This window comes from Siccibacter colletis, assembly GCF_025914095.1.
GTDB classification, from domain to species: Bacteria; Pseudomonadota; Gammaproteobacteria; order Enterobacterales; family Enterobacteriaceae; genus Siccibacter; species Siccibacter colletis.
This window is the reverse complement of sequence record NZ_CP074352.1, coordinates 3,262,669-3,378,011: the sequence shown is the minus strand read 5'-3', so window position 1 is coordinate 3,378,011 and position 115,343 is coordinate 3,262,669. Positions and strand designations below refer to the sequence as shown.

General features: G+C 55.2%; 96 protein-coding genes and 3 tRNA genes (2 of these 99 only partly in view). 65 read left to right on the top strand and 34 right to left on the bottom strand.

Going from position 1 to position 115,343, the window contains the following annotated elements; genetic code table 11:
- The 5 genes from ubiI to KFZ77_RS16170 all read left to right on the top strand — a co-directional run.
- Positions 1-372: the 3' end of an FAD-dependent 2-octaprenylphenol hydroxylase gene (gene ubiI, locus KFZ77_RS16190; protein WP_264384783.1), read on the top strand. It extends 831 nt beyond the left edge of the window; only the last 372 of its 1,203 coding nucleotides appear in the window; the start codon falls outside the window, past its left edge; the stop codon is at positions 370-372.
- 423 nt (positions 373-795) lie between these two features.
- On the top strand, positions 796-1,893 hold the full coding sequence (gcvT, locus tag KFZ77_RS16185) for a glycine cleavage system aminomethyltransferase GcvT (protein WP_264384782.1): 1,098 nt from the start codon (positions 796-798) through the stop codon (positions 1,891-1,893).
- Positions 1,894-1,915: 22 nt separating this feature from the next.
- Positions 1,916-2,302 (top strand): glycine cleavage system protein GcvH, encoded by a 387-nt coding sequence (gcvH, locus tag KFZ77_RS16180; RefSeq protein ID WP_031519705.1) that lies wholly within the window; start codon positions 1,916-1,918, stop codon positions 2,300-2,302.
- Between the two features lie 118 nt (positions 2,303-2,420).
- Entirely contained in the window at positions 2,421-5,294 is a 2,874-nt protein-coding gene (gene gcvP / locus KFZ77_RS16175) for an aminomethyl-transferring glycine dehydrogenase (RefSeq protein WP_264384781.1), read from the top strand.
- A 58-nt stretch (positions 5,295-5,352) separates the two neighbouring features.
- Positions 5,353-6,096, top strand: coding sequence for an SDR family oxidoreductase (locus KFZ77_RS16170; protein WP_031519709.1), 744 nt, complete (start codon positions 5,353-5,355; stop codon positions 6,094-6,096).
- 37 nt (positions 6,097-6,133) lie between these two features.
- On the opposite strand, the gene KFZ77_RS16165 is transcribed toward KFZ77_RS16170, so the two are convergent.
- Both KFZ77_RS16165 and KFZ77_RS16160 read right to left on the bottom strand, forming a co-directional pair.
- The gene (locus tag KFZ77_RS16165) at positions 6,134-7,567 is read right to left on the bottom strand and encodes a 6-phospho-beta-glucosidase (protein ID WP_264384780.1); all 1,434 of its coding nucleotides are present in this window, start codon (positions 7,565-7,567) and stop codon (positions 6,134-6,136) included.
- A gap of 163 nt (positions 7,568-7,730) precedes the next feature.
- A complete protein-coding gene (locus KFZ77_RS16160) occupies positions 7,731-8,459 on the bottom strand; it encodes a MurR/RpiR family transcriptional regulator (RefSeq protein ID WP_031519714.1) in 729 nt (242 codons plus the stop codon).
- A gap of 311 nt (positions 8,460-8,770) precedes the next feature.
- Between KFZ77_RS16160 and trhA the strand changes: the two genes are divergently transcribed.
- Positions 8,771-9,430 carry a PAQR family membrane homeostasis protein TrhA gene (gene trhA / locus KFZ77_RS16155; protein ID WP_264384779.1) on the top strand — a complete coding sequence of 220 codons (660 nt, stop codon included), beginning with the start codon at positions 8,771-8,773 and terminating at the stop codon, positions 9,428-9,430.
- A gap of 39 nt (positions 9,431-9,469) precedes the next feature.
- On the opposite strand, the gene ygfZ is transcribed toward trhA, so the two are convergent.
- Positions 9,470-10,453, bottom strand: coding sequence for a tRNA-modifying protein YgfZ (gene ygfZ / locus KFZ77_RS16150; protein ID WP_264384778.1), 984 nt, complete (start codon positions 10,451-10,453; stop codon positions 9,470-9,472).
- Positions 10,454-10,715: 262 nt separating this feature from the next.
- Here ygfZ and sdhE point away from each other — a divergent pair, with 262 nt between their 5' ends.
- Positions 10,716-10,982: an FAD assembly factor SdhE gene (gene sdhE / locus KFZ77_RS16145; RefSeq protein ID WP_031519720.1), complete on the top strand. Its 267-nt coding sequence runs from the start codon at positions 10,716-10,718 to the stop codon at positions 10,980-10,982.
- Positions 10,963-11,379: a protein YgfX gene (locus KFZ77_RS16140; RefSeq protein WP_031519722.1), complete on the top strand. Its 417-nt coding sequence runs from the start codon at positions 10,963-10,965 to the stop codon at positions 11,377-11,379. Before sdhE ends, KFZ77_RS16140 begins: the two co-directional genes overlap by 20 nt.
- A 49-nt stretch (positions 11,380-11,428) precedes the next feature.
- Here the strand turns inward: KFZ77_RS16140 and fldB are convergent, their stop codons facing one another.
- A complete protein-coding gene (gene fldB / locus KFZ77_RS16135; RefSeq protein ID WP_031519723.1) occupies positions 11,429-11,950 on the bottom strand; it encodes a flavodoxin FldB in 522 nt (173 codons plus the stop codon).
- A 100-nt stretch (positions 11,951-12,050) separates the two neighbouring features.
- Between fldB and xerD the strand changes: the two genes are divergently transcribed.
- The 8 genes from xerD (at position 12,051) to KFZ77_RS16095 (ending at position 20,365) form a co-directional block, all read left to right on the top strand.
- Positions 12,051-12,947: a site-specific tyrosine recombinase XerD gene (gene xerD / locus KFZ77_RS16130; protein WP_031519725.1), complete on the top strand. Its 897-nt coding sequence runs from the start codon at positions 12,051-12,053 to the stop codon at positions 12,945-12,947.
- Positions 12,948-12,976: 29 nt separating this feature from the next.
- A complete protein-coding gene (gene dsbC, locus KFZ77_RS16125) occupies positions 12,977-13,687 on the top strand; it encodes a bifunctional protein-disulfide isomerase/oxidoreductase DsbC (protein WP_264384777.1) in 711 nt (236 codons plus the stop codon).
- Positions 13,688-13,690: 3 nt separating this feature from the next.
- Positions 13,691-15,424 carry a single-stranded-DNA-specific exonuclease RecJ gene (recJ, locus tag KFZ77_RS16120; RefSeq protein WP_264384776.1) on the top strand — a complete coding sequence of 578 codons (1,734 nt, stop codon included), beginning with the start codon at positions 13,691-13,693 and terminating at the stop codon, positions 15,422-15,424.
- Between the two features lie 90 nt (positions 15,425-15,514).
- Positions 15,515-16,613 (top strand): peptide chain release factor 2 gene (prfB, locus tag KFZ77_RS16115; RefSeq protein WP_152548345.1). Its coding sequence is split into 2 segments (ribosomal slippage): positions 15,515-15,589 and positions 15,591-16,613, totalling 1,098 coding nucleotides; the frame shifts between segments, so codons are not numbered across the junction.
- A 9-nt stretch (positions 16,614-16,622) separates the two neighbouring features.
- Positions 16,623-18,140, top strand: a complete 1,518-nt coding sequence (gene lysS, locus KFZ77_RS16110; RefSeq protein WP_264384775.1) for a lysine--tRNA ligase — start codon at positions 16,623-16,625, stop codon at positions 18,138-18,140.
- Between the two features lie 122 nt (positions 18,141-18,262).
- Positions 18,263-19,003, top strand: a complete 741-nt coding sequence (gene actS, locus KFZ77_RS16105; protein WP_051640461.1) for an amidase activator ActS — start codon at positions 18,263-18,265, stop codon at positions 19,001-19,003.
- Between the two features lie 90 nt (positions 19,004-19,093).
- Positions 19,094-19,167 (top strand) — tRNA-Gly (locus KFZ77_RS16100).
- Between the two features lie 598 nt (positions 19,168-19,765).
- Positions 19,766-20,365, top strand: coding sequence for a helix-turn-helix domain-containing protein (locus tag KFZ77_RS16095; RefSeq protein ID WP_051640462.1), 600 nt, complete (start codon positions 19,766-19,768; stop codon positions 20,363-20,365).
- A gap of 24 nt (positions 20,366-20,389) precedes the next feature.
- Here KFZ77_RS16095 and KFZ77_RS16090 read toward each other — a convergent pair whose 3' ends face one another.
- Genes KFZ77_RS16090 through tssF form a run of 8 tightly spaced genes read right to left on the bottom strand, consistent with a single transcriptional unit; the run spans position 20,390 to position 29,487 of the window.
- A complete protein-coding gene (locus KFZ77_RS16090) occupies positions 20,390-20,872 on the bottom strand; it encodes a DcrB-related protein (protein WP_031519737.1) in 483 nt (160 codons plus the stop codon).
- Between the two features lie 30 nt (positions 20,873-20,902).
- Complete coding sequence (locus KFZ77_RS16085) at positions 20,903-22,492, bottom strand: OmpA family protein (protein WP_264384774.1); 1,590 nt, start codon at positions 22,490-22,492, stop codon at positions 20,903-20,905.
- A complete protein-coding gene (locus KFZ77_RS16080; RefSeq protein ID WP_264384773.1) occupies positions 22,480-23,100 on the bottom strand; it encodes a DotU family type IV/VI secretion system protein in 621 nt (206 codons plus the stop codon). The genes KFZ77_RS16085 and KFZ77_RS16080 overlap by 13 nt, the downstream gene beginning before the upstream one ends.
- Positions 23,094-24,449, bottom strand: a complete 1,356-nt coding sequence (locus tag KFZ77_RS16075) for a UDP-N-acetylglucosamine-transferase (protein ID WP_264384772.1) — start codon at positions 24,447-24,449, stop codon at positions 23,094-23,096. The genes KFZ77_RS16080 and KFZ77_RS16075 overlap by 7 nt, the downstream gene beginning before the upstream one ends.
- A 5-nt stretch (positions 24,450-24,454) precedes the next feature.
- Positions 24,455-25,456, bottom strand: a complete 1,002-nt coding sequence (locus tag KFZ77_RS16070) for a fimbrial protein (RefSeq protein ID WP_031519744.1) — start codon at positions 25,454-25,456, stop codon at positions 24,455-24,457.
- A 6-nt stretch (positions 25,457-25,462) separates the two neighbouring features.
- Complete coding sequence (locus KFZ77_RS16065) at positions 25,463-26,524, bottom strand: type VI secretion system protein TssA (protein ID WP_264384771.1); 1,062 nt, start codon at positions 26,522-26,524, stop codon at positions 25,463-25,465.
- A 60-nt stretch (positions 26,525-26,584) separates the two neighbouring features.
- Positions 26,585-27,607: a type VI secretion system baseplate subunit TssG gene (tssG, locus tag KFZ77_RS16060; protein WP_406678786.1), complete on the bottom strand. Its 1,023-nt coding sequence runs from the start codon at positions 27,605-27,607 to the stop codon at positions 26,585-26,587.
- Positions 27,607-29,487 (bottom strand): type VI secretion system baseplate subunit TssF, encoded by a 1,881-nt coding sequence (tssF, locus tag KFZ77_RS16055; RefSeq protein WP_031519749.1) that lies wholly within the window; start codon positions 29,485-29,487, stop codon positions 27,607-27,609. Before tssF ends, tssG begins: the two co-directional genes overlap by 1 nt.
- A 389-nt stretch (positions 29,488-29,876) precedes the next feature.
- On the opposite strand from tssF, the gene tssH reads away from it, so the two are divergent.
- From tssH to KFZ77_RS15965, 18 genes are all read left to right on the top strand, one after another.
- A complete protein-coding gene (gene tssH, locus KFZ77_RS16050) occupies positions 29,877-32,522 on the top strand; it encodes a type VI secretion system ATPase TssH (RefSeq protein WP_264384770.1) in 2,646 nt (881 codons plus the stop codon).
- Positions 32,523-32,625: 103 nt separating this feature from the next.
- Positions 32,626-33,177: a fimbrial protein gene (locus KFZ77_RS16045; RefSeq protein WP_264384769.1), complete on the top strand. Its 552-nt coding sequence runs from the start codon at positions 32,626-32,628 to the stop codon at positions 33,175-33,177.
- A gap of 99 nt (positions 33,178-33,276) precedes the next feature.
- On the top strand, positions 33,277-34,044 hold the full coding sequence (locus KFZ77_RS16040) for a fimbrial biogenesis chaperone (RefSeq protein WP_264384768.1): 768 nt from the start codon (positions 33,277-33,279) through the stop codon (positions 34,042-34,044).
- A gap of 87 nt (positions 34,045-34,131) precedes the next feature.
- Positions 34,132-36,750, top strand: a complete 2,619-nt coding sequence (locus KFZ77_RS16035; RefSeq protein WP_264384767.1) for a fimbria/pilus outer membrane usher protein — start codon at positions 34,132-34,134, stop codon at positions 36,748-36,750.
- The gene (locus KFZ77_RS16030) at positions 36,738-37,310 is read left to right on the top strand and encodes a fimbrial protein (RefSeq protein ID WP_031519758.1); all 573 of its coding nucleotides are present in this window, start codon (positions 36,738-36,740) and stop codon (positions 37,308-37,310) included. Before KFZ77_RS16035 ends, KFZ77_RS16030 begins: the two co-directional genes overlap by 13 nt.
- A 116-nt stretch (positions 37,311-37,426) precedes the next feature.
- Positions 37,427-37,960, top strand: coding sequence for a type VI secretion system contractile sheath small subunit (gene tssB, locus KFZ77_RS16025; RefSeq protein WP_031519760.1), 534 nt, complete (start codon positions 37,427-37,429; stop codon positions 37,958-37,960).
- 17 nt (positions 37,961-37,977) lie between these two features.
- A complete protein-coding gene (gene tssC, locus KFZ77_RS16020) occupies positions 37,978-39,474 on the top strand; it encodes a type VI secretion system contractile sheath large subunit (RefSeq protein WP_031519762.1) in 1,497 nt (498 codons plus the stop codon).
- A gap of 173 nt (positions 39,475-39,647) precedes the next feature.
- Entirely contained in the window at positions 39,648-40,133 is a 486-nt protein-coding gene (locus tag KFZ77_RS16015; RefSeq protein ID WP_031519764.1) for an Hcp family type VI secretion system effector, read from the top strand.
- A 68-nt stretch (positions 40,134-40,201) separates the two neighbouring features.
- Positions 40,202-40,792, top strand: coding sequence for a type VI secretion system lipoprotein TssJ (gene tssJ / locus KFZ77_RS16010; RefSeq protein ID WP_264384766.1), 591 nt, complete (start codon positions 40,202-40,204; stop codon positions 40,790-40,792).
- 3 nt (positions 40,793-40,795) lie between these two features.
- Positions 40,796-42,142: a type VI secretion system baseplate subunit TssK gene (gene tssK, locus KFZ77_RS16005; RefSeq protein ID WP_264384765.1), complete on the top strand. Its 1,347-nt coding sequence runs from the start codon at positions 40,796-40,798 to the stop codon at positions 42,140-42,142.
- Positions 42,142-43,518 carry a type VI secretion system protein TssL, long form gene (gene tssL / locus KFZ77_RS16000; protein WP_264384764.1) on the top strand — a complete coding sequence of 459 codons (1,377 nt, stop codon included), beginning with the start codon at positions 42,142-42,144 and terminating at the stop codon, positions 43,516-43,518. Before tssK ends, tssL begins: the two co-directional genes overlap by 1 nt.
- Positions 43,519-43,526: 8 nt before the next feature.
- Positions 43,527-47,285: a type VI secretion system membrane subunit TssM gene (tssM, locus tag KFZ77_RS15995; RefSeq protein ID WP_264384763.1), complete on the top strand. Its 3,759-nt coding sequence runs from the start codon at positions 43,527-43,529 to the stop codon at positions 47,283-47,285.
- A 5-nt stretch (positions 47,286-47,290) separates the two neighbouring features.
- Positions 47,291-47,938, top strand: coding sequence for a hypothetical protein (locus KFZ77_RS15990; RefSeq protein WP_031519773.1), 648 nt, complete (start codon positions 47,291-47,293; stop codon positions 47,936-47,938).
- A gap of 49 nt (positions 47,939-47,987) precedes the next feature.
- On the top strand, positions 47,988-50,447 hold the full coding sequence (locus KFZ77_RS15985) for a type VI secretion system Vgr family protein (RefSeq protein ID WP_264386206.1): 2,460 nt from the start codon (positions 47,988-47,990) through the stop codon (positions 50,445-50,447).
- Between the two features lie 72 nt (positions 50,448-50,519).
- Entirely contained in the window at positions 50,520-50,777 is a 258-nt protein-coding gene (locus tag KFZ77_RS15980; RefSeq protein ID WP_072002055.1) for a PAAR domain-containing protein, read from the top strand.
- 173 nt (positions 50,778-50,950) lie between these two features.
- Positions 50,951-51,610, top strand: coding sequence for a TagK domain-containing protein (locus KFZ77_RS15975; protein WP_264384762.1), 660 nt, complete (start codon positions 50,951-50,953; stop codon positions 51,608-51,610).
- Between the two features lie 38 nt (positions 51,611-51,648).
- Positions 51,649-52,134, top strand: a complete 486-nt coding sequence (tssE, locus tag KFZ77_RS15970; protein WP_264384761.1) for a type VI secretion system baseplate subunit TssE — start codon at positions 51,649-51,651, stop codon at positions 52,132-52,134.
- Between the two features lie 681 nt (positions 52,135-52,815).
- Positions 52,816-53,499 carry an oligogalacturonate-specific porin KdgM family protein gene (locus KFZ77_RS15965; RefSeq protein WP_031524021.1) on the top strand — a complete coding sequence of 228 codons (684 nt, stop codon included), beginning with the start codon at positions 52,816-52,818 and terminating at the stop codon, positions 53,497-53,499.
- Between the two features lie 141 nt (positions 53,500-53,640).
- Here the strand turns inward: KFZ77_RS15965 and KFZ77_RS15960 are convergent, their stop codons facing one another.
- The gene (locus KFZ77_RS15960) at positions 53,641-54,816 is read right to left on the bottom strand and encodes an oligogalacturonate lyase family protein (RefSeq protein ID WP_031524019.1); all 1,176 of its coding nucleotides are present in this window, start codon (positions 54,814-54,816) and stop codon (positions 53,641-53,643) included.
- A 471-nt stretch (positions 54,817-55,287) separates the two neighbouring features.
- On the opposite strand from KFZ77_RS15960, the gene kduI reads away from it, so the two are divergent.
- The 3 genes from kduI to araE all read left to right on the top strand — a co-directional run bounded on the left by kduI (position 55,288) and on the right by araE (position 58,673).
- Positions 55,288-56,124, top strand: coding sequence for a 5-dehydro-4-deoxy-D-glucuronate isomerase (gene kduI / locus KFZ77_RS15955; protein WP_264384760.1), 837 nt, complete (start codon positions 55,288-55,290; stop codon positions 56,122-56,124).
- A gap of 57 nt (positions 56,125-56,181) precedes the next feature.
- On the top strand, positions 56,182-56,943 hold the full coding sequence (gene kduD, locus KFZ77_RS15950; protein WP_031524016.1) for a 2-dehydro-3-deoxy-D-gluconate 5-dehydrogenase KduD: 762 nt from the start codon (positions 56,182-56,184) through the stop codon (positions 56,941-56,943).
- Positions 56,944-57,254: 311 nt separating this feature from the next.
- Entirely contained in the window at positions 57,255-58,673 is a 1,419-nt protein-coding gene (gene araE, locus KFZ77_RS15945) for an arabinose-proton symporter AraE (protein ID WP_264384759.1), read from the top strand.
- A gap of 69 nt (positions 58,674-58,742) precedes the next feature.
- On the opposite strand, the gene KFZ77_RS15940 is transcribed toward araE, so the two are convergent.
- The 5 genes from KFZ77_RS15940 to KFZ77_RS15920 form a co-directional block, all read right to left on the bottom strand.
- Positions 58,743-60,032 (bottom strand): ABC transporter substrate-binding protein, encoded by a 1,290-nt coding sequence (locus tag KFZ77_RS15940; RefSeq protein ID WP_031524013.1) that lies wholly within the window; start codon positions 60,030-60,032, stop codon positions 58,743-58,745.
- Between the two features lie 15 nt (positions 60,033-60,047).
- Positions 60,048-61,175, bottom strand: a complete 1,128-nt coding sequence (locus KFZ77_RS15935) for an ABC transporter ATP-binding protein (protein ID WP_031524011.1) — start codon at positions 61,173-61,175, stop codon at positions 60,048-60,050.
- A 12-nt stretch (positions 61,176-61,187) separates the two neighbouring features.
- Positions 61,188-62,096, bottom strand: a complete 909-nt coding sequence (locus KFZ77_RS15930) for a carbohydrate ABC transporter permease (protein ID WP_031524010.1) — start codon at positions 62,094-62,096, stop codon at positions 61,188-61,190.
- Complete coding sequence (locus KFZ77_RS15925; protein ID WP_024549389.1) at positions 62,089-62,979, bottom strand: carbohydrate ABC transporter permease; 891 nt, start codon at positions 62,977-62,979, stop codon at positions 62,089-62,091. The genes KFZ77_RS15930 and KFZ77_RS15925 overlap by 8 nt, the downstream gene beginning before the upstream one ends.
- 688 nt (positions 62,980-63,667) lie before the next feature.
- A complete protein-coding gene (locus tag KFZ77_RS15920; RefSeq protein ID WP_031524008.1) occupies positions 63,668-63,991 on the bottom strand; it encodes a cupin domain-containing protein in 324 nt (107 codons plus the stop codon).
- 166 nt (positions 63,992-64,157) lie between these two features.
- Here KFZ77_RS15920 and KFZ77_RS15915 point away from each other — a divergent pair, with 166 nt between their 5' ends.
- Positions 64,158-64,880, top strand: a complete 723-nt coding sequence (locus KFZ77_RS15915; protein ID WP_264384758.1) for an aspartate/glutamate racemase — start codon at positions 64,158-64,160, stop codon at positions 64,878-64,880.
- Here KFZ77_RS15915 and KFZ77_RS15910 read toward each other — a convergent pair.
- Entirely contained in the window at positions 64,843-65,769 is a 927-nt protein-coding gene (locus tag KFZ77_RS15910; RefSeq protein WP_264384757.1) for a LysR family transcriptional regulator, read from the bottom strand. The two genes, KFZ77_RS15915 and KFZ77_RS15910, sit on opposite strands and share 38 nt — an antisense overlap.
- A 115-nt stretch (positions 65,770-65,884) precedes the next feature.
- Between KFZ77_RS15910 and lysA the strand changes: the two genes are divergently transcribed.
- Positions 65,885-67,141 carry a diaminopimelate decarboxylase gene (gene lysA, locus KFZ77_RS15905; protein WP_264384756.1) on the top strand — a complete coding sequence of 419 codons (1,257 nt, stop codon included), beginning with the start codon at positions 65,885-65,887 and terminating at the stop codon, positions 67,139-67,141.
- On the opposite strand, the gene KFZ77_RS15900 is transcribed toward lysA, so the two are convergent.
- Complete coding sequence (locus tag KFZ77_RS15900; RefSeq protein ID WP_264384755.1) at positions 67,142-68,164, bottom strand: LacI family DNA-binding transcriptional regulator; 1,023 nt, start codon at positions 68,162-68,164, stop codon at positions 67,142-67,144.
- A gap of 331 nt (positions 68,165-68,495) precedes the next feature.
- Here KFZ77_RS15900 and KFZ77_RS15895 point away from each other — a divergent pair, with 331 nt between their 5' ends.
- The 5 genes from KFZ77_RS15895 to KFZ77_RS15875 all read left to right on the top strand — a co-directional run bounded on the left by KFZ77_RS15895 (position 68,496) and on the right by KFZ77_RS15875 (position 72,917).
- Positions 68,496-69,833, top strand: a complete 1,338-nt coding sequence (locus KFZ77_RS15895) for a PTS sugar transporter subunit IIC (protein ID WP_264384754.1) — start codon at positions 68,496-68,498, stop codon at positions 69,831-69,833.
- A gap of 7 nt (positions 69,834-69,840) precedes the next feature.
- Positions 69,841-71,268, top strand: a complete 1,428-nt coding sequence (locus KFZ77_RS15890) for a glycoside hydrolase family 1 protein (protein WP_264384753.1) — start codon at positions 69,841-69,843, stop codon at positions 71,266-71,268.
- 9 nt (positions 71,269-71,277) lie between these two features.
- Positions 71,278-71,595 carry a PTS sugar transporter subunit IIB gene (locus KFZ77_RS15885; RefSeq protein WP_031523995.1) on the top strand — a complete coding sequence of 106 codons (318 nt, stop codon included), beginning with the start codon at positions 71,278-71,280 and terminating at the stop codon, positions 71,593-71,595.
- Positions 71,596-71,697: 102 nt separating this feature from the next.
- Entirely contained in the window at positions 71,698-72,471 is a 774-nt protein-coding gene (locus KFZ77_RS15880) for a GntR family transcriptional regulator (protein ID WP_264384752.1), read from the top strand.
- Positions 72,468-72,917, top strand: a complete 450-nt coding sequence (locus KFZ77_RS15875) for a GNAT family N-acetyltransferase (protein WP_264384751.1) — start codon at positions 72,468-72,470, stop codon at positions 72,915-72,917. Before KFZ77_RS15880 ends, KFZ77_RS15875 begins: the two co-directional genes overlap by 4 nt.
- Here KFZ77_RS15875 and galR read toward each other — a convergent pair.
- Complete coding sequence (gene galR / locus KFZ77_RS15870) at positions 72,914-73,921, bottom strand: HTH-type transcriptional regulator GalR (protein WP_031523990.1); 1,008 nt, start codon at positions 73,919-73,921, stop codon at positions 72,914-72,916. The genes KFZ77_RS15875 and galR overlap by 4 nt on opposite strands.
- Positions 73,922-74,409: 488 nt before the next feature.
- Between galR and aas the strand changes: the two genes are divergently transcribed.
- A complete protein-coding gene (gene aas, locus KFZ77_RS15865; RefSeq protein ID WP_264384750.1) occupies positions 74,410-76,569 on the top strand; it encodes a bifunctional acyl-ACP--phospholipid O-acyltransferase/long-chain-fatty-acid--ACP ligase in 2,160 nt (719 codons plus the stop codon).
- Positions 76,562-77,755: a lysophospholipid transporter LplT gene (lplT, locus tag KFZ77_RS15860; protein WP_031523988.1), complete on the top strand. Its 1,194-nt coding sequence runs from the start codon at positions 76,562-76,564 to the stop codon at positions 77,753-77,755. The genes aas and lplT overlap by 8 nt, the downstream gene beginning before the upstream one ends.
- 53 nt (positions 77,756-77,808) lie before the next feature.
- Here the strand turns inward: lplT and KFZ77_RS15855 are convergent, their stop codons facing one another.
- The 4 genes from KFZ77_RS15855 to mutH all read right to left on the bottom strand — a co-directional run bounded on the left by KFZ77_RS15855 (position 77,809) and on the right by mutH (position 80,898).
- Positions 77,809-78,849: an NADP(H)-dependent aldo-keto reductase gene (locus tag KFZ77_RS15855; protein ID WP_264384749.1), complete on the bottom strand. Its 1,041-nt coding sequence runs from the start codon at positions 78,847-78,849 to the stop codon at positions 77,809-77,811.
- 171 nt (positions 78,850-79,020) lie between these two features.
- On the bottom strand, positions 79,021-79,239 hold the full coding sequence (locus KFZ77_RS15850; protein ID WP_264384748.1) for a YgdI/YgdR family lipoprotein: 219 nt from the start codon (positions 79,237-79,239) through the stop codon (positions 79,021-79,023).
- 174 nt (positions 79,240-79,413) lie between these two features.
- Positions 79,414-80,127 carry a TerC family protein gene (locus KFZ77_RS15845; protein WP_264384747.1) on the bottom strand — a complete coding sequence of 238 codons (714 nt, stop codon included), beginning with the start codon at positions 80,125-80,127 and terminating at the stop codon, positions 79,414-79,416.
- A gap of 84 nt (positions 80,128-80,211) precedes the next feature.
- Positions 80,212-80,898, bottom strand: a complete 687-nt coding sequence (gene mutH / locus KFZ77_RS15840; RefSeq protein WP_264384746.1) for a DNA mismatch repair endonuclease MutH — start codon at positions 80,896-80,898, stop codon at positions 80,212-80,214.
- Positions 80,899-81,582: 684 nt separating this feature from the next.
- Between mutH and rppH the strand changes: the two genes are divergently transcribed.
- The 12 genes from rppH to recD all read left to right on the top strand — a co-directional run bounded on the left by rppH (position 81,583) and on the right by recD (position 100,042).
- Positions 81,583-82,113 (top strand): RNA pyrophosphohydrolase, encoded by a 531-nt coding sequence (gene rppH / locus KFZ77_RS15835; protein ID WP_031523981.1) that lies wholly within the window; start codon positions 81,583-81,585, stop codon positions 82,111-82,113.
- 11 nt (positions 82,114-82,124) lie between these two features.
- Positions 82,125-84,371, top strand: a complete 2,247-nt coding sequence (gene ptsP / locus KFZ77_RS15830) for a phosphoenolpyruvate--protein phosphotransferase (RefSeq protein WP_031523979.1) — start codon at positions 82,125-82,127, stop codon at positions 84,369-84,371.
- Positions 84,372-84,603: 232 nt separating this feature from the next.
- On the top strand, positions 84,604-85,479 hold the full coding sequence (lgt, locus tag KFZ77_RS15825; protein ID WP_264384745.1) for a prolipoprotein diacylglyceryl transferase: 876 nt from the start codon (positions 84,604-84,606) through the stop codon (positions 85,477-85,479).
- A gap of 6 nt (positions 85,480-85,485) precedes the next feature.
- Positions 85,486-86,280 carry a thymidylate synthase gene (gene thyA, locus KFZ77_RS15820; protein WP_031523975.1) on the top strand — a complete coding sequence of 265 codons (795 nt, stop codon included), beginning with the start codon at positions 85,486-85,488 and terminating at the stop codon, positions 86,278-86,280.
- Positions 86,281-86,463: 183 nt separating this feature from the next.
- Positions 86,464-86,937: a prepilin peptidase-dependent protein gene (locus KFZ77_RS15815; RefSeq protein ID WP_264384744.1), complete on the top strand. Its 474-nt coding sequence runs from the start codon at positions 86,464-86,466 to the stop codon at positions 86,935-86,937.
- On the top strand, positions 86,928-87,491 hold the full coding sequence (locus KFZ77_RS15810; protein WP_264384743.1) for a prepilin peptidase-dependent protein: 564 nt from the start codon (positions 86,928-86,930) through the stop codon (positions 87,489-87,491). Before KFZ77_RS15815 ends, KFZ77_RS15810 begins: the two co-directional genes overlap by 10 nt.
- Positions 87,488-87,907, top strand: a complete 420-nt coding sequence (locus tag KFZ77_RS15805) for a YgdB family protein (protein ID WP_264384742.1) — start codon at positions 87,488-87,490, stop codon at positions 87,905-87,907. The genes KFZ77_RS15810 and KFZ77_RS15805 overlap by 4 nt, the downstream gene beginning before the upstream one ends.
- The gene (locus tag KFZ77_RS15800; RefSeq protein ID WP_264384741.1) at positions 87,892-88,227 is read left to right on the top strand and encodes a prepilin-type N-terminal cleavage/methylation domain-containing protein; all 336 of its coding nucleotides are present in this window, start codon (positions 87,892-87,894) and stop codon (positions 88,225-88,227) included. The genes KFZ77_RS15805 and KFZ77_RS15800 overlap by 16 nt, the downstream gene beginning before the upstream one ends.
- Positions 88,228-88,244: 17 nt before the next feature.
- Positions 88,245-91,619, top strand: coding sequence for an exodeoxyribonuclease V subunit gamma (gene recC, locus KFZ77_RS15795; protein ID WP_264384740.1), 3,375 nt, complete (start codon positions 88,245-88,247; stop codon positions 91,617-91,619).
- Positions 91,620-91,755: 136 nt separating this feature from the next.
- A complete protein-coding gene (ptrA, locus tag KFZ77_RS15790; RefSeq protein ID WP_264384739.1) occupies positions 91,756-94,641 on the top strand; it encodes a pitrilysin in 2,886 nt (961 codons plus the stop codon).
- The gene (recB, locus tag KFZ77_RS15785) at positions 94,638-98,186 is read left to right on the top strand and encodes an exodeoxyribonuclease V subunit beta (RefSeq protein WP_264384738.1); all 3,549 of its coding nucleotides are present in this window, start codon (positions 94,638-94,640) and stop codon (positions 98,184-98,186) included. The genes ptrA and recB overlap by 4 nt, the downstream gene beginning before the upstream one ends.
- The gene (gene recD / locus KFZ77_RS15780; RefSeq protein ID WP_264384737.1) at positions 98,183-100,042 is read left to right on the top strand and encodes an exodeoxyribonuclease V subunit alpha; all 1,860 of its coding nucleotides are present in this window, start codon (positions 98,183-98,185) and stop codon (positions 100,040-100,042) included. The genes recB and recD overlap by 4 nt, the downstream gene beginning before the upstream one ends.
- Positions 100,043-100,047: 5 nt before the next feature.
- Here the strand turns inward: recD and argA are convergent, their stop codons facing one another.
- Entirely contained in the window at positions 100,048-101,379 is a 1,332-nt protein-coding gene (gene argA, locus KFZ77_RS15775) for an amino-acid N-acetyltransferase (RefSeq protein ID WP_031523958.1), read from the bottom strand.
- A gap of 227 nt (positions 101,380-101,606) precedes the next feature.
- Between argA and amiC the strand changes: the two genes are divergently transcribed.
- Positions 101,607-102,854, top strand: a complete 1,248-nt coding sequence (gene amiC, locus KFZ77_RS15770; protein ID WP_031523955.1) for an N-acetylmuramoyl-L-alanine amidase AmiC — start codon at positions 101,607-101,609, stop codon at positions 102,852-102,854.
- 69 nt (positions 102,855-102,923) lie between these two features.
- Here amiC and KFZ77_RS15765 read toward each other — a convergent pair.
- Together KFZ77_RS15765 and KFZ77_RS15760 are read right to left on the bottom strand one after the other, a co-directional pair.
- Positions 102,924-103,000: transfer RNA gene (locus tag KFZ77_RS15765), tRNA-Met, on the bottom strand.
- Between the two features lie 58 nt (positions 103,001-103,058).
- Positions 103,059-103,135: transfer RNA gene (locus tag KFZ77_RS15760), tRNA-Met, on the bottom strand.
- A gap of 204 nt (positions 103,136-103,339) precedes the next feature.
- Between KFZ77_RS15760 and mltA the strand changes: the two genes are divergently transcribed.
- On the top strand, positions 103,340-104,437 hold the full coding sequence (mltA, locus tag KFZ77_RS15755) for a murein transglycosylase A (RefSeq protein ID WP_264384736.1): 1,098 nt from the start codon (positions 103,340-103,342) through the stop codon (positions 104,435-104,437).
- Between the two features lie 75 nt (positions 104,438-104,512).
- Positions 104,513-105,325 carry a tRNA cyclic N6-threonylcarbamoyladenosine(37) synthase TcdA gene (tcdA, locus tag KFZ77_RS15750; RefSeq protein WP_264384735.1) on the top strand — a complete coding sequence of 271 codons (813 nt, stop codon included), beginning with the start codon at positions 104,513-104,515 and terminating at the stop codon, positions 105,323-105,325.
- A 6-nt stretch (positions 105,326-105,331) separates the two neighbouring features.
- Here the strand turns inward: tcdA and csdE are convergent, their stop codons facing one another.
- Entirely contained in the window at positions 105,332-105,775 is a 444-nt protein-coding gene (gene csdE / locus KFZ77_RS15745) for a cysteine desulfurase sulfur acceptor subunit CsdE (RefSeq protein WP_264384734.1), read from the bottom strand.
- Positions 105,776-106,981 (bottom strand): cysteine desulfurase CsdA, encoded by a 1,206-nt coding sequence (gene csdA, locus KFZ77_RS15740; protein ID WP_264384733.1) that lies wholly within the window; start codon positions 106,979-106,981, stop codon positions 105,776-105,778.
- 193 nt (positions 106,982-107,174) lie between these two features.
- On the opposite strand from csdA, the gene KFZ77_RS15735 reads away from it, so the two are divergent.
- The 4 genes from KFZ77_RS15735 (at position 107,175) to rlmM (ending at position 110,197) form a co-directional block, all read left to right on the top strand.
- Positions 107,175-107,402, top strand: coding sequence for a YgdI/YgdR family lipoprotein (locus KFZ77_RS15735; RefSeq protein WP_031524625.1), 228 nt, complete (start codon positions 107,175-107,177; stop codon positions 107,400-107,402).
- Positions 107,403-107,745: 343 nt separating this feature from the next.
- Complete coding sequence (gene gcvA / locus KFZ77_RS15730) at positions 107,746-108,663, top strand: glycine cleavage system transcriptional regulator GcvA (protein WP_031522823.1); 918 nt, start codon at positions 107,746-107,748, stop codon at positions 108,661-108,663.
- 45 nt (positions 108,664-108,708) lie between these two features.
- Positions 108,709-109,104, top strand: coding sequence for a DUF423 domain-containing protein (locus KFZ77_RS15725; protein WP_024550687.1), 396 nt, complete (start codon positions 108,709-108,711; stop codon positions 109,102-109,104).
- Positions 109,097-110,197, top strand: a complete 1,101-nt coding sequence (gene rlmM / locus KFZ77_RS15720; RefSeq protein WP_264384732.1) for a 23S rRNA (cytidine(2498)-2'-O)-methyltransferase RlmM — start codon at positions 109,097-109,099, stop codon at positions 110,195-110,197. The genes KFZ77_RS15725 and rlmM overlap by 8 nt, the downstream gene beginning before the upstream one ends.
- Before the next feature lie 92 nt (positions 110,198-110,289).
- On the opposite strand, the gene xni is transcribed toward rlmM, so the two are convergent.
- The 4 genes from xni to ppnN all read right to left on the bottom strand — a co-directional run.
- Positions 110,290-111,051 carry a flap endonuclease Xni gene (xni, locus tag KFZ77_RS15715; RefSeq protein ID WP_264384731.1) on the bottom strand — a complete coding sequence of 254 codons (762 nt, stop codon included), beginning with the start codon at positions 111,049-111,051 and terminating at the stop codon, positions 110,290-110,292.
- A gap of 132 nt (positions 111,052-111,183) precedes the next feature.
- The gene (locus tag KFZ77_RS15710) at positions 111,184-112,551 is read right to left on the bottom strand and encodes an L-serine ammonia-lyase (RefSeq protein WP_031522829.1); all 1,368 of its coding nucleotides are present in this window, start codon (positions 112,549-112,551) and stop codon (positions 111,184-111,186) included.
- A gap of 62 nt (positions 112,552-112,613) precedes the next feature.
- Positions 112,614-113,903: an HAAAP family serine/threonine permease gene (locus KFZ77_RS15705; RefSeq protein WP_264384730.1), complete on the bottom strand. Its 1,290-nt coding sequence runs from the start codon at positions 113,901-113,903 to the stop codon at positions 112,614-112,616.
- A 462-nt stretch (positions 113,904-114,365) separates the two neighbouring features.
- On the bottom strand, positions 114,366-115,343 hold the 3' portion of the coding sequence (gene ppnN, locus KFZ77_RS15700; protein WP_264384729.1) for a nucleotide 5'-monophosphate nucleosidase PpnN. The gene runs 387 nt beyond the window's last position; the window shows 978 of its 1,365 coding nt (coding positions 388-1,365); its start codon lies beyond the right edge, outside the window — the gene reads right to left on this strand; the stop codon is at positions 114,366-114,368.

The window sequence follows — 115,343 nt, the reverse complement described above, 5'->3', positions numbered from 1 at the left end:
CAGTTCGCGTCTCATCGTCTGGCGCTGGTGGGCGATGCCGCCCACACCATTCATCCGCTGGCGGGCCAGGGCGTGAACCTCGGGTTTATGGATGCGGCTGAACTGATTGACGAACTCCGTCGTCTGCAGCGTCAGGGTAAAGATATTGGTCAGCACCTCTATCTGCGCCGCTACGAGCGCAGCCGCAAGCACAGCGCCGCGCTGATGCTGGCGGGAATGCAGGGGTTCCGCGAACTGTTTGCCGGCAGCAATCCGGCGAAAAAGCTGCTGCGCGATATTGGATTGAAACTTGCTGATACTCTCCCGGGTGTTAAACCGCAGCTGATCCGTCAGGCAATGGGCCTGAACGATCTGCCTGAGTGGTTACGTTAACTGCGTCACACTTTCCCTTTCCCGCCAACGGAAAGGGAAATCCTCCTCGTTTGAAATATTCTAATTTCACCCATTTTTTCGGATTAGATTTACTCATCTGACGTTTTTGGCAATGTAGTGAATTTTTTCCGCTTTCAACGATAAATGCTGCGTTACGCAGTGCCAGGCAAATGCATTCATTATTTATCAGCTTCATTTTGCGCTAAGGACAACCGAAAACTCTGTCACGCATTTCGGGTTTTACGGCCATAAGCTAATGTGATGACCCATTTTTACTTATGGTTAATCCCAGGCTTCGGTGATAAGTTCAGGCAAAAGGTAACGTTTGCGTCGCGGTCGGGAGTGACCGTGGCGGTGGGGTTTAACCTGGGCTTTTTTCAGGGCTGCATCCCCGTTCGTACCCGCTGACAACCCGAGGAAAAGATGGCTCAACAAACCCCTTTGTATGAACAGCACACCCTCTGCGGTGCGCGCATGGTCGATTTCCACGGCTGGATGATGCCGCTGCACTACGGCTCCCAGCTGGATGAGCATCACGCGGTGCGCCGCGATGCCGGTATGTTTGACGTCTCCCATATGACTATCGTCGACCTGCGCGGCACCCGTACCCGCGAATTCCTGCGTTTTCTGCTGGCTAACGACGTCGCTAAACTCACTGTCCCTGGCAAAGCCCTCTATACCGGTATGCTTAACGCTTCCGCCGGTGTCATCGATGACCTGATCGTCTATTTCCTTACCGAAGACTATTTCCGCCTGGTGGTGAACTCCGCCACCCGGGAAAAAGATCTCGCCTGGATCGAGGAACATGCTGCCGGGTACGGGGTTGAAATTACCGTGCGCGACGATCTGGCGCTGATTGCCGTTCAGGGGCCGCAGGCGAAAGAGAAAGCGGGCACGCTGTTCAGCGAGGCCCAGCGCCAGGCGGTTGACGGCATGAAACCCTTTTTTGGCGTCCAGGCCGACGATCTGTTCATCGCCACCACCGGATATACCGGTGAAGCCGGCTATGAAATCGCGTTGCCGAATGAAAAAGCCGCCGACTTCTGGCAGGCGCTGGTTAAGGCTGGCGTACAGCCGTGCGGCCTCGGCGCGCGCGACACGCTGCGCCTGGAGGCTGGGATGAACCTGTATGGGCAGGAGATGGATGAAGGCGTATCGCCGCTCGCTGCCAATATGGGCTGGACCATCGCTTTCGAGCCTGCCGACCGTCAGTTCATCGGGCGTGAGGCGCTGGAATCTCAGCGCGAACACGGCACCGAGCAGCTGGTCGGCCTGGTGATGACGGAAAAAGGCGTGCTGCGCGGTGGTTTGCCGGTGCGCTTTACCGATGCTCAGGGCAACCCCCAGGAAGGGATCATCACCAGCGGCACCTTCTCGCCCACGCTCGGCTACAGCATTGCGCTCGCCCGCGTACCCCAGGGCATTGGCGAGACCGCGATTGTCCAGATCCGCAACCGTGAAATGCCGGTGCGCGTGACCAAACCCGTTTTCGTTCGCGCCGGAAAAGCCGTCGCGCAGTGATGTCGATATCAGGAGAAAAAAAATGAGCAATGTTCCAGCAGAACTGAAATACAGCAAAGAACACGAGTGGCTGCGTAAAGAAGCCGACGGCACGTACACCGTGGGGATCACCGAGCATGCGCAGGAGCTGCTGGGTGACATGGTGTTCGTCGATCTGCCAGGCGTTGGCACTACCGTCAGCGCGGGGGACGACTGTGCGGTGGCGGAGTCCGTGAAAGCGGCTTCCGACATCTATGCGCCGGTCAGCGGTGAGATTGTGGCGGTCAACGACGCCCTTGGCGATGCGCCGGAGCTGGTTAACAGCGCGCCCTATGGCGAAGGCTGGATCTTCAAAATTAAAGCCAGCGACGAGTCGCAGATTGCTGCGCTGCTGGATGCCGCTGCGTACGAAGCACTGCTGGACGAGTAACAGTTTTCTCCCTCTTCGTCGGAAGAGGGCTGGGTGGGGGCGAAACAGCACCCGCCCTTAACCTCTCCGGCTGCGAGAGGCGACCACTATTCACCGCACGTTTCAGGAACCATCGCTCATGACACAGACTTTAAGCCAGCTTGAAAACCGTGGCGCGTTTATCGACCGTCACATCGGGCCGGATGCTCAGCAACAGCAGGAGATGCTGAACACGGTTGGCGCGGATTCATTAAACGCCCTGATTGCACAGATCGTGCCGAAGGACATTCAGCTCGCCATGCCGCCGCAGGTTGGCGACGCCACCACCGAGTTTGCCGCGCTGGCGGAACTGAAAGCGATCGCCGGGCTCAACAAGCGCTTTACGTCTTACATTGGCATGGGCTACACCCCGGTTCATCTCCCGCCGGTGATCCTGCGCAACATGCTGGAAAATCCGGGCTGGTACACCGCCTACACGCCATATCAGCCAGAAGTGTCTCAGGGCCGCCTCGAAGCGCTGCTCAACTTCCAGCAGGTCACGCTGGATCTGACCGGCATGGATATTGCCTCCGCCTCGCTGCTTGATGAAGCAACCGCAGCGGCGGAAGCGATGGCGATGGCTAAACGCGTCAGCAAACTGAAAAACGCCAACCGCTTCTTCGTGGCGGCAGACGTGCATCCGCAGACGCTGGATGTCGTGCGTACCCGTGCGGAAACCTTCGGCTTTGACATCATTGTCGATAACGCTGAGAAGGTGCTCGATCATCAGGACGTGTTCGGCGTGCTGCTCCAGCAGGTTGGCACCACCGGCGAGGTCCACGATTACAGCACGCTGATCGGCGAGCTGAAAGCGCGCAACGTGATCGTCAGCGTGGCTGCCGACTTTATGGCGCTGGTGATGTTAACCGCGCCGGGCAAACAGGGTGCGGATATCGTCTTTGGCTCCGCGCAGCGCTTTGGCGTCCCGATGGGCTACGGCGGCCCGCATGCGGCGTTCTTCGGTGCCAAAGATGAATTCAAACGCTCGATGCCGGGACGCATTATCGGCGTTTCCCGCGACGCGGCGGGCAACACCGCGCTGCGTATGGCGATGCAGACCCGCGAACAGCACATTCGCCGCGAGAAAGCCAACTCCAACATCTGTACCTCCCAGGTGCTGCTGGCCAACATCGCCAGCCTCTATGCGGTATTCCACGGCCCGGAAGGATTGAAACGTATCGCTAGCCGTATTCATCGCTTTACCGATATTCTGGCGGCGGGCCTGCAAAAAGGCGGCCTGAAACTGCGTCACGCGCACTGGTTCGATACCCTGTGCGTGGAAGCAACGGACAAAGCCGCAGTGCTGGCGCGCGCCGAAGCTGCGCAGATCAACCTGCGCAGCGACGTGCTTAACGCGGTTGGCATCACCCTGAATGAAGCCACCACCCGCGACGATATCGCGACGCTGTTCAACGTGCTGCTGGGCGACGATCACGGTCTGGACATCGACGGTCTGGATAAAGAGGTGGCGCTCGACAGCCGCTCTGTTCCGCAGGCGATGCTGCGCGATGATGCGATCCTGACGCATCCGGTATTCAATCGCTACCACAGCGAAACCGAAATGATGCGCTACATGCACAGCCTGGAGCGTAAGGATCTGGCGCTGAATCAGGCGATGATCCCGCTCGGCTCCTGCACCATGAAACTGAATGCCGCCGCGGAAATGATCCCGATCACCTGGCCGGAATTTGCCGAACTGCACCCGTTCTGCCCGGCGGATCAGGCGGAAGGCTATCATCAGATGATCGGTCAGCTCTCTGACTGGCTGGTGAAGCTCACCGGGTACGATGCCCTCTGCATGCAGCCGAACTCCGGCGCTCAGGGCGAGTACGCCGGCCTGCTGGCTATTCGCCGCTATCATGAAAGCCGCAATGAAGGCCACCGTGACATCTGCCTGATCCCGAGTTCCGCACACGGCACCAACCCAGCCTCGGCCCAAATGGCGAGCATGCAGGTTGTGGTGGTGGCCTGTGATAAGCAGGGTAACATCGACCTGACCGATCTGCGCGCGAAGGCCGAACAGGCCGGGGAGAAGCTGTCGTGCATCATGGTGACCTATCCGTCTACCCACGGCGTGTATGAAGAAACCATCCGGGACGTGTGCGACATCGTGCATCAGTACGGCGGCCAGGTTTACCTGGATGGCGCCAACATGAATGCTCAGGTCGGCATCACCACGCCGGGCTACATCGGCGCAGACGTGTCGCACCTCAACCTGCACAAAACCTTCTGCATTCCGCACGGCGGCGGCGGCCCGGGCATGGGGCCGATTGGCGTCAAAGCGCATCTGGCGCCGTTCGTACCTGGCCATAGCGTGGTGCAAATTGAAGGGATGCTCACCCGTCAGGGCGCGGTATCTGCCGCGCCGTTTGGCAGCGCCTCTATCCTGCCGATCAGCTGGATGTATATCCGCATGATGGGTGCGGAAGGGCTGAAAAAGGCCAGCCAGGTGGCAATCCTCAACGCCAACTATATTGCCAGCCGCCTGCAGTCGGCTTATCCGGTACTCTATACCGGCCGCGATGGCCGTGTGGCGCACGAGTGCATCCTCGATATTCGCCCGCTCAAGGAAACGACCGGTATCAGCGAACTGGATATCGCCAAGCGCCTGATCGATTACGGCTTCCACGCCCCGACCATGTCGTTCCCGGTGGCGGGTACGCTGATGGTGGAGCCGACGGAATCCGAAAGTAAGGTTGAGCTGGATCGCTTTATCGATGCGATGCTGGCGATCCGCACCGAAATCGATCGTGTAGCAAAAGGCGAATGGCCGGCGGAAGACAACCCGCTGGTGAACGCGCCGCACACGCAGAAAGAGCTGGTTGGCGAGTGGGATCACAGCTATACCCGCGAACTGGCTGCCTTCCCGGCAGGCTTCGACAATAAATACTGGCCGACCGTAAAACGCCTTGACGACGTATACGGGGATCGCAATCTGTTCTGCTCCTGCGTGCCGATGAGTGAATACCAGTGATAACTATCCTGTTGTAATCTGAGGGCGCTTCGGTGCCCTTTTTGTTATGGAGAAAATGATGACTGTTGCACTGGTGACCGGTGGAAGCCGGGGAATTGGACGCGCGACCTCGCTGCTGCTGGCGCAGGAAGGATACAGCGTGGTGGTGAACTACCACACTAACACAGAGGCTGCGCAGGCGGTGGTTAATGAAATTCGCCTCGCGGGTGGTACGGCGGAGGCAATCAGGGCTGATGTATCGGACGAGGCGCAGGTAGTGACGATGTTCGAGCAGATCGATCGTTTGTTCGGCCCGGTAGATGCCCTGGTGAACAATGCCGGCATTCTGTTTCAGCAGGCCCGTCTGGAGACGTTGACCGCGGCGCGCATCAATCAGGTGTTAACCACGAACGTCACCAGCTATTTCCTGTGCTGTCGCGAAGCGGTGAAGCGCATGGCGCACCAGCACGGCGGCAAGGGTGGGGCGATTGTTAACGTCTCGTCCGCCGCTTCGCGTCTCGGCGCGCCGGGTGAATATGTGGATTATGCTGCGTCGAAAGGTGCCGTTGACGCTATGACGACCGGTCTGTCACTGGAAGTGGCAGGGCAGGGGATACGCGTGAACGGCGTGCGGCCAGGATTTATTTATACCGAGATGCACGCCTCGGGCGGCGAGCCGGGGCGCGTGGATCGGGTAAAAACCGCGATTCCGATGCAGCGTGGCGGTCAGCCGGAAGAGGTGGCCCAGGCAATTGCCTGGCTGCTCAGCGATAAAGCTTCTTACGTGACCGGGAGCTTTATTGATATGGCTGGCGGGAAGTAATGACGACCTCCCCCTGTGGCAGGGGGAGGAAGAGGACTCAGAGCTGCTCGCCGTTGCTGGCGATAACGTCTTTGTACCAGTTGAAGCTCTTCTTGCGGGAACGAGACATATCGCCGGTTCCGTCGTCATGCTTGTTCACATAGATAAAGCCGTAGCGTTTGCTGTACTGCCCGGTGGTGAAGGAAACGCAATCAATGCAGCCCCACGGGGTATAGCCCATCAGATCCACGCCGTCGTAGGTGACGGCTTTCATCATCTCTTCCACATGGGAACGCAGGTAGTCGATGCGGTAGTCATCGTTGATGCTGCCGTCGGCTTCCACCTTGTCGTAGGCACCAAAACCGTTTTCAACGATGAACAGCGGTTTTTGATAGCGCTCGTAAAGTTCGCACAGCGCATAGCGCAGGCCAACCGGGTCAATCTGCCAGCCCCAGTCGGAGGCTTTCACGTGCGGGTTCGGCACGCTGCCCTGGAAACCGGAAAGCGCATCGCCGGACCCGCCTTCGGCTTTTACCGCGTTGGTCATGTAGTAGCTAAAGCCGAGGTAGTCGCAGCAGCCTTCACGCAGGATCTGCTCGTCGCCATCTTCCATTTTGATCGTAAACCCGCGACGCTCCCACTCGTTCAGCACATAGGTCGGGTAGTAGCCGCGCAGCTGCACATCGGTAAATACATAGCGCTCGCGCATGGATTCCTGAGCGAACATCACGTCTTCCGGCTTACAGGAGAACGGATAGAGCGGCACCATCGCCAGCATGCAGCCGATTTTCATCTCCGGATTGATGCGGTGTCCAATCTTCACCGCCTGGGCGCTGGCGACGAACTGGTGGTGCAGTACCTGATACATCACCTCTTCCGGGTTGTCGTGCTCGGTGTAGACCACGCCGGAGCAGCAGTAGCCAAACAGCGGCGCGCGCCAGTTACGCTGGTTATTGATCTCGTTGAAGGTCATCCAGTACTTAACTTTGTTTTTGTAGCGCTCGAATACCACTTCAGCGAAGCGCACAAAGAAATCCACCACTTTGCGGTTGGTCCAGCCACCGTACTCCTGCACCAGGTGCAGCGGCATCTCGAAGTGAGAGAGGGTAATGACCGGTTCGATGTTGTACTTCAGCAGTTCATCGAACATATCGTCGTAGAATTTCAGCCCTTCTTCGTTTGGCTGGGTTTCATCCCCTTTCGGAAAGATGCGCGTCCAGGCAATGGAGGTACGGAAGCATTTGAAACCCATCTCGGCGAATAGCTTGATGTCTTCTTTGTAGTGGCCGTGGAAATCGATAGCTTCATGGTTCGGATAGTATTTGCCCGGCTCTACGCGCTCAGTGATGACGCGCGGCACGCCGTGAGCGCCCCCGGTCAGTACGTCACAGATGCTCGGGCCTTTGCCGCCCTTATCCCAACCGCCTTCAACCTGGTGTGCAGCAACTGCGCCGCCCCATAAAAAATCTTTCGGTAATGTCAGCTTTTTCATATTTCATTGTCTCGTTGTCGGTTGGTAAATAAATGTCAATAAAACAATTACTACCGGGCCTTTAATAAAGTCTGCCAACGAGTCTAACAAAGGAAGATGAAAAGTCACGATATAACAAATAACGCAGCCGGTGATTTGTTACACCCAAAAAACAATATGTTTTTTATGCCAGCCGACGTGCCAGTTTACGGCCCAGAGATTCAAGAATATAAATCACCGGGATTTGCGTGGTGATGTCATAGACGCCCGCAATGCGCATGGGCTGCACATGCCAGGAGAGATTGAAGTCGGCAAGCTTAGCCAGTGAGGAGTTTTCATGGCTGGTGACGGAGAGCACCTTGCAGCGGTGCAGGCTGAACTGGCTGGCAAAGCGCAGGATCTCTTCGGTTTCGCCGGATACGGAGAGTACGATAGCCAGCGCATTTTTCGCCATGTCGCTGGTGACCGGGAAATAAGGGTCGTCAATATGGTTGCTGAATTTTCCGACATTTGAGAAAAAGCGCGCGCCATATTTCGCCAGTGCGCCTGAGGTGCCCGCTCCGACAAATATAATACGTTCCGATTGCAGAATAATATTTACCGCATCATCCAGTAAATTATCAAACTCTTCGTTATTTACGCTTCGGAAAAAGCTCATTATCTCGCTGGCACCGAAATTCGCTTGCTGCGGTTCATTCTGCTCTAAATATAATTTGAAGCGCACGCGGAATTCGGAATAGCCTTCGCAATTGAGCTTGCGGCAGAAGCGCAGCACCGTGGTGGTAGAGACTCCCGCTTCGTCCGCCAGCTCGCGGATGGTCATGTACATGACTTTGTCAGGGTTCTTGATGACATAGTTGTAGACCATCATTTCAAGATTATTCAGGCTGGCAATAGCGGAGTGGGTAAACATGGTCACAGTGCTGGTATCCCTTATTAAGCGCGCCTGTAGATTACCAGACGATGTATTACAGCAACCATCCCTTTTCATGGCTGCCGATAAATGAATAGCCGTGAGGCGCACGGCTATTCTGACCCCGCCGCCAGCCCTGACCATACAACTCTACCGGCCCCGAACTGGCCCCGCCGCCGCTCCCGAACTGCTACCTCTGCCGGTTCCAGGTTGCGCAGGCCAAATATATTTCAGCTAACAGGTGTTCACTGAAATCATTCTCAGTTACGCTAGTGATGCTTAACTTTTAGTCGCTTTCCAGGAGTTGCATCATGGTTCGTCAACCCTCCATCACACAGGGATATTCACTGGCTGAGGAAATCGCCAACAGCATTAGCCACGGCATCGGGCTGGTGTTCGGCATCGTCGGGCTTGTGCTGCTGCTGGTCCAGGCCATTGACGCCAACGCCAACGCAACGGCAATTATCAGCTACAGCCTCTATGGCGGCAGTATGATTTTGCTGTTTCTTGCTTCGACGCTCTACCACGCTATTCCACATGCGCGGGCGAAAATCTGGCTGAAAAAGTTCGACCACTGCGCCATCTATCTGTTGATAGCCGGTACCTATACGCCGTTTCTGCTGGTGGGGCTTAACTCACTGCTGGCGAAAGGGCTGATGATTGTCATCTGGAGCCTCGCGCTGCTGGGCATCCTGTTTAAGCTTACTTTCGCTCATCGCTTTAAGGTGTTGTCGCTGGTGACCTATCTGGCGATGGGATGGTTGTCGCTGGTAGTGATTTACCAGATGGTCATCAAACTGGCTCCGGCCAGCGTGACGCTGCTCGCCGCAGGCGGCATCGTGTATTCACTGGGGGTGATTTTTTACGTCTGTAAACGCATCCCCTATAACCACGCAATCTGGCACGGCTTTGTGCTTGGCGGAAGCGTCTGCCACTTCCTGGCCATCTATCTGTATATCGGTCAGGTGTAGCATGCAGGTGCGGCAAACGCAGCCGCACCTGACAGACCTTTACTCGTCGAGAGAGTAAGGCAGTGGTTCGATAGACAGGGTATGCGCAGCGTCATCGCGAACGCGGAATGCGCTTCCGGCTTCCATATCGTTATTCATCACCACCTGCACCAGCACGCGTCCGTCGTCAAGCTGGGCTGCCGTGAGTACCGTCCCGGTCCGGCGCCAGTTTTCACCCATCTGCATTTCCAGATCTTCGCCCGGCAGTGGAGCACGGCTCGCCTGCCCAGCAAGGAACCAGAGCGCGCGTTTGTTCGCTCCGCGGAATTTGGCGCGGGCGACCATCTCCTGCCCGGTATAACAGCCCTTTTTAAAGCTGATACCGCCCAGCGCCTGGAGGTTAGTGGCCTGAGGAATAAACTGCGCACTGTTTTCCGGTTCGATTACCGGGATGCCCGCCTCAATATCCAGCGCCAGCCACTGCTGGCTATTGTTAAGCTGCGCTTCGCCCTGCAGCTTCTCTGTTAATTCCTGCACCTGTGCAGGAGTGGTGACCAGCAGAAAACGTTCAGCAGGCATACCGAACCACAGCAGAGTGGTATCACCTTCGCGTACTACCTGGTTCTGTTCATCCGGCAGCGTAGTGAACAGGCCAGCAAGCGCAGCGCGTGCCTGGAAACCTGCGACGCCAAGCAGTACGCGGCTGTCGTCCGGTACGATAGTTACTTTTGAGAAAACGGCATATTTCTTCAGCTCGGTCAGCTGCGCGTCACGCAGGCTGCGGCGCAGGATCCACGCATAGCCTTCACCATCGCGGAACAGACGTAAATTACTCCACATCTTACCTTTAGCATCGCAGTGCGCGGCGAGCAGATGCTGGTTATCAGCCAGCGCGGCGACATCGGTCGTAACCTGGCCCTGAAGGTATTTTTCGCTTTCAGCACCGGTGATGGTGGCCAGCGCCCAGTCATCCAGCGAGATCAGCGTGAGCGGCAGGCGCGCCGAGGCAGCGGGCTGACGCGGTGGAAACGGTGTAGATGCCATAACTAAGTCCCGAATGTCACTTCGCAATATTAATGAAACCTAATGGTAAAAGAGCTGCCAGCCTTTGCAAGCGCTTTAAGAGGGCCATTCGTGCGGTAAACACGGCTTTGCGTACCGCTTCTAAGGATTTTTTGTAACTTGCAGTAGTGGGAAAATTTTCAGGAAAACGCCTCGTAATTCAAAACAATCCTGTGATGGCGTGGTCAAAAACACGATACACTAGTCGCCGTACCTTATTTCCGGCTTAAACAGGAATATAAAGATGGATATAACGAATAAAGCGCGAATTCACTGGGCGTGCCGTCGCGGAATGCGGGAGCTGGATATTTCTGTCATGCCGTTTTTCGAGCATGAATACGACTCGTTGAGCGATGACGACAAACGGCTTTTCGTTCGCCTTCTTGAGTGTGACGATCCCGATTTGTTTAACTGGCTGATGAATCATGGTAAGCCTGCGGACGCCGAGTTAGAGCGGATGGTGCTGTTAATTCAGAAACGGAATCAGGAACGTGGTCCTGTGGCACTCTGATTTACGCGTTTCATGGCGCTCGCAGTGGCTCTCTTTGCTGCTTCATGGCGTTGTGGCAGCTATCGTATTGTTCGTACCCTGGCCGCTGAGCTATACCCCCGTCTGGATGCTGCTCCTTTCTCTGGTGGTATTTGATTGCGTTCGCAGTCAGCGCCGCATTAATGCGCGTCAGGGCGAAGTTAAGCTGCTGATGGAGAATCGTTTTAAATGGCAGGGAGCGGAATGGGAAATCGTCGGTGAGCCCTGGACAATCCAGAGCGGCATGATGCTGCGTTTGCGTAAGCCGGGTAAACGGCGGTGTAAACATTTATGGCTGGCGGCAGACAGTATGGATGACCGGGAGTGGCGTAATCTGCGCAGGCTGATTTTGCAAACGCCGACGCGCAGCCATTATTAATGTGGTGTGGTGTTACCGGGACAGGCAGCAGTCGAATGGTCGCTGCTGCTCAGGAGAAACGCTCCGCCATTTCGCCAAGGATCTGCTCGCACCAGGCCTGAATACGCTCATCGCTCAGGTCATACTGGTTGGTTTCATCCAGCGCCAGGCCTACAAACAGCTGACCATCCGCGATAACAGGTTTCTGGCTGGTGAATTCATATCCTTCGGTTGGCCAGTAACCAATAAAGGTTGCACCGCGCGGCGTCAGTTTATCGTGCAGCATGCCAAGCGCATCAAGGAACCATTCGCCGTAGCCCAGTTGGTCGCCCATGCCGTAGAGCGCAACGATTTTGCCGTTGAGATTGATGTCATCAAGCTGGTCCCAGATCGCTTCCCAATCTTCCTGAAGCTCACCAAAATCCCAGGTTGGAATACCTAAAATCAGCACGTCGTACTGCGTCATCAGCGATGGAGCATCATCTTTCAGGTTATGAAGCGTAACCAGTTCCGGGCCAATAATGTCGCGAATTTTCTCGGCAGCCATTTCGGTGTAACAGGTGCTGGAACCATAAAAAAGACCAATGTTCATAACAATAACGTCTCATCTCATTCTGTACTGAGCGGCTAGTGTATCAGAATCGCGGCGCAATCAGGCATAATGCCGCAACGGCAGTTATCGGGAGGTTACCGTGGAGCAGGATATTGCTCGCATTGAACAGTTTCTGGACATGCTCTGGCTTGAGCGCAATCTCTCTGAGAACACGCTCCAGGCTTACCGCCGCGATCTAAAAAGCCTGGTTGAGTGGCTGGAACGTCACGGCCTTACGCTTGAAACGGCGCAGGCCTCTGACCTGCAGGCGCTACTCGCCGAGCGGGTTGAAGGCGGCTATAAAGCGACAAGCTCTGCCAGAATGCTCAGCGCCGTGCGCCGTCTGTTCCAGCATCTGTACCGCGAGAAAGTGCGCCCCGACGATCCGAGCGCGATGCTGGCATCGCCCAAATTACCCCAGCGTCTTCCGAAAGATCTCAGCGAAGCGCAGGTTGACCGCCTCCTGCAGGCACCGGTAGTTGACCAGCCGGTGGAATTACGGGATAAAGCGATGCTTGAGGTGCTCTATGCTACCGGCCTGCGTGTCTCAGAGCTGGTCGGCCTGACCATGAGCGATATCAGTCTGCGGCAGGGTGTGGTCAGAGTATTGGGTAAAGGTAACAAAGAGCGTCTTGTGCCGCTGGGCGAAGAAGCGGTTTACTGGGTTGAATACTACCTTACCCATGGGCGTCACTGGTTGCTGAACGGGCAGTCCAACGACGTGCTGTTTCCAAGCAAACGTGCACAACAGATGACGCGCCAGACGTTCTGGCATCGCATTAAGCATTACGCCACGCAGGCTGGTATTGATAGTGAGAAGCTGTCGCCGCACGTTTTGCGCCATGCCTTTGCGACTCACTTGTTGAATCATGGTGCCGATCTTCGCGTAGTACAGATGCTGCTGGGACACAGCGATCTGTCCACTACACAAATTTATACTCACGTTGCAACCGAGCGCTTACGGCAGCTCCATCAACAGCACCACCCGCGAGCGTGAGTGTCATACATACAGATTAAGGAAGGATAATGAACAAAGGTATCGTGCTGTTTTCCCTGCTCGCCGCGTCGCTCTCAACGTTTACCGCGCAAGCAGATGATGCCGCGATTGAAGCCTCTCTGGCAAAGCTGGGGGTGAAAAGTGAGTCCATCCAGCCAGCACCGGTTGCCGGGATGAAAAGCGTGTTGACTAACAACGGCGTGCTGTATGTCACCGACGACGGTAAGCACATCATCCAGGGGCCGCTCTACGACGTCAGCGGCGCGCAGCCGGTGAACGTTACCAATAAAATGCTGATGACCCGTCTTAACGCGCTCGATAAAGAGATGATCGTGTACAAGGCGGCGAAAGAGCAGCACGTTATCACCGTGTTTACCGACATCACCTGTGGTTACTGCCACAAGCTTCATGAAGAGATGAAGGACTATAACGCGTTGGGTATCACCGTGCGTTATCTGGCCTTCCCACGTCAGGGGCCGCAGAGCGAAGCCGAAAAAGGCATGCAGGCCATCTGGTGTGCTAAAGATCGCAACAAAGCCTTTGATGCAGCTATGAAAAATGGTGAAGTGCCTTCCGCAAGTTGCGATATCAATATCGCAAAACACTATGCGCTGGGCGTGCAGTTTGGTGTGCAGGGTACGCCAGCCCTGGTGCTGAACGACGGCTATGTTGTGCCGGGTTACCAGGGGCCAAAAGAGCTGAAAGCGCTGCTGGATGAACACAAGAAACAGGCACAGTAACGGGTGAAACAGCAAACACAGCTCCGCCGCAGAACGGTGGACGACACGGCGCAGCTGCCAGCTGAGTTATCGCCGCTGCTGCGTCGTCTGTATGCCAGCCGCGGCGTTAAAAGCGCCGCCGATCTGGAGCGCAGCGTGAAGGGCATGCTGCCCTGGCAGCAGCTGGCCGGTGTGGATACAGCGGTCGCTATTCTCTTTGATGCGTTGCGTGAAAACCTGCGCATCATTGTTGTCGGCGACTTCGATGCCGATGGCGCGACCAGCACAGCTCTGAGCGTACTGGCCTTGCGCAGCCTCGGAGCTGGCAACGTCGATTACCTGGTGCCGAATCGCTTTGACGATGGCTACGGGTTAAGTCCCGAAGTTGTCGATCAGGCGCATGCCCGCGGTGCGCAGCTGATCCTGACCGTTGATAACGGTATCTCGTCGCACAGTGGCGTGGCGCGGGCGCATGAACTTGGCATTCCGGTGGTGATCACCGATCACCATCTGCCCGGTGACGTACTGCCGCCTGCAGAAGCCATTATCAATCCTAATCTGGCCAACTGCGCGTTTCCGTCGAAATGCCTCGCCGGGGTTGGCGTCGCGTTTTACCTGATGCTGGCGCTGCGCGCCCATTTGCGTGAGGCCGGCTGGTTTGAACAGCAGGGCATCGCGATGCCGAACCTGGCTGAACATCTGGATCTGGTGGCGCTGGGTACGGTGGCAGACGTGGTGCCGCTGGATGCCAATAACCGCATTCTCATCTGGCAGGGGCTGAGCCGCATTCGCGCCGGAAGGTGCCGTCCGGGGATCCGTGCGCTGCTTGAGATTGCCAACCGCGACGCGCAAAAGCTCGCCGCCAGCGATCTGGGCTTCGCGCTCGGCCCGCGCCTGAACGCAGCGGGTCGTCTGGACGATATGTCTGTCGGGGTTGCGTTGCTGATGTGTAATGACATCGTGCAGGCACGGATGCTGGCAAGCGAGCTTGATGCGCTCAACCAGACCCGCAAAGAGATTGAGCAGGGGATGCAGGCGGAAGCGCTGACGCTCTGCGAGCGGCTGGAACGTAGCGGTGAAGCGCTGCCTGGCGGGATCGCTATCTATCACCCGGAATGGCATCAGGGCGTAGTCGGTATTCTGGCCTCGCGTATCAAAGAGCGCTTCCATCGCCCGGTAATTGCTTTTGCCCCGGCAGGTGACGGAACGCTTAAAGGTTCAGGGCGCTCCATCCAGGGGCTGCATATGCGCGATGCGCTGGAGCGGCTGGATACGCTCTATCCTGGCATGATGCTGAAGTTTGGCGGACACGCCATGGCTGCGGGCCTGTCGCTGCAGAGCGATCGCTTTGAGGAGTTTCAGCAGCGCTTCGCCGCGCTGGTGGGCGAATGGCTCGATCCGGCACTGCTGCAGGGCGAAATCTGGTCTGACGGCGCGCTTCAACCGCAGGAGATGACGCTTGACGTGGCGGAGATGCTGCGTGATGCCGGCCCGTGGGGGCAAATGTTCCCGGAACCGCTGTTCGACGGACGTTTTCGCGTGCTGCAGCAGCGCCTGGTGGGCGAGCGCCATCTCAAGCTGATGCTGGAACCCGTCGGTGGCGGCCCGTTGCTGGACGGTATCGCCTTCAATATCGATACCGCTTGCTGGCCGGATAACGGCGTACGCGAGGTAGAAATTGCGTATAAGCTTGATGTAAATGAGTTTCGCGGTAACCGCAGCGTTCAGCTTATTATCGACAACATCTGGCCGCTCTGAGGCCATAATCGCTATAAAAAGCGGCATGAATCCGGTAAACTTTTGCCCTTATGCCGCATTTTGACTAGCCAACTTAAAGATCCGCAAACCATGTTTGAAATTAATCCGGTAAAAAACCGCATTCAGGACCTCACGGAGCGCTCTGACGTTCTTAGGGGGTATCTTTGACTACGATGCTAAGAAAGAACGCCTTGAAGAAGTAAACGCTGAGCTTGAGCAGCCGGACGTCTGGAACGAACCAGAACGTGCACAGGCGCTGGGTAAAGAGCGCTCCTCGCTGGAAGCCATTGTTGAAACCCTCGATCAGATGACGCAGGGGCTGGATGACGTATCCGGCTTGCTGGAGCTGGCGATTGAAGCTGACGACGAAGAGACCTTCAATGAAGCCGTCGTCGAGCTGGATCAGCTGGAGCAGAAACTGGCGCAGCTTGAGTTCCGCCGTATGTTCTCCGGCGAGTATGACAGCGCCGACTGCTATATCGATATTCAGGCAGGCTCTGGTGGTACCGAAGCGCAGGACTGGGCAAGCATGCTGATGCGCATGTATCTGCGTTGGGCAGAAGCGCGCGGCTTCAAAACCGAAATTATCGAAGAGTCTGAAGGCGAAGTCGCAGGTATCAAATCCGTGACCATCCGCATTCAGGGCGAGTATGCGTTCGGCTGGCTGCGTACCGAAACCGGCGTGCATCGTCTGGTGCGTAAAAGCCCGTTTGACTCCGGTGGCCGTCGTCATACCTCCTTCAGTTCCGCGTTTGTTTATCCGGAAGTGGATGAAAACATCGATATCGAAATCAATCCGGCGGATCTGCGTATCGACGTTTACCGCGCTTCCGGCGCGGGCGGACAGCACGTTAACCGTACTGAATCTGCGGTACGTATTACGCACATTCCAACCGGTACCGTGACCCAGTGTCAGAACGACCGTTCCCAGCATAAGAACAAAGATCAGGCCATGAAGCAGATGAAAGCGAAGCTTTATGAACTGGAAATGCAGAAGAAAAATGCTGAGAAACAGGCGCTGGAAGACAACAAATCCGATATCGGCTGGGGTAGCCAGATCCGTTCTTACGTTCTTGATGATTCCCGCATCAAGGATCTGCGTACCGGTGTTGAAACCCGCAACACGCAGGCGGTGCTGGACGGCGATCTGGACAAATTCATTGAAGCAAGTTTGAAAGCAGGGTTATGAGGAACCAACATGTCTGAACAACAATCACAAGGCGTTGACGCAGCAGCAGATCTTAATAACGAGCTGAAAACGCGCCGTGAGAAGCTGGCAGCGCTGCGTGAGCAGGGCGTCGCGTTTCCTAATGACTTCCGTCGCGATCGTACCTCTGACCAACTGCATGCTGAATTCGATGGCAAAGAGAATGAAGAGCTGGAAGCGCTGAACGTCGAAGTTGCGGTTGCCGGTCGTATGATGACTCGCCGCATCATGGGTAAAGCGTCATTCATTACGCTGCAGGACGTTGGCGGCCGCATTCAGCTTTACGTCTCGCGCGACGATCTGCCGGAAGGCATCTATAACGAGCAGTTTAAGAAGTGGGACCTTGGGGATATCCTGGGTGCGCGCGGTAAGCTGTTTAAAACCAAGACCGGCGAACTGTCCATTCACTGCACCGAGCTGCGTCTGTTGACCAAAGCCCTGCGTCCGCTGCCGGATAAATTCCACGGCCTACAGGATCAGGAAGCGCGCTATCGTCAGCGTTATCTGGATCTCATCTCTAATGATGAGTCCCGCAAAACGTTCAAAATTCGCTCCCAGATTATGGCCGGTATCCGTCAGTTCATGGTGAACCGCGACTTTATGGAAGTGGAAACGCCGATGATGCAGGTGATCCCGGGCGGTGCGTCCGCGCGTCCGTTTATCACTCATCATAACGCCCTGGACCTGGACATGTACCTGCGTATCGCGCCGGAACTGTACCTGAAGCGTCTGGTGGTAGGCGGGTTCGATCGTGTGTTCGAAATCAACCGTAACTTCCGTAACGAAGGTATTTCAGTGCGCCATAACCCTGAGTTCACCATGATGGAACTCTATATGGCCTACGCTGATTACAAGGATCTGATCGAACTGACCGAATCCCTGTTCCGCACCCTGGCTCAGGACGTGCTGGGTACAACCGAAGTGCCTTATGGCGATTACATGTTTGATTTCGGTAAGCCGTTTGAAAAGCTGACCATGCGCGAAGCGATCAAGAAATACCGTCCGGAAACCGACATGGCGGAGCTGGATAACTTCGACTCTGCGAAAGCAATCGCCGAAAGCATCGGTATTAAGGTTGAGAAGAGCTGGGGTCAGGGCCGTATCGTGACCGAGATCTTCGAAGAGGTAGCAGAAGCCCACCTGATCCAGCCGACCTTCATTACCGAATATCCGGCAGAAGTGTCGCCCCTGGCGCGCCGCAATGATGAAAACCCTGAAATCACCGATCGCTTCGAGTTCTTCATTGGCGGACGTGAAATCGGTAACGGATTCTCTGAGCTTAACGATGCTGAAGATCAGGCGCAGCGCTTCCAGGATCAGGTTGATGCGAAAGCTGCCGGGGATGACGAAGCGATGTTCTACGACGAGGATTACGTCACCTCGCTTGAGCACGGCCTGCCGCCAACTGCCGGTCTGGGAATTGGTATCGACCGTATGGTGATGCTGTTCACCAACAGCCACACCATTCGTGATGTGATCCTGTTCCCGGCCATGCGTCCGGTGAAGTAAGTCCTGTTGATAACAGAAACCGCGCGCACGCGCGGTTTTTTTTTGCTCTGTTTGGGCGATTGAACAGATGCTGATAATATAAGCTGCTTGAATAATCAGTGAATTAGCGTAGAGGATGTGCTTTGAGTTTGGGTGGCCAGTTAACAGGATGGGGCGCGGCGGTATGTCTGAGCCTGACGCTTTTTATCGCAGGCTGCTCCGGCAGTAAATCGCCAGACTATGGCACGTTCAGCGGCTCGGTGTATACCGTCAAACGCGGCGATACCCTGTATCGTATTTCGCGTATGACCAATACCAGCGTAGCAACCCTGGCAAGAATGAACGGTATTTCGGCACCATATACGCTCCAGGTCGGGCAAAAAGTCAGGGTCAAGGGGAGCGGTAGTGCGAAAAGCACAGCAATGGCCCGCGCCACACCGGCAAAATCCCGCGCCTCCTCAGCGGTCGCAAAATCAGCAGCCCCACCGGTCGGTCAGCGCTGCTGGCGTTGGCCTGCATCGGGTAAAGTGATCATGCCGTTCTCGGATGCTGACGGCGGAAATAAAGGTATCGATATTGCGGGGCAGCGCGGGCAGGCCATCTATGCCGCCGGCGCGGGACGTGTGGTTTACGTCGGCAACCAGCTGCGTGGTTATGGCAATCTCATTATGATCAAACACGGTGAGGACTACATCACCGCTTATGCCCATAACGATACGACCCAGGTAAATAACGGCCAGCAGGTCAAAGCCGGTCAAAAGATCGCTACCATGGGGAATACGGGCGCAGACTCGGTACGGCTGCATTTCCAGATCCGCTATCGCGCCACGGCAATTGACCCTCAGCGTTATCTGCCGCCGCCGGGGCGTTCGCCCTCCTGTTAAGGGCTGAGCAAACGCTGATTTATCCATCAGTTAGCGTGCGTAAGGGTTGCCTAAAGACACTGAAGGTCTATAATCCCTTACGCACCTTATGCGGGCGTAGTTCAATGGTAGAACGAGAGCTTCCCAAGCTCTATACGAGGGTTCGATTCCCTTCGCCCGCTCCAGAATTTCTTTCCTCATATTCAGAACCTATCCTTTATTCATTATGATGCCAACATCATCATCAACTTGTCCTTTCAAGGATGAGTAAGCTCTGATCACAATCCCGTGACCGCTGCATTCAATCAGTTTTGTCGCCTGACGTTCACCATCAGTTGCCATGTAGTAACAATGAGGTGAAGTAAGGTCTGAAGCCAGCATACTTATAAACGTTGTCATTACAGTCTTTGTTTTTAGATAGATGCATGAATGAATAATGACAGAACTCTGTTGACAATCCTTCTTACAACCCTTTACAGCCTTCCCGCTTTTTCAGGCTTATAAAAAGCATGAATATATTGATTTTTTTAGTGAAATTTAAGAATACGCCAATGCGCCTGTGTTTCACTTTTATTTATCGCTGTAGTAACCTTCACAGGCTTTAAATTAATCTGAAAGTTAAAGCATTTGTATTAACGTAGGAAGGTATATTCCTGTTGTTTATATTTTCGATTTGATTATCAATATCTGTACATTGATAAACCTTAACCTCTGGCTCAGGCCATCTGTGTAGTGCATGTGCGTGAATCTACATTTCATTCGTTCATATCAGGGATAGTAGTCATGTTACAAGTTACTATTATTAGTAATAATGCTTATTTTAAATCAGGTCTACGTAACCTGCTGGCAGGAATGACCGGCGGCAATGATACAGGTGACACGTCGCCATTAAGCTTTTCCTTTCAGCATGATCCCTGTACCGTGCCGGATATAATATTTCGGGATTTTATGGTTACTATCAATATGACAAGCAGCAGGAGTTACCGTAACGTCCAGGCGCGGCAAGAGCGAGGCCAGGTTATACATATTCCTTTTACCTGTCGAGGGCTTACGATAGAAGAGATAGCAATGAAGGTGCGTAAAATTTTCCTTGTGGCCAGCGCTGGCTATGGTGCGGCAACCCACACTGATTTCTACAAATCCGCGGGTCTTAAACGCTATTTACAGCTTTCCGTAACGGAAAACAATATCATGTTGCTTACCGGACAAGGCAACGATACCAGTGAAATCTCACGACTTTTGCATCGCTCCGAGCGTACGATTGGAACCCATTGTCGAAATGCGATCAAGAAAATGGGTATGGAAAATCGGCTGGAATTTTACAAGTACGCCTCTTGTCTTGCTAAATATGGAGAAGGCAATGGTATTACCCTATGTATATAAAAAAGGGCCTGAGCGGCCCTTTTTTTAGCGAGGAAGGGTAGTTTGTGGATCAAAGCTATTTATCACCTGAACGTAATGCTTGCGCTGATACTCGCTGAATTCATCATCGGCTCGTAGCGTAAAAATAAGAAGTCCGCGCTGTACAGGGTTAACATCGCTGTGCCACGGTAAGCGAATAATGGACTGCACCTGACGAATGGTTTTTCCATCCTGCAGAAAATTATTTGCGATTTGAATAACCGGGAGCCTTGCCGGGCCTATTTCATGCGTCAGCATTTTACCCTCGGGTTTGAAACCGGGCAGCTGATTGCGCTGGACGTCGATTTGCTGTTCACACCAGGCATCGGGCGTCTGATCCTCCTCTAACAAGGCTCGATTAATCAGGATCTGATATTCATTGTCGTCCGGATCTTTGAACATAAGTATGTTTACGGTCCTGTCAATGACCGGTGCCTCTGTAATAAATGAACCTTCAAATAAAGCATAGGCTGCCAGGTTTTTTTCCATGTAATACGCTCTCCGTGTTATCAATGACGGCTATTTCACTATAAATATCTCAACCCGTCGGTTCTTTGCCCGCTCTGTTTTACTCTCGTTGTTGGCAAGGGGATGCCGGGCTCCGGCACCATAGAGAGTAAAACGTGCGGCTGGCAATCCGCTGTGATTGACCAGCCAGTCCCGTACGTTGCGGGCTCGTGCTTCGGACAACATGTTGTTCTGTTCTTCGCTGCCCGTGTTATCTGAGTAACCAACAATGACGATACGCGCTGCGTCGTCGTGGCGTAACGGCAGCGAGAGTGAGGCCAGCGTTTTTTCCTGCCCGGGGGGCAGCGTGGCGCTGGAGGAAGCAAACGGCGAAATTATCCCCGCTGCGGCGCGTCCGATGATGTATGACTCAGGATGAAGCTGCAGCGCGATTTCACGCTCAAGCGTTTCACAGTGATGCAGATGGGGCCAAAGTCGGTTTGCCACATGGCACGATGTAAGTTGCCGTTTTTTTTGCTCCAGGGCGGTATAAAGATGCGCTTTTTCCTGCACACCGGACTCGCCGGTTACTGACAACCCATTCATGAGCTGAGCAATTTGCCATGCGCGCAAGGCTGCTTCGCCGCTGACCGTCATTAACCCCAGGGCACAAATCAGGAGAGCGGCAAACGCGCCTTTATAACCGACGGAGAGGCCCGGCGGGTCAACCCGGGTTATTTTCGTTGTGCGATAAATCGACTGCGGTTCAGGTAGTGGCGGTGTAGAGAGCGATGCGGCCAGACCCGGTAAGAGCCCATAGTTTTGTTCACACCATGACGACCATGCGCCGTGGCGGATAAATCCGCTGCCATAATCGGCCAGCAATACGCCATTAAGCCTGAGCGGCAGTGTCGAAAACAGCGTATCCAGCGCATGGTGCAATCTGCCATCCTTCATCCAGTCGTGTAATCCCGAGGCAATAGCGTACCGGCGGAGCGCATGGTGATTACCCTCCGGGCAGGCAACGTTCGCCAGCGCCGCGGTCAGCGCTTCGCAAAAGCCATATTGTGGAGCATCTGCCGCCGGAAAGTCGCTGCTCCATATTGCCACGTCAGGGTCCTGTGCATGCCGCTCTGCGCTCATTTGTCCATACAGTGCAAACGTGCAGGGTAGCGGTTTATCAAGTGAAAGCGAGGCGAACGTATTTTTCCACATGGTTATTTGTGAATACGTCAGCGCGGACGTTGCGTGAGCATCAGGCATCAACGGGAAAAAACTCAGAGGGATGACTTCAGGGTGCTGGCTCTCGAGCCGGTGCAGATGGCGCGTTAATTCAGCGGGGCTGGATACCAGAAACCATGCTTTGCCCCTCACAAATTGAATGCCATCATTTTCCAGCGCGCCGGAAAACCAGGTTTTTGCCCAGGGTCCTAAAATAAAAACCACACTTTCACGCGTTTCATCACTGGTCGTGGTGGTAATCACGGGCTGCCGGCGCGCCAGATAGTTACGCCGAATCAGTAACGCACCGCTTAATGCGCCTGTCGACCACGGTAAAAAAGCGGTCAGCGGATGGGTATAACGCAGGGTGCATGCAAACAGGGCGATGAGAAACGTAGACCACAGCAGCAGGGCACAGGCGGGATGTTTTAAAACAGACATTGATAAAGTGCTTCCAGAGAATGAGAGCAGCAGACCCACAGTGTGGCCAGTAAGCCAGTTAACAGCGTGAAATCGATAATTACATGAGCCGATAACGGGATTCGGGACGAAAGCATTTCGGTTTGCACCGTCTCGCTGAGAAGAGCACGTTGCGGTGCTGGTACGGCGTTGCGCAATGAATGCGTAGCCAGCAGTGTTTCAAACGCGGATTTTTGTGCACAAGCCGCAGAGAGCAGTAACAGCATCCCGGATGCATAGTTCCGCATGGTGCCATGGGGGCTATCGAATAGCTGCGCAAGCGCCGCGAGTTGTGCCTCTGTATCGCATCGGTCAGAGAAAAACCACGGCTCCAGGGCGTAATGTTTCCAGGTCAGCCAACTGCGCGTAAGTTGCCGTTCGATAGTGCTGTCCAGCCAGATACATACGAGTCTGGAGAGCGTCTTTGCTTCTTCTGCTGGTATGCCTTCATCAGCCAGCGCACGCGTGAACGTATGCATGTAATCAATCAGTTGCGACTGAAGATCTGACAGCGAAGGGATAACGGCATCCAGCTGCAGCAGCGTATCGATAGCGATAAGTCTGTTAAAGACGAAAGCGCTCGTCACCACATTTTCTCCACGGTTTTTCCCCAGCCCTGCCGTTGGGTATAAGAACAAACTCTGACAACGGCAGGTTTTAGTGAAGGGGGCGTAGTGAAAGTCAGTTCTATTTCGTAGACATTTTTCTTGTCGCTAAAGCGTTGCGCCATCTCCTGCGGTGTGAAAGTTTTTTTCTCCAGCAGCGTATTATTTTCGCTATAAACACCGATGTGCCACCACCCGTCGTTATCGATATCAGCCATGATTTCATCAATGGTAAAGGTTATTTTTCGCTTATTAGGATGGACGCGTTGTGTAAACCACATCTCTTTACTAAAACTCTCGCCAGGAAAATAGCTTACCCGCTCACGGCCAATAACGTCCGGAATGACAGTCTGCGATAAAAAATGGACGCCGAGTCGTTGTTCAAAATCTGCCAGGGTTCGGATATTGCCATGACCGTAGCAGCCTAAATCGCAGGGCGAGGCGTCTATGCCTAATACTGAGCGTACCCGCTTTTTAGATATTTTATCGCGTTCCCACCAGGCAAGATCGACGCTACCCGTTTTTTTTGCATCGTTAGTATGATCGCTCCATATTTTACTGGCATCGCTGCGCTGGTAATAATGCCAGAGCAATATTTTATTAGGTGTATAAATGTCATAGCCATGGGTAAAGGCTCGCGCCGCCATGGCAATCTCTTCTCCCGCAAAGAAAATATCTGGGTCGTTAGGCACATCGCGTACAAAACTGCCGGGTGCGAAAATGAAACCTCCAGCCAGATAACCACAGCGGGCAGGTTTATCGCTTTTTAGTGGTGTTGAACTCAGCATCGGAATTCCATCTGCAGAAAACTCCCGAAATACCAGCCGGCTGATAAACTGCGTGCGTTTACTTTCATCTTCAGGATCGTAGGCGGGGGGATAGGTGGATAATACTGGTGACGTACCGTCAGCCTGTAGTTCAAGAAGCATGGCTATAGCTTCACGGTCCCAGTCAGGCGCAAAACGGCAGTGAGAATCAATTTGTAAAAACCACGCCTCATTACGATATAACCGCTCCGCCATATGGCGAGCCCAGCAAGCCCCCTTACTTTCATAATAATGCAAGCTGATTACGCTAATACGCGCATCACGGTATTCAAAAAAAGAGACGTCATAACTCTCAATTTTCTCCGTGTGCAGAAGTTTCATACCGAAGTCAATGAAAGGTGAAACATCACTGTCATGCTGACAACATATTGCAATATGCAGCGCAGCGGGATTTGCCGCATGGGCAATCATGTCCCGCAGGGTAGGTATCAGTTCCGGATCGCGATAGCTGGCGATACTGACAAAAATCGAGTCTGGCTGTGGTGTAACGACGTTATGGATAGGCATAATAATCAACGTAGCTGCAAAATGATTTCAGCCCGGGCGGTAAAATCACCGTCGGTCGGATGAGAGCTCCCTGTCGGAATTAATATCGCGGTCCAGTTAAACTGGGCTGGGATCATACTGGCTTTATTACTGATATTTTCGCTGGATGAGCCATCCACTTTCATATCCTGACCCTGTGCATTGCGAATTTTTATCCCCATACGATCGTCATGCCCACCCGCATCCATCACTTTTATATAGCTGTTATCAGATGACGGCGTGCTGGTGGTCAGCGTTGCGCTGGCCGAGTAATAACCGTAATCGGTGCGACAATTAATTTCGAAAGGCAGCGGACGCTGTATACCCTCTGTGGTTAACGTATTCGACGTTACGGTACCGAAATCTACCGTCTGTGAAGGCGTGTAAATGCATGAAGGGGTACTAATGACGGTGATTCGCCCGATATTTAATTGTTGGGTATATTGCGCAGGTGAATTATTAACCAGCCAGTTATACGCTATTTCACCCGCAGGCAATGCCTGCTCGCCATCAGGGTTTGTAAGCATAAGCGAATCCGCGGTTTTAAAAAATTGCACCCGGAAAAAAGAGGCTGATGGATAAATAAATCTGCCGACGTTCGCGCCGTCAGAAGGCGTGTAAGTCTGATTTGATGGATACTGTCCAAAAGCTCCGCCATTGTTCCATAACAGTTTTATACCGATGCCATCAATATTGGTTTTATAAATTCGAGTACTGGAGTCCTGCCCAGATAACCCGTAAGCGCTTTTACCATATGGGGTGCCTTTATGGCAGTCGATATACTCCTGATTATAGCCTTGTACCGGGCTATCAAATTGTGCAATGGGATTAACAGTATCAGCAGGCAGGCTGGCATCAATGGTTATCAACGCTGCAGGGATATTGGCAATCCACGGCCCGCCTGGGCTGGCAGGGTCTAAATCACACTCTGCCTGTACGTTTGCTGCCAGGGAATACAACACGGCCATCATAATTATTGTTTTATGCATGTCAGTTTACTCCTTGTCGTTCTCTAATTGAGAAACCATATCCGTAGGGATAACGCGTATTAATTCGGCAAAGCTTTTTCCCGCCGTTTTCTCAGCAAAATCGAGCAGCAGTATGATTGGGCTGCTGGGTTCTACCGCGCGAAACCAGGCGCGAACTTCTCGCAGACGCGCCAGCGCATCATCTCTGTTAACGGGTACTGATCTCGATGGGACTGGGGCACTGCCGACGGGCATTGTGTCTGCCCGTTCGATAACAGCAGCGGCAGTTTCTGAGGTAGCTTCTGGCTCAACCATCGACAGCACGCTGGGCGCGGATGATAAGTGTTCGTCGCAGGTTGAATGAATACTCTGTTGGGAGAACAGCGCCAGTATTTGCGCCAGTCGATCGAAATCGGGTGCGATATCATCAGGCAACGTGCTCAACAGCTGTCGGAGCATGCCTAACTCGTCCTGGGCGAAGCTAAACGCGGCGATGTCATTACACCAATTTTCTTGCCACTCCTGGCGAAGCGCCGCAATAGCCGCTTCAGGCAGGGCGCTGCCATCTCGGGGACCGATACAGGCCTTTTCAAACTCTCTGACGTTGACCGACAGCCCGGAGCGGGTTGGTAACGGAAGATTGCGAACATCAGCGATAAATCCTTCGCTGTCATTGAGCTCTGAAAACGCATTGGCACGCATCAGGGGTTCATAGTCGCCTTCGTCCATCAACTGAGGGTGAAGATCGTCAGGCCAGGTCTGCAACAGCATATTCAGCATATTGAGCCCTGCGGCGAGTTCAACGGCACCATGCTGCCGCATACGGCAGCGGATCAACGTGATGATAAGCCTTACATCCAGGGACTTAAGCAGCAGCGTCCGGCAGTCTCGCTCAACCTCGCTCCAGTTGATGGGTTCAGCTGCTTCGATAAAGTCACCATACTCGGCTTCCATTCGAGGCTGTAGTCGGGATTGCAACAGTAAAAATGCGGGATCATACTCAAGACTTTCCCCGCACGGTGCAGAGCCACAGAAGCTGTTTAAGATTGTCTGATAATAGGGCGACAGGTTGTTGTTTTGGTTATTCACTGGCGTTTCCTTACTATTTATTAGCGCGCCGATTCCATTGGGCCTGCTGATAGGGCATTGCTACAGGCTGAGTTCCGGTTCGAAACTCATACCAGATACGGGTTCGTCAGATGTATCTCTGGCAAGCCAGGTGGCATATCCCAACTGATGTGAACCGTTTAGCGTTGCTTCTGGCACTTCGTCGGAAGCCAGAATGAGTTTTACGTCCCAGGCATATTCAAATCCGACAAAGTTTCTTACCCATTCACGAAGTACGGGAAGATCTTGTCCCCATACACTAAAACGCATGTACTGCTTCAGGGTTAACGGCCCCAAAATGAGCCTGAATTTATGTTGTTTATCCTTAACGGTATTACCAAGAATCGCCGTCTCACCCAGCGTCAGTGAGGTTTCGTTGTTTCCGAGTTCCGATTGATCGACTGCATCAAGGAATATCCACTGTGGTGAAAACTCCTCAATGATGACCGGAATACCAAAGTAGTAATGAAGTGCACCAGATAGCCCTTCAGGGTTACGCGACTCCCTTACCAGATGGGCCGACGAAGCCAGGCGAGCGTGACCAGGTAAGGGGCTGGTGCTGTACTCCTCAGGATTCAGCCCGACAAGATTCGCTACGTAACGCGAAAAGCGTTCATCATCCAGCCGGTCAAGCGATGCGGTATCCTGCGCTACAAACCATGCTCTGTATAAATGCGATAAGGAGCGATGATGAAAAATATTAAGAAAATCAATCAGCGTCTGATCGTGAAGCTCTGAGCGAGTATAAGCCTGCTCTGTCATATGAAGCGGCATCGCACCCTGAGGGCCCCACACACCCAGGCCGAACAGCATGATATTAATTTTGTCCTGTTCGAGGCTTAACTGAGCCACCTCGCGGGGAGGAAATACCATATGCGCCTGCTGACCGATTCGGAAACATTCTTGCTCCGGTAAGCTTGCTCTCCCCGGCGGTGGGAACGTTGGCGTTCTGGCAGCAATCATACGCATCATGCTGATAAAACCTGTACGCCAGGGTTCGCTCTTGAAGCACCACGGGGGCATCTCACCAGATGAGATGTCATACGGAAAAACTCGCCCTTTCATTAAGCTGCCCCTCGCCTTCCCGGGCGTGCTTGCCATGTGCCAATAATCCCGCGCTGCATAGAGCGCAGTTCCATCTCGGTGAAAACGTTGATTGAGGCATGCCTGGCAATATAATTTTCCATAATGAGTCCAAACAAATAAGGACTTATGCCAGAGAAGCACTCTTCGTCAACTGTGAGCTCACAGCGAATGCCGCGACCATAGATCAATAAACCGTCCCCCGGCAGGCGACGCACAACTGGTGCTGTTTTACACCCTACCAGCCCGCTGATTTGCCGATTGGAATCTTGATCGGCGGTATCAACAAATAAGCGCAACATACTCCGTAGCGCCTCGCCGCCGGGTTTATGTTCAATATGCGACAGAGGTTGATAGTTGAAATTGAGTTGTCGTATTAGCCGCCACGCTGCTTCGCCAGCGGCAAACGGCGCGCGAGGCGCACCCGGCAAACAAATGAAGGTTGCGCCTGACAGAGGCGCAGCATCCGACGTCGTCAGATCCACGCCGCTGCTATGGGCAATCAGCTGGGGTAAATCCCGATTGGAAACCATCGCATCTACTGAAAGGTAACGAATATGATCGCTGTAGGGTGCTTCCAGTTGATCCACCAGTGAGATAAAAACTTCGGTGCCTGTGTAAGGCGTCCGGGTCTGGTATTTTCGCTGATTTTTATCCTTAACGCGGGGTTTACGGGTGAGCGAAAAATAACGCCCATAATTCCCATTATCTTCCTGGCGCGTTTGGAAAAGCGGGTTGAAGACAATTTCTTCGCTGCTTTCGGCCTGTTGGCCTCTTACTTTTTCAATAGAATAGACTTCGTAATCAAGAGGCCTGCTACGGTCGGGAACCACATGGAATTCATTCAGCGCCCGATTGATTTCAATTTTATCAAGGCGTCTGGGAAAAAGATTAATTGCTGGCGTACAAAATAGGGAAAAGCGAGAAGCATCAACGTGCCCAACAAGTTCCGGCGTGAGATGATCAAGTAGTATAATCACTTCAGCTTCATTACTGTTATTTTTACTTAATCCCTTCTTGAGTTGAGTAAGGGTGAAAAAATAGAAGCGCTGACGGCAGGCAAAGTATTCATGAACTAGATTATGTCCATGGAAAATATTCCATGATACCGGCAGCAGGCTTTGTGAAGGGTCCACGCCTTCGAACATCAATGGCGTTTTATTGATGACGACATCCTGCGACGAGCCCTCTTTACCTGAACGAATTATCATTGCGATCGTGTGCGCGTGTATTAGCTCAAATATATGCGAAACGATGCGTTCATCGCCATGTATATAGACTGGCAACCGGTCAAAGTCTGCTAACTGAGCAAACACTAAATCTCCCGGCACTTTGAGCCTGATACGTAATGCGCCTTTCAGTGTGCTTTGTTTAATTCGCCACGGTTCCATTGCCGGAATATCCGGTGGAGATGAAGTCAGGCGTGCATCAATAATTTCCAACGGCCATAACGTCACGTCCTGACCCGTGCGAAACTCGCAGCGTGTTGCTTCGCCAGGCGAGATTCGGGACCAGAATGCGCTGCCTTTACGAACATTATACCCTTGCGTGAGGTCCCCTTGCTTTACGTCCGGATGAAGCTTGATTACGCCTATTGAAGGTGTAGGGGAATTATATCCAGGATAAATTACATCAAGCAGGCGTTGCGTGAAGTGCGGAAACTCAGCATCCAGTTTTAACTGAGTACGTGCAGACATGAAGCAAAACGCTTCAATCAGCCGCTCTACATACGGATCGGCGACTTCAATACCATGCATGCCCAAACGCCCCGCGATCTTAGGGTGTTTTTCAGCGAACTCACCTGCCATTTCGCGCATAAATGTGAGTTCTTTATTGTAATAATCCAGGAAGGTCTGATTCATGTTACTACCTTATGAGCCTGCTTAAATCAAATTGATATATATTTTGTAATTATATTTTGTTGTGTTATACCAACTGAAAGATGATCTTTGAGAATGGCGTTATCCCACTTATTACTGGCTACTATCTCATCCATGTTTAGCATTTTCAAATTATCAAACTAATTGTACGTCCTGATTTTAGTTATTTTCTTTTCCTTTCAATGCCTTCCGGTGCTCTCTTTTGTGGATTAACGGAAATATCATCGATCATTATTCTTAATATTTGCTGGGGTAAATGATTAGGCTTTTGTTTCAGTTTGTTTGTCGCTACTCTTCACCCTGAACGCTTATAGCTGAAATAGATTTTTTGATTGATTTCTCATTTTGAAAAGGACGCTCAGGTAACGCGCATGGCTATTACAAGGAAAAATTTGTTTGGTAAGCTTAATACCACGCTCTTCAGAAGTATTGAGAGTGCTACTGCGCTGTGTAAACTCAAAGGAAATCCCTATGTTGAGCTCGTCCATTGGTTTAATCAGTTATGGAATCAGGAACAAAATAACGACTTTAAACTTATCATTTCCTGGTTTCATATTGATAGCAACACACTTGAGCGAGAACTGGTTGGGGCGCTTACACGCCTGCCCGGCGGCGCAAATGAAATCGTCGATTTCTCCTGGCAAATTGAACAGGTAATAGAACGCGCATGGATTTATGCAAGTCTTCAGTGCGAAGAGTCACGTATCCGTAGCGGACAGCTTATTCTTGCGATACTTGAGAATCCGGAATTGCGTCGCGCAATGCTTTCCATCGCACCATCGTTAGACCGCATTACGCTTGATACGCTCGACCGCGAATTTTCATCTATAACAGCTTCATCACCTGAAGTTTTCGAGACCGCGCAGGAAAATGGCCTCGCCCCAGGTGAGTCAATTAAGGCGATCTCAGTCCACCAGAGTGGAAACCTGGCAAACTATTCAACCGATCTGACAGCGATGGCGCGGGAAGGAAAAATCGATCCGGTTCTGGGGCGCGATCGCGAAATTAGCACCATGATCGATATTTTGCTGCGCCGTCGTCAAAACAATCCGTTATTAACTGGCGAAGCGGGGGTGGGTAAAACTGCTGTAGTTGAAGGGCTTGCGCTGGCCATTATTGCGGGCAATGTGCCTCCAGCCCTTGCTCAGGTACGTTTGCTGGCACTGGACATTGTCGCTCTGGCTGCCGGGGCCAGTATGAAAGGCGAATTTGAGGCGCGCCTGAAATCGGTACTTGAAGAAGCCTGTTCGTCTAAAGATCCGATTGTACTGTTTATTGATGAGGTGCATACCTTGATCGGCGCTGGCGGAGCAAGCGGTACTGGTGATGCGGCTAATCTTTTGAAACCCATGCTGGCGCGCGGTCAGTTGCGGACGATTGGCGCCACAACCTGGAGCGAGTTTAAACGGCATATCGAAAAAGATCCGGCTCTGACGCGCCGCTTCCAGGTTCTTCAGGTCGACGAGCCTGTTGAAGAGACTGCCGCCGCCATGTTACGCGGTCTTGTCCCTGTGCTTGAACGTCATCATGGCGTCTGGATTATGGATGAAGCCCTTCAGGCGGCGGTGCGTTTATCACACCGTTATATACCGGCGCGTCAGTTGCCTGATAAAGCAATTAGCCTTCTCGACACAGCTTGTGCGCGTGTATCAGCGGCGCAACATGCGCTACCGGCAGCCTTACAAGATATGAAGTTCCGAATGGAAACTATCCAGAACGAGCTGTCTTTGCTGGAAAAAGCACAGCAATTTGGGAAGGAAAATGTGTCACGCAGCACGTTGCTTCGACAGCAGCTTGCTGATTACCAGTGCGAAGCTGAGGCGCTTGAGAGCCGTTGGCAGCAAGAAAATGTATTAGTGCAGCAACTCATCACAACGCGTAATACGCTCTACGAAGCGATTCATAATGAAGCTGAGAATCATAAATCTGTTACAGGTTTAAAAGAGGATCTCTCTCGAGTCGAGGCGGAGCTTTTATCTTTACGGGGAGAGCAAACGCTGGTGCAGGCTGAGGTTAATGCTGACGTCATAGCAGGTATTGTGGCGGACTGGACCGGAATTCCGGTTGGACAGATGCTTAAAGATGACGTTCGTGCAGTGATGGAACTCCCGCAGCGTCTGGCGGCTCGCGTTATCGGACAAAATCATGCGCTGAGCCAGATAGGCGAAAGCATTATGGTGGCGCGCGCAGGTCTGGGGGATCCACAAAAGCCAATCGGCGTATTTATGTTGGTCGGTCCTTCAGGCATAGGTAAAACAGAAACCGCTCTGGCTATTGCAGAAAGTCTGTACGGTGGTGAGCAAAATCTTATCACCATTAATATGAGTGAATATCAGGAAGCGCATACGGTCTCTTCTTTAAAAGGCTCGCCGCCGGGCTATGTGGGTTATGGTGAAGGAGGCGTTTTGACCGAAGCCGTACGTCGCAAACCTTATAGCGTCGTGCTTCTTGATGAGATTGAAAAAGCGCATCCTGATGTACATGAGTTATTTTATCAAGTCTTTGATAAAGGCTGGATGGAGGATGGTGAAGGGCGTTATATAGATTTTAAAAACACCATCATCCTGTTAACCAGTAATACGGGAAGTGAGCTCCTGAGTAGTGCCTGGAGTGATGAAAATGTCATACCGGATGAGGCAAAGATAAACGAGGCCTTACAGGCTGAACTTATGACAGTTTTCCCTGCGGCATTTATGGGAAGAGTGAGTGTTATTCCCTATAAGCCGTTGGATAGGACCTCATTGAAAAGTATCGTCGCGCTGCATTTAAATCGATTAGGTAAGCGGCTCTACGATCATTATAAAGTGACCTTTGAGTATTCAGAGAACATCGTATTACATATCATTGAACATGCTCCTGTTGCTGAAACCGGCGTAAGAACACTCGTGCGCTATATTGAAAAAAACATCATGCCGCAATTAGGTGCTTTTATTCTTAAGAAAAATGAATCACTTTCTGATAAAAAATTAAATGTTGGGCTGGATGCAAAAAAGAATTTGCGATTACGCTTAGTTTAAGGGGAGTCGCAAAATTAGCAGTGATTAACTAGCACTTTGGGAAAACAGTAAATCGGTAAGATTTACTGATATAAACTATACGACATTCTAAGGAATAGATGTTATGTCAAAAATGAAAGTTGCTGTGTGCGCCATCGCTTTATCTCTTGCTTCTGTAAGCGTCAACGCAGCAGATGTCGTTGGGCAGGGTACTGTCACCTTCAATGGTAAACTCATTGATGAAACCTGCGTTATCGAGGATGGTTTTAAAGATATCATCGTTCAGTTGCCGACTCTTTCTACAAAAACACTGAATGCTGCAGGGGTTGAAGCGGGTTCAAAATCTTTTCAGATTAAAGTGAAAGATTGCCCGGCGGCCATCACTCAGGTAGCCGCCCATTTTGAAGTATTAAACAGCGAGTACGATGCATCCACTGGTAACCTGATCAACCAGTTAGAAGTTGACGATCCAGATAACTCTGCGACGAAGGTTCAGGTTCGTCTGTACAATACCGATTCAACTCAAATCCGTATCGGTTCAACAGGTAAACCGTTCCCGGTTGATAGTACGACTCAGGCTGCAACAATGGAATATCTGGGTGGTTACTATGCCACTGCACAAACTACTGCAGGCGATGTGAAAGCACAGGTTACTTATACCCTGGCGTATCCATAAGGATCATGCCCCGCTAAATAATAGCGGGGCATACATTCATAACGTAGTTCGTATATTTAACTGGTGTGTATTTAACACATGTTAATTAAGGCGCTGTTTATGTCGACTAGCAAAATTGCTGTAGCAGTATTATCAGTAATGTTATCATTTTCAGTGTCTGCTGCGATGACAATCAGCGGTACGCGTATCATTTTTCCCGGCGGGCAGAAAGAAGTTAGCGTCAGAACGAACAATAAAGGTGATCATCCGCCGCTGGTGCAAGTATGGGTTGATGATGGGAAATCCACAGGCGATGTGAATAATATGAAGGTACCATTCATAGTCACGCCGCCGATTTATCGTGTTGAACCGGGTAAAGGCCAGACGGTCCGTGTTATTTATAATGGCATGCCGCTTCCACAGGATCGTGAATCGCTCTACTGGTTCAATATGCTAGAAATACCTCCTGTCCAGGCCATTAACTCGGAAAATAAAAATCGGCTCGAACTGGCATTCCGTACACGTATAAAAATAATATATCGCCCCTCATCATTGGGATACAGTGGCGTAGGGAAGTTGGATAATGTTGCCTGGCAACTTATCGATAATCCACAGTACGGTCGCGGCGTAAAAGTGAGTAATCCTACCGCATATTATATGAATTTTGACGGCGGTGAATTTAAAGCAAATGGCAAGATATGGAAGATCGATCTTGATATGCTTGCCCCTCTCGAAACCAAAGAGTTTTATGCGAAACCCGCTATGCCAGTTGGCAGCCCGGTCAGCGATGCGACTTTCAGGATCATAAATGATTACGGGGCGGCAATGGTTCGAGAACTAAAAAGCGCATCGTCAAATACCCTGAAGCTTAGCGCGAATAATAAATAGTCATGCGCTGATTAACACTGGCGGCATAAGGAAGTTGTCGCTTTCTGCATCGTACTTGCAGCGGTATTGTCAGGAAGGAAACGAAAATTGAATCGCTTCAATAAAACTGATAAAGAAATAATAAATTATAATCACCTGCTATTTTTTCCGAAACGTCCATCCAGGCGCTTTGCATGTACAGTTTTTTATTCTTTTTTATTAATTCAGCGGGGCTGGGCAGTATCTCCGGAATATAGAGACAATGGCCAGTCACCAGCGGATGTGGAATATAATGCAGGGTTTGTTCATGGCTCAGGCATTGATGTTAGCCAATATGAAAAGGGCAATCTGGTAACGCCAGGAGTTCATACCGTCACTACTATTGTTAATGGCGATAATAGAGGCAAACATGATATTAATTTTGTTACTGAAGGAGACAGCCAAAGCGGTATTGCGTGCTTCTCTAAAGATGATCTTACAGCGCTGGGTATCACGCTGACTCAAAAAGGCCAGAAAAATAAAGAAAACGCGCAGAACGAGCCGTGTGCTCGTCTGGATTCGCTTATTTCTGACGCCAGGGTAGTTTATAACGACGGCGATCTGGAACTTAATATTATTATACCTCAGGCCAATATGGTTGCGGTTCCTCGCGGCTATATCGACCCAAAGCGGTGGGAGTCCGGGGAAACCGCCGGGTTTATTGACTATAACGCTAATATCTATAACGCCAGCTCAGACGCTCAAAAGGAGAATTACAGCGGTAATATAGGTTTACTGATGGGATTCAATGCAGGTGAGTGGCGTTTACGTAAACGCATCAATAGTAGCTGGATTAAAGGCGACGACAGACGTACACAAAGCCTGCTGGGTTATGCCGAACGAGATATAACTGCTATGCGTAGCCGTCTCACGATCGGTGATACCAACACGCCCGGCGAACTCTTTGACAGCTATGGTCTTCGTGGGGCTCAGCTGCAGTCTGACGATCGCATGCTGCCTGAGGGGCTACGTAATTATGTCCCTGTTTTACAAGGCACAGCAGAAACGAACGCACGGGTGACGGTTACTCAGCACGGCCAAAAAGTGTATGAAACTGTCGTCCCGCCGGGCCCCTTTAGGCTGGATGATGTCGGTGCCATGGGGTATGGCGGCGACATGGAAATGACCATTACCGAGGCCGATGGCAGGCAGCGCGTACAGACTATTCCTTTTTCAGCACCACCGATGCTGTTACATGAAGGCATATCCCGCTTCAGTGTGTCTGTCGGCGAGTTGCACGACGATACGGTGCGTGAAAAAGCAAAGATACTACAGGGCGTGTATCACTACGGTATCGGGAATAATTATACCGTCTATGCCGGTATGCAAATCGCAGAACATTATAAATCGGCTGCGGTGGGTAATGCCATTAACACTCCATTTGGGGGTGTTTCATTTGATATCACCCATGCGGAGAGTGAATTAAGCACGGGTAAAACTGCGTCAGGTAATAGCATCAGTGTGGGTTATACAAAATATCTGAACCAAACAGATACCAATATGACATTGGCTGCTTATCGCTACTCCTCAGAAGGGTTTTATACCTTCAGAGACGCAACCCTTGAGCGTTACGGGAATAATCTTGATGAAGATAACCTCGCGGTTGACTATCGCACTAAGCAACGGTTTACCGCAAATTTATCCCAGCAACTGTGGGCAAACAGCTCGCTGGCATTATCAGCCAGCCTGTATGACTACTGGGATTCGCGAGAGACTGGCAAACAGTATTCCGTCACCTTCAATAAAGCGCAGCGTTATTTTTCCTGGTCGTTAACGGCCATGCGTAGTGACGACGGTGAGGGCGAGTACGACGACAGCATCATGCTGGGGCTTAATATCCCGATTGGTGATTCACTAACGTCACAACCGTTGTTCAGTTCTATTTATTCTACCGTCAGTCATGATTCTGATGGGCGGGATACGTTCCAGCTCAACGCGAACGGAAGCCAGGGCGAGCAGAGTGAATTAACGTATGGCATCGGTACGGCAGCGTCCGGGATTCATGGCTCGGATGGGCAGGAGACGCTTTCGGGTAATATGAATTACCGTACGCCGGTTGGCCAGTTCGGCATAACCGCATCGGCAAATAATACGTCGTCACGTCAGGTATCACTTTCCGCCAATGGCAGTCTGGTTGCGCACCGCGGGGGAATTACTGCCGGCTCACAGCTGGGCGATTTCCCCTTTGCCATTATTCACGCAGAAGGGGCCGAAGGGGCTGCCGTCATGAATGGTTACGGAACGCATATCGACGGTAACGGGTACGCCATCATGCCATCTCTGACGCCGTATCGTGAAAATACGGTAATGGTAGATACCAAGGGTTTGCCGTCTGACGTGGACGTGATGGAGAACCAGAAAGTCGTTGTGCCTCGTATGGGGTCAGCGATTGGCGTAAAAATGGAAACGCTGGTCGGCAAACCGGTCATTATCATCGCGCGAAATGAGCAGCATGCGTTTTTACCCATCGGCACGCCGCTGGTTGATGATAAAAACATTCCCCAAAGCGTAATCGGCCAGGGGGGGATGGCATTCATTCGCGGCTGGGACCCGCTATCACAGTCACTGTTTGCTGTACTGAACGGCGGGCGTACACGGTGCCGTTTAGTGAATAGTAGTACGCGCCCTTCGTTGATGAGCGCTGAAAGCAGCACTATTGAACAGCGGGAGATGACATGTATCCAGTAATGCAAAGTGTGCAGGCGTGCTGCCTGCTGCTGGCGGGTGCGGTGGGGTTATGCTCCGTTGCCAGCGCTGAATCCTGTTCGGGGACAAATTGTAAGGTCGAGGTGCTGTTCAAAGGAACCTATCTGGAGGATACCTGTGACGTTGTGATCAACAATGGCTCATCATCGGAAAAAGTCGCGCTGCCGGTACTCTCCACGGCTACGCTGAAGTCCGATGGCGCAGAAGCGGGCAGCGTAACGTTTACTATTCTTTTGAAAGGATGTCCGACAGCAAAAACTATTTCGTTATGGTTTGCCAGTACTGATGCAGACAGTACAACCGGCAATCTTGTTAATGCTACAGGCGCTGAATACAGTAGCAATGTCCAGGTGCGTTTACGTAATGCAGCGGGAGCGCAAATGATAGTAAACGATCGAAATAGCACTCAGGATTATATTATTCCGTCGGCTGGCGGCGATATTGCGCATGACTATCAGGCAATGTATTACGCTAAGGGGGCTGCGGCCGTTACCCCTGGATTAGTGAGTTCTCTGGCAAGTATTAATTTGACGTATCGTTAATGGCGGCTTTTAGTATTTCTCTCTGAAATATTTATTCAGAGGAATATTTGTTCACAGTATCTTCAACTTCCTGACGATACTGTGAATTTTTAAATTACACAGTGAAAAGGACCATCATGGCTGTTAATAAACGTAGTTCGCAAAAGTTTATTGCACGAAACCGTGCACCTCGCGTCCAGATTGAGTACGACGTAGAAATCTACGGCTCTGAAAAAAAGGTCGAGCTGCCTTTTATTATGGGGGTCATGGCTGACCTGTCTGGTAAACCCCTTGAGCCACTTCCCAGCGTAGCTGACAGAAAGTTCCTGGATATTGATATCGACAATTTCGATGAACGAATGAAAGCGATGAAACCACGCGCTGCCTTTGCCGTGCCTAATACATTGACGGGTGAAGGGCAGCTAATGGTCGATATGACGTTCGAAAGCATGGATGATTTTTCCCCGGACGTTATCGCCACCAAAGTGGATGCGCTGGCAAGTTTACTGGAAGCGAGAACCCAACTTGCCAACCTGCAAACTTATATGGACGGCAAAGCGGGTGCAGAAGAACTGGTTATGAAACTGCTTCAGGATAAAGCTCTGCTTAATACGCTTGCATCTGCGCCGAAGGCTATTCAACAAGCCGCTGATACCTCAGATGAAGAATAATTAAGAAGAGAATAACCATGTCTACTGCTCAAACTATTAAAGAACAAGCGGCGCTTGCTGTAGCTGAACATAACGACTTTCACTCCCTGCTTTCCCGGGAGTTCAAAGTTAAGACCGATGAAACCAGAACGGCCGTTGAAGGGGCGGTGAAAACGCTTGCCGAACAGGCTCTGGCAAATACCGTTACGATCTCTGAAGATGCTTATAAGAGCATCGCTGCTATCATTGCGGAAATCGATCGTAAATTAACCGAGCAAATAAACCTCATCCTGCATCATCGTGAATTTCAGTCGCTGGAAAGCGCCTGGCGCGGGCTTAATTATCTGGTTACCAATACCGAGACCGATGAAAAGCTTAAGCTGCGTTTTATGGATATTTCCAAAAACGAGCTGCGCCGCAATATGAAGCGCTACAAAGGCGTGGCATGGGATCAGAGTCCGCTGTTTAAAAAGGTCTACGAAGAGGAATATGGTCAGTTGGGTGGTGAGCCTTATGGTTGCCTCGTGGCCGATTACTACTTCGATCACACCGCACCGGATGTCGATCTGTTGTCATCTATTGCGAAAGTCGCGGCGTCCGCACACGTTCCTTTTATCACTGGTGCTGCCCCCAGCGTTCTGCAGATGGACTCCTGGCAAGAACTCTCTAATCCTCGCGATTTGACCAAGATTTTTACCCAAAACCTGGAGTATGCGGCCTGGAACTCCCTGCGTCAGTCCGAAGATTCCCGCTACATTGGGCTTGCCATGCCTCGTTTCCTGGCGCGTTTGCCGTATGGCGTGCGTACGAATCCGGTCGATGCTTTTGATTTTGAAGAAACCACGGATGGCGCCGACCATAACAAATACGTCTGGTCTAACGCCGCCTATGCCATGGCAGCAAATATCAACCGCTCTTTCAAAGAGTATGGCTGGTGCACCCTGATCCGCGGGGTAGAGAGCGGAGGCGTTGTTGAAGGGTTGCCATCCCATACTTTCCCGACCGATGACGGCGGGGTGGATATGAAATGCCCGACAGAAATCGCTATCTCCGATCGCCGTGAGGCGGAGCTGGCCAAGAATGGCTTTATTCCGCTCATTCATCGTAAAAATACCGATTACGCGGCCTTTATTGGTGCGCAGTCACTGCAAAAACCGACTGAGTACTACGATGCCGATGCAACGGCGAATGCGAACTTATCCGCACGACTACCCTATCTGTTCGCCTGTTCACGTTTCGCGCACTACCTCAAGTGCATCGTACGCGACAAGATCGGCTCTTTTAAAGAGCGCGATGAGATGCAGCGCTGGCTCAACGACTGGGTAATGAACTATGTGGACGGTGACCCGGCGAATTCAACGCTGGAAACCAAAGCGCGTCGTCCACTTGCAGCCGCAGAGGTGGTTGTAGAGGATGTGGAAGGCAATCCGGGTTACTACCAGGCGAAGTTCTTCCTGCGCCCGCATTTCCAGCTTGAAGGGCTGACCGTTTCGCTGCGTATGGTCGCCAAACTGCCATCGCTTAAAGAAGCGTAATAACGAATAGCGAGCTGTCAGACGAGGTCCTTTCGGACGTCGTTTGGATAGCCATGTGTTTGTAATAGCAGTATTACAAATGGGAAAGGATTAGCCGAATAATATCCTTATTCGCTTTTCCTCTATTTATGTGGTTGTCAACTGAACACCAAATTAGTGCTTAAGAGGATTTTATGGCACAAGATATGTTTATTAAAATTGATGGCATCGAAGGGGAGTCTTTAGATGCCACTCATAAAAATGAAATTCAGGTTCTGAGCTGGAAATGGGATGTTTCACAACATTCTAATATGCACAGCGGTTCCGGCGGCGGCTCTGGTCGTGCCACCGTTGAGGACTTTATTTTCGTTCACTATACGGATAAAGCGAGCCCGAATCTGCTTAATTACTGTCTGACCGGTAAGCATATCAAGAATATTCAGTTCGTGATCCGTAAAGCAGGTGGCGATCCGCTGGAATATTTAATCATCAAATTCACCGATGTCATTATTACCCATGTCGGTATGCAAGGCTCGCTTGAAGATGAAGCGCGCCCGCGCGAGCAGGTGCGTTTCTCCTTTACGAAGATGACGCAGGACTACGTTATGCAGAATGCTGAAGGGCATAAAGCAGGCGTTATTTCTGCTACTTATGATGTTAAAGCTAACCTGCACGGTTAATAAATAACGTCTGAAGCGCTTCCGTTTCGCGCATGCTGACGGGAGCGCTACTCAGGCTCTATCACGCAATGGATGGTGCGCTCAGCTGGCCTCGCATTGCGGATGGCGCTTCTGCGCATGGAGAATATCGATATATGGAAATAAGAGTAAGGCGTAGCTGCCTGGCTTTTAACTACTGTCAAATTTTAACTCTGGCCATTTTTTTATCCTCCTGCCATTCCGTTGAGCCGCAGGAGAAAAATAAGGTTGATATTACGCTTGTCGCCGACAAGAAAGTTAACCCGAATGAAAAAGGGCAGCCTAGCCCGGTTGGTATTCGTATTTATGAATTAACAGGTACTGACGCTTTTGCGATGAGTGACTATTTCACTATTACAGACGGAAGCGATCCCGAGTTGCTTACGCAAATTAAAAAAGTGTCCGACGTAATGATTAAACCGGGCGAAAAACGCGAGCTGGAAATAACGCCTGCGGCAGATGCCGTGGCGCTGGGTATTGTGGCGGCGTATCGGGATATTAATCATGCGCAAGCCGTAACGACCTGGCCTGTCAATCGCAATGATGAACGTGCCTGGTATAGCCGGTGGTTTACACCTCCCTCGCCGGCATTACAGGTAGATATCGGATCGTTAGCTCTCTCTGTCAAGGAAGTGGAATAAGCCGTGAGAACAAATAAAGTTATCTGGAGTGAAGGATTATTTCTGCGCCCGCAGCTTTTCCAGCAGCAGGAGCGCTATTTTGAATATTTTGCCCATAAGCGCGCAGCGACAATCACTCCGTTTTTCTGGGGCTTTGCTCAATATGAAATCGATCAGGAGGCGCTTGCCTACGGCAAACTGGTGTTGCGCTCTGGTCGGGGCGTACTGCCTGACGGGACACCTTTCGATTTTCCCGGTCATGCCGAAAGCCCGGAACCCTTAACCATTACCCCTGAACACCTTGGTCAGGTTATCTGTCTTGCTGTGCCGCTGCGGCTGGACAATAGCGACGAGACGATTTTTGATCCCTGGGACACGCGTTCACTGGCCCGTTTTTGCGCGTTTGAAGATGAGATCACCGATACCAACGCGATCCGTCAGGGACCAAAACCGGTTCAGCTGGCGCAGCTTCGCCTGCGTCTGGTGTGCGAACGGGAGATGACGGAATCCTGGATCGGTTTGCCGCTGACCCGGGTTCGCGCACTGCAGCCAGATGGCAGCGTGCTGCTGCATCAGGACGATTTCATTCCGCCTGTCACCGGTTACGCAGCCAGCCCGCTGCTTGCCGAATGGCTGACGCATCTTAGCGGACTGGTAAAAATCCGCGCCGGGATGCTGGCGGGGCATCTGACCGGCAGTACCGGCAAGGCCAGTGCCAGCGCAGAGATCGTCGATTATCTGCTGCTGCAAATTTTTAATAAATACGAACCCATTCTCAATCATTTGCGCACCATTCCTGAGATGCCGCCGATTGTGCTCTATCAGGAGTTGGCTAAATTTGCCGGCGAGCTGTCCACCTTTCTGCGTACCCAGACCCGTCGCCCAAAAGCGGCACCGGGTTACGATCATGCGCGGCTTTATCCATCGATTCGCCCGCTGGTGGAGGAGATTCACGATCTGCTCAATCAGATTCTGGTACGCGCCGGACAGGTGATTCCGCTGTATGAAAAAGGGCACGGTATCTGGTCCGCCTCAGTAATGCCGCACGAGCTGCGTTCCTTCTCGAATCTGGTGCTGGCGGTGAACGCGCAGCTTCCCGCTGACGTACTGCAGCAGCAATTTTTCGCCCAGGTCAAAATCAGCGCGCCGCAGCAACTGCAGGATCTGGTTCGCTCGCATCTGCCCGGACTGCTGCTGCAAAGTTTGCCGGTGCCGCCGCGACAGATCCCGTATAGCGCCGGGTACGTTTACTTTGAATTGCAAAAAAACGGAACCTTCTGGGAGCACATCGCTGCCACCGGCGCGATTGCGCTTCACGTAGCCGGAGATTTCCCGGGCTTGCGCATGGAAATGTGGGGGATCCGTGAGTAATGAGTGACGTCCCGATGACCGATTCACCGATCTCACCAGCGTCAGACCTGACGCCGCAGGACGATGACAGTCTCCAGGCGCTGGGTAAATTTCTGATGAGTGAGTCGCAAAGTTTTTCCTCCGCTACGTCACCCACGACGTCGGCAGCGGCCACGCCTGAGGCAGAGATATTCGCCAGTGCCGGGCAGGAAGTTATCGTTAAAACCGAAAGCGTGCGGCAACGGGTTAATGCGGTGGCGGCTGCGGCGATGCCGCTGCTGGAAGCTGCCCAGCCCTTGCTGCGGGCTCTGAGTGAAATGCCGGAGTCGGTAAGTTCACCCGCTCATGCCGGCGTGCTGAAGCGGACCCTGATCAATGAGATCAATCTCTTCAGCGTCGTGTGTGATGAAACCAACATCCCGTGGAAAAAAATGGCCATTGTGCGCTATTGCCTCTGTACCGCTCTGGACGAGGCAGCGCATGCAACGCCATGGGGAATCGCCTGCGCCTGGTCACGCAGCAATCTGCTAAACCATTTCGAAGGTGATAACGACGGCGGTAATAAATTTTTCCTGTTGGTTGGTCGTCTGTCGGTGAACCCGCATGACTATGCCGACGTGCTGGAGATCATGCTGCGTATCCTGGGGTTAGGCCTCGAAGGACGCTACAGCATTATTGAAAACGGCGAGCGGCAGCTCACTAAAATCCGGCAGCAGTTGCTCACGTTGCTGCAAAGTACCCGTGACTCCGTGCCGGCTGCGCTCTCACCGCATGCCCGCGTTCAGCGTGAGGGAGGCAAGCGGCTGCGCTATGCGCTCCCGGTGCGTGTTACCGCCCTGTTTGCCGCGTTGCTGGTCGCCGGAACGTTTATCACCGCCAGTTATCTGCTTGCGTCGCGTGAAAGCGTGGCCCGGTTGCGTATCGATGCGCTGAGCGAATTGCGGGGTTTTGCGCTTCCGCCAGCCCAGCGTTTGCGGCTAGCCATTTTGCTGAAAGAAGAGATTCGACAGGGACTGGTCTCGGTGGATGAGAGCACCAGCCGGAGCAAAGTGATTTTCCATAGCGATGCAATGTTCCCGGTCGGTTCGGCCAGAGTCCGCCCGGAGATGATGGGCATCCTGAAACGGGTGGCAGAGGAAATACGGCGGGTCAACGGGCGCGTAGCCATTGTCGGCCATACCGATTCGCTGCCTATTCATAAACCCGGTATCGCGAATAACCAAATCCTCTCTGAAATGCGCGCAGCGGACGTGGCAAACGTGCTGAAAGCACAAGGGGTGCCCGCATCTTATATTCGCGTGGAAGGTATGGGCGATCGCCAGCCTGTTAGCCAGAACGATGATGCCCAGGGACGTGCGTCGAACCGGCGCGTTGAAATTTTCGTGACCTACAAATGAGTGCCTTCATGTTTTATGTAAACCGGCTTTTTTCGGGGCGATCGTTAAAAACCCTGTTGCTGTTCGCCTGCTTTATTACCCTGGCGGCGGCTATCTGGTATCTGGGCCCGTTTATCGGGTTCGGCAAAACGCGGCCGCTGGAGGGCGTGCAAACGCGCGTGGTGTTCATTTTGCTGGCGCTTGGGTGGTTTGCGCGTTTGTTCTGGCGCATTCCTTTCTTTGTGCTGGTTGCCGTCACACTGTGCGTGCTGGTCTGGGAGTTAGGGCCCTTTATACTGCTCGGCGATACATGGCCGCTCACCAGTACGCTGCGCCGGCTGGTCATCGTGGCTGTTATCGCATTCGTGACGCTGATCTATGCCGGCTGGCTGCTCCTGCTGGCACTGTCCCGCAATCCTCATTTGCTGGATGATTTTCATAAATTTCGCAAAGGTAAGGTCAAGCCTGCCCGCGAGATGACGGAAGTGGCAGGCATCATCCGTAAAGCCGCGGTGCGTACGCGGGGCGTGCGCACCGGGGTATCACGCTGGCGCCGCTTTTTCATGTTTTCTCAGGATGCGCTCCCCTGGTTTATGGTTATTGGCAACGAGCAGGCGGGAAAAACGTCGCTTATCGTCTCCTCAGGGCAGGAGTTTCCGCTGCCTGAACAACTGGCGCGCACTACGGCCAGGACAGTACCGACGTCACACTGCGAATGCTGGTATGCCAACGATGCCTTGTTCGTGGATACCGCGGGCCGCTTCATTTCTGACGCAGGGGACGCGCATCCGGAGTGGCAAGGCATCCTGAACGCCATCGGCAAATATCGACCGGTTAACGCGATTAATGGCGTGATCATTGCTATCAGCGCGGCTGACATCATGGGGGCTGAAAAAAGCGCACTGCGAGAGATGAGCGCACAGCTGCGTAAGCGGCTGAACGACATTCGCACAACACTCGGCATCCGCTTTCCGGCCTATGTGATCGTCACCGGTATGGATCGGCTGGCAGGTTTTGAAGCCTATTTTCGGGATCTCACCGCCGAGGCGCGGGAGCAGATTTGGGGAGTAACCTTTCCCTGGGGCGAAAAAATCAGCGCCACGCTGGCAGAGCAAAAAGTGGGAGACGAGCTTGCGCTGCTGGCATCGCGTATTGACGGTAATATCGCCGCGCGTCAGCAAGAGGAGTATGCCGTGGGCGAACGTCGTCGGATGTACGCCCTGTCGCTCGATTTCCGCACCCTTGCAGAAGGGGTGACCGCTATGCTGCAGAACATCTTTTTCGCGTCACGCTACGACGAGACTCAGTTTTACAGCACGCTGCGCGGCATCTATTTCTCCAGCGCGTGCCAGCAGAATGAACCGCCGCTGATCAATCCCTCAACGCTTATCCAGCGTTGGCGCCAGGCGCTCACTGACCGTTCTCACGACACAATGGAACGGCCGGATCGTGACGACATGCTCATTTCCAGCTGGAGCGGACGTCATTACTTTCTTAAACAGCTATTTGCCGAGGTGATCGTCAAGGATGCCGGTCTGGTGCGCTACAACCTGGAGGCGGCTGGTCGCAACCGCCTGCTGAACATTGCCGGACACGCGCTCTGCCTGCTGCTGGCTGCGCTGTTGTTTATCGGCATGATGACCAGCTTCATGCACAACGATGATTACCTGGACGTGGTTGAGAGTCGGCTCAGCGTGCTTGAAGACAGGGCGTCGCGCTTTCTGAAAACAAAAAGCGACAGCCTGGTGCCGCAGCTACTGGCGCTCAGTCAGGCATTACCCCAGGTACCGACGGCGGATGTCTACCATCCAACCCTGGACTGGCGCTACGGTCTGTACGTCGGTTTTCATATGGTGGATAACGCCACCGGACTTTATGAGTCTCTGTTACACCAGTTACTGCTGCCGCAGATCGAGCAGCAGACCAGTCAGGCGCTGCGCGATGCAATCGCGACGGGAGAAGGCGACGATCTTTATCAGGCGCTGAAGCTTTATCTGATGGTGTTTGGCGAGGGCAAATTCGATCGTGACACGGTCGAGGACGGACTATCAGCACGCTGGGAAAGCACCCATAAAATGGACGCTTACGGTAGCCCTGCGGTGTTTATCGGGCATTTGCGGCGCTTATTCGGTGCTGGCGACTGGCGGCAGTATGGTCAGGCCGCCGATCCGGTACTGATTCGTGAAGCCCGCGCCCGGCTGGCACAACAGACTCCTGAGGAGCGTATCTACCAGCAGGTTAAAACGCTGCTCTACCGGGACGCGCCGCCAAACCTCACGTTGACCACGCTGAGCGGCGAAGACGCTGCACCGGTCTTTGCGCTGGAAGATGAGACGTTGCGGGTGGACGGCATCCCCGGCCTGTTCACGCTCGAAGGCTATTACGACGTGGTTAAAAAAAAAGGGTTACCGCTGGTGGCCTCTTTCGCCACGGAGAATGGTTGGGTGATGGGACAGCCTGTCAGAACTGCTCAGGAGATGGAGCTTTATGGTCGGGTGCTGTCGCGCTATCTGCGTGATTACACCCACTACTGGCAACGTTTCCTGACCGATGTCCACCTGGCGTTTTCACGCGAGGCCCCGGAAGACGCCTCATCGGGTCTGTCGGTTGACCTCTGGCTGTTACGTACGTTGGCCTCCTCTCCGTCGCCGCTGACGCATTTTGCCAAAGAAGTGGCGCGGCAGACCACGCTGAGTGAACCGGGCGAGACGTTCGGCGACGTGCTGAACGTGACGCCGCGCAGCCAGACGCTGTCGCGCATGAAAAAATTTGATGCGCTGATGGCGCGGCAGGAGAAGAAACTGGTGCGTGCCGGAGTGGATGAGCATTTCAGCGCACTGCATGAATTTGTACGCGGTGGAGGGGCGACAGGCGGCGTAACCCCACTTAATCGCATGATTGCTCTGCTTAACGAGCAGTACACCATGCTGGTGATCGCAAAAAATGCGATGGCAGACGGCGATACTCCGCCGGTAACGGACGCTGGAAAAAAGTTACTCGCAGAGGCTCAGACATGGCCCGATCCCTTCCGGGAGATGGTGGAGCCTCTGCTGGCCAGCGCGTTCGACAATGTTGAGATACAGCAGGTGGCGCTCAACAACGATGCTATCAGTACAGGCATTGGTACCGTCTGCCGCGCCACGCTGGAAGGGAAGTACCCCTTCGCTGACGATGGGCAGGAGGTTACTCTCAGCGCCTTCAGCCGCTTTTTCGCCGCCGGCGGACTGGTAGACACTTACTTCGCCAAAAATCTGGCAGCAAAAGTAGACACCTCTTCATCGCCGTGGCGCTACAAAGGCACCTCTGACAGCACCGGCCTGGCCGTATTCGAACAGGCGGCGGAAATCCGTAACGCCTTTTTCCAGCAGGACGAGGGGCGAAAACTCAACCTCGGCCTGACATTCTCCGTTCCGCACCTTTCGCCCGCACTGCTGCAAGTGACGCTAGCCGTCGACGGGAACAAGTATAAATACGCGCATGGCCCGGTGACGCCGTTCTACGTGACGTGGCCTGGACCGCGCCCGGGAGCGGGATTGTTTGCCAAACCGGTCACCGTTCGTGGCGATGAAATTGCCGCCCTGCTCAGTCGTCTCCAGATTAACGGCCCATGGGCGCTGCTGCGGCTACGCGAGCGCGCCGTCAATATAGAGCTTCTGCCCTCCGGGAACGAACGGCTGAGCTATGACCTGGATAAGCGACGTATCGATCTTGAGGTCTCCGGGTTGCGCTACGGCGATACCAGTCTGATTGCGCTGCTACAGAACTTTCGCTGCCCGGAGGAGGGGTAAGCGAGATGCTGTTCAGCAAAAAAATACCGCTCGCGGTGAAGGCGGTCACGCCGACGATTGGGCGGTGGACGCATCGCTTTCACCGGCGTGATGCTACCGGTAGCGCACTCGCGACATTTCTCATCGCCCAGGGCGCGCAGCAGGGGCTACAGGCTGAGTGCTATCCGTGGTGTTTTGCACTACCCGGCGAGGCGCTCGGCCTGTCGCAGACGCTGACAGGCGCGGTCGCCATGCAAAGCGAGACCGTGCTGTACGCCTCGCTGTCAGATGTTGCGCTGCAGGAGTGCCTGCAGGAGCCGCATTCGCTGGCATTCTGGCTGGCCCGTGCGCTGGTTGCGCAGCCCCGGATGGTCGGACGCACGTCAGGACGGGTTTGCCGACACGTAGCAAGGCACTATCGCGCCTGCGCCGGGCTGAAACAGTCGCCGCCGCTACTGGCGTGGCTCCGTGACTGCTGCGAAGAGGACTATAGCGCCACTGAAAGTGGCGGGGTGCAGTTTATGCCGTGGGCCGGCTGGCCTGCATGCATCAATAAGGGAGGGTATCTGTGGCTGTGGAAACAAAACCAGCATGGGCGGATCGTCGCGTCACACCGTGTTCCGCTATCCGTCACCAGGGGGGCACACGTGCCAGTAAAAGGGATATTTCAATGAAAAGTCAGGTGTCATGATGTCGCGTACTATTACCTTAACCTCTCCGGCGATGCCGTCGCTTCTGGGCGAGCCTGCGCTGGTACTCTCAACGCTTACGGGTGAGGAGGCTTTTTCCACTCTTTATACCTATCACATCATGGTCAGGACGCCTGCTAACCCGGATATTCCCTGGCAGGCCGCCTCGAATGTGGATTTGAAAGCGCTTATCGGCAAGGAGATGACCGTCGAGCTGGAGCTGGATGGCAACGGGCTTGACGATGCGCGCGGGGTAGGCAAAGGCACGCGTGAAATTTCGGGCCTGGTGCAGCAGGCGCGCTTCATTGGCCGGGATGCCAATCAGGCGATGTTTGAGATAGTGATTCGTCCGTGGCTTTATCTTGCGGATCTCACGGCGGACTTCAAAATTTTCCAGCAAAAAAACGTCGTGGAAATCATTGAAGCGATCCTGGGCGACTACAACTTTCCCTTCGAAAAGCGCCTGTCAGGCAGCTATCCCCAGCTTGATTATCAGGTGCAGTACGGAGAAACAGATTTCGATTTCATTCAGCGCCTGATGGAAGAGTGGGGGATTTACTGGTTTTTTGAACATCAGGACCACAAGCATAAGCTGGTGCTGGTGGACAATGTTGGCGCGCATAAGCCCTATTTCAGCGAGGCATATCACGTCATTCATTATCAATCCGACGATCCCAAAGCGGACCAGGAGTACATCAGTCAGTTTTATACCCAGGAGACCATTACCAGCGGGCGTTGGGTAACGAATGATTACGACTTTCAGAAGTCGCGTGCCGATATCATGGCGCTCGACAATAAACCACGTAAGACCAGCTTTAACGATATGGAGATCTTCCACTGGCCGGGAGATTACGACAAACCGGCCATTGGTGAACAGCTGGCGCGCATCAGGGCGGAGGAGCGGGGGGCGATCGGCTCGCGTGCGGTCGGATCGGGTGAGATCCGTGGCATCGTATGCGGCTGCAATTTTGAACTGAAGGGTTGTCCGGTCGATAAGGCTAACCGCGAATACATGGTGATTTCGAGCCGGCTAACGGTCACTGAAAACCAACAATCCAGTGGTGTCGACGCTTTTCATTATGACGCTGCGTTTACTTTTCAGCCGACCACGAAAATTTATCGTCATCCACAAACGACGTTACGTCCGCGCACGCATGGGCCGCAAACGGCAATCGTTGTCGGGCCGCCGGGTGAAGATATCTGGACTGATGAATATGGCCGGGTCAAGGTACGTTTCCTGTGGGATCGCTATGGCAAAAACCTTGAATCAGATTCCTGCTGGCTACGCGTCAGTCAGGCATGGGCGGGCAACAATTTTGGCGGGATCTATATTCCGCGCGTAGGTCACGAGGTAATCGTCGACTTTATCAATGGCGATCCGGATCGCCCGCTTATCATTGGTAGCCTCTATAACAACGTCACCATGCCGCCGTGGGATCTGCCGGTCAACAGCACCCAGAGCGGGATCGTCAGCCGTACCGTAGGAGGCGGACGTACTAACTTCAACGGCATCCGCTTTGAGGATAAACCGGGACGAGAGCAGTACTGGGAACAGGCCGAACGCAACATGGATCGCCTGACCAAGAATAATGAGGTGCAGACCATCGGTGCCAACTCAACGCTTAAAGTCGGCGTGAGTCGCGATGTATCGGTTGGGCTGCATTACAACAAATGCATCGGCGGATTTTCCGCGCTGCAAGTGGGACTGGCACGTTCTACGGTCGTTGGTGCCGCCAATGCACTCTCAGTGGGCGGTGCAAACTCGCTTAATGTCGGTGGCGCCAATCTCACCAATGTGGGGGGATATAACGCCATGTCGGTAGGTGGTGCCCACCAGATTGCGGTGGGTGGCGCCGCAACGCTGGTCGCAGGCGGTGCAATCAGCATGAGCGCCGGTGGGGAACTCACCATCAGCGCCAGCGTGATCAAAATTGTTGGCTCCAGCAAGGTCGTTATTCAGGGGGGGCAGGTACAGTTGAACCCTGGTGACGGTTGTGGTTCCGGCGGCGGCGGCGGCGGTGGATTGGCAGCACTTTCCAGCCTTGCCGGATTAGCATTTGGCCTGATCGCATTGCCGATCCCGCTGCCGCCATACCCTGTCTGGCCGCCAAAACCGCCGAAGCCAACGGATGCGCCAACGGATGCGCCAACGGATACGCCAACGGATACGCCAACGGATACGCCAACGGAAACGCCGACCGAGACGCCAACCGAGACGCCAACCGAGACGCCGACCGAGACGCCGACCGAGACGCCGACCGAGACGCCGACCGAAACGCCGACGGAAACGCCGACGGAAACGCCGACCGAAACGCCGACCGAGACGCCGACCGAAACGCCGACGGAAACGCCGACCGAAACGCCGACCGAAACGCCGACGGAAACGCCGACCGAAACGCCGACGGAAACGCCGACCGAAACGCCGACCGAGACGCCGACCGAGACGCCGACCGAGACGCCGACCGAAACGCCGACGGATACGCCGGAGCCGTAAATACCGCGATCGAGCCATGGCGGGGTTACGTACCCGCCATGATAGTAAAATCATATTCAGGACAATCACACTATGCAAAACGCCGCACGTCTAAGCGATGCCATCAACCACGGGGGATCCGTTACCAGCGGTTCCGGTGATGTTTTTATCAACAATATTTCTGCTGCGCGGGTCGGAGACAGCGTAAATTGTTCCCAGCACGGAGGTAGCTCAATTGCCGCCGGATCCGGCAGCGTTACCATAAATGGCGCTCCGGCAGCGCGTCTTGGCGATCCTGCCGGTTGCGGAGCCACGATCTCAAGTGGTTCCGGGGACGTGTTGATTGGGTAATCGTTATGGAGTTGAGGCTTATCTGGCCTGATACTCAGGCCGCTTTTCAGATTACAGAAGGGTTTACATCGGAGCACCCGGCCTGGTTCTGTCCCGAACGGGGACTTTTTTCCACGTCATGTCCCGAGAGCGAGGCCGAACGCATCCTGTTTTACTGGCTTTTTTCGCTGCCGGTGATCGTTAATCGTTCGCGGGATTATCTGTGCCGCGTTGGCACACATATTCTGGACTATGGTCAGTCTCGCCCGCTGTTACCGGGGCTGGAAATCCAGATCGGGCAATATCGTATGCAGGTGCAGCAGTATGCCGCATCGTCGCCTGCGAGTGATGCGCTGGCGAAGCGCGTATTTAGTAGCGCCATGCAGGAGGCCGTGTCGGAGATGCCGGAGGATCTTCTTCCTCATATCGGGCACTACATGGCATGGCGGGCGCAGCACATTGAGGGCGATGAGGATAACAATCCGCTTAACGCCCTGGCGAATGAGTATAAAAGCGTGGTGCTGTGGGGCGAGCAGGGCAGCCGTACGGGCGTAACGATGGCGCGCGAGATCTCGCCCATGGCACCTGAAAGCGGGCAGTTTCTGGCATTGCGCGAGCAGATGGAAAAGAAAACCGTGACGGATTGTATTCTTGATACCGCCGGTCTGATGACGCGCGTGTGTGAGGAGCTGGATCTCAGCATGCAGGGAGAGATCGTCCAGCCGGAGGCGCCAAAGCATGACATCCTGCTGCTGCTTGCGCCGCCCCATTTGCAGCGCAATAAACCTGCCTCTCATTTATCATCGCTGATGCTTAATGAATTCTACAAAGCCGGGCTGGACACGCTGCTATAAGAGGCGATACCAGTCCCCCGTACGATCAAGGAGGAAGTATGGGGCAAAAAATTAAATATTTACCTACCCTGCTCGACAGGCTGCTGGATGATGAACCAAAAAAACAGCAAGAAGCCTGGGACGCGTTTCATTTTAACAGCCGGACGATGCGCGCCATTGTGCAACGCGATCTGCTGGCAATGTTGAACAATACCAATATTGAAGACCAGCTGGATGAACATCGTCATCACGCCGTCGCCGAGTCAGTTATGAATTACGGCGTGGCGGCGATGACCGGTGGCTGGAGCCATGCTCAGTCATGGACGCGCATTGAAGCGACCATCCGGCGCGCCATTCTCCGTTTCGAGCCGCGCATCATTGCGCAGTCGCTGCTGGTACGGCCCGTACTGGATAAAGACAATCCGTCGCGCTACGGTGTGATTCTTTTCGAAATCAGGGGATTAATCCACTGGGAACCGCGACCCATCGATCTCTGCTTTCAGGCCGCCTGGGACACTGAAACGCACGGCGCACGTGCTGTCTGATGGGCATTCATCCATCCGCATCAACATAACGCAATGTGATGTGCTTGCTTTCACTCATTTTGGATATCCATGAAAAGGGAAATTAATAATCGGCTCCCGGGAGCCGATTCCGATCGCAGAGTGAAGAGATAAAAGATGTGATGACCGTCGGGGCGGCGCGTATGCCCATCGGCTGCTTTCAGAGCAGGTACTTACTGCCGAAGCCGGACGGCTAATAACAGGGGCTTCCCCACTTCCGTATTCGCGTGCGCGTTAGTTCCCTGCGGTCCGTAATAGCGGTAACCCTATGGTACCGATCCTCATCGCCTCCCTGTCAAATTGTCGCCGCTCGCCTTGTGCTGCCGTCCGAATAAGAGCGCTATATGATTGTCACTCTTGTTATTATTATTTTGGAAATAAATAGACATATCTATGACGGTCTGACTTTTTTTAAATAAATGAGTAGATACAATCAGTTAAAATAAATTATTGAGGCGGGGTTCATTTTTGGTTTCAAAAATGAAAGTGTGATCGTTATTTGGTTTCAGGAGCCCGCAAGCCATTTTTATTGACGCCAGTCACGCTGCCGTATGCCATTTTTTTTGAAACAGACAACTACGATCTCGATCACCAAAAGCGCAATAATAAAAAAATAAAATCACATTCCATAAAAACGAAACATTATTTCAATAGGGGAAAGGTATGTTTAAGAAAACATTAGCGCTGGCGGTATTATGTGGGTCGAGTTTCGCTGCTCAGGCGGTCACCGTTGATTTACGTCACGAGTATATTGACAGCGGTTCGAATGCTGATCGCGTTGCCGTTTCACACCGTTTTGATAACGGCGTAGGTTTTTCCGTTGAGGCAAAATGGAAATCAGGCGGTGATAAACAGGACCAGCCTTTCTCAGATGTGGTAGGTAACGGTCATGAAGATCAAATTAGCTGGCGCTGGAAGGCCACCGACAATATCGCGATTACGCCAGCGTTCACCATTGAAAGTACTGACAGCCGCACTATCTATAAACCGAATATCCATGCGCAGTACAGCTTTGATAACGGCTTCTACGTGGCGGCGCGCTATCGCTATGAATATACACGTAATCCGAGCACACCGGACCGTGAGGATGATAAGGTTAACCGCGGTGATGCATGGGTTGGTTTTGCGCTGGGTGACTGGCGTACCGAGCTGAATTATGTGTATGCAAAAAGCACCGAAGGCACCATTCGTAATAATAACAAAGACTATTCCAACGAATATAATGCCAAGCTGGCATATAAAATTGATAAAAACTGGTCTCCGTATGTTGAAGTGGGTAACGTCGGGGTAAAAGAAACCGATGAGCGTCAGACGCGTTTCCGTCTCGGCGTCGCTTACTCTTTCTGATAAATAACCCTCCTTTCGGCCCCGTTTATTTAAGGGGCCGTTTTTATTTCCCGCCAGGGAATATTTTTGTTTCTGTAAGACAGCATAAAAAAAGGCCCTCCGCGAAGGAGGGCAAGGCCAGTTACAGAAAAACACACTCAGTTAAACGGTAATCATCTCCCGCTGTTCCGGTAATTTCGCAATATACAGTGCCGGCTTACCGTCTTTATCAGAGCTGTACAGGATGGCGGAATCATCCGGCGTGAACGACGGGTGCGGATGGGTGACCTGGCGGCTGTTGGCGAAGGTGGCCCAGGAGGTGTCGTGACGTGCCACGCGGAAATACGCTTTTTGTTTTACATCGAACACGTAGAGGTAAGGATCGTTTTCAATGCGGTAACCGCTGGTGTCTTTTACGTCAACCGGGGTGCCGGAACCGTCGCCAACCAGCAGCGTGCCGTCGAAGTTGCTCATCAGGTGCGAACAGGCCGGTATCGGCATAATTTCTTCATTAATAGCGGTTTCAGGATCGAAGCGGTAAACCGTGCGCCCTTGTTTGCCTTTCAGGTAGGAGACGTACACCAGCGCCGATCCGTTGGGCACCCAGAATTCGTGCGTGCAGCTTTCGCCCTCGGCGTGATCTTTTACCTTGCGTACGTTGCTGCCATCTTCATTCACCAGCCACATACGGGCGTCCACCAGATCGTGCGGCCCCTCGTGACAGAACGCCACGGTATTATCGTCAAACGGACGATAAATAGGATGACCAAGCCAGATGCGCTCATCGTGGATCACGGCACTTTCACCCGTCTGCAGATCGACGCGCAGCAGGCGACAGTGCGGCCCTTTGTGGAAGAACTCCTGGAAAATCTGCCAGTCGTTGAGCGGCACCCAGTCGCTTTTAGCAATTTCGATGCCGACCAGTTTGGTGCAGTCGCTGTTAGCTACCCAGGTGCCGTAGCCAACCCATTCATCGGGAACGCGGTAGATCTCGCGTTCCTCGAGCGTGGCCAGATCGACCTGCAGCAGGGAACGCTCGTTTTTCACATAGTAGAGCGACTTATCGTCCGGGGCGAGGAAGCCGCCAAAGGTGTTATCACCCGCGCCCTCGGTGAGCTGTATCGCGCTGGCATCGACCAGATCGAGTAGATAGTAGTTCCAGTGACCATCGAACTCGCCGGCGAACAGCAGGCGGCTGCCATCCTGGGTGAAGCACTTCTGATAGAAGTAGTTGCGGTGACAGGTTACTTCCGGTGGGGTTAAGCGGGTGACTTCTGCGCCGGTATCCGGGTCCCGGCTTACCTCATAATTAAGCTTAACCTTCATGCCTTTAGCCATCATGCACTCCTTTATTGCCGTCCCCGGCGCGTCGAATATGATTGGTTTGAAAACTGGGTATTAATTTATCAAAACAACGTTTCAAGGTGTGTGATTGCTCACGCACTTTACCAGGCTCGCGCCGATTTTATTTGCCAGGCTTATGAATAACGCCGTGACGCGGGTGCGGCATCACGCCGCCGGGTTAATGAAAAAGGGGTAGCAATACGATCCAGATCAACTCAGGAGTGTTTATATTTAACCATTTGATTGTTAATAATTTTTTTCGGCGAGGATTTTCGTGCGCCTGGGCCATTCGTGATCGCAATTCCAATTCTATTAATTCTTTCGCAAAAAAGTGAAACAACGTTTTAGTTATAATTGAAAACACGTTTTAACCGGGATAAGATGACCGTAGTTAAGAAACGGAACAGCGTTTTGCTGTTACATCCACGGGCAAATCGCACCCACCTAATTCCCCAGGAGGTTATTGTGGAAGTCAGACAAAGTATCCACAGCGCACATGCCAAAACCCTCGATACTCAGGGTCTGCGTGACGAATTTTTGGTAGAGAAAGTGTTCGTCGCTGACGAATACACCATGGTGTACAGCCACATCGACCGCATCATCGTTGGCGGCGTGATGCCGGTTGCGAAAACCGTATCCGTCGGCGGTGAAGTCGGTAAACAACTGGGCGTGACCTATTTCCTTGAGCGCCGCGAACTGGGCGTTATCAACATCGGCGGTCCGGGCACCATCACCGTGGACGGTCAGTGCTACGAGATCGGCCATCGCGACGCGCTGTACGTCGGTAAAGGTGCGAAAGAAGTGGTATTCGCCAGTGTTGATGCCTCTCAGCCCGCGAAGTACTACTACAACTGCGCCCCGGCACACACCACGTATCCGACGAAGAAAGTGATGCCGTCTGAAGTGTCGCCGGTGACGCTGGGCGATCCGCTCACCAGCAACCGCCGCACCATCAATAAATACTTCGTGCCGGACGTGCTGGAAACCTGCCAGCTCAGCATGGGTCTCACCGAGCTGGAGCCGGGCAACCTGTGGAACACCATGCCGTGCCATACCCACGAGCGCCGCATGGAAGTCTACTTCTACTTCAACATGGACGAAGACGCGTGCGTGTTCCACATGATGGGGCAGCCGCAGGAGACGCGTCATATCGTTATGCACAACGAGCAGGCGGTGATTTCACCGAGCTGGTCGATTCACTCAGGCGTGGGTACCCGCGCTTACACCTTCATCTGGGGCATGGTTGGTGAAAACCAGGTCTTTGATGACATGGACCACGTCGCTGTTAAAGATCTGCGCTAGTCGCGGACAGCATGAACTTATGCCTGTCCGGGACAGGCCTGACATAAAGGAAATCACATGATTCTGGATTCATTCTCTCTTCAGGGTAAAGTTGCCATCGTTACCGGCTGTGACACTGGCTTAGGCCAGGGTATGGCAGTAGGTCTGGCTCAGGCGGGCTGCGACATCGTCGGTATCAACATCGTTGAGCCGACCGATACCATTGAACAGGTTACCGCGCTGGGCCGCCGTTTCCTGAGCCTGACCGCCGACCTGCGTCAGATTGATGCCATTCCTTCTCTGATCGAACGCGCCGTTGCTGAATTCGGTCACGTTGACGTGCTGGTGAATAACGCGGGTCTGATCCGTCGCGAAGACGCGATTAACTTTAGCGAAAAAGACTGGGATGACGTGATGAACCTGAACATCAAGAGCGTGTTCTTTATGTCCCAGGCCGTGGCGAAGCAGTTTATCGCCCAGGGTAACGGCGGCAAGATCGTCAACATCGCCTCCATGCTCTCCTTCCAGGGCGGCATTCGCGTACCGTCTTACACCGCGTCGAAAAGCGCAGTGATGGGCGTGACCCGTCTGCTGGCGAACGAGTGGGCGAAACACAACATCAACGTGAACGCCATCGCGCCGGGCTACATGGCGACCAACAACACCCAGCAGCTGCGCGCCGACGAGCAGCGCAGCGCGGAAATCCTCGACCGTATCCCGGCGGGTCGCTGGGGTCTGCCGAGCGATCTGATGGGCCCGGTGGTGTTCCTGGCTTCCAGTGCGTCCGACTACATCAACGGTTACACCGTTGCCGTGGACGGCGGCTGGCTGGCACGTTAATCAACGCCAGTTATGGAAGAACCCTGCTACGGCAGGGTTTTTTTTGACTAAAAACCAGTCAAGTCCATATCAATGCCAGCGAAATATCCATACTTAAATCGACCCGCACTTCGAGTTTCCGTTTTAAATCGATAGTTATTAGCCAGTTGTGATTTGAACTTGAGAATAATCTAAAATTATAAAGTGAAATGTCCATCACAGAACCATAACCCGTAGCAATTAAATCCATATCTTCGCGTAATACCGCCTGACACCTCTGTGCATTGTTCTCCTAACTTCAGATAACGACTTTCTCTGTTCAGGCAAGGAACATGACCACTATCAGCAATCACTCAACTACCATGCCGCGTGCGCTGCAGGATTCACGCCGCATGAATCTGTTTGTTTCCGTCTCCGCCGCCGTGGCGGGTCTGCTGTTCGGGCTTGATATCGGGGTGATCGCCGGGGCGCTGCCGTTTATCACCGATCACTTCGCATTAAGCAACCGCCTGCAGGAGTGGGTGGTGAGCAGCATGATGCTCGGCGCGGCCATCGGCGCGCTGTGCAACGGCTGGCTGTCGTTCCGCCTCGGGCGCAAATACAGCCTGATGGTGGGCGCGATTCTGTTTGTCGCCGGCTCCATCGGCTCGGCCTTTGCCACCAGCGTGGAGATCCTGCTGGTCTCGCGTATCGTGCTCGGCGTGGCAGTGGGTATCGCCTCCTACACCGCGCCGCTCTATCTGTCGGAAATGGCCAGTGAAAACGTGCGCGGCAAAATGATCAGCATGTATCAGCTGATGGTGACGCTCGGCATCGTGGTGGCGTTTCTTTCGGATACCGCATTCAGCTATTCGGGCAACTGGCGGGCAATGCTGGGCGTGCTGGCGCTGCCGGCGGTGATCCTTATCGTGCTGGTGATTTTCCTGCCCAACAGCCCGCGCTGGCTGGCAGAGAAAGGGCGTCATGTGGAAGCGGAAGAGGTGCTGCGCATGCTGCGCGATACCTCGGAAAAAGCGCGGGAAGAGCTGAATGAGATCCGCGAGAGCCTGAAGCTGAAGCAGGGCGGCTGGAAATTATTCAAAGCCAACCGCAACGTGCGGCGGGCAGTGTTTCTCGGCATGCTGCTGCAGGCGATGCAGCAGTTCACCGGCATGAACATCATCATGTACTACGCGCCGCGCATCTTTAAGATGGCGGGTTTTACCACCACCGAACAGCAGATGATCGCCACGCTGGTAGTGGGCCTGACCTTCATGTTCGCCACCTTTATCGCCATCTTTATGGTGGATAAAGCGGGACGCAAACCGGCACTGAAAATTGGCTTCAGCGTGATGGCGCTGGGTACGCTGGTACTCGGGTACTGCCTGATGCAGTTCGATAATGGCACCGCCTCAAGCGGCCTCTCCTGGCTGTCGGTCGGCATGACCATGATGTGCATCGCCGGATACGCCATGAGCGCTGCGCCGGTGGTGTGGATCCTCTGCTCGGAGATCCAGCCGCTGAAGTGCCGCGACTTCGGGATTACCTGTTCGACCACTACTAACTGGGTATCGAACATGATCATCGGTGCTACTTTCCTGACGCTGCTGGATGCTATCGGCGCAGCGGGCACCTTCTGGCTCTATACCGCGCTGAACGTCGCCTTCGTGGGCGTTACCTTCTGGCTGGTGCCGGAAACCAAAAACGTCACCCTCGAGCATATTGAACGCAACCTGATGAAGGGCAAAAAGCTGCGCGATATCGGAGTATAAGGCAGTCAGTTACCATTAAAAAAAAGCCCTGCCGTTATCCGGCAGGGCAGGGTAAGACCGCAGTAACGCTTAGCGCATCGCGCGTTTCAGAATGCGCTCCGCCTGACGCTGGAATTCGGCAGCCGTCTCTTCCACGGATTTCTGACCGTAGTCGATGTACTGAATCGCGGTGCCGAACTGCGACACGATCTGCGGATCGTCGAAGTACGGCGAGACCGACAGCGTCGTTGGCAGCGACTGGGCCAGTTTCAGCCCGGCAACCGCCGGATCTTCATCTTTGATCACGCCGTCCTGGGTCAGCTGCGCCACCGCCTGTTTGCTCAGCGGTACGCCGCGCTCCAGGCCCAGCGTCGCCACGCCCTCTTTGCTGTTGAGCAGGAAGTTGATCAGCTCCGCGGCCTGTTTCGGGTTTTTGGTGGACTTACCGATGGACAGCATCTGCGCCGGTTTGAAGAACAGGCCCGCGTCCTTCGCACCCGGCAGCATCGGATACGCGCCCAGCTCCAGCTTCGCCGGCGGCTTCAGGTTGTCGGAGTATTTGGTAATGGTGGAGTTCCACATGTAGGTGCCGCCCCACTCCCCGGCAATCCACGGCTTCATCTCGTACATGTTGCTCTTACCAAACGAGGCATAGTATTTGGTGTCTGGCATCACGTGGCTGTCCACCAGCTTTTTGTACATGCCGAAGAACTCAACCCACTGCTCTTTGCTGTAGGTGAATTTTTTGGTCTTCTCATCCACCGCCGGGATGTTGTATTTCTGCACCATGTAGGAGTTCAGCAGCGCCAGCGTATCCTGGTGCTCCAGCACTACCGGGTAGTACTGTTTACCCAGCTTCGCTTCGAAGGCTTTCCCCGCCGCCATCAGCTCGTCCCAGGTTTTCGGGTACTCAACGCCCGCTTTGCTCCAGGTTTCGTTGTTGTAGTAGAACACGCGCGCCGTTACCGAGATCGGGATGCCGTTAAGCTTGCCGTCGATGGTGGTGGTCTGCAGCTCTTTCGGGTCGAACTGGCTGAGGTCAATGACGTCTTTCACCTGGTTCAGATCGTAGAAGCCATCGCCTTTTTTCGAGAAGATCGGCAGCCAGTTCCAGTTGGTCTGCATCACGTCCGGCTCGGTGCCGCCGGCAATCTGGGTGGTGAGGCGGGAGAGGTGCCCGTCCCAGCCGGTGTACTCCGCTTTCACGGTAATGTTCGGGTGCTGCTTGTGGAACTCCTCCAGCGCTTTCAGCGTCACCTGGTGACGGCCGTTGCCGCCCCACCAGGACATACGCAGCGTCACATCGTCAGCGGCATGGGAAGGAAAGGCACAGAGGGTAACGGCAGAGGCAATCGCTGTGCTAATCAGGACTTTTTTCATGGTACAGGACTCCTGTCAGAGGGAGATGTTCTGTTCTGTTTTTGCGTCAAAAAGATGACACTTATTCATATCGAACGTGAAATACACCTTACGATTCAGCCCCTTCTCAATCATCGGTTTGGCTTCATCGGAAGGAATGCGGCAGGTCAGCTCGAAGTCCGCCACCTTCAGGTAGACGAAGAACTCGTGACCCATATTCTCTACGCGCACCATCTCGCCGGTGACGTAGTCGCCCGCCAGCGGCTCATCAGACAGCACCACGAATTCCGGGCGCACGCCGAAGAAAATGTCCTGGCCCTGATAGCCGGCGGCTTTCTCCTGCAGGCGGTCGTTCAGCGCGAGGGTGTCATTTCCCACCGTAATGTGCAGACGGCCCGCTTTCTCAATCAGCTTGCTGGGTTTGATGTTCATTTCTGGCGCGCCGATAAAGCCCGCCACGAACATATTTTTCGGAAAGTGGTAGAGGTTGTCCGGGGTATCAACCTGCATGATGTGCCCGAGCTTCATTACGCAGATGCGGTCGCCCATGGTCATCGCTTCGGTTTGATCGTGGGTTACGTACACCGTGGTGGCTGGTTTGCCGGATCTTTTCAACTGCTTATGCAGATCGGAGATGCGGATACGCATAGAGGCGCGCAGCTTGGCATCAAGGTTAGAGAGCGGCTCATCGAACAGGAACACGTCCGGTTTCTTCACGATGGCGCGGCCCACGGCCACGCGCTGGGCCTGACCACCAGAGAGCTGGCGCGGAAGACGATCCATCAGCTCTTCCAGCTCCAGAATTTTCGCTGCCTCATCCACCTGTTGGTTGATCTGCTCCTTCGGCATTTTGCTGAGCTTCAGGCCGAACGCCAGATTCTCGCGCACCGTCATATGCGGATAGAGCGCGTAGTTCTGGAACACCATCGCGATACCGCGCGACTTGGGCGCCAGGTTGTTCACCAGCTTCTCGCCGATGCGCACTTCGCCGCCGCTGATGGTTTCCAGCCCGGCAAGCATACGCAGGGTGGTGGATTTGGCGCAGCCGGACGGGCCGACAATCACCATGAACTCACCGTCCGCAATGGTCAGGTCGATACCATGTACCGCTTTGAAGCCGTTGGAGTAGACTTTTTCCAGTTTGTTGAAAATCACTTCAGCCATGATATTCCCTCGTTAACCTTTGATTCCGCTGCTTGACACGCCCTGCACGAAGTAGCGCTGAGCCAGGAAGAACACAATGATGGATGGCAGGATGGAGATACTCGCCATCGCCAGAATTTCGTTCCACGGCGCCCCTTCGGTGACGTCGATGGACATTTTGAGCGCCAGCGCGATCGGGTATTTATCCACGCTGTAGACGTAGATCAGCGGTCCGATAAAGTCGTTCATCGACCACATGAACTGGAACAGCGCCACCGAGATAATCGCCGGCTTGAGGATTGGCACCACCACATACCACAGCACCTGGAACGAGTTGCAGCCGTCGATCTGCGCCGCTTCTTCCATGTCACGCGGCACGCCGCGCAGGAACTGGATCAGCATGAAAACAAAGAACCCTTGCGTGGCGAACGCCAGCGGCAGGTAGAGCGGCAGGTAGCTGTCCAGCATGCCCATTTCGCGGAACATCAGGTACTGCGGGATCAGCAGCACGGTGCTCGGCAGCAGCATGGTGGCGATAAGCGTGGTGAACCAGAACTTCTTCCACGGAATTTCGAAGCGGGCGAAGCCGTAGGCCACCACCGTGGAGGAGATGATGGTCAGCAGCACTTTCGGGATCACATACTTAAAGGTGTTCAGCATGTAGTGCCCGAAGTTGTACTCGGTCCCGGTCTTCCAGCCGTTGATAAACCCGTCCCAGGTGGCGTTTGACGGCCACAGCCCGAGGGTAGTGAAGATCTCATGGTTCGGTTTGAACGACGCCGAGAACATCCACGCCAGCGGGTAGAGCATCAGCAGGCCGACAAACAGCAGAATGATGTAGCGGAACCAGGCGCTGACTTTTTCGCGGCGCAGGGTGCGGGCCACTTCCACCTCGCCGGCCTGCATCCGTGCGGATAACTGACTCTGTTGAATATCAGCCATTTTTGCCTCCCTTATCGGCAGAGTAGAACACCCAGTACTTCGACGATTTGAAGGCAATCGAGGCGAAGAGCGCGACCACGAGGAACAGCACCCACGCCAGCGCTGCGCCGTAGCCCATATCAAAGTATTTAAACGCCGTGTCGTAGATGTAGAGCGAAAAAAGATAGGTGTAGTAGGTCGGGCCGCCGCCGGTGATCACGTACGGGCCGGTAAACTCCTGGAACGCCTGGGTGGTCTGCATAATGAAGTTGAAGAAGATAACCGGGGTGATCAGCGGCACGGTGACCTTCATGAACATCTGCCACTTCGACGCGCCGTCGATCATCGCGGCTTCATACTGCGACTGCGGCACGTTTTGCAGCGCGGCGAGGAAGATGACCATTGCCGAACCGAACTGCCAGACGCGCAGCAGGGTCACCGACATCAGCGCCAGCGACGGCTCACCCAGCCAGTTGATCGGGTCGAGGCCGAACACGCCAATAAAACTGTTCAGCAGGCCGTCGATGGCAAACAGCGCACGCCACAAAACGGCGATGGCCACGGAGCTACCGAGGATCGACGGAATGTAATAGGCGGTACGGAAAAAGCCGATGCCGCGCAGTTTGAAATTAAGAACAAACGCGATGCCCAGCGCAAATGCCAGCTTGAGCGGAATAGTAATAAACACGTAGGCGAATGTGACGCCCATCGATTTCCAGAACAGATCGTCCTCGGTCAGCATGTAACGGTAATTTTCAATACCGTTAAATACCGGTGGGTTCATCAGGTCATACTCGGTAAAGCTGAGGAAGAACGATGAGACAAAGGGGAAGGCGGTAAAGACTATCAGCCCAATTATATAGGGTGATATCCACGCCAGTCCCAGCAGCTTGTTTTCATTCATACATACCTACCTGGTATTCCAGAGTTAATAAAATCGTGGTCAAGAAAGTGAGTCGGTGCGTGCCACCTGAAACTGTCACATAACGCAACCAGTACCCGACGTAAGCTAAAGCGATACACAGGTATGCTGCTGTTATTAAATGTTTTTTAAACATGGTGATGCGGGCGCAGTCTGGTGGGAAGCATCGGTTTTAGAAATCTGATGAACCGCTGTTCCTGATTTGTAAAACGCCGTTTTAATTTATCTTATTGCGATTTGTTTCGGCGTCATTCTATTCATTTCAGAAATGTGATCAGGGTCGAAACGGCATTTCAATTAATTGAAGTGGACGTCAAAATCCGAATCTGAGGGTTGAGTTGGTGTAAAAGCCAATTTATTTGCGCACGCTCACAAAAAATAATTCAACGCTTAATCATTGCTGTTTTGCTGCGGCTTATGCGCAAGTAAATGTGACGGGATTAAAAAAACGAACGCAACGGTTCAGGTTCAATAATTACCGACGGCGCGACCGCCGTTATTTCACTGCCGGTTGAATAACCGGAGGGAGGGCTCTGGAACATAAACGCGGCACGTCAGCCAGTTTCAGAGGGCGGGTAAGCCTGCGCCCCGCCACGGCTGCGTTTCCAGAGGTGGGTGCTGATGCCGAAACAAAAAAGCCGCTTCAGGAAGCGGCTTTTTTACGACAGAACTACTGCAAAAAGTCTTCCCGCACCGGGGTGAAGGTATCAAGCAGCGTGCCGGGTTTGATGCAGACGCAGCCGTGCATGATGTGCGGCTCTTTATAGAGCGTATCCCCTGCTTTGACGCGGCGCGTCTCGTCGCCGATGGTGAAGTCAAACTCGCCGCTCATCACGTAGGTCAGCTGCTCGTGAGGATGGTTGTGCATCGGGCCGACGGCACCCGCTTCGAAATTCACTTCCACCTGCATCATTTTGCCATTGTGAGCAAGGATGCGGCGCGTGACGCCGTTACCTAAATCTTCCAGCCGGGTGTCCTGATGAAATACAAACATTCTGGCATCCTGTTAAGAGTGAAACATTGTTTCAAAGAATTTATCCTGGGCTGGCTAAAAAGAAAACGACAGCGGGCTGAACTGGAGCGTGGATCACATTTGTTTCGGTTTCGCACGGCGGGGGTTTAACGGTATAACCAGAGGCTGACACAGCGTGGAGACGAAAATGAACACTATCGGCTTACTGGGCGGCATGAGCTGGGAATCCACCATTCCCTATTACCGGCACATCAACGAAGGGGTGCGCGATCGTCTTGGCGGCCTGCACTCGGCCTCGTTGCTGCTGCACAGCGTCGATTTTCACGATATCGAACTGTGCCAGAGTCGCGGCGAGTGGGATAAAGCCGGGGAGATCCTCGCCCACGCCGCCGTCGGGCTTGAGCAGGCCGGGGCGCAGGCTATCGCGCTCTGTACCAATACCATGCACAAGGTCGCCGGACAGATCGAGGCCGCCTGTCGCGTACCGCTGCTGCATATTGCCGACGCCACCGGGCGCGCCATTAACGACCGCAGCATGAAACGCGTGGCGCTGCTCGGGACGCGCTACACCATGGAGCAGGATTTCTACCGCGGCAGGCTGCTGGCACAGAGCGGGATTGAAACGCTGATCCCCGATGAGCCCCGCCGGGTGCGCATCAACCAGATTATTTTTGATGAGCTGTGCCTCGGCAAAATCACCGCCGAATCCCGGAACTATTACCTGTCCGTGATCCAGCAGCTGGCGGAGGAGGGGGCAGAAGGGGTGATCTTCGGCTGTACCGAGATTGGCCTGCTGATCCCGGAAGCGGCGTCACCGCTGCCGGTATTCGATACCGCCCTGCTGCACGCCCGCGAGGCGGTGGACTTTATGCTCAGCCCCGCGCCAGCAGCTGTTCCAGCGGCGCGGTAAATTGCGTCATCGCGTTTTGTATATGGTCACAGAACGCATCCACCAGCGCAGAAGCCGGGCGGTGGCGCGGGCGGATCAGGCTGACGGTAAAAGGCACCTCCACGCTGAAGCGGCGCACGACCACGCCACTTTGCGCGTAATCCAGTGCGGTTAGCGGATTGACCACGGAGATGCCAACGCCCGCCCGAACCATGGCACAAATAGAGGCCGCGCTGTGGGTCTCCATTACCATCCGCCGTTTCACATCGTGCTCGTGGAACAGGGCGTCCAGCAGTTGCCGGTAGCTGTCGGTGCGCGACAGGCTGATGTAATTTTCCCCGGCGAAATCTTGTGGGGTCAGCACGCTTTTATGCGCCAGCGCGTGCCCTTCCGGTAACACGCACACTTCGTTCATCGTCAGCAGCGTTTCGCGCGTGGTGCCTGCCGGCGTGGTGATGGTTTCGGTCAGGCCAAGATCGTGGCGCTGGGCCGACAGCCACTCTTCCAGCAACGGCGACTCCTGCGGCACGATGTTGATACTCAGTTCCGGGTAGCGCGCCAGAAATGGCTGTATCAGCGGCGGCAAAAATGACTGAGAAAAGACCGGCAGGCAGGCGATAGAGAGCTCTCCCTGGCGAAACTCGCGCAGGCTCTCCGCCGCACTGACGATACGGTCCAGCCCGTACCACGAGCGCTGCACCTCTTCAAACAGCCGCAGTCCCTGTACCGTCGGGTGCAGACGCCCGCGGCTGCGCTCGAACAGCGCCAGGCCCGTTACCTTTTCAAAGCGCGCCAGCTCGCGGCTCACCGTCGGCTGGGAGGTGTGCAGCAGCGCGGCGGCCTCGGTCAGGTTGCCGGTGGTCATCACCGCATGAAAGATTTCGATATGACGCAGGTTAACGGCGGGCATGAGGGTTCTCCGGGTCAGCTAAGCCATATCATTTTTGCATAGACATTAAAGAAAACGATATTTTTTATTGCGAAGCGGCTGTGGCGTAATGAGGAAAATAGTAAGGAGATGCCCCATGCCGCGCCCGCACAACGATACCGCTCTCAATTCTTCCCGCCTCGTGGCCCTGAGCCAGCAGCACGGCTGCCCGGTCTGGATCTACGATGCCGATACCATTCGCCGCCAGATCGCCAGGCTGCGCCAGTTCGACGTGGTGCGCTTCGCCCAGAAGGCCTGCTCGAATATTCATATTTTGCGCCTGATGCGTGAGCAGGGCGTGAAGGTGGATTCGGTGTCGCTCGGGGAGATCGAGCGCGCGCTGGCCGCCGGGTACGATCCTCAGGCGAACCCGGACGACATCGTGTTTACCGCCGATCTGATTGATGCCCCGACGCTCGATCGCGTGCGCGAGCTGGCGATCCCGGTAAACGCCGGGTCGATCGACATGCTGGCCCAGCTTGGCGAAGTGTCGCCGGGCCACCGCGTCTGGCTGCGGGTTAATCCGGGCTTCGGGCATGGTCACAGCCAGAAAACCAATACCGGCGGTGAAAACAGCAAGCATGGCATCTGGTACGGCGATCTGCCGGATGCCTTCGCGACGCTGGCGCGCTACCAGCTGAAGCTTGCCGGTATTCACATGCATATCGGTTCCGGCGTCGATTACGGTCATCTGGAGCAGGTGTGTGGCGCAATGGTGCGCCAGGTGGTGGAGTCCGGGCAGGATCTGGAGGCTATCTCTGCCGGCGGCGGGCTGTCGATTCCGTATCGCGACGGTGAAGAGGCGATCGATACCGATCACTACTACGGTCTGTGGAATGCGGCGCGCGAGAAAATCGCGGCGCACCTCGGGCATCCGGTCATGCTGGAGATCGAGCCGGGGCGCTTCCTGGTAGCGGAGTCCGGGGTGTTGATCGCTCAGGTGCGCAGCACCAAAGCGATGGGCAGCCGTCACTTTGTGCTGGTGGATGCCGGGTTTAACGATCTGATGCGCCCGGCGATGTACGGCAGCTATCACCATATCACCGCCATTGGCGCGGATGGGCGTAGTCTGGCGCAGGCACCGCTTATCGATAGCGTGGTGGCCGGGCCGCTGTGCGAGTCGGGGGATGTCTTTACCCAGCAAGAGGGCGGCAAGGTGGAAACCCGCGCCCTGCCTGCGGTAGCCCCGGGCGACTATCTGGTATTCCACGACACCGGGGCCTACGGTGCGTCAATGTCCTCTAACTACAACAGCCGCCCGCTGCTGCCGGAAGTGCTGGTGGACGGCGATACCACGCGCCTGATCCGCCGCCGCCAGACCATTAGCGAACTGCTGGCGCTGGAGCTGCTGTGATCAGGCTGCCGGGTGGCGATAGTGTGGCCCGGCGGTCACCGACTCGCGCAGCACCAGCGTGCCGGTAAAGGGCGCGATCGGCGGCAGCGGCTGGTCGCTGGCCAGCATAATTGCCCGGTCGATAGCGGTAACGATCATGGTATCGATGGGCAGGTAGACCGTGGATAATCCCGGCTCCAGCCAGCGTGCGCTGGGCGCATCGTCAAAGCCAAACAGCGAAATATCCTGCGGAATGCGCCGTCCCGCCTGGTAAATAGCTTTCGAGGCGCCCAGCGCCATATCATCGTTGCAGGCAAACAGCGCGCTGAACGGCGTGCGGCTCGCCAGCAGCGCCTGGCACAGCTCATAGCCGCGGGTCATGGTAGAGTCGCCGTTTTTGACCCGGCTCTCATCCCAGGCGATGCCGTGTTTCTCCAGCGCATCGCGATAACCCTGCAGCCGCGCTTTCCCGGTCGGTGTGGCGATCGGCACCGTGATGCAGGCGATCTCCCGATGGCCCTGCGCAATCAGATACTCCACCGCCTGAAACGCGGCGTTACGCTGCTCGAAGAACACGCAGCGCTCGCGCGCCTCCTTCACATCCCGGTTAATCACCACCAGCGGCACGTTGATGCTGTCGATCAGCGCCATAATGGCCTGCTCGCTCATGTGGCGGGTGTAGAGAATAATGGCGTCGCACTGGCGGTCGACCAGCATCTGCACCGCTTCGCGTTCGCGCTCCGGGGTGTCGTGGCCGTCAGTGACGATAAGCTGTTTGCCGTGGGATTCGGTCTGGCGTGATGCCTGCTGCAGCAGCCGCCCGAAGTAGAAACCGTCGAAGGTAGACACCACCAGCCCGATGCTGTTGCTGGTGCGGTGCGCCAGCGAACGGGCGAGAAAATTAGGGCGGTAGCCAAGCTCTTCCATCGCGCTGAAAACCTGCTGGCGGGTGGACTCCTTCACCTGCCCGGTGCCGTTCAGCACGCGCGACACCGTCGCTTTCGACACGCCCGCGCGCGCAGAGACATCCCGCATTGTTACCATCAACGATATTCCTGATTAGCCCCGTTTTTTATGCAGTTTACCACACTCGACCGGTACGTAAGATCTCCCGCCCCCTCTCCGGCAGACAAACACGATCCCGACGAAAGCCCGCCGCGATCCGCCGATGATCCTCATGAGCGCGCTACCTGACGCTATTTTATGTGGCATACCAATTAGGCACGTTGATACGGTTTCTGGAATACCAAATACAGGTTGTGAGAACAAAGTCACAGAATAAAGCTGCGGGTGCCACTATGTTTTGGCATACCAAAACGGTACTCAGCTGTAACCCTACACAACAAAATAACGCCCCTTACTGAGGTATAACCCCATGGCACTACAGGAAAAGCTGATAGATTCTCTGGGCAGTTTTGCAACCAAGTTCAACAGTTACCGCTATATCATGGCCATCAAGGCCTCGTTCATCACGCTGATGCCGGTTATCATCGTCGGTGCGTTTTCAGTGTTGATCTCCAACATGGTGCTCGACCCGAAAAACGGTCTGGCCAGCTTTGAGTCGCTCTCGTTCCTGGCGGCGCTGAAGCCGATCACCAGCGCCATCAACTACGCCACGCTCAACTTCCTGAATATCGGCGCGGTATTCCTCATAGGCATTGAACTTGGGCGCATCAACGGCATTAAGACGTTGTTCCCCGGCCTGCTGGCGGTGATCTGCTTTATCTGCGTGACGCCAACCACGGTTGAAATGCTGGTGGATGGCGAAATGCACGTAGTGAAGGACGTGCTGCTGCGCCAGTTCTCGGATACCCGCAGCCTGTTCCTCGGCATGTTTATCGCTATCCTGTCGGTCGAAGTCTACTGCTGGCTGGAGGGTCGTCCCGGCCTGAAAATTAAAATGCCGGACACCGTGCCGCCTAACGTCTCCGCCTCGTTCTCGGCGCTGATCCCGGCGATCATTACCACCACGGTCATCGCCACCTTCGGCTTCGTATTCCATCAGGTCACCGGCATGTATCTGTATGACGCGGTGTACCAGGTGGTGCAGCAGCCGCTGGAGCGCGTGATGCAGAGCCTGCCGGGAATTCTGCTGCTGATGTTCGTCGCGCAGCTGTTCTGGGTGATCGGCATTCACGGCAACCAGATGATCAAGCCGATCCGCGAACCGCTGCTGCTGGGAGCGATCACCGTCAACATGAGCGCGTTCGAGCAGGGCAAAGAGGTGCCGAACATCATCACCATGCCGTTCTGGGACGTCTACATGAGCATCGGCGGTTCCGGCCTGACCATCGGCCTGCTGATCGCCGTGATGATCGCCAGCAAGCGCAAAGAGATGAAAGAGATCGCCAAGCTCTCCTTTGGCCCTGGGGTGTTTAACATCAACGAACCGGTGATCTTCGGCATGCCAATCATGCTCAACCCGATCCTGGCGATTCCGTTCATCATCACGCCGCTGATCACCGGCTCTATCGGCTATTTCGCTACCGTTATGGGCTTTGCCGGTAAGGCCGTGGTGATGGTGCCGTGGACCACGCCGCCGCTGATCAACGCCTGGCTCTCAACCGCTGGCTCGATGGGCGCGGTGGTGACCCAGCTTATCTGTATCCTGGTTTCCATTCTGATCTATCTGCCATTCGTGAAAATTGCCTCGCGTCGTGCGGAGCAGGCGCAGCTGCAGGCTGCAAAAACCGAAATGGCAAACAACGCGTGAGGACGATATGAGTAAACACACCGTGACGCTGCCGCAGGACTTTATTCTGGGTGCGGCCTCGTCCGCCTGGCAGACCGAGGGCTGGAGCGGCAAAAAGGACGGCCAGGATTCGTATATGGATCTCTGGTACAAAAACGACCGCCACGTCTGGCATGACGGCTATGGTCCGGCGGGTGCCACCGACCTGTTCAACCGCTACGAAGAGGACGTAGCGCTGATGAAGCAGGCGGGCCTCACGCACTACCGCACCTCCATCAACTGGTCGCGCTTCTTTACCGACTATGAAAACGGCGTTATCGATGAAGAGTACGCCACGTATTACGACCGCTTTATCGATGCCATCCGTGCGGCGGGCGTGGAGCCGATGATCTGTCTGGAGCATTACGAGCTGCCGGCATACCTGTTTGAAACCTACGGCGGCTGGTCATCGAAAAAAGTGGTTGAGCTGTTCGTGCTGTACGCGGAAAAGGTCTTCGCCCGCTACCACCACAAGGTGACGCGCTGGTTCACCTTTAACGAGCCGATTGTGGTGCAGACCCGCGTTTATCTGGATGCGCTGCGCTGGCCGTACGAGCAGAACACCCACACCTGGATGCAGTGGAACCACCACAAAAACCTCGCCACCGCGAAGGTGGTGCAGCTGTTCCGTGCGAAGGGGTATCAGGGCAGCGTCGGGGCGATCCTCAACCCGGAAGTGACCTACCCGCGCTCCAGCGCCGCTCACGATGTGCAGGCCGCCGAGCGCTATGACCTGTTCTACAACCGCGTCTTCCTCGACCCGATGGTGAAAGGGGAGTATCCGGCGGAGCTGATCCGCCTGCTGGATCACCACGGCGTGAAGTGGGAGTACACCGCCGACGAACTGGCGATTATCCGTGAAAACACCGTGGACGAGCTGGGGATCAACCTCTATTACCCGCATCGCGTGAAGGCACCGTCCCGCGCCTGGAACCCGGAGACGCCGTTCCATCCGGCCTGGTATTACGAGCCTTTCGAGCTGCCGGGCCGCCGCATGAACAAGTCCCGCGGCTGGGAAATTTATCCGCGCATCATCTATGACATGGCGATGCGCATTAAGGATGAGTACCGCAATATTCCGTGGTTTATCGCTGAAAGCGGCATGGGCATTGAGAACGAAGGCCAGTTCCGCAACAGCGATGGCGTGATTGAAGATGACTACCGCATCGCCTTTATCGGTGAGCATCTCTTTGAGGCGCTGCGCGCCCGGGAAGCGGGAGCCAACTGTCTGGGCTACATGCTGTGGGCCTTCACCGACAACGTCTCCCCGATGAACGCCTTTAAAAACCGTTACGGGCTGGTGGAAATTGACCTGCAACACCAGCGCGCGCGCCGCCTGAAAAAGTCGGCGACCTGGTATCGTGGCGTGAGTGAATCGCGCAGCCTGACCCTGAACCTTGATGATGACTGGAAATAAGGAGCGCAGATGAAACGCATTGTCCTGTGTTGTTCCGCTGGCATGTCCACCTCGCTGGTGGTGACCAAAATGGAAAAGACCGCTGCCGAGCGCGGTCTCGAACTGAAAATTTACGCCATTCCCGAGCAGAATCTGCGCGATGAGTTACAGAGCTACGCGGCGGATATCCAGGCGGTACTGCTGGGTCCGCAGGTGCGCTTCAAGCTGGCGGAGAACAAAAAGCTCACCGACGAGCACGGCATTCCCATCGCGGTGATCGATTCGGTGGCCTATGGCACGCTAAACGGCGCGAAAGTTCTCGATCAGGCACTGAGTTTGGTAAGCTAGCCGCCAACAATCGGCCGGGGTGATGCTCTGGCCGATCGTGGTTCACTACCCGTCAGAATAACGCCTGACGGGTAGACCTCTATTCAGAGCACAGGTGATATTGTGGATAAGGCAGTTGTCCCGCCCGAAAAAAAACAGTACCAGGAAATTGGCGACGATCTGAGAGCGCAAATCATTGCGGGCCACTACCCGCCAGGCTCCCGGCTGCCGCCGGAGCGCAACATCGCGGAGAAATATGGCGTCAGCCGCACCATTGTGCGCGAAGCGCTGCTGATGCTGGAACTGCAGGGAACGGTGGATATCCGCCAGGGATCGGGCGTCTACGTGATGCGCATTCCGCAGGAGCACGACGCCGAAGAGGATCGTTTTCTCAGCAGCGACGTCGGGCCGTTCGAAATGCTGCAGGCGCGCCAGCTGCTGGAGAGCAATATCGCGGCGTTCGCCGCCAAAATGGCCACTAAGGCCGATATCGACAATCTCAAGCGCATCTTGGAACAGGAGCAGCGCGCCATCGCCATTAATGACGCCAGCCAGGATAACCAGAAAATGTTCCATCTGGTGCTGGCCGGCGCGTCGCAGAATCAGATGCTGTTAGCCACGGTGGAAAGCATCTGGCACCACATGGACAGCAGCCCGCTGTGGCAGCAGCTGAGCGTTCATATTCAGAGCCGTACTCACCGCCTGAAATGGTTAAGCGATCAGCAAACTATCCTCGCCGCGCTGCGCCGCCGCGACGTGATGGGCTCCTGGCAGGCAATGTGGCAGCATCTGGAAAACGTAAAAAACAGTCTGCTGGAGCTGTCTGATGCCGATGCGCCAGATTTTGACGGCTATCTGTTTGAGTCAGTACCCATTTTTCAGGGCAAAATCGTATGATGATCCAGCCGCTGTATCAGGCTCCGCACCATGCAGAGCAGGTGACGGAGTGGCTGTGGCTGGCGTTCGGGCAGGGATTAAGCCGCGCATTTTTTGCCAGCGTGATCGAGCACAGTCAGCAGCCGGACGCGCTGCCGCTGACGTTTATCGCTACGGAAGGGGAGACGCTGCTGGGTACCGTCGGGCTGTGGCGCTGCGATCTGATAAGCCGTCAGGATCTCTTTCCCTGGCTGGCAGCGCTTTACATTGACGAGCCGCAGCGCGGCAGAGGGCTGGGACAGGCGCTGCAACAGCATGTGATTCAGTACGCGCGCCAGCAGGGCTATGCCAGTCTGCATCTGTACGCGGCATTTCGCGATTACTACGAGCGTTTCGGCTGGCAGCATATTGGCGAGGGCATCGACTATCCCGACACCCGCGTCAACCTGTACCGCTATACGCTTTAACCGTCAGACGGGCTGACTACCGAGTGGCGACGCACCAGCGTCGGGCTGAACAGGTGAGTGGTTTCTGGTGCAGGACGGTTATCCGCCAGCGACATCGCTAATTCTGCCGCCTGGGTCGCCATCGTCACGATTGGATAGCGCACGGTGGTCAGGCGCGGACGGACGTAGCGGGAAATCAGCACATCATCAAAGCCGATAATAGAAATCTCATTCGGCACATCGACACCGTTATCATTCAGCACCCCCAGCGCGCCGGCGGCCATAGAATCGTTGTAGCAGGCCACGGCGGTAAAGTTACGCCCGCGGCCCATCAGCTCGGTTATCGCATTCTCGCCGCCGCTCTCGTCCGGCTCGCCAAAACTCACCAGCCGATCGTTGCAGGGCAGGCCGTGCTCTTTCAGGGCATCATAATAACCGCGCAGGCGATCGTCGGCGTCGGAGATCGGGTGATTGGAGCAGAGATAGCCGATGCGGGTGTGGCCCTGGGCGATGAGATGGCGGGTCGCAAGCCAGGCGCCGTAGCGATCGTCCAGCGCCACGCAGCGCTTCTCAAAGCCGGGCAGAATGCGGTTAATCAGCACCATACCGGGGATCTGTTTCATCAGGCCGGTCAGCTCGCTGTCGGAGAGCATCTTGGCATGCACCACCAGCGCTGCGCAGCGGTGACGGATAAGCTGCTCTATGGCCTGACGCTCTTTCTGTTCGTTGTGGTAGCCGTTACCAATCAGTAAAAAGTTGCCGGTCTGGTAGGCGACCTGCTCCACGGCTTTCACCATCGCCCCAAAGAACGGATCGGAGACATCCCCCACCACCAGCCCGACCGTCTCGGTATTCTGCTGGGCCAGCGCGCGCGCATTGGCGTTAGGGTGGTAGTTGAGCTGTTCCATCGCACTCTGTACCGCCTGGCGCGAGGCATCGCTGGCTTTGGGCGAATCATTGATAACGCGGGATACCGTGGCGACCGAAACGCCTGCGAGTCGGGCTACATCCTTTATTGTCGCCATAGTACGCTTCCTGTTGGGTAAACGGTTACACTGCAAATAGTGTTGCGGAAAAGCGTGGGTAGTTCAAGGGCGAGGCCGGGGCGAGTGTCGCAAAGCGGGATGAGAATCACCGTGGCATGTAACAATTACAGCAATCCTCAAAACACGGTGATAGCGCATAGCAGCCGATAAATCGGGCGCATCAGCACGTTTTCCTCAATTTTTTCCGTCACTTGTAACAGTAAAACATGATTTTCACACCTGGTTGCACTTAGGCGCATTCCTTTGCTTTTTTCCAGTGGCGAAGGTGAGGGCGCCAATCCACAATCAAAGTCCCAGAGGTATTGATTGGTGAGAATTCCTGTACTTCTCGTACAATGCTTTGCACCAACCTGCGCGGATGCGCAGGTTTTTTTTCGCCCATTTTTTGGGGTCGCCCCTCGCTTTTAACTCGTATACACTGCCTCGATTTCGTCCCCAACTGCAGGGGAGCTACACAGGGAGTTGTTATGCTGACAGGTTTTTTGCGTTCACTGTTACGCGTGTTGTTTCGGGTCGAGGTGCTGGGCGATGCGCAGGCGCTGCGTGACCAGCGGGTGATCATCACGCCAAACCACGTCTCGTTCCTGGATGGCGTGCTGCTGGCGCTGTTCCTGCCGGTGCGCCCGGTATTTGCCGTCTACACCTCAATCAGCCAGCAGTGGTATATGCGCTGGATCAGTTCAGTCATCGACTTTGTCCCCCTCGATCCCACCAAACCGATGTCGATCAAGCACCTGGTGCGCCTGGTTAACCAGGGCCGTCCGGTGGTGATCTTCCCGGAGGGGCGGATTTCAGTGAGCGGCTCGCTGATGAAAATCTACGATGGTGCCGGCTTTGTGGCCGCGAAAGCGGACGCGACGGTGGTGCCGATTCGCATCGACGGCGCGGAGCTGACCTTCTTCAGCCGCCTGAAAGGGCTGGTTAAACGCCGCCTGTTTCCGAAAATCACGCTGCATATCTTACCCCCGACTTCTCTGCCGATGCCAGACGCACCGCGGGCGCGGGATCGCCGTAAAATCGCCGGCGAAATGCTGCATCAGATCATGATGGAAGCCCGTATGGCGGTACGCCCGCGTGAAACGCTGTTCGAGGCGCTGCTGGCCGCCCAGTATCGTTACGGCGAGCGTAAACCCTGTGTGCAGGACATTAATTTCAAACCCGACAGCTACCGTGGGCTGCTGCTGAAAACGCTGTTTGTAGGCCGCATCCTTGAGAAATACAGCAAGCAGGGTGAAACCATCGGGCTGATGCTGCCCAACGCCGCCATCACTCCGGCGGTGATTTTTGGGGCCGTCTCCCGCGCCCGTATTCCGGCGATGATGAACTACACCGCCGGCGTGAAAGGCATGACCAGCGCTATTACCGCCGCGCAAATCAAAACTATCTTCACCTCACGCCAGTTCCTCGACAAAGGCAAACTCTGGCCGCTGGTCGAGCAGATCGACCAGGTTCGCTGGGTGTTCCTCGAAGATCTGAAATCTGAGGTCACGCTGAAAGATAAAGCCTGGATCTTCAGCCACCTGCTAATGCCGCGCCTGGCGCAGGTGCCGCAGCAGCCCGAAGACGCGGCGGTGGTGCTGTTTACGTCCGGCTCGGAAGGCAATCCGAAGGGCGTGGTGCACAGCCATAAAAGCCTGCTGGCCAACGTCGAGCAGATCCGCACCATAGCGGACTTTACCGCCAATGACCGCTTTATGTCGGCCCTGCCGCTGTTCCACTCCTTCGGGCTGACCGTGGGGCTGTTCACGCCGCTGTTTACCGGGGCGGAAGTGTTCCTCTACCCGAGCCCGCTGCACTACCGCATCGTGCCGGAGTTGGTCTACGACCGGAACTGCACCGTGCTGTTCGGTACCTCTACCTTCCTCGGGCACTACGCGCGTTTTGCCCATCCGTATGACTTCTATCGCCTGCGCTACGTGGTTGCCGGTGCGGAGAAGCTGCAGGAGAGCACCCGCACGCTGTGGCAGGACAAATTCGGCCTGCGCATTCTGGAAGGCTATGGCGTTACCGAATGCGCGCCGGTGGTCTCGATTAACGTACCGATGGCCGCGAAACCGCACACCGTGGGGCGCATTCTGCCCGCGATGGATGCGCGTCTGCTGGCGGTGCCCGGCATTGAGCAGGGCGGTCGCCTGCAGCTTAAAGGCCCGAACATCATGAAGGGCTATCTGCGTGTCGAGAACCCTGGGGTGCTGGAAACACCGGCTGCTGAGAACGCGGCGGGCGAGATGGAAGCGGGCTGGTATGACACCGGCGACATCGTGACCTTTGATGAGCAGGGCTTTGTGGCGATCCAGGGTCGCGCGAAGCGCTTTGCCAAGATTGCAGGCGAAATGGTCTCGCTGGAGATGGTCGAGCAGCTGGCGCTGGCGGTATCGCCGGATAAGCTTCATGCCACGGTCATCAAAAGCGACGAGGCTAAAGGAGAGGCGCTGGTGCTGTTTACCACCGATCCTGAGCTGAAGCGCGATGTGCTTCAGCGACAGGCGCGCAGCAGCGGCGTACCTGAACTGGCGGTGCCGCGTGATATCCGCTATATCAAACAGCTGCCGCTGTTGGGTAGCGGCAAACCGGATTTCGTCACCCTGAAAACCATGCTTGAACAGGCAGAGACCCCACATGAATAATGCCGGACTCACTTCCCCCTCTATCTGGTCGCGGGGCATGGTGGCGGTGATCGCCGCCCAATTCCTCTCTGCTTTTGGCGATAACGCGCTGCTGTTCGTTACCCTGGCGGTGCTGAAAGCGCAGTTCTACCCGGACTGGAGCCAGCCGGTGCTGCAGATGGTGTTTGTGGGCGCTTACATCCTGTTTGCCCCGTTCGTCGGGCAGATTGCGGACAGCTTCTCGAAAGGGCGCGTGATGATGTTCGCCAACAGCCTGAAGCTGCTGGGTGCGGCCTCCATCTGTCTCGGCGTGAACCCCTTTATCGGCTATACCCTGGTGGGCGTTGGCGCTGCGGCGTACTCTCCCGCCAAGTACGGCATCCTCGGTGAGCTGACCTCCGGCGATAAGCTGGTAAAAGCCAACGGGCTGATGGAGTCGTCCACTATCGCTGCCATCCTGCTGGGGTCGGTCATGGGCGGGATCCTTGCCGATCTCAACCTGTTGCTGGCGCTGGGCCTGTGCGCTCTGGTGTATGCCGCGGCGGTGGTGGCGAACCTGTTTATCCCGAAGCTCGACGCCGCGCGCCCTGGCCAGTCCTGGCGTTTCGGGCCGATGACTCGCAGCTTCTTCTGCGCAAGCCGCACCCTGTGGCGCAGCGACGAAACCCGCTTCTCGCTGATGGGCACCAGCCTGTTCTGGGGGGCCGGGGTCACGCTGCGTTTCCTGCTGGTACTGTGGGTGCCACAGGCGCTGGGTATTACCGATAACGCCACGCCGACCTATCTGAACGCGATGGTCGCTATCGGCATCGTCGTTGGTGCCGGCGCGGCGGCTAAGCTGGTTACGCTGGATAAGGTTGCGCGCTGCATGCCTGCCGGGGTGCTGATTGGCGTAGCCGTGGCCATCTTCGCGGTGCAGCAGGCGCTGCTTCCGGCTTACGGGCTGCTGATCCTTATTGGCGTGCTGGGCGGCTTCTTTGTGGTGCCGCTCAATGCGCTGTTGCAGGAGCGCGGGAAACACACCGTCGGTGCAGGCAATGCGATTGCGGTGCAGAACCTGGGTGAGAACACCGCCATGCTGGTCATGCTGGGGCTCTATTCGCTGGCGGTAAAAGCCGGGGCGCCGGTGGTCGGCATTGGCGTCGGGTTTGGCGTGCTGTTTGCCCTGTCTATCGGCGGACTGTGGCTCTGGCGCCGCAAGCAGTAATAAAAAAGACCCGCTCAGGCGGGTCTTTTTTTGTCTCACTGGCGCGAAGACGCTCAGGGAGCCGGGTAGGTATAGACCTGATGCACCGCTTCCAGTTCGGCCAGCACTTCTTCGCTGAGCGTTACGTTCAGGCTTTCAACGTTCGTTTTCAGCTGCTCCAGCGTGGTGGCACCCAGTAACGTGCTGGCGACAAACGCCTGCTGACGAACAAAGGCCAGCGCCATCTGTGCCGGGTCCAGCCCGTGGCGTTTCGCGATCTCAACATACGCTGCGACCGCTTTCTGGGTCTGCTCGCCGCTGTAGCGCGTAAAGCGGCTGAACAGCGTGTTACGCGCCCCGGCAGGCTGCGCACCGTTCAGGTATTTACCGGTCAGCACGCCAAATGCCAGGCAGGAGTAAGCCAGCAGCTCAACGCCTTCATACTGGCTGACTTCGGCCAGGCCCACTTCAAAGCTGCGATTCACCAGGCTGTACGGATTCTGAATGGTGACGATGCGCGGCAGGTCGTGTTTCTCCGCCAGATGCAGGTAGCGCATTACGCCGAACGCGGTTTCGTTGGACACGCCGATATAGCGGATCTTCCCGGCACGCTGGCACTCTGCCAGGGCTTCCAGGGTTTCAAGCAGCGTCACCGGCGGCGTGGTGTCGGTCCAGGTATAACCCAGCTTGCCAAAGCAGTTGGTCGGACGCTGCGGCCAGTGCACCTGATAGAGATCAAGATAGTCGGTTTGCAGACGCTTCAGGCTGGCATCCAGCGCTTCGCGGATGTTCTTGCGGTCCAGCACCTGATTCGGGCGAATGGCGTTGTCGTTGTTGCGGCTCGGGCCGCTGACTTTAGAGGCGACAATCAGTTTTTCACGATTGCCGCGCTTCGCCAGCCAGTTACCGACGTAGGTTTCGGTCAGCCCCTGGGTTTCAGGGCGTGGCGGCACGGGATACATCTCTGCTACGTCAATCAGGTTGATTCCCTGGCTTACGGCGTAATCAAGCTGTGCGTGGGCATCGGCTTCGCTGTTCTGCTCACCAAACGTCATTGTGCCCAGCCCCAGCTGACTTATTTCAAGTGAACTATGGGGGATACGGTGATAATGCATAGCCGGCTTCCTGTTATCTGTCTGTCAGCGTCAGGTTATCCTGACGACAAGCGTCGTCCTCATTCACGCATCGCATGAAGAGGGGGCTATAAACATGGCAGAGGGGAAAGCAAAGGGGAAGTGGGCAGGGCAATAAAAATCAAAAGGCCAGCAGACGGCTGACCTTACACTTTAGCGCTCAATAATCTGTGATACGTCGTCGCGGTTGATCTGCATTTCGTTGCCCTGCGGATCGCGGTAGCTCACCAGACCGGTATCGTTATCAACCTGCGGCTTGCCTTCGGTCAGGATCATACGGCCATCTTTGGTTGCCATGACATAATCGCTGCTACAGCCGGAAACAGCAAACGCCAAACCCACAGCGGAAATTGCTACAGCCCATTTCTTCATCGTTATACGCCTCTTATGGTTCGGGTAAATAAATATAGAGTGTAGTAATAACTGCTAACTATGGGAGGGGTAAAGGAGGGAAATCTTAAAAAATGTGTATTTTGGCGATGAAACCGGTAAAAACGAGACTTCTCCCTCCCCGGTGAGGCGAGGGAGAAGCGCGCGACGGGCGTGTCAGAGCGGATTTTTCTTGCTGCGCAGCAGGTTAAGGCTCTCGACGGCAATGGAGAAGAACATCGCGAAGTAGATGTAACCTTTCGGCACATGCACATCGAAGCTCTCCAGCATCAGCGTGAAGCCCACCAGAATGAGGAACGACAGCGCCAGCATTTTTACCGAAGGGTGATGATCCACGAATTCACCGATAGGGCGCGCTGCAAACATCATCACGCCGACCGCGATAACCACCGCCGCCATCATGATAAACAGATGATCGGACAGACCAACAGCAGTAATCACCGAGTCCAGGCTGAAGATGATATCCAGCAGCATGATCTGGAAAATTGCCCCAAAGAAGGAGTGAACGTTGGTTTTGAGTCCTTCCTCTTCACCCTCGATCGATTCGTGGATCTCCTTACAGGCTTTCCAGATAAGGAACAGCCCGCCAAGCAGCAGAATCAGGTCACGGGCGGAGATCTCCTGACCAAACACCGTAAATAGCGGGTTTGTCAGGCGGATCACCCATGCAATGGATGCCAGCAGCGAAAGACGCATTACCATTGCACCTGCCAGACCCAGCTTACGCGCCTTCGCCTGTTGGTGTTTTGGTAGCTTCGCCACGACCAGAGAGAGAAAAATAATATTATCGATACCCAGCACAATCTCAAGCAGCGTCAGCGTGCCGAGCGCAAGCCATGCGTTAGGGTCCGTTATCCATGCAAACATCAAAAAATCCTGCCATAAAATAAAACGTCAATTATATGCCGCCCCCGCAGGCGCATACAAAAATTAATTGAGCGCCCGCTGCGCGGTTTACATCATGAAATGGCGCGCCAGTAACGCAGCGGTAAAGTTCTTTTTAAGGTAAAAGCCGCGCGGTAGGGTGAGGATGGGTTCGCCATGCGCGCCGAAGGCCTCGGTCAAAGCCTTACTGTTTGCGGCTTTAGGGCGCAGCTGCAGCACTTCGCCGTGGCGGGCAGTGATTCGTTCGACCTGGCCCAGCACAATCAGATCCATCAGCTCCTCCCAGTCGCGGCGCAGCTGCTCTTCTTCTTCCCGGTCCGGGCTCCACAGCAACGGGCTGCCGACCCGGCGTTCCGCCACCGGAATGGCGCGTTCGCCCTCTACCGGGATCCAGAGTACGCGCTTAAGTTTGTGGCGCACGTGGCTGGTTTCCCAGATAACACCGGTGTTGCCGGTCAGCGGTGCCACGCAAACAAAGGTGGTTTCCAGCGGGCGTCCCAGGCTATCTATCGGAATGGTTTTGAGTTCAATGCCAATGGCCGCGAAGTCCTGCTCGGGCTTACTTCCTGCGCTGGCACCGAGCCACAGCTCCAGCAATACCCCGATCCAGCCTTTATCGCGCTTCAGATCGGCCGGCGGCGTCAGCCCCACCCGCAGGGCGAGCTCGCCCAGCGTCAGGCCCGCGAGCCGCTGCGCTTGTGCCAGCAGTTCCGCTTCGTTTTCGGGGGGATGCGCTAATGGTTCGAGGGTATGCATAACAACTTTTACCTGTGGCGAAAAAATGAACAGCAGTTTTGCACCGTGTGGAAAACCTGAAACCGAACTTGCGGAACACAAGCAATATGATGATTTCACATGCTTTTTTTTCGTTAAATTTTTTGCTGCGCGTTGGCGGTTGTGGGTTTTCCAAAACTGGTCACTGACAATAAACAGGATCTTACACCATGTTATCCACAGAAAAATGGGATAACTGGGAAAACTTGCCACTACTGGTTCGATCCACAGCCTTGACGGATGCGGATAATCGAAATTTTACCCAATAGCTGGCCAGGAAACTGGCATTATCTGTGGATAAATACGTCTCTGGTCGATCTTTCATCATCACCAGGATCGTTGGTGTGACGATCATCACACAAAGCGGCGTGGAACGCGGGATGGTGCGAGTAACATGATGAATTTAAGCAAGAAAAATTACAGCGTCTTTGCGCGTCCTCCAGGAACTTTCTCACTTGTCCTCTGGTAATCATTCACTTCTACACAGTGATATCCACAGAAAAAGTGAATAAAACTACGTGACACGCACCACGCTTGTTTATAACTATCATCATTTTTGTGAGTTATTTAAATGTTATCCGGGTAACGGGGCCGCAAGAGAGTGGTTTACCGTCACAAAGGAGTATGAAACAATCGTTAATATTCAGGTTTATTTGAGGTAGTCCCGTGATCGACGATGATGGCTACCGCCCGAATGTTGGTATCGTAATCTGTAACCGTCAGGGCCAGGTGATGTGGGCCAGGCGCTTTGGTCAGCACTCCTGGCAGTTCCCGCAGGGTGGGATCAATCCAGGCGAGTCGGCAGAGCAGGCGATGTATCGGGAGCTTTTCGAAGAAGTAGGTCTCCAGAGAAAAGATGTCCGCATACTGGCCTCCACCCGCAACTGGTTACGTTACAAGTTACCAAAACGTTTGGTGCGTTGGGATACAAAGCCGGTGTGTATCGGCCAAAAGCAAAAATGGTTTCTTCTGCAGTTAATGAGCAACGATGCCGATATCAATATGCAAACCAGCAGCACGCCTGAATTCGATGGCTGGCGCTGGGTAAGCTACTGGTATCCGGTGCGCCAGGTTGTTTCGTTTAAACGCGATGTTTACCGCCGGGTGATGAAAGAGTTCGCCAGCGTAGTGATGGCTTTGCAGGAGACAACTCCGCAGCGGAATTCGCCGCCTGCTTATCGACGTAAAAGAGGTTAAGCCACGTAATCATGCTCACCCGCCTGCGAGAAATAGTCGAAAAGGTTGCCAGCGCCCCGCGCCTCAACGAGGCGCTGAATATTCTGGTGACTGATATTTGCCTCGCAATGGACACCGAGGTCTGCTCGGTGTATCTCGCGGATCATGACAGACGTTGCTATTACCTGATGGCGACGCGCGGTCTTAAAAAACCGCGCGGTCGCACCGTCACTCTTGCCTTTGATGAAGGTATTGTCGGTCTGGTGGGCCGGCTTGCTGAACCCATCAACCTTGCAGATGCGCAAAAGCATCCCAGTTTCAAATACATTCCAGCGGTAAAAGAGGAGCGCTTCCGCGCCTTCCTCGGCGTACCTATTATTCAGCGTCGCCAGCTGCTTGGCGTGCTGGTCGTGCAGCAACGCGAGCTGCGCCAGTACGATGAAAGCGAAGAGTCATTCCTGGTCACCCTCGCCACCCAGATGGCGGCAATCCTCTCTCAATCCCAGCTGGCGGCGCTGTTTGGCCAGTACCGTCATACGCGTATTCGTGCGCTGCCCGCCTCCTCTGGCGTGGCGGTAGCTCAGGGCTGGATGGATTCCACTCTGCCATTGATGGAGCAGGTTTCAGCCGCATCGACGCTGGATACCGCTCTTGAGCGCGAAAGACTTACTGCCGCGCTTGAAGAGGCCGCGGCGGAGTTTCGTCGTTACAGCAAGCGTTTTGCTGCCGGTGCGCAGAAAGAGACGGCAGCGATTTTCGATCTCTACTCGCATCTGCTTTCCGATGCGCGCCTGCGCCGCGAGCTGTTTGCTGAGGTGGATAAAGGTTCGGTTGCCGAGTGGGCGGTGAAGCAGGTTGTCGAAAAATTTGCCGAGCAGTTTGCGGCGCTGACCGATGGCTATCTCAAAGAGCGTGCCGGCGACCTGCGCACGCTTGGGCAGCGTCTGCTGTTCCATCTCGACGATACTATTCAGGGGCCAAATACCTGGCCGGAACGTTTTGTGCTGGTGGCAGATGAGCTTTCTGCCACCACGCTTGCTGAACTGCCTCAGGATCGTCTGGTTGGGGTCGTGGTTCGTGACGGCGCAGCTAACTCTCATGCCGCCATCATGGTGCGTGCGCTGGGCATTCCCACCGTTATGGGCGCCGATATTCAGCCGTCTGTCCTCCATCAGCGTACCCTCGTGGTGGACGGCTACCGCGGCGAACTGCTGGTCGATCCTGAGCCGCTACTGTTACAGGAATATCAGCGTCTCATTAGCCAGGAGAATGAGTTAAGCCGGCTGGCTGAAGATGATGTCGAACAGCCCGCAGAACTCAAAAGCGGTGAGCGCGTTCAGGTCATGCTTAACGCCGGGTTAAGCCCTGAACATGAGCAGAAGCTTGGCAGCCGCATCGACGGCATTGGTCTGTACCGCACCGAAATTCCCTTCATGCTGCAAAGCGGCTTCCCCTCTGAAGAGGAGCAGGTTGCGCAGTATCAGGGCATGCTGCAAATGTTCAACGATAAGCCGGTCACCCTACGCACCCTGGACGTTGGTGCCGATAAGCAGCTGCCGTACATGCCGATTAGCGAGGAAAATCCCTGCCTCGGCTGGCGCGGGATCCGCATCACCCTCGATCAGCCTGAGATCTTTTTGATCCAGGTGCGTGCGATGCTGCGTGCCAATGCCGCGACCGGTAACCTCAGCATCCTGCTGCCGATGATCTCCAGCATCGATGAAGTTGACGAAGCGCGTCGCCTGATTGACCGCGCCGGCCGCGAAGTCGAAGAGATGCTGGGTTACGCCATTCCGAAGCCTCCCGTTGGCGTCATGATTGAAGTTCCCTCAATGGTCTTCATGCTGCCGAACCTGGCCAGCCGCGTAGATTTTATCTCGGTTGGCACCAATGACCTGACCCAGTACCTGCTGGCAGTCGATCGCAACAACACGCGGGTCGCGAACCTGTACGATACGTTGCATCCGGCCATGCTGCGCGTGCTGGCGCATATCGCCCAGGAAGCACAGCGCGCTGAAATCGAGCTTTGCCTGTGTGGCGAAATGGCGGGTGACCCAATGTGCGTCGCGTTGCTGGTGGGCATGGGTTACCGTCATCTGTCTATGAATGGCCGCTCGGTCGCGCGCGTAAAATACTTACTGCGCCATATCGATCTTGAAGACGCGCAGACCCTGGCCCGACGGAGTCTCGAGGCACAGCTTGCCACCGAAGTCCGGCATCAGGTGGCGGCGTTTATGGAGCGCCGTGGCATGGGCGGGCTCATTCGCGGCGGGCGTTAAGTCCTGCGCTTTACTCTCTGCCGCTACGCTGCGCTGTCGTCGCATTCCGCTGAACTTGTCTGCGTTCACCTGCCTTTTCCACCGGTCCCGGTATTACATATCTTTTAAAACTTGCAGCCACCCGAGCCGGTTACGTTTATGTTATGATTCGCCACCTTATGGCGCCCGCCTGACGGGCATGCTTATCACCCGCTGTCCACTTCAGCGGTATAACAACGAATCGTGGTGACAGATGAATAGTGGCTATCTGCGTTTTCCAGAGTTTGATCCGGTAATTTTCTCAATCGGTCCGCTCTCTCTTCATTGGTACGGTCTGATGTACCTCGTCGGTTTCGTCTTTGCTCTGTGGCTTGCGGTGCGTCGCGCTAATCGCCCGGGCAGCGGCTGGACCAAAAACGAAGTCGAAAATCTGCTTTATGCCGGTTTCCTTGGCGTATTTTTAGGCGGCCGCATCGGGTATGTCTTCTTCTACAACCTGCCGCTGTTCCTTGAGAACCCACTCTATCTGTTCCGCGTCTGGGACGGTGGGATGTCGTTCCACGGCGGGCTTATCGGTGTGATTGTCGTCATGCTGATATTTGCTAAACGTACCAAACGCCACTTCTTCCAGGTTGCCGACTTTATCGCGCCGCTGATCCCGTTTGGCCTGGGGGCCGGACGTCTGGGCAACTTCATCAACGGCGAACTGTGGGGCCGCGTCGATCCGAACTTCTCACTGGCGATGCTGTTCCCCGGTTCGCGTGGCGAAGATGCCGCTCTGCTGGCTACTCACCCGGAATGGCAAACGCTGTTCAACACATACGGTGTACTGCCGCGTCATGCTTCTCAGCTGTACGAGATGGTGCTTGAAGGGATCGTGCTGTTTATCATCCTCAACCTGTACATTCGTAAGCCTCGTCCGATGGGCGCTGTCTCCGGTCTGTTTCTGATTGGCTATGGCGCGTTCCGTATCATCGTGGAATTCTTCCGCCAGCCCGATGCGCAGTTTACCGGCGCGTGGGTTCAGTACATCAGCATGGGGCAGATTCTCTCCATCCCGATGATTCTGGCAGGCATCGCCATGATGGTATGGGCATATCGTCGTCGCCCGCAGCCACAAATTTCGTGAGGATCCATGAAACAGTATCTTGACCTGATGCAGAAGGTGCTTGATGAAGGCACCCCAAAAAACGATCGTACCGGCACCGGCACACTGTCTATTTTTGGCCATCAGATGCGCTTCAACCTGCAGCAGGGGTTCCCGCTGGTAACAACGAAACGTTGCCATTTGCGCTCCATCATTCATGAACTGCTGTGGTTCCTTAATGGCGATACTAACGTCGCTTATCTGCACGAAAATAACGTCACCATCTGGGACGAATGGGCAGATGAAAACGGCGATCTCGGGCCGGTCTATGGCAAACAGTGGCGCTCATGGGCTACGCCAGACGGCCGTTATATTGACCAGCTTTCCACCGTGCTGGAGCAACTAAAAAACGACCCTGATTCACGTCGTATTATTGTCTCCGCCTGGAACGTGGGTGAACTGGACAAGATGGCCCTGGCGCCGTGCCACGCGTTTTTCCAGTTCTATGTTGCCGATGGCAAGCTTTCCTGTCAGCTATATCAGCGTTCCTGCGACGTGTTCCTGGGCCTGCCGTTTAACATCGCCAGCTATGCCTTACTGGTGCATATGATGGCCCAACAGTGCGACCTGGAAGTGGGCGATTTTGTCTGGACCGGTGGGGATACTCACCTGTACAGCAATCACCTCGACCAGACCCGTCTGCAGTTGACTCGTGAACCGCGTCCGTTGCCGAAGCTGATTATCAAACGCAAGCCGGCTTCGCTGTTTGATTACCGCTTCGACGATTTTGAAATCGAAGGCTACGATCCGCATCCTGCGATTAAAGCCCCCGTCGCTATTTGATGAAATTATCCTGACACAACCGGCGCCGCTTTCGCGCCGGTTTTTTTACGCCTGTTTTTAGCTTTACGACGCGAATTCCATTTTTTTTGCATCTTCCTGCAACCGCTAAAATTTCTTTCGAGACGCTTTCAGAACTGAATAACTGACGCTGGTACTGCATCGCCTTTCTGCCAGACTGCCGCCATGAACAGAAAACAACAGGGCTTTAGCCTCGTGGAAATGATGGTAGCAATGATCGTTGTGCTCATTCTGAGTGCCGGTGGGGTTTCAGCGTGGCAGCAGTGGCAGGCACAGCAGAGACTCGATCAAACCGCCCGGCAAATCCGCACCTGGCTTACGCTATTACGAAACGATGCCAACTGGCATAACCATGACCACCAGGTGCGGCTGCAGCGCAACGGCGAAATGTGGTGCCTTGTCAGTAACGGGTCGACTGGCGAACCCTGTCTGAAGGGGAAGACTTTTCAGTTTATGTCTGAATGGCCCGATATTCGCCTGGCGGAGCTCACTGAGGGGCTGGCGTTTTATGGCTTACGTAACTCAGCATGGCCTGGGCATATACGTATCTGTAATCGCGCCGGGGAGCGACTTGTCGTTTCGTCGGTGTGGGGACGTATTCGTATTGTCGACACGCCAGGGGAGGCGGTATGTCAATAGCGCGTGGCTTCTCACTACTGGAAATACTGATTGCTATGGCAATCAGCAGCACGTTGATGCTCAGTTCGCTGAAGCTGCTGCCCTCACTGCAAATGGCGGTGTTGCGTCAGTCTCAGGAAATTATCATTCAGGAGGATCTCTGGATGATGGCCAGAGTTATTGGTAAGCATCTTCAACGTGCAGGGTATTGCGCCGGTACCTGCTCCGGAGAAGGACTGACGGTAAGTAATAATGGGCGATGCATCATTGTGCGCTGGGATGCGAATAATAATGGCGTGTGGGAAAAGCCCATTCCTGGCGAATCAGAGCTGACCGGGTTTCGGCTGCATGAAAATGCGCTGGAAACCTTACGCGGTGCGAGAGCGTGCACAGATAGCGGCTGGGAGAAGATGAGCGAACCAGCGCTGTTTAGCATCACCGATTTTCAGGTCGTTACGCGTAATCTGCAGGGCTACCCTCCCCGCATGATTGTCACACTTGATGCCGTCGCAACACGAAATAGTGAGCAAACCTACAGAGTCAGCCATCAGGTGACCGGGTATAACCTGCCATGAACAAGATGAATGGTTTCTCTTCGATTGGCATGGTCATGCTGCTGTTGCTATGCGGTGGTCTGATGCTGGGCGGGTTACAGCTGCAACTGAATCCGCAACGCGCTGCCGCGGTAAGCGAAAGTGCGGCGATTAAAACCTTCGTACTGGCTGAAGCCGCGCTGATATGGGGGAGCCATCAGCCGTGGCAGCCAACAGTAAGCTGGCAGTGCCGCGCCACCGACCAGGCTTTCTCCCACGCGTGTGTGTTGATGACGGCAAGAAATCGCGTGATGCTCGCGGGGGTAGGGGGCGAGGGGCAAAAGGCAATAATACTCTGGCAGGCTGCTGCTTATGAGCAGGGCAACATTGTGCCCTTGCCTCACCGCTGGTCCGATTTTTGCCCTTTCAAAGAGGCCTTGCGATGCAAACTTCCATGACGTCCTGCGAAGCAGGTTTCAGCCTGATTGAAGTAATGATGGCAATGGTACTGATGGTCCTCGTCAGTACTTCGCTGATGGGCTATCACCGCGTTGTGAAAGAGGGGTTCAATACACAGTGGCAGTATCGGCAGCTATGGCGTATTGCGCAGGAGCAGGCCGATATTCTGCCGCCCACGCTACCAGTGCGCTGGAAGGTGAGCCGGATGCAGACATCAGGGGCGGGATGTGTCAGCATCACCGCTACGGTAACCAGCCCTTCGGGCCGGGAAGGGCAACTGACGCGACGTCACTGCCCGGTAAATGAAATTTCGCGTTAGGGTTGTCAGGAGCGAGCATGTTACGGGTTTATCACTCAAACCGCCTGGATGTTCTGGAAGAAATCATGGAGTTCATTGTTGAACGCCAGCGGCTTGACGATCCTTTTGAATCTGAAGTGGTACTGGTGCAAAGCACCGGTATGGCGCAATGGCTTCAGATGACCCTTGCTCGTCGTTTTGGTGTGGCGGCAAACATTGATTTTCCCCTCCCTGCACGTTTCATCTGGGAAATGTTCATTAATGTGCTCAACGGGATCCCGAAAGAGAGCGCATTTACCAAGCAGAGCATGAGCTGGAAATTGATGAGCATTTTGCCGGAGATGCTGTCCCGCCCGGAATTTGCCATGCTGGGGCATTATCTGCAGGAGGACGACGATGACCGTAAGCTCTTCCAGTTGGCATCGCGAATTGCCGATCTTTACGATCAGTATCTGGTTTACCGTCCGGAGTGGTTAAGTCGTTGGGAAACCGGAGACCTTATCGACGGCCTGGATGATGCTCAGCGCTGGCAGGCTCCGCTCTGGAAAGCGCTGGTGGAGCATACCGAAGCGCTGGGGCAACCCGGATGGCATCGTGCCAATCTGTATCAGCGTTTTATCACTACGCTTGAGCGTGCCGAGAGTTGCCCGCCAGGGTTGCCTTCCCGTGTGTTTATCTGTGGAATTTCCGCTTTACCACCGGTCTACCTGCAGGCGCTGGAAGCGTTAGGGAAACATATTGATGTCCACCTGCTGTTTACCAACCCCTGTCGTTACTACTGGGGCGACATCAAGGATCCGACTTTTCTTGCACGGCTTCAGAGCCGACGCCGTCAGCGTACGGCTCAGGCCGAAAGTCGTGCGTTGTTTAAAGATAACGATGCTGCGCCCTCGTTGTTTAACGATGATGGCGAGCAGGAGGTTGGCAATCCGCTTCTGGCTTCGTGGGGTAAGCTGGGGCGCGACTATACCTTTTTGCTTTCAGGGCTGGAGCGTTTTGAAGAGTTTGATGTCTTCGTTGACACCGAACCCGGCACGTTACTGCGCAATATTCACCACGATCTTCTGGAGCTGCACAACGCAGCGGTTGAAGGCAGCACGCTGGAAACGTATGAAACTAGCGTACAAAAACGTCAGCTTTCGCCTGACGATCGCAGCGTCACCTTCCATATCTGCCATAGCCCGCAGCGTGAGGTAGAGATCCTGCACGATCAGCTGCTGGCTATGCTGGAAAACGATCCCGAGCTGACCCCGCGCGATATTATCGTCATGGTTGCCGATATCGACAGCTACAGCCCGTATATCCAGGCCGTATTTGGCAGTGCCAGCAGCGATCGGTGGCTACCGTTTGCTATTTCCGACCGCCGCGCCCGTGAAGCACACCCGGCAGTTCAGGCCTTTTTAACACTGCTTTCGCTGCCAGATAGCCGTTTTGTGTCGGAAGACGTGCTGGCGCTGCTGGAAGTGCCATCGCTTGCCGCACGCTTTAACATTGACGAAGAAGGGCTGCGCTATCTGCGCCTGTGGGTGCATCAATCAGGCGTTCGCTGGGGAATGGATGATGACAACGTCCGCGATTTTTCACTCCCCGCCACCGGACAACACACCTGGCAGTTCGGCTTAACCCGTATGCTGCTCGGCTATGCGATGGAAAGCAGCGTCGGGGAGTGGCGCGACGTCCTGCCCTATGACGAATCAAGCGGGCTGATTGCAGCGCTGGTTGGGCATCTTGCCGATCTGCTGATGCAGCTGAACCTCTGGCGCAGGGGGTTAACGCAGGCACGGCCGCTGGTTGAATGGCTACCGGTCTGTCGCGATATGCTGGAGAGTTTTTTTGCAGCGGATCCGGAAACCGAAGCGGCACTGGCGCTTATTGAGCAGCAGTGGCAGGCCATGATTGAGCAGGGCGTTGAATCCCGTTATCAACGCGAAGTGCCGCTCACGCTGCTACGCGATGAGCTGGCGCAGCGTCTCGATCAGGAGCGTATCAGCCAGCGCTTCCTGGCCGGCCCGGTTAACTTCTGCACGTTAATGCCAATGCGCTCTATCCCATTTAAGGTGGTGTGCCTGCTGGGCATGAATGATGGTGTTTACCCGCGAACCCTTGCGCCGCTCGGCTTCGATCTGATGAGTCAGAAACCGGTGCGCGGCGATCGCAGTCGTCGGGATGACGATCGTTATCTTTTCCTCGAAGCGCTGATTTCAGCGCAACAAAAACTGTATATCAGCTATATCGGTCGCGATATTCAGGACAACAGCGAACGTTTCCCTTCTGTGCTGGTTCAGGAGCTGCTGGATTATATCGGCCAGAGCCATTACCTGACGGGGGACGAGGCGCTCAACTGCGACGAAAGCGCGTCGCGCGTTAAAGCGCATCTGGTACAGGTACATACCCGTACCCCCTTTGACGCGGCAAACTTTCTGCCGGGTCATGAGCGCCAGAGCTACGCACGCGAGTGGCTGCCCGCCGCATCGGAAGAGGGCGTGCCTCATGAAGCTTTTATCAAAACCTTACCGGCGCGCATTGAAGAGGAAATCAGCTTTGAGCAGCTTCAGCGTTTCTGGCGCCATCCGGTACGGGCATTTTTCCAGATGCGTCTTGGGGTCAATTTCCGCCTGGAAGAGCCAGGCCTGCCGGACGCTGAGCCGTTCACCCTGGATGGGCTCAGCCGGTATCAGCTTAATCAGCAGCTGCTGAACGCCCTGGTTGAGTCGCGAGATCCGGAGCCGCTATTCCGCCGCTACCGCGCCGCGGGCGAGCTGCCTTACGGTGCTTTTGGCGAAATATTCTGGGAATCGCAGCTGGCCGAGATGCAGTCTCTGGCAGACAAAGTACTGGCAGGGCGGGCTGAAAGTGAGAGTCTGGAAATCGATCTGACACTTGATGGCGTACGTTTGACCGGCTGGTTAATGCAGGTACAGCCGGATGGTCTGCTGCGCTGGCGTCCGTCGATACCCGGCGTGCGTGAAGGATTGCAACTCTGGCTCGAACATCTTGTCTACTCTGCTTCAGGTTATAGCGGTGAAAGCCGGCTGTATGGACGCAAGGATACCCAGTGGCGCTTCCCGGCAATGGATGCGCAACAGGCGAAAACGTATCTGACAGCGCTGATTCAAGGTTATCAGCAGGGGCTGACTACGCCGCTGATCCTGCTGCCAAAAAGCGGTGGAGCCTGGCTTGAAGCCTGTTATGACGCAACGACGGACGCTATTTTGTGGGATGAAGAGACCCAGCAAAAAGCGCTTAACAAGCTTCTTCAGGCCTTTGAGGGAAATCAGATGGTTGAAGGCGAAGGGAGTGATATTTGGTATCAGCGGTTGTGGCGCGGTATGGTGCCAGAGTACCAGGCCGCCATTATTGAACAGGCGCAGCGTTATCTGCTACCGCTGTTTCGGTTTAACCAGCCTGAATAAGTTATGAAGCGACCGGACCGGTGCCTGGCATCATAACCAGATTATGCCCGGGCCGGAAAATGACTGCTGCCGAATACAGGCCGCGGCAAGCAATAAATGATGATTAGCCGAAGTAACGCGATTGTGAGGTTCGTTAATGCCCGTGTACCGCACCTTGATTAAAGCATGTCTGTTCTCTTTTGCCCTCTGGGCACCTTTAAGTCAGGCCGCGCAAACCTGGCAACCCATACAGGAAACCATCAGGAAAAGCGAAAAGGATAACCGCCAGTACCAGGCGATTCGTCTCGATAATGGGATGGTTGTGCTGCTGGTATCCGATGCGAAAGCGGTGAAATCCCTGTCGGCTCTGGTCGTACCGGTAGGCTCGCTTCAGGACCCGGACAGCCATGCCGGTCTGGCGCACTATCTGGAACATATGTCGCTGATGGGGTCGAAAAAATATCCGCAGCCCGATGCGCTTTCTGAGTATCTCAAGATGCACGGCGGTAGCCATAACGCCAGTACTGCACCCTACCGTACTGCCTACTACCTTGAGGTGGAAAACGATGCGCTGGAAGGCGCGGTAGATCGTCTTGCTGATGCCATCGCTGAACCTTTACTGGCAAAAAAATATGCTGCGCGTGAGCGTAACGCGGTAAACGCTGAGCTAACGCTGGCTCGGGCAAGAGATGGTATGCGCATGGCACAGGTCAGCGCCGAAACGCTTAATCCGGCACATCCAGGCGCTCGCTTTTCGGGAGGCAATCTTGAGACGCTAAGCGACAAGCCCGGTAGCCCAGTACATGAGGCGCTACGGGCGTTTCACGATAAATACTACTCTGCCAACATCATGAAAGCCGTGGTTTACAGCAACAAGCCGTTACCCGAGCTGGCTCAGCTGGCGGCCAGTACATGGGGACGCATCCCCAATAAATCGATAACGAAGCCGGAAATTAGCGTGCCGGTGGTTACTGACGCTCAGAAAGGCATTATTTTGCACTACGTGCCTGCCCAGCCGAGAAAAATGGTCCGCGTTGAGTTTCGTATCGATAACAACAGCGACCAGTTTCGCAGCAAAACCGACGAGCTGGTGGGATATCTGATCGGCAATCGTAGTCAGGGCACGCTTTCCGACTGGCTGCAGTCGCAAGGTTTAGCCGAAAGCGTACGCGCTGATTCAGATCCCGTGGTAACCGGCAACAGCGGTGTGTTTGCCATCTCCATAGCCTTAACCGATAAAGGACTTGAACAGCGTGATAAGGTGGTGGCTGCCGTCTTTAGCTATCTGAACCTGCTGCGCGAGAAAGGCGTTGATAAGCGCTATTTCGACGAGCTGGCGCGGGTACTGGATCTCGATTTTCGCTATCCCTCGATTACCCGCGATATGGGATATGTAGAGTGGCTGGCTGACTCAATGATCAGGGTTCCGGTCGAACATACCTTAGACGTGGTTAACCTGGCTGACCGCTATGACCCGCAGGCAATTAAATCACGCCTGGACATGATGACGCCTGAAAATGCCCGCATCTGGTACATCAGCCCGGATGAGCCGCATAATAAAACGGCCTATTTTGTCCAGGCGCCTTATCAGGTTGAAAAAATCCCGGCAGCGACCTTCCGTGGCTGGCAGCAACAAGCGCAGCAGATCGCATTGACGTTACCGGCGCTCAACCCCTACATTCCGGATGATTTTACGCTGATCAAAGCCGACAAGGCTTATAAGCATCCTGAACTGTTGGTGGATGAGCCGGGCCTGCGGGTGATTTATCAGCCCAGCCAGTACTTCGCCAGCGAACCCCGGGCAGATGTGTCCGTAGTGCTCCGCAACCCGAAAGCAATGGACAGCGCACGGCATCAGGTGCTTTTCGCGCTAAACGACTACCTCGCTGGCCTGGCGCTGGATGAGCTAAGCAATCAGGCGGCAGTCGGCGGGATTGGCTTTTCCACCAATGCAAACAACGGGCTGATGGTAAATGCCAATGGCTACACACAGCGTCTGCCGCATCTTTATCAGGCGCTGCTGGAGGGCTATTTCAGTTATACGGCAACCAATGAACAACTGGCGCAGGCGAAATCTTGGTATGCCCGCATGATGGATTCTGCCGAGAAAGGAAAAGCCTACGATCAGGCCATCATGCCGGTGCAGATGTTATCTCAGGTGCCTTATTTCCAGCGCGAGGATCGTCGGGCGCTACTCTCCTCGATTACCCTGGACGAGGTATATGCCTACCGGTCAATGCTGAAAACGAACGCCAGTCCTGAATGTATGGTGGTAGGAAACATGAGTGCGGCGCAGGCGATACAGTTTGGCCGGACGGTGAAAACCTCACTGGGAACAGAGGGGGCGGGATGGAGTCGGAACCGTGATGTTGTGGTAGAGAAGGCGCAGGCGTTATTCAACAAGCCTGGCATTACCACTGACTCCGCACTGGCTGCAGTATTTGTCCCAGAAGGCTATAGCGAAGCGAGCAGCGCAGCATACAGCGCCATGCTGGGGCAAATCGTGCAGCCGTGGTTTTACAATCAGCTGCGCACTGAGGAGCAACTCGGGTATGCCGTGTTTGCATTTCCGATGAGCGTGGGCCGTCAGTGGGGAGTGGGCTTCCTGCTACAGAGCAGTGATAAACAGCCTGCTTATCTCTGGCAGCGCTACCAGGCGTTTTTCCCTGATGTAGAGAAACGGCTGCGCGGGATGGATGAAACCACGTTTAATCAGATTAAACAGGGGGTTATCAGCCAGATGCTGCAGTCTCCCCAGACGCTTGGCGAAGAGGCAGCGAAACTGAGTAAAGACTTCGATCGTGGTAATATGCGCTTCGATTCGCGCGACAAGGTTGTAGCCAGCATTAATACGCTGACGCCGCATCAGCTTGCTGATTTCTTCCACAAGGCGGTGGTGGCGCCCCAGGGCATGGCTATTCTGTCGCAAATCTCCGGCCAGCAGGCTGGCAAGCCAGGCTATGCCGCGCCGACAGGCTGGAAAGAGTGGGATAACGTCAGCAACCTGCAAAAAACATTACCGCTAGTGAGTGAGAAAGAATGATTTCCCCCGCAGAACCGCTTAATCCGTTACGTTTGCCGCTTACCGGTGAGCGGCTCATTGAAGCGTCTGCGGGGACGGGAAAAACCTTCACCATTGCAGCGCTCTATCTGCGCCTGCTGTTGGGGCTGGGTGAGGAGAATGCGTTCCCACGCCCGCTTTCGGTCGAAGAGCTGCTGGTGGTGACTTTCACCGAGGCTGCCACCGAGGAGCTCCGCGGACGTATTCGCGCCAATATTCACGAATTGCGTATCGCCTGCGTGCGCGGTCAGAGTGATAACCCGCTCTACAGCAGTCTGCTGGATGAAATTGACGACAAGCCTCATGCGGCAAAAACGCTGCTGCTGGCCGAACGGCAGATGGATGAGGCGGCTATTTTTACCATCCACGGTTTTTGCCAGCGCATGCTTAGCCTGAATGCTTTTGAGTCCGGCATGCCGTTTGAGCTGAAGCTGATTGAAGACGAGTCGCTGCTGCGATATCAGGCCTGCGCCGATTTCTGGCGACGTCACTGCTACCCGCTGCCGAAATCAGTGGCTCAGGTGATCAGCGAGACCTGGAGTGGCCCGGACGATCTGCTGCGGGACATCAACTTTTACCTCAGCGGCGAAGCGCCGCGCATCAAAACGCCCCCTGCGGATGATGAAACCATTGAGGCCCGGCATGAAAGACTGGTCGCGTTGATCGATGAAGTAAAAGCATTGTGGCGCGAGGCGCAGCCCGAGCTGGACGCAATTATCGAAAACTCCGGCATCAACCGGCAGCGCTTCAACCGTAAAAACCAGGCCGGCTATATGGACAAGGTGAATGCCTGGGCGCAGGAGAGCACCGTCAGCTATACGCCGCCTGAGGCGCTGGGGAAATTTGCCCAGAGTTTTCTTGATAGCCGCACTAAAGAAGGTGGAGAGCCGCCACGTCATCCGCTGTTCAGCGCTATTGATGCTTTACTGGCCCAGCCGCTGACGTTGCGCGACCTGGTTATCACCCGGGCGATGGCTGAGATCCGCGCCACGGTTGCCAAAGAGAAACGCCGCCGCGGCGAACTGGGCTTTGACGATATGCTCAGCCGCCTCGATAGCGCCCTGCAGCAGCCCGGTGGGGAGGCGCTGGCGCTGGCTATCCGCACCCGTTTTCCCGCCGCGATGATCGATGAGTTTCAGGATACCGATCCACAGCAGTACCGTATCTTTCATCGCATCTGGCATGGACAGGAAGGAACCGCCCTGCTGCTGATTGGCGATCCAAAGCAGGCCATCTACGCTTTTCGCGGCGCGGATATCTTCACCTATATGAAGGCACGCAACGAAGTTAGTGCTCACTACACTCTGGATACTAACTGGCGCTCATCGCCCGCGATGATTGAATGCGTGAACCGTCTGTTTTCACAGGTAGATAATCCTTTCCTGTTCCGCGATATCCCGTTTCAGGCGGTAAAGTCGGCGCCGCGCAACAGCGGATTACGTTTTACCTGGCAAGGTGAAACCCAGCCTGCGATGGCGCTCTGCCTGATGGAGGGCGATGGCGTCGGAGTAAGTGATTACCAACATTTTATGGCACGCGTCTGCGCCCAGCAGATCCGCGACTGGCTGGCTGCGGGCCTGCGCGGTGACGCGCTACTATGGCGCGGCGAGACCGCGCGGCCAGTCGCGGCCTCCGATATTACCGTGCTGGTGCGCAGCCGTAACGAGGCCGCGCTCATCCGCGATGCGCTATATGCGCTGAATATACCTTCTGTCTATCTTTCGAATCGCGACAGCGTTTTCAGTACGCCGGAAGCGCTGGAGCTGCTCTGGCTATTGCAGGCAGTGCTGGCTCCGGAAGTTGAAAATGCGCTGCGCAGCGCTATGGCGACCAGCATGCTGGGGCTGACAGCGGTAGACATTGAGCTGCTGAATAATGACGAGCAGGCCTGGGATACGCTGGTGGACGAGTTTGACGGCTATCGCCAGGTGTGGCTGAAGCGCGGTGTGATGCCCATGCTGCGGGCGCTGATGACGCGGCGTCAGGTAGCGGAAAATTTGCTGGCTACGCCGGGCGGTGAGCGACGCCTGACCGATATTCTGCACCTCAGTGAGCTGCTGCAGGAGGCCTCTGCCCAGACCGACAGCGAACACGCGCTGGTACGCTGGCTGGCGCAGCACATTGCCGAGCCAGATGCTAATGCATCAAGTCAGCAGCTGCGGCTGGAGAGCGACCGGCATCTGGTGCAGATCGTCACTATTCATAAATCGAAGGGGCTGGAATATCCGTTGGTCTGGCTGCCGTTTATCGCCAATTTCCGCGAGCAGGATCAGGCCTTCTACCATGACCGTACCACCTTTGATGCGGTGCTGGACCTCGACAAAGACCCGCAGAGCCTGGAGCTTGCCGAAGCCGAGCGCCTGGCGGAAGATTTGCGTCTGCTTTATGTGGCGCTGACTCGTTCAATCTGGCACTGCAGCCTGGGGATTGCGCCGCTGTTCCGCGGGCGCGGGGCGAAGAAGGGCGCTACCCATTTTCATCAGAGCGCTATCGGACGCCTGCTCCAAAAAGGCGATGCGCTGGAAGCATCGCAGCTTGTGGCCTGTCTTGAGGCGTTTTGTCACGGTCCGGTAGCACTGCTGCGCCCGGAAGCGGACGATGATTCCCCCTGGCTGCCGCCGGTGCGCGAAACCGCAGAGCTTGGCGCGCGAGCGCTGGCAAGGCGCGTGGTTGATGACTGGCGGGTCACCAGTTATTCAGGATTGCAGCAGCACGGAGCCAGCGTGGCGCAGGATCTGATGCCGAGACTCGACCTGGATGCCGCCGGAGAAGCGCATCCTGCAGAGCCTGCCGCCCCCTCGGCCCACAACTTTCCGCGCGGCGCTTCGCCAGGTACCTTTCTGCACGGCCTGTTTGAGAGCCTTGATTTTACCCAGCCGGTTGAGGCGCAGTGGGTAACCGAGCAGTTGCAGCTCGGTGGGTTTGATGAGAGCTGGCAACCGGTGTTGACCGACTGGCTGGAGGCCATTCTGCAGGCGCCGCTCAACGAAACGGGCGTATCGCTACGGCAGCTGGGCGCAAAAGAGAAACAGGTGGAACTGGAGTTCTATATCCCGATTGACGCCCCGCTACAGCCTCAGGCGCTTGATGCCCTGATTCGTCACTACGATCCGCTGTCGGCGGATTGCCCACCGCTAAACTTCCGTCAGGTGCGCGGTATGCTGAAGGGCTTTATCGACCTGGTGTTCCGCTGGCAGGGGCGCTATTACCTGCTGGACTATAAATCCAACTGGCTGGGTGACAGCGGAGAAGCCTATACCCGTGAGGCAATGGCGCGTGCTATGCAGTCGCACCGCTACGATCTCCAGTATCAGCTCTATACCCTGGCGCTGCATCGTTATCTGCGCCATCGTATGGCCGACTATGACTACGATCGCCACTTCGGCGGCGTCATTTATCTCTTTTTACGCGGCGTTGAGGGCGATGGCGCCAGCCAGGGCATTTTCACCACGCGCCCGGACGCGGTATTGATTGAAAAAATGGATAAATTGTTTGCCGGCGAAACTGCCGGGGAGAAGACGCAATGAAAATGCGTGAGCTACTGATCCAGGCCGTGGAGCGTAAATGTCTGCGGCCGCTGGATGCGCAATTTGCCATGATGATTGCTGGCGAAGACGAACCCGCCCTGATGCTGGCTGCGGCGCAACTGAGTTTTGACGCCGGTGAGGGGCATGTGTGCCTGCCGCTGGCATCCCTGACGCCGCACGACAGCTTTGCCTGGCGTGATGCTACCCTGGCGAAAGCGCTGTTCGATGAGGCGGGCGTGGAAGGTGACTGGCGCGCGGTGCTGCAGCACTCACCTGCGGTCGCCAAAGACGACGAGCCTGCGCCGCTCAAGCTTATCGATAATCGTCTCTACTTTAACCGCATGTGGCGCAACGAGCAGTGCGTGGCCGCGTTTTTCCGCGACGGCAACCGCGTTATTGAGCACGACGAAGCACGCATAGCGGCTACGCTCAATGCGCTGTTTCCCGGTGACGAAGCCCTTAACTGGCAGAAAGTTGCCGCAGCGGTAGCGCTGACGCGGCGTATCTCGGTGATCTCCGGCGGGCCGGGCACCGGTAAAACCACCACCGTGGCGAAGCTGCTGGCCGCACTACTGCAGATGGCGCAGGATAAACCGCCGCGCATTCAGCTGGCAGCGCCCACCGGTAAAGCCGCGGCGCGTCTGACCGAGTCGCTCGGCAAGGCGCTGCGCCAACTCCCGATCAACGATGCGCAAAAGGCGCTGTTCCCGGCGGAGGCGCGCACGCTGCATCGTCTGTTAGGCGCGCAGCCGAGGAGCCAGCGCATGCGGCATCACCGCGATAACCCGTTGCATCTCGACGTGCTGGTGGTGGATGAAGCCTCGATGATCGACCTGCCGATGATGGCGCGGCTGATCGAGGCGCTGCCGCCCGCGGCGCGAGTGATCTTTTTAGGCGATCGCGATCAGCTGGCCTCGGTCGAAGCGGGGGCGGTGCTGGGCGATGTCTGCCACTTCGCCAGCTACGGCTATACCTCATCACGCGCCGGGGAGCTGCAGCGGCTAACCGGGTGCGAGCTGCCGTGCGGTGATGAGGCGCGAGCAGCGCCGCTGCGTGATGCGCTCTGCCTGCTGCAAAAAAGTTATCGCTTCGGCAGCGATTCCGGCATCGGTCAGCTGGCTTTCGCGGTTAACCGTAGCGATCTGGCGGCGGTCAAAAGCATACTTCAGCAGCCGTTTGCGGATATCGCGCTGCAGTCGCTGCACACCCGTGAAGAGTGCGTCGCGATGGTGGATGCCCTGGCGCAGGGTTATCGCGAATTTTTGCAGGCGGTTACAGCACGAGCGGCACCCGAGGTGGTACTTGAGGCGTTCAGCCGCTTTCAGGTGTTGTGCGCGCTACGTGAAGGGCCCTTTGGCGTGGCCGGGCTGAATGAGCAGATTGAGCAGGTGCTGGCGCGCGGCAGGCATATTCGTCCCGATCCGCTCTCCCGCTGGTATGAAGGGCGTCCGGTGATGATTGTGCGTAACGACAGCGCGCTGGGGTTGTTCAACGGCGATATCGGCATTGCGCTGGATCGAGGGCAGGGGCTGCGCGTCTGGTTCCCGATGCCTGATGGCACAATTAAGTCAGTCCAGCCGGGGCGTTTACCGGCTCACGAGACGGCATGGGTAATGACGGTGCACAAGTCGCAGGGCTCCGAGTTTGATCATGCTGCGCTGGTGCTGCCGACGCAGTTTACCCCGGTGGTGTCGCGCGAACTGGTCTATACCGCCATCACGCGAGCGCGCAGTAAGCTGTCGCTCTATGCCAGCGAACGCGTGCTGGAGCAGGCGATAGATACGCGTATTGAACGGCGCAGTGGCCTGACGGCGATCTTTGGCGCGCACCAGATTCAGGCTCCAGAGGGAGCCTGAATCTGTCAGGTGAGGTCGGCCATCAGCACTTTCGAGCGGCGCTGATAGTTGTACATCTCTTTTTTACTCTCAGGCAAAGAGTCAATGTCCACTGGCGTAAAGCCGCGCTCCTGGAACCAGTGAATGCTGCGCGTGGTGAGTACAAACAGTTTGCTCAGCCCCATCTGCTTTGCCTGGGTTTCAATACGCTGGAGCAGAACCTCGCCCCGCGCCGAGCTGCGGTAGTCCGGGTGTACTGCCACGCAGGCCATCTCGCCGATTTTTTCCTCCGGGAACGGATAGAGGGCGGCGCAGGCGATGGTCAGATTGTCGCGCTGAATAATGGTGAACTTATCAATCTCCATTTCCAGCTGCTCGCGGGAGCGGCGCACCAGAATTCCCTGCTGTTCCAGCGGGCGAATTAGCTCAAGGATGCCGCCGATGTCGTTGATATTAGCCCGGCGGATCTGCTCGGCACTCTCCATAACAATCTGCGTACCGATGCCGTCGCGGGAAAACAGCTCCTGCAGCAGCGCGCCATCCTCCTGATAGCTGATTAAGTGGCTGCGGCGCACGCCGCTGCGGCAGGCTTTGACTGCGCCGCGCAGGAAACGCACCGTCCCGGAGTGAAAGTCGCCTTTCTCTTCGAGGGCTTCAACCCGGGCCTGGGCTTCATTGGGGAACAGCTCGGAAATGATGTTGCCGTCGTCATCGATGACGCCCTGAGACGAGCAGAAGCCAATCATTTTTTCCGCTTTCAGTTTGCTCGCCAGCTGGGTGGCAATCTCTTCTGAGGTGAGGTTAAAACTCTCACCGGTAACCGATACGGCAACCGGCCCCATCAGCACGATAGCGCCGCTGTCGAGCTGACGGTGGATCGCTTCTTCATCGATGCGGCGAATACGGCCGCTGTGGCAGTAGTCGATGCCGTCATCCACGCCTAACGGCTGAGCAATAATAAAGTTGCCGCTCACCACGTTGATATGTGCGCCCTGCAGCGGCGTATTATTCAGGCTCATGGAAAGGCGAGCGGTGATATCAAGCTGCAGCAGTCCCGCTGCCTGCTTAACCAGTTCGAGGGTTTTGGCGTCGGTCACGCGCGTGTGCTTGTGGTACACCGGTTCATGATGATGCGCTGCCAGGTTAGCGTCGATCTGTGGACGCGCCCCATAAACCAGCACCAGGCGGATGCCCAGACTGTGCAGCAGACCAATATCGTTGACGATGCTGGAGAAGTTCTCATGCTCAATGGCTTCGCCGCCAAGCATAATGACGAATGTCTTACCCCGGTGGGCATTAATATAAGGAACAGAATGGCGGAATCCCTGCACCAGTTCGATTCTACGCTCCTTAACCACGGTAACCCCTCATTGAATTTTTATTCGTAATTTTTGTATTTTTATTCTTTTGTGGCGCAGTGTGCAAGCAGGAATTTCATCCGCCCCTGAGGGTACGCGCCGAGGGTGAAGGAGATATGACGTAATGTTTACCCTTTTATAGATGACAGCGTTAGCGCCTTTCGCTAAAGTTTTGCTCCAATTTTAACAATCTACGCAGAATTTCAGGTTATTTACCCGGGAGTGGCATGTCAGGTTTTAATTCAGGCGTAAGCCGTCGTCATCTTTTGCAGGGGGCGGGGGCAATGTGGTTATTAAGCGTCAGTCAGGTTGGGCTGGCGGCTTCAGGCCAGGTCATCGCTGTGCGCGTCTGGCCTGCCTCCACCTATACGCGCGTGACCATTGAATCAAACCGCGTGCTGAAATACCGCCAGTTTGCGCTAAGTAACCCGGAACGCGTGGTGGTGGATATCGAAGGGATCAATCTGAATGCCGTGCTGAAAGGGTTGGGCAATCAGATCCGCAGTGACGATCCCTTTATTCAGTCGGCACGCGTCGGCCAGTTCGATCCCAATACCGTGCGCATGGTGTTTGAGCTGAAGCAGAACGTGTCGCCGCAGCTGTTCGCACTGGCCCCGGTGGCCGAATTCAAAGAGCGCCTGGTGATGGATCTCTACCCGGCTAACGGCAATCACGCGGAAGATCCGCTGCTGGCGCTGCTTGAGGATTACAACAAGGGCGAACTGGAGCAGAAAACCCCCTCCGGTGGTCCGCAGCCGGGTAAAGCCGGGCGCGATCGCCCGATTGTCATCATGATCGATCCCGGTCACGGTGGGGAAGATCCCGGCGCTATCGGCAAGTACAAGACCCGAGAAAAAGACGTGGTGCTGCAGATCGCTCGCCGTCTGCGCGCTCTGATCGAGAAAAAGAACAACATGAAGGTCTTTATGACGCGCAACGAGGATGTGTTTATCCCGCTCAAGGTGCGCGTTGCCAAAGCCCAGAAGCAGCGGGCGGATCTGTTCGTCTCGATTCACGCGGATGCCTTCACCAACCGCGCGGCGCGTGGATCGTCGGTATTTGCGCTTTCCACCAAAGGGGCCACCAGCACGGCGGCAAAGTATCTGGCGCAGACGCAGAATGCCGCGGATTTGATCGGTGGGGTGAGCAAAAGCGGCGATCGCTATCTCGACCATACGATGTTCGACATGGTGCAGTCGCTCACCATTACCGACAGCCTGAAGTTCGGGAAAGAGGTACTTAAGCGCCTGGGCGGCGTGAATAAGCTGCACAAAAACAGCGTCGATCAGGCCGGGTTTGCGGTGTTAAAAGCCCCGGAGATCCCGTCGATTCTGGTGGAAACGGCGTTTATCAGTAACGTGGAAGAGGAGCGCAAGCTGCGTACGGCGGCGTTTCAGCAGCAGGTGGCGGAGTCGATTCTGGCAGGGATTGAAGCCTATTTTGCCGATGATGCACGGATGGCGCGGCGCGGATAACGCGCCGTTTTTTGGCGGCGCTGAATTTCAGGCATAAAAAAACACCCTTAAGGGTGCTTATTTATAAGTTGGTTGCGGGGGCCGGATTTGAACCGACGACCTTCGGGTTATGAGCCCGACGAGCTACCAGGCTGCTCCACCCCGCGTCCGTCTTACTACTTCTTCTTTTTATTACGCGCTTTTGGCTGTTGCCAGCATCGTAATTGGTTGCGGGGGCCGGATTTGAACCGACGACCTTCGGGTTATGAGCCCGACGAGCTACCAGGCTGCTCCACCCCGCGTCCGTGGAAGCGCACTATACTCCGCTCGCTTTTCGATGCAACCCTTTTTTCCAATAAAACTCGATGTTTGGCTCAGGTTGACTAATTATCCGGCCATTTGTTTATTTACCAGGCGTATTTACTGTTACGCGCTGGCTTCACATTTCAATCCCAGGTACGGTTTGCTATCTTCCTTCGCACGCCGTGGCAAATTCCGGAGAGATCATGAAAGGACGTTGGGCACACTACCTTCTTACAGGGGCAATGATTACGCTGCTTGCCGCCTGTTCCTCAAAGCCTACCGACCGTGGGCAGCAGTACAGCGACGGGAAATTTACCCAGCCTTTCTCATTAGTTAATCAGCCGGATGCCACTGGCGCGCCGATTAACGCCGGCGACTTCGCCGAGCAGGTGAATCAGATCCGCAGCGCCTCGCCACGTCTTTATGGTAGCCAGGGCAATGTCTACAGCGCGGTGCAGGAGTGGCTGCGTGCCGGGGGCGATACCCGCAACCTGAACCAGTTCGGGCTGAATGCCTGGCAGATGGAAGGGGCAGACAACTACGGTAACGTACAGTTTACCGGCTACTACACGCCGGTGGTGCAGGCGCGTCATACCCGTCAGGGCGAATTCCAGTACCCGATTTACCGCATGCCGCCGAAGCGTGGCCGCCTGCCGTCCCGCGCCGACATCTATGCCGGGGCGCTGAGCGAAAACTACGTTATCGCCTGGAGCAACTCCCTGATGGATAACTTCATCATGGACGTGCAGGGCAGCGGCTATATCGATTTTGGCGACGGCAGCCCACTCAACTTCTTTGCCTATGCCGGGAAAAATGGCCACGCCTACCACAGCATCGGCAAAGTGCTGATCGACCGCGGGGAAGTGAAGCGGGAAGATATGTCGATGCAGGCGATTCGCCAGTGGGGGGAAACCCACAGTGAGGCAGAAGTACGCGAGCTGCTGGAGCAGAACCCGTCCTTCGTCTTCTTTAAGCCGCAGTCCTACGCGCCGGTGAAGGGCGCCAGCGCCGTGCCGCTGATTGGCCGTGCCTCGGTGGCATCGGATCGCTCGATCATTCCGGCGGGCACCACGCTGCTGGCCGAAGTGCCGCTGCTGGACAACAACGGAAAATTTAACGGACAATACGAGCTGCGCCTGATGGTGGCGCTGGATGTCGGAGGCGCTATCAAAGGCCAGCACTTTGATATCTATCAGGGCATCGGCCCGGATGCCGGGCATCGTGCCGGCTGGTATAACCACTATGGTCGTGTGTGGGTGCTGAAAAACGCGCCCGGTACCGGCAACGTCTTTAGCGGCTGATGACCGTGGCGGAGGCCACTGGCCTCCGTCATCCGCGCGTTTACTTTCTTACGAATTCACTTTCCGAGGTTTTTCATGTCTGTTGTTCTCACCGACGCCTGGCGCCAGCGCTTTGGCGGTACGGCACGTTTATATGGCGAATCTGCGCTGGCCCACTTTGCGGCCGCCCATATCTGCGTGGTCGGCATCGGTGGCGTAGGCTCCTGGGCCGCCGAGGCGCTGGCGCGTACCGGCATTGGCGCCATCACGCTGATTGATATGGATGACGTCTGCGTCACCAATACCAATCGCCAGATCCACGCCCTGCGCGATACCGTGGGCGTGGCGAAAGCGGAAGTGATGGCCGAGCGTATTCGCCAGATTAACCCGGAGTGCCGCGTTACCGTGGTGGACGATTTTGTAACGCCGGATAACGTTGCCGCCCTGATGAATCAGGGCTTCAGCTATGTTATCGACGCCATTGACAGCGTCCGTCCGAAAGCGGCGCTGATCGCGTACTGCCGTCGCTACAAGATCCCGCTGGTGACCACCGGTGGGGCTGGCGGGCAAATCGATCCGACGCAGATTCAGGTGGCCGACCTGGCGAAGACCATTCAGGATCCGCTGGCGGCAAAGCTGCGCGAGCGGCTGAAAAGCGATTTCGGCGTGGTGAAAAACAGTAAAGGGAAGCTGGGCGTCGACTGCGTATTTTCAACTGAAGCGCTGGTCTACCCGCAGGCGGATGGTTCGGTGTGTGCCGCAAAAGGTACGGCGGAAGGGCCGAAACGCATGGACTGCGCCTCGGGCTTTGGGGCGGCGACGATGGTCACGGCGACCTTTGGATTTATCGCCGTTTCCCACGCGCTGAAAAAGCTGCTGGCCAAAGCGGCGCGCGACGCCGCTGCGTAATACGCATCAAGCCTGGCGCGCGGCCTGCTGTACCGCCGCCGCCAGCGCAGCCAACCCCTGATTTCGCGAGGCGCTGAGCTGCGCCCGCAGCCCCAGTTCGTCAAACAGCGCCAGCGGGTCCTGCTCCCGTAGCAGCGACGCAGGCTGACCCTCTACCGCCGTCAGTAACACCGCCAGTAATCCACGCACGATGCGCCCTTCACTGTCACCATAGAAGTGCAGCGAGCCGTCCGGCAGCCGATCGTGTCCCAGCCAGACGCGGTTTTCGCAGCCGGGGATCTCCGTGGTGCGCTGTTTAATCTCTTCAGGCAGCACTGGAAGCTGTTTGCCCAGCATGATCAGCGCCCGGTATTTGTCTTCCCACTGCGTCAGCGGTGAAAAAGTCTGGCGCAGCGTGTCCGCCGTGACCGTGGTGCCGAACGGGTGGCCGGCGAGCGAAGTACCTGTCATTTAATCCCCCAGTATTTCAAGTGCGCGGTCGATGGCGTTTACCAGCGCATCGACATCCTGACGGGTATTATAGGGCGCAAAGGAGGCACGTAACGTGCCGCTGACTCCCAGGGCCGCCAGCAGCGGCTGGGCGCAGTGTTGCCCGGCGCGCAGCGCCACGCCGGATTCAGCCAGCAGCGTGACCAGATCGCTGTGGTGAATGCCGTCAAAATCAAACGCCAGCAGGCTGGAATCCTGGCAGCGGAACGAGCGGAAGCCGGGGCGGCTGGAGAGCGCGGCTTCGGCCAGCGTCGCCAGACCGCGGCTGTAGTTTTCCGCCTCGGTCAGGTCGATGTCCTGCAGCCACTCCAGCGCCGCGCTCAGGCCGATAACCCCCGCCACGTTGGGCGTCCCGGCCTCCAGACGCCAGGGGAGCGGCTGGGTGTCGAAGCCGTCAAAGGAGACGCGAACGATCATCTTGCCGCCGCCGAGCCACGGGGTCATCTCTTCCAGCAGCTCGCGCTTGCCGTACAGCACGCCGATGCCGGTCGGGCCGTACAGCTTATGGCCTGAGAAAGCATAGAAGTCGATATCCAGCTGCTGCACGTCCGGCGGGCAATGCACCACGCCCTGAGCGCCGTCGACCATTACCTTTACGCCTGTGGCATGGGCAAGCGTAATGGCGCGCGCCAGGTCAGGGCAGCCGCCGGTAACGTTGGACATCTGACCGAGCGCCAGCAGGCGAGTGCGGTCGTTAAGCAGGGCCGGGAGCTGCTCCAGCGCGGGCAGACGGTCTGGACCGATGGGCAGTTTCACCACGGTTGCGCCGGTCTGCTGCGCCACCATCAGCCAGGGCACCAGATTGGCGTGATGCTCGGCTTCGCTGACGATAATGTTATCGCCCGGCTGAAGACGCGGGCGCAGCCAGCACTGCGCCACCATATTGATGGCCTCGGTGGTGCCGCGCGTCCAGATAACGCTCTCGCTTTCCGGGGCATTTAACAGACGGGCCACGGCGGCACGTCCGGCTTCGTAGCGGCCGGTAAGCTGTTGGGCCTCTGCGAACTGGCTGCGGTGTACGTTCCCGGCGCTGAGGCTGTAGAACTGGCGGCTGGCTTCAATGACCGCCGTCGGTTTCAGGGCGGTGGCGGCGCTGTCGAGATAGACGCCCGCATCGGCCAGCGCAGGGAACTGCGCGCGAAAACGGGCCGGGCTGAATGCTTTCATGATATTCCTCGTGTCATTCCCACGATCGTCGCCCATTTTCCTGCATCGCACAAGGCTATTGATAACCATCGGAATTGTCCGTTTCACCTGGCGAAGTTGTAAAAGCAGGTTATGCTGAAAAGTGTCAGGTGAATGTTCTGGCCTCTTAGCAAAAGAGGCATACATAGTATTTGTGTCTACAAGGAGAAGAATTATGAATAAGGCAGCCGCTGTAGTTTCAGCATGTATGATGACCTTTGCACTCGCAGCTTGCTCAGGTCCGAACTATGTAATGCACACCAATGATGGCCGCACCATTGTCTCTGACGGCAAACCGACTACCGACAATGATACCGGCATGATTCAGTACAAAGATGCTAACGGCAACAAGCAGCAGATTAACCGCACCGATGTTAAAGAGATGGTCGCGCTGGAAGACTAATCTGCAGGCAAAAAAAAGCACCGCAATTTTGCGGTGCTACATTAATCACTATGGACAGACAGGGTAAATGTACAGGAAGTGAAAATGGGTAGCGTTGCTACCGTGGTCTGAAACGTCAGACCAATTGCAAACACAACAACACAACATCACAACCGTAAGCCAAAAGCCCTTCAGAACTCTCATCCTAAAAAACTTTTCGTTCCGGCTCAGGAAGTGCCGCCACTATAGGTATTTGCTGGTGCAACCTCAACGGACAATTTATAATGGCTCAGATAAAAAAAACTAATAGGTAACCTGTTGTTTCCTGTTTGTTAATTGCTGTTAACAATTGAACTCTGACGCCATGTCCAAGCGATTACCACCACTGAATGCATTACGTGTTTTTGATGCCGCCGCCCGCCACCTCAGTTTCACCAAAGCGGCCGAAGAACTTTTCGTCACGCAGGCCGCAGTAAGCCACCAGATTAAGTCATTAGAGGACTTTTTAGGGATAAAGCTGTTCCGTCGACGCAACCGTTCGCTGCTGCTCACCGAAGAGGGGCAGAGCTATTTCCAGGATATCAAAGAGATTTTTTCCCAGCTAAATGAGGCAACGCGCAAGCTGCAGGCAAGGAGCGCGCGCGGTGCCTTAACGGTCAGTTTGTTACCCAGTTTTGCCATTCACTGGCTGGTGCCACGTCTCTCAAGCTTTAACTCAGCTTATCCGGGAATCGACGTTCGTATCCAGGCGGTAGACCGGGAAGAGGACAAGCTGGCCGACGATGTCGACGTGGCGATTTTTTACGGTCGCGGCAACTGGCCGGGGCTGCGCGTGGAGAAACTTTACGCAGAATATCTGCTGCCGGTGTGCTCGCCGCTGCTGCTTACCGGCGACAAACCGCTGAAAACGCCGCAGGACCTCGAAAAGCACACGTTATTGCATGACGCTTCGCGCCGCGACTGGCAAACTTATACCCGCCAGTTGGGTCTTACTCATATCAACGTCCAGCAGGGGCCGATCTTCAGCCATAGCGCGATGGTACTGCAGGCTGCCATCCACGGTCAGGGGATTGCGCTGGCGAATAACGTGATGGCGCAGACGGAAATAGAGGCCGGGCGTCTGGTCTGCCCGTTTAACGATGTGCTGGTGAGTAAAAATGCCTTTTATCTGGTTTGTCATGACAGCCAGGCAGAACTGGGTAAAATAGCGGCCTTCCGCCAATGGATCCTGGCGAAAGCGGCCAGTGAACAAGAAAAATTTCGCTTTCGCTACGAGCAATAACAGATTCGCGTGCGCTGCACGCCTTACTTTAGGGTTATAACCACCATGACCAGCCGTTTCATGCTGATTTTCGCCGCGGTGAGTGGCTTTATTTTTGTTGCCCTGGGCGCGTTTGGCGCGCACGTGCTGAGCAAGACGCTCGGCGTTGTCGAGATGGGATGGATTCAGACCGGGCTTGAGTACCAGGCATTCCACACGCTGGCAATTTTTGGTCTGGCGGTGGCTATGCAGCGCCGGATCAGTATCTGGTTTTACTGGAGCAGCGTATTTATGGCGCTGGGTACCGTGCTGTTCAGCGGCAGCCTTTACTGCCTCGCGCTGTCGCATCTGCGTCTGTGGGCCTTCGTGACGCCGGTTGGCGGCGTCAGCTTCCTTGCCGGTTGGGTGTTGATGTTAATCGGCGCGCTGCGTCTTAAGCGTAAAGGCTCTGTGAATGAATAAAGTTATTTTGTACTGCCGCCAGGGATTTGAAAAAGAGTGTGCGGCAGAGATCACTGATAAAGCCGCTCGGCTTGAGGTGTATGGTTTTGCCCGCGTGAAGGAGAACTCCGGCTACGTGGTGTTTGAATGCTACCAGCCTGACGATGCGGAAAAACTGGGGCGCGATCTGCCGTTCAGCTCGCTGATCTTCGCTCGCCAGATGTTTATCGCCGGTGAACTGCTTACCGATCTGCCGCCGGAAGACCGTATTTCTCCCATCGTCGGCATGCTGCAGGGCGTGGTGGAGAAGGGCGGCGATCTGCGGGTTGAGGTTGCAGACACCAACGAAAGCAAAGAGCTGATGAAGTTCTGCCGTAAATTCACCGTCCCGCTGCGTGCCGCACTGCGCGAGGCGAAGGTGCTGACTAACTATGAAACCCCGAAGCGTCCGGTGGTGCACGTGTTCTTTATCGCGCCGGGCTGCTGCTATACCGGCTACTCGCTGAGCACCAACAATTCGCCGTTTTATATGGGTATTCCGCGTCTGCGCTTCCCGTCCGATGCGCCAAGCCGTTCTACGCTTAAGCTGGAAGAGGCGTTTCACGTGTTTATTCCGGCCGACGAGTGGGATGAGCGTCTGGCCAACGGCATGCACGCCGTGGACCTGGGTGCCTGTCCGGGCGGCTGGACCTATCAGCTGGTGAAACGCAACATGTGGGTCGCATCAGTAGACAACGGCCCGATGGCCCAGAGCCTGATGGATACCGGGCAGGTGACCTGGCTGCGTGAAGATGGTTTCCGCTATCGTCCGACGCGCAGCAACATCTCCTGGATGGTGTGCGATATGGTGGAGAAGCCGGCCAAGGTTACGGCGCTGATGGCGCAGTGGCTGGTGAACGGCTGGTGCCGCGAAACCATTTTTAACCTCAAGCTGCCCATGAAAAAGCGCTACGAAGAGGTGTCGCAAAACCTTGCCTCGCTGCGGGAACAGCTTGAATCCCAAGGCATTGCAGCCCAGATTCAGGCGCGCCAGCTCTATCACGATCGCGAAGAAGTGACGGTGCACGTGCGCCGCATGTGGGCCGCCGTCGGCGGTCGTCGCGACGAGCGATAAGCTTTCTCCTCTCACGCGCACCCACTTTTACGGTCGGGTGCGCGTCGCACATCCTCTACCGCTAAACTCTGCCCGCGGGTATGACTTTCCCTTCAGGCGTGCCGGGCTAACCGCAGCTGTTGCAGATTCCCGTCGAGCTGTAAATCCGTTCTCAGACGCGCCACTTCACGGCAGGTGAAAGCGCTGTCGCGGTGCGCTTCCAGCTTTTTACGCCACTTCTCCGGGACGGCATCCAGCCGGGCATACAGGTTTTCCAGCGTGCCGAATTCAGTAATCAGCTGCGTGGCGCTTTTCGGGCCGATACCCGCTACGCCGCCAATTTTGCTACTGCTGATCCCCGCCAGCCCCCAGAAATCAGGTAGCTGTTGAGGAGCGACGCCAAATTCTGCGGCGATAAAGGGCACATCGAGCCAGCGTTTCTGGAAATAGTCGCGGATGCGAATGGTCGGAGACAGCAGCTGACAGTAGCCTTTATCAGTGGAAACGATCGTCGCTTCGTGACCGGCCCCGGCGATTTTTACCGCCAGCGTCGCCGCCAGATCGTCGGCTTCATTGCCCTCCGAATGCCAGCAGGCGACGCCGCGGGCGATGAACGCCTCGCGCAGGCGCGGCATCTCAGCCACCAGATCGTCCGGCATCGGCGTGCGTCCGGCCTTGTAATCGGCAAGCAGCTGATGCCGCCAGCCGCTGCTGCGGGCGTCGTCATCAAATACCGCCACCGCGTGGGTCGGATTACTTTGTACCAGCAGCTGTTCCAGCGCGCTCAGACAGCCGTCGCGGCACGGGGAACCCTGCACGGCATGGATACGGCGGATCAGGTTTAAGGCATCAACAATTAATAAATGTACGGACACAGCGGGCGCTTCCTGCATAACAGAGTGGCGTAAGTGTGGCATTTTATGGCCCGGTCAGGCCAGGGGGGAAGTGTAAAACGGGAAAGCGGCGCGCAAATTCCTCTGCCCGTGGCGGGCAGAGGAGGACGGATATCAGTCGCAGGCGACGATCTTCAGCGCCAGGCCACCGCGCGAGGTTTCGCGGTACTTGGCGTTCATGTCTTTGCCGGTTTCGTACATGGTTTCAATGACTTTATCGAGGCAGACGCGCGGATCGCTGGTGCGGCGCATCGCCATGCGGGCGGCATTTACCGCTTTCACGGCGGCAATCGCGTTACGCTCGATGCACGGTACCTGAACCTGGCCGGCGACCGGGTCGCAGGTCAGTCCAAGGTTGTGCTCCATGCCGATTTCCGCGGCGATAAACACCTGCGCCGGGCTGGCGCCGAGCAGCTCGGCAAGCCCTGCGGCTGCCATAGAGCAGGCCACCCCCACTTCGCCCTGACAGCCTACTTCAGCGCCAGAGATCGAAGCGTTCATCTTATAGAGCGACCCAATGGCGCTGGCAACCAGCATGTAGCGTGCCAGAGAGTTAGCGTTCACTTCGCGGATAAACTTGTTGTAGTACGCCAGCACCGCCGGAACAATGCCGCAGGCACCGTTGGTTGGCGCGGTTACCACGCGTCCGCCCGCTGCGTTCTCTTCGTTAACCGCCAGCGCAAAGACGTTGATCCAGTCCACTACGCTCATCGGGTCGACGTTGGTTTTATCCTGGCTCACCAGCATGCGGCGCAGCGCGGCCGCACGGCGCGGAACGCGCAGCTTGCCGGGCAACACGCCCTCAGTGGTGGTGCCACGCTCAATCCCGCCGTGCATAACCGCCCAGACGCTGGCGAAGTGTGCATCCAGCTCCTGCTGGGTATGCAACGCCAGCTCGTTTTTCATCATCAGGCCGGAGAGCGACAGGCCGGTATCGTTGCAGTGTTTCTGAAGGTCGGCCGCGTTTTTGTAGGGATAAGGCACCGCTACGTCGCTGTCGCTGCTCTGCCCGAAATGCGCTTCATCAACGATAAATCCGCCGCCGATGGAGTAATACGTCTGGCTGTAGATGACCTGTTCGCCAGCCAGGGCAGTAATGCGCATGCCGTTCTCGTGCAGCGAGAGGTTATCGGCATGGAACACCATGCACTGGTCTACCGGGAACTCCACTTCATGCTGCCCCTGGGCCAGCATCAGACGTGAGTGGGTGTTCACATCCTGAATAAAGCCCGGAATGGCGTCGATATCCACCGTGTCCGGCAGGTTGCCGGCGAGGCCCATAATAATGGCGATATCGGTGTGGTGGCCCTTGCCGGTCAGCGACAGCGAGCCGTACACATCGACCACGACGCGGGTCGTGTTGAGCAGCAAACCCTGAGCAACCAGATCGTCCACGAACTGTTTACCCGCTTTCATCGGCCCGACGGTATGCGAGCTGGAAGGACCAATGCCGATTTTGAAAATATCAAATACGCTAATCATGATGCGTCCATGACGAGAAAAGAAGGATGGAAGAAGCGCCGCCGGGCGGCGGCGCTAAAGACTTAGCTGAAGAGGGAGTAGAAGATCGCAGAGATTGCGATAAGGCCCATGATGACTACGAACAGGTTGCTGATGTGGCCGCTGTACTTGCGCATCGCCGGAACTTTGGCAATAGCATACATCGGCATCAGGAACAGGATCATCGCAATGATCGGGCCGCCCAGGGTTTCAATCATCCCCAGAATGCTCGGGTTCAGCGTCGCCACAATCCAGGTGGTGACCAGCATGAACGCCGCAGTAATGCGGTTCAGCTTGTTAACTTCGATGGTTTTGCCTTTACCGCGCAGAGACTTAATCACCATGCCGTTGAAGCCTTCACGCGCGCCCAGGTAGTGGCCGAGGAAGGATTTGGTAATGGCGATAATGGCGATAATCGGTGCCATCCAGGCAATGATCGGCGCGTTAAAGTGGTTTGCCAGGTAGGAGAGAATCGAGATGTTCTGCTCTTTGGCGGCAGCCAGATCGGCAGGCGTCAGGCTCAGCACGCAGCTGAACACGAAGAACATCACGGTCAGCACCATCATAATGTGGGCAAACGCCAGAATTTTAGAGCACTTCTTCTCAGCATCCACACCGTACTCTTCACGCTTCGCGACGGCGAAGGAGGAGATGATCGGGGAGTGGTTGAAGGAGAACACCATCACCGGGATTGCCAGCCACAGGGTCATCCACAGGCCGTTACCGGTGGTGCTTGCGCTGCTGAAAGAGAGGGTATCCAGCGCGGCACCGCTCCACTGCGGGATCAGGTAGCAGGCCAGCAGCATCAGGGCGGCAACAAACGGGAACACCAGCACGCTCATCGCTTTTACGATCATCTGCTCACCGAAACGCACGATGGTCATCATACCGATAATCAGGATCAGCGCGAGCAGGGCACGCGGCGGGGACACCAGGCCCAACTGGTGGGTAATGAAGCTGTCCACGGTATTGGTGATCGCCACGCTGTAAACCAGCAGGATCGGGTAAATCGCAAAGAAATAGAGCAGGGTAATGACTTTACCGGCGCCAACACCGAAATGTTCTTCTACTACTTCGGTGATGTCTTCGCCCGGATTTTTACCGGACAGCACAAAGCGGGTCAGGCCGCGGTGGGCGAAATAGGTCATCGGGAAGGCAAGAATTGCCATGATGATCAGCGGGATCATGCCGCCAACACCGGCGTTGATAGGCAGGAACAGCACGCCTGCGCCGATGGCGGTCCCGTAGAGGCCCAACATCCACATCGTGTCGGTCTTGCGCCATCCGCTTTTCGACTCGACGGAAGCAACCGTGCTGGTTTGAGTGGTTTCCATTTTTTCTCCTGGAGGAAGTAAATTGCCGATTTAATAGCCAAATATGGTGAAATATGTTCAGTCTTTAATATGAAATAGTGTTTCGGGTCGTATTTTTATAATTTTCACCCGTAATTGTTGGCGGGCGGAAAGATACATATAAGTTATCAATCTATCAGTGATCCCGATCTCAATTGCAATAATCCGCTCTCTGTGCGGCTGTTTTTAGATCAATCGACCGCAAGGGGTGAATTCTTCAACATTATATTGGCGCGAAGGCTATCACCAATGGCGAAAGCAATAAACGCTGCGGCAGGCAGATTCAGATATTTATCTTTATTCATGAGATTAAGCAGCATATTCAGTCAGTATAAAATCAACTTACTGAATAATTATGGCGAGAGTCAGCGCAGGAAAGGCGTCGAAAGATAAGTTTTGCGTATGGATAAAAAGCGGACGACAGGGTGCCGTCCGCGAGCGGGATCAGGTACAAATTTCGTAGCAGGGGATATAAGCCGTGCCGGGAAGTTTCATGCGGTGCTGCGCGACAAAACCCTGGAGCAGGTCATCCATGCGCAGCATCATCTGCCGATCGCCGTGGATTTTATACGGACCCCAGGTTTCAATCGCTTTGATACCCACCTCTTTCACGTTGCCGGCAACAATGCCTGAGAACGCGCGACGCAGGTCGGCCGCCAGCTGTTCCGCCGGGCGATCGGGGTAGAGATTGAGATTCGCCATATTTTCGTGGGTCGGCACAAACGGCACCTGCAGGTCCGGCGCGATGCGGATCGACCAGTTGAAGCCGTAAGCATCGCCGGTTTCGCGACGGTTTTCTTTTACCAGCGGCATCGCTTTTTTCATCTGACGCGCCACCTCAGCGGCATCATCAATAATGATGGTGTAATAGCGACGCGCCTGCTCCCCGAGCGTGCTGACGATGAACTCATCCAGTACGCGGAAATAATCAGCGCTCTCGCGCGGGCCGGTGAGGATCAGCGGCAGCACCTGATTATCGTTGTGCGGGTTCATCAGGATACCGAGCAGGTAGAGCAGCTCTTCTGCGGTGCCAACGCCGCCGGGGAAAATAATAATGCCGTGGGCGATACGCACGAAGGCTTCCAGACGTTTTTCAATGTCCGGCATGATAATCAGCTCGTTGACCAGCGGGTTTGGCGGCTCGGCCGCGATAATCGACGGCTCGGTCATGCCGATGAAACGGCCCTCTTTATAGCGCTGCTGCGCGTGGCCCACGGCGGCACCTTTCATCGGCGCTTCCATCGCGCCAGGCCCGCAGCCGGTGCAGATATTCAGCTCGCGCAGCCCAAGCTGGGTGCCGACGCGGCGCGCATAGAGGTACTCTTTCTCGTTAATCGAGTGTCCGCCCCAGCATACCACCATGCTCGGCGCTTCGCCGACGTGCAGCGCCCGGGCGTTGCGCAGGATCGAGAATACCAGGTT

Bases quoted from the DNA above. Each gene is read 5' to 3' on its own strand.
- KFZ77_RS15815 (WP_264384744.1), top strand. From the start codon at position 86,464: ATGAACAGAAAACAACAGGGCTTTAGCCTCGTGGAAATGATGGTAGCA.
- lgt (WP_264384745.1), top strand. From the start codon at position 84,604: ATGAATAGTGGCTATCTGCGTTTTCCAGAGTTTGATCCGGTAATTTTC.
- tssB (WP_031519760.1), top strand. From the start codon at position 37,427: ATGGCTGTTAATAAACGTAGTTCGCAAAAGTTTATTGCACGAAACCGT.
- KFZ77_RS15850 (WP_264384748.1), bottom strand. From the start codon at position 79,239: ATGAAGAAATGGGCTGTAGCAATTTCCGCTGTGGGTTTGGCGTTTGCT.
- kduD (WP_031524016.1), top strand. From the start codon at position 56,182: ATGATTCTGGATTCATTCTCTCTTCAGGGTAAAGTTGCCATCGTTACC.
- KFZ77_RS15805 (WP_264384742.1), top strand. From the start codon at position 87,488: ATGAACAAGATGAATGGTTTCTCTTCGATTGGCATGGTCATGCTGCTG.
- KFZ77_RS15940 (WP_031524013.1), bottom strand. From the start codon at position 60,032: ATGAAAAAAGTCCTGATTAGCACAGCGATTGCCTCTGCCGTTACCCTC.
- KFZ77_RS15875 (WP_264384751.1), top strand. From the start codon at position 72,468: ATGATGATCCAGCCGCTGTATCAGGCTCCGCACCATGCAGAGCAGGTG.
- gcvH (WP_031519705.1), top strand. From the start codon at position 1,916: ATGAGCAATGTTCCAGCAGAACTGAAATACAGCAAAGAACACGAGTGG.
- tssG (WP_406678786.1), bottom strand. From the start codon at position 27,607: ATGAAAGGGCGAGTTTTTCCGTATGACATCTCATCTGGTGAGATGCCC.
- recB (WP_264384738.1), top strand. From the start codon at position 94,638: ATGATTTCCCCCGCAGAACCGCTTAATCCGTTACGTTTGCCGCTTACC.
- tssC (WP_031519762.1), top strand. From the start codon at position 37,978: ATGTCTACTGCTCAAACTATTAAAGAACAAGCGGCGCTTGCTGTAGCT.
- lplT (WP_031523988.1), top strand. From the start codon at position 76,562: ATGAATAATGCCGGACTCACTTCCCCCTCTATCTGGTCGCGGGGCATG.
- KFZ77_RS15990 (WP_031519773.1), top strand. From the start codon at position 47,291: ATGCTGTTCAGCAAAAAAATACCGCTCGCGGTGAAGGCGGTCACGCCG.
- KFZ77_RS15885 (WP_031523995.1), top strand. From the start codon at position 71,278: ATGAAACGCATTGTCCTGTGTTGTTCCGCTGGCATGTCCACCTCGCTG.
- amiC (WP_031523955.1), top strand. From the start codon at position 101,607: ATGTCAGGTTTTAATTCAGGCGTAAGCCGTCGTCATCTTTTGCAGGGG.
- lysA (WP_264384756.1), top strand. From the start codon at position 65,885: ATGCCGCGCCCGCACAACGATACCGCTCTCAATTCTTCCCGCCTCGTG.
- dsbC (WP_264384777.1), top strand. From the start codon at position 12,977: ATGAACAAAGGTATCGTGCTGTTTTCCCTGCTCGCCGCGTCGCTCTCA.
- tssH (WP_264384770.1), top strand. From the start codon at position 29,877: ATGGCTATTACAAGGAAAAATTTGTTTGGTAAGCTTAATACCACGCTC.
- KFZ77_RS16090 (WP_031519737.1), bottom strand. From the start codon at position 20,872: ATGGAAAAAAACCTGGCAGCCTATGCTTTATTTGAAGGTTCATTTATT.
- gcvA (WP_031522823.1), top strand. From the start codon at position 107,746: ATGTCCAAGCGATTACCACCACTGAATGCATTACGTGTTTTTGATGCC.
- galR (WP_031523990.1), bottom strand. From the start codon at position 73,921: ATGGCGACAATAAAGGATGTAGCCCGACTCGCAGGCGTTTCGGTCGCC.
- trhA (WP_264384779.1), top strand. From the start codon at position 8,771: ATGGTTCGTCAACCCTCCATCACACAGGGATATTCACTGGCTGAGGAA.
- ygfZ (WP_264384778.1), bottom strand. From the start codon at position 10,453: ATGGCATCTACACCGTTTCCACCGCGTCAGCCCGCTGCCTCGGCGCGC.
- KFZ77_RS15705 (WP_264384730.1), bottom strand. From the start codon at position 113,903: ATGGAAACCACTCAAACCAGCACGGTTGCTTCCGTCGAGTCGAAAAGC.
- KFZ77_RS15965 (WP_031524021.1), top strand. From the start codon at position 52,816: ATGTTTAAGAAAACATTAGCGCTGGCGGTATTATGTGGGTCGAGTTTC.
- gcvT (WP_264384782.1), top strand. From the start codon at position 796: ATGGCTCAACAAACCCCTTTGTATGAACAGCACACCCTCTGCGGTGCG.
- KFZ77_RS16165 (WP_264384780.1), bottom strand. From the start codon at position 7,567: ATGAAAAAGCTGACATTACCGAAAGATTTTTTATGGGGCGGCGCAGTT.
- KFZ77_RS15935 (WP_031524011.1), bottom strand. From the start codon at position 61,175: ATGGCTGAAGTGATTTTCAACAAACTGGAAAAAGTCTACTCCAACGGC.
- tcdA (WP_264384735.1), top strand. From the start codon at position 104,513: ATGTCTGTTGTTCTCACCGACGCCTGGCGCCAGCGCTTTGGCGGTACG.
- KFZ77_RS16075 (WP_264384772.1), bottom strand. From the start codon at position 24,449: ATGCCTATCCATAACGTCGTTACACCACAGCCAGACTCGATTTTTGTC.
- KFZ77_RS15855 (WP_264384749.1), bottom strand. From the start codon at position 78,849: ATGCATTATCACCGTATCCCCCATAGTTCACTTGAAATAAGTCAGCTG.
- KFZ77_RS16085 (WP_264384774.1), bottom strand. From the start codon at position 22,492: ATGTCTGTTTTAAAACATCCCGCCTGTGCCCTGCTGCTGTGGTCTACG.
- tssE (WP_264384761.1), top strand. From the start codon at position 51,649: ATGGGGCAAAAAATTAAATATTTACCTACCCTGCTCGACAGGCTGCTG.
- gcvP (WP_264384781.1), top strand. From the start codon at position 2,421: ATGACACAGACTTTAAGCCAGCTTGAAAACCGTGGCGCGTTTATCGAC.
- KFZ77_RS15810 (WP_264384743.1), top strand. From the start codon at position 86,928: ATGTCAATAGCGCGTGGCTTCTCACTACTGGAAATACTGATTGCTATG.
- KFZ77_RS16030 (WP_031519758.1), top strand. From the start codon at position 36,738: ATGTATCCAGTAATGCAAAGTGTGCAGGCGTGCTGCCTGCTGCTGGCG.
- KFZ77_RS15900 (WP_264384755.1), bottom strand. From the start codon at position 68,164: ATGGTAACAATGCGGGATGTCTCTGCGCGCGCGGGCGTGTCGAAAGCG.
- recD (WP_264384737.1), top strand. From the start codon at position 98,183: ATGAAAATGCGTGAGCTACTGATCCAGGCCGTGGAGCGTAAATGTCTG.
- KFZ77_RS15910 (WP_264384757.1), bottom strand. From the start codon at position 65,769: ATGCCCGCCGTTAACCTGCGTCATATCGAAATCTTTCATGCGGTGATG.
- KFZ77_RS15895 (WP_264384754.1), top strand. From the start codon at position 68,496: ATGGCACTACAGGAAAAGCTGATAGATTCTCTGGGCAGTTTTGCAACC.
- ptrA (WP_264384739.1), top strand. From the start codon at position 91,756: ATGCCCGTGTACCGCACCTTGATTAAAGCATGTCTGTTCTCTTTTGCC.
- tssF (WP_031519749.1), bottom strand. From the start codon at position 29,487: ATGAATCAGACCTTCCTGGATTATTACAATAAAGAACTCACATTTATG.
- KFZ77_RS15925 (WP_024549389.1), bottom strand. From the start codon at position 62,979: ATGAATGAAAACAAGCTGCTGGGACTGGCGTGGATATCACCCTATATA.
- ptsP (WP_031523979.1), top strand. From the start codon at position 82,125: ATGCTCACCCGCCTGCGAGAAATAGTCGAAAAGGTTGCCAGCGCCCCG.
- KFZ77_RS15735 (WP_031524625.1), top strand. From the start codon at position 107,175: ATGAATAAGGCAGCCGCTGTAGTTTCAGCATGTATGATGACCTTTGCA.
- KFZ77_RS15930 (WP_031524010.1), bottom strand. From the start codon at position 62,096: ATGGCTGATATTCAACAGAGTCAGTTATCCGCACGGATGCAGGCCGGC.
- csdE (WP_264384734.1), bottom strand. From the start codon at position 105,775: ATGACAGGTACTTCGCTCGCCGGCCACCCGTTCGGCACCACGGTCACG.
- sdhE (WP_031519720.1), top strand. From the start codon at position 10,716: ATGGATATAACGAATAAAGCGCGAATTCACTGGGCGTGCCGTCGCGGA.
- mutH (WP_264384746.1), bottom strand. From the start codon at position 80,898: ATGCATACCCTCGAACCATTAGCGCATCCCCCCGAAAACGAAGCGGAA.
- KFZ77_RS15800 (WP_264384741.1), top strand. From the start codon at position 87,892: ATGCAAACTTCCATGACGTCCTGCGAAGCAGGTTTCAGCCTGATTGAA.
- araE (WP_264384759.1), top strand. From the start codon at position 57,255: ATGACCACTATCAGCAATCACTCAACTACCATGCCGCGTGCGCTGCAG.
- fldB (WP_031519723.1), bottom strand. From the start codon at position 11,950: ATGAACATTGGTCTTTTTTATGGTTCCAGCACCTGTTACACCGAAATG.
- KFZ77_RS16095 (WP_051640462.1), top strand. From the start codon at position 19,766: ATGTTACAAGTTACTATTATTAGTAATAATGCTTATTTTAAATCAGGT.
- csdA (WP_264384733.1), bottom strand. From the start codon at position 106,981: ATGAAAGCATTCAGCCCGGCCCGTTTTCGCGCGCAGTTCCCTGCGCTG.
- aas (WP_264384750.1), top strand. From the start codon at position 74,410: ATGCTGACAGGTTTTTTGCGTTCACTGTTACGCGTGTTGTTTCGGGTC.
- tssJ (WP_264384766.1), top strand. From the start codon at position 40,202: ATGGATGGTGCGCTCAGCTGGCCTCGCATTGCGGATGGCGCTTCTGCG.
- tssM (WP_264384763.1), top strand. From the start codon at position 43,527: ATGTTTTATGTAAACCGGCTTTTTTCGGGGCGATCGTTAAAAACCCTG.
- KFZ77_RS15915 (WP_264384758.1), top strand. From the start codon at position 64,158: ATGAACACTATCGGCTTACTGGGCGGCATGAGCTGGGAATCCACCATT.
- KFZ77_RS16040 (WP_264384768.1), top strand. From the start codon at position 33,277: ATGTCGACTAGCAAAATTGCTGTAGCAGTATTATCAGTAATGTTATCA.
- KFZ77_RS16160 (WP_031519714.1), bottom strand. From the start codon at position 8,459: ATGTTTACCCACTCCGCTATTGCCAGCCTGAATAATCTTGAAATGATG.
- KFZ77_RS16170 (WP_031519709.1), top strand. From the start codon at position 5,353: ATGACTGTTGCACTGGTGACCGGTGGAAGCCGGGGAATTGGACGCGCG.
- lysS (WP_264384775.1), top strand. From the start codon at position 16,623: ATGTCTGAACAACAATCACAAGGCGTTGACGCAGCAGCAGATCTTAAT.
- rlmM (WP_264384732.1), top strand. From the start codon at position 109,097: ATGAATAAAGTTATTTTGTACTGCCGCCAGGGATTTGAAAAAGAGTGT.
- thyA (WP_031523975.1), top strand. From the start codon at position 85,486: ATGAAACAGTATCTTGACCTGATGCAGAAGGTGCTTGATGAAGGCACC.
- KFZ77_RS15985 (WP_264386206.1), top strand. From the start codon at position 47,988: ATGCCGTCGCTTCTGGGCGAGCCTGCGCTGGTACTCTCAACGCTTACG.
- KFZ77_RS15920 (WP_031524008.1), bottom strand. From the start codon at position 63,991: ATGTTTGTATTTCATCAGGACACCCGGCTGGAAGATTTAGGTAACGGC.
- KFZ77_RS15960 (WP_031524019.1), bottom strand. From the start codon at position 54,816: ATGGCTAAAGGCATGAAGGTTAAGCTTAATTATGAGGTAAGCCGGGAC.
- KFZ77_RS15890 (WP_264384753.1), top strand. From the start codon at position 69,841: ATGAGTAAACACACCGTGACGCTGCCGCAGGACTTTATTCTGGGTGCG.
- KFZ77_RS16045 (WP_264384769.1), top strand. From the start codon at position 32,626: ATGTCAAAAATGAAAGTTGCTGTGTGCGCCATCGCTTTATCTCTTGCT.
- tssL (WP_264384764.1), top strand. From the start codon at position 42,142: ATGAGTGACGTCCCGATGACCGATTCACCGATCTCACCAGCGTCAGAC.
- KFZ77_RS16015 (WP_031519764.1), top strand. From the start codon at position 39,648: ATGGCACAAGATATGTTTATTAAAATTGATGGCATCGAAGGGGAGTCT.
- KFZ77_RS15725 (WP_024550687.1), top strand. From the start codon at position 108,709: ATGACCAGCCGTTTCATGCTGATTTTCGCCGCGGTGAGTGGCTTTATT.
- KFZ77_RS15980 (WP_072002055.1), top strand. From the start codon at position 50,520: ATGCAAAACGCCGCACGTCTAAGCGATGCCATCAACCACGGGGGATCC.
- recC (WP_264384740.1), top strand. From the start codon at position 88,245: ATGTTACGGGTTTATCACTCAAACCGCCTGGATGTTCTGGAAGAAATC.
- mltA (WP_264384736.1), top strand. From the start codon at position 103,340: ATGAAAGGACGTTGGGCACACTACCTTCTTACAGGGGCAATGATTACG.
- KFZ77_RS15710 (WP_031522829.1), bottom strand. From the start codon at position 112,551: ATGATTAGCGTATTTGATATTTTCAAAATCGGCATTGGTCCTTCCAGC.
- KFZ77_RS16070 (WP_031519744.1), bottom strand. From the start codon at position 25,456: ATGCATAAAACAATAATTATGATGGCCGTGTTGTATTCCCTGGCAGCA.